The sequence below is a fragment of the Glycomyces sp. NPDC047010 genome (assembly GCF_040644205.1).
Taxonomy (GTDB): domain Bacteria; phylum Actinomycetota; class Actinomycetes; order Mycobacteriales; family Micromonosporaceae; genus Glycomyces.
This window is the reverse complement of the sequence record NZ_JBEYVY010000003.1, coordinates 56588-165674: the sequence shown is the minus strand read 5'-3', so window position 1 is coordinate 165674 and position 109087 is coordinate 56588. Positions and strand designations below refer to the sequence as shown.

115 protein-coding genes, 1 tRNA gene, 1 other RNA gene, 1 pseudogene and 1 riboswitch (2 of these 119 cut by a window edge) are annotated in these 109087 nt (G+C 71.7%); of the genes and pseudogenes, 60 read left to right on the top strand and 58 right to left on the bottom strand.

Annotated features, from left to right (window positions below):
• A protein-coding gene (gene miaA, locus AB0A65_RS07235; protein ID WP_359948675.1) for a tRNA (adenosine(37)-N6)-dimethylallyltransferase MiaA crosses the window boundary here: on the top strand, positions 1–271 show its end. It extends 689 nt beyond the left edge of the window; 271 of the gene's 960 nt are visible here — the last part of the coding sequence; the start codon falls outside the window, past its left edge; its stop codon occupies positions 269–271.
• Here miaA and AB0A65_RS07230 read toward each other — a convergent pair.
• The 5 genes from AB0A65_RS07230 to nadA all read right to left on the bottom strand — a co-directional run bounded on the left by AB0A65_RS07230 (position 228) and on the right by nadA (position 5997).
• The gene (locus AB0A65_RS07230; protein WP_359947692.1) at positions 228–1223 is read right to left on the bottom strand and encodes an aldo/keto reductase family protein; all 996 of its coding nucleotides are present in this window, start codon (positions 1221–1223) and stop codon (positions 228–230) included. The two genes, miaA and AB0A65_RS07230, sit on opposite strands and share 44 nt — an antisense overlap.
• Positions 1224–1283: 60 nt before the next feature.
• Positions 1284–2363: a WG repeat-containing protein gene (locus AB0A65_RS07225; RefSeq protein ID WP_359947689.1), complete on the bottom strand. Its 1080-nt coding sequence runs from the start codon at positions 2361–2363 to the stop codon at positions 1284–1286.
• A gap of 130 nt (positions 2364–2493) precedes the next feature.
• Complete coding sequence (locus AB0A65_RS07220; RefSeq protein WP_359947686.1) at positions 2494–3144, bottom strand: DUF3043 domain-containing protein; 651 nt, start codon at positions 3142–3144, stop codon at positions 2494–2496.
• Positions 3145–3213: 69 nt separating this feature from the next.
• Positions 3214–4539 carry a UDP-N-acetylglucosamine 1-carboxyvinyltransferase gene (gene murA / locus AB0A65_RS07215; protein WP_359948673.1) on the bottom strand — a complete coding sequence of 442 codons (1326 nt, stop codon included), beginning with the start codon at positions 4537–4539 and terminating at the stop codon, positions 3214–3216.
• Positions 4540–4830: 291 nt separating this feature from the next.
• On the bottom strand, positions 4831–5997 hold the full coding sequence (gene nadA, locus AB0A65_RS07210) for a quinolinate synthase NadA (RefSeq protein ID WP_359947683.1): 1167 nt from the start codon (positions 5995–5997) through the stop codon (positions 4831–4833).
• 108 nt (positions 5998–6105) lie between these two features.
• Between nadA and AB0A65_RS07205 the strand changes: the two genes are divergently transcribed.
• From AB0A65_RS07205 to AB0A65_RS07170, 8 genes are all read left to right on the top strand, one after another.
• Positions 6106–7209 carry a glycerate kinase gene (locus tag AB0A65_RS07205; protein ID WP_359947680.1) on the top strand — a complete coding sequence of 368 codons (1104 nt, stop codon included), beginning with the start codon at positions 6106–6108 and terminating at the stop codon, positions 7207–7209.
• 168 nt (positions 7210–7377) lie between these two features.
• On the top strand, positions 7378–7761 hold the full coding sequence (gene erpA, locus AB0A65_RS07200) for an iron-sulfur cluster insertion protein ErpA (RefSeq protein WP_359947678.1): 384 nt from the start codon (positions 7378–7380) through the stop codon (positions 7759–7761).
• 150 nt (positions 7762–7911) lie between these two features.
• Positions 7912–8616 carry a hypothetical protein gene (locus AB0A65_RS07195; protein ID WP_359947675.1) on the top strand — a complete coding sequence of 235 codons (705 nt, stop codon included), beginning with the start codon at positions 7912–7914 and terminating at the stop codon, positions 8614–8616.
• A 214-nt stretch (positions 8617–8830) separates the two neighbouring features.
• Positions 8831–10495, top strand: coding sequence for an ABC transporter substrate-binding protein (locus AB0A65_RS07190; RefSeq protein WP_359948671.1), 1665 nt, complete (start codon positions 8831–8833; stop codon positions 10493–10495).
• A 94-nt stretch (positions 10496–10589) separates the two neighbouring features.
• Positions 10590–11600 carry an ABC transporter permease gene (locus tag AB0A65_RS07185; RefSeq protein WP_359947672.1) on the top strand — a complete coding sequence of 337 codons (1011 nt, stop codon included), beginning with the start codon at positions 10590–10592 and terminating at the stop codon, positions 11598–11600.
• Positions 11593–12513, top strand: coding sequence for an ABC transporter permease (locus AB0A65_RS07180; RefSeq protein WP_359947669.1), 921 nt, complete (start codon positions 11593–11595; stop codon positions 12511–12513). The genes AB0A65_RS07185 and AB0A65_RS07180 overlap by 8 nt, the downstream gene beginning before the upstream one ends.
• 5 nt (positions 12514–12518) lie before the next feature.
• The gene (locus AB0A65_RS07175; RefSeq protein ID WP_359947666.1) at positions 12519–13556 is read left to right on the top strand and encodes an ABC transporter ATP-binding protein; all 1038 of its coding nucleotides are present in this window, start codon (positions 12519–12521) and stop codon (positions 13554–13556) included.
• Positions 13546–14586, top strand: coding sequence for a dipeptide ABC transporter ATP-binding protein (locus AB0A65_RS07170; protein WP_359947663.1), 1041 nt, complete (start codon positions 13546–13548; stop codon positions 14584–14586). Before AB0A65_RS07175 ends, AB0A65_RS07170 begins: the two co-directional genes overlap by 11 nt.
• Before the next feature lie 53 nt (positions 14587–14639).
• On the opposite strand, the gene AB0A65_RS07165 is transcribed toward AB0A65_RS07170, so the two are convergent.
• Genes AB0A65_RS07165 through AB0A65_RS07155 form a run of 3 tightly spaced genes read right to left on the bottom strand, consistent with a single transcriptional unit; the run spans position 14640 to position 16519 of the window.
• Positions 14640–15503, bottom strand: coding sequence for a metallophosphoesterase (locus tag AB0A65_RS07165; protein WP_359947660.1), 864 nt, complete (start codon positions 15501–15503; stop codon positions 14640–14642).
• Positions 15504–15519: 16 nt separating this feature from the next.
• Complete coding sequence (locus tag AB0A65_RS07160; protein ID WP_359947657.1) at positions 15520–15945, bottom strand: hypothetical protein; 426 nt, start codon at positions 15943–15945, stop codon at positions 15520–15522.
• Positions 15946–15985: 40 nt separating this feature from the next.
• Entirely contained in the window at positions 15986–16519 is a 534-nt protein-coding gene (locus tag AB0A65_RS07155; protein ID WP_359947654.1) for a hypothetical protein, read from the bottom strand.
• Positions 16520–16678: 159 nt separating this feature from the next.
• On the opposite strand from AB0A65_RS07155, the gene AB0A65_RS07150 reads away from it, so the two are divergent.
• Entirely contained in the window at positions 16679–17257 is a 579-nt protein-coding gene (locus AB0A65_RS07150; RefSeq protein ID WP_359947651.1) for a hypothetical protein, read from the top strand.
• A gap of 61 nt (positions 17258–17318) precedes the next feature.
• Here AB0A65_RS07150 and AB0A65_RS07145 read toward each other — a convergent pair whose 3' ends face one another.
• Together AB0A65_RS07145 and AB0A65_RS07140 are read right to left on the bottom strand one after the other, a co-directional pair.
• Positions 17319–17921, bottom strand: a complete 603-nt coding sequence (locus tag AB0A65_RS07145) for a superoxide dismutase (protein ID WP_359947648.1) — start codon at positions 17919–17921, stop codon at positions 17319–17321.
• A 124-nt stretch (positions 17922–18045) separates the two neighbouring features.
• The gene (locus tag AB0A65_RS07140) at positions 18046–19176 is read right to left on the bottom strand and encodes an aminotransferase class V-fold PLP-dependent enzyme (protein ID WP_359947645.1); all 1131 of its coding nucleotides are present in this window, start codon (positions 19174–19176) and stop codon (positions 18046–18048) included.
• A gap of 140 nt (positions 19177–19316) precedes the next feature.
• Here AB0A65_RS07140 and AB0A65_RS07135 point away from each other — a divergent pair, with 140 nt between their 5' ends.
• The 3 genes from AB0A65_RS07135 (at position 19317) to AB0A65_RS07125 (ending at position 21282) form a co-directional block, all read left to right on the top strand.
• The gene (locus AB0A65_RS07135) at positions 19317–20237 is read left to right on the top strand and encodes a cytochrome c oxidase subunit II (protein WP_359947642.1); all 921 of its coding nucleotides are present in this window, start codon (positions 19317–19319) and stop codon (positions 20235–20237) included.
• A 10-nt stretch (positions 20238–20247) separates the two neighbouring features.
• Positions 20248–20694 (top strand): cytochrome c oxidase subunit 4, encoded by a 447-nt coding sequence (locus AB0A65_RS07130; protein ID WP_359947639.1) that lies wholly within the window; start codon positions 20248–20250, stop codon positions 20692–20694.
• Between the two features lie 66 nt (positions 20695–20760).
• Positions 20761–21282 carry an NUDIX domain-containing protein gene (locus tag AB0A65_RS07125; protein ID WP_359947636.1) on the top strand — a complete coding sequence of 174 codons (522 nt, stop codon included), beginning with the start codon at positions 20761–20763 and terminating at the stop codon, positions 21280–21282.
• On the opposite strand, the gene rnpB is transcribed toward AB0A65_RS07125, so the two are convergent.
• Positions 21283–21668: RNase P RNA component class A (rnpB, locus tag AB0A65_RS07120), an RNA gene on the bottom strand. It abuts the gene before it with no gap.
• A 31-nt stretch (positions 21669–21699) separates the two neighbouring features.
• Here rnpB and AB0A65_RS07115 point away from each other — a divergent pair.
• From AB0A65_RS07115 to AB0A65_RS07100, 4 genes are all read left to right on the top strand, one after another.
• On the top strand, positions 21700–22458 hold the full coding sequence (locus tag AB0A65_RS07115; protein ID WP_359947633.1) for a sulfite exporter TauE/SafE family protein: 759 nt from the start codon (positions 21700–21702) through the stop codon (positions 22456–22458).
• 70 nt (positions 22459–22528) lie between these two features.
• Positions 22529–24277: an NAD+ synthase gene (locus tag AB0A65_RS07110; RefSeq protein WP_359947630.1), complete on the top strand. Its 1749-nt coding sequence runs from the start codon at positions 22529–22531 to the stop codon at positions 24275–24277.
• Positions 24278–24421: 144 nt separating this feature from the next.
• The gene (gene panB / locus AB0A65_RS07105) at positions 24422–25288 is read left to right on the top strand and encodes a 3-methyl-2-oxobutanoate hydroxymethyltransferase (RefSeq protein WP_359947628.1); all 867 of its coding nucleotides are present in this window, start codon (positions 24422–24424) and stop codon (positions 25286–25288) included.
• Positions 25289–25381: 93 nt separating this feature from the next.
• Positions 25382–26062, top strand: coding sequence for a haloacid dehalogenase-like hydrolase (locus AB0A65_RS07100; protein ID WP_359947625.1), 681 nt, complete (start codon positions 25382–25384; stop codon positions 26060–26062).
• Between the two features lie 120 nt (positions 26063–26182).
• Here the strand turns inward: AB0A65_RS07100 and AB0A65_RS07095 are convergent, their stop codons facing one another.
• A complete protein-coding gene (locus AB0A65_RS07095) occupies positions 26183–26887 on the bottom strand; it encodes an MOSC domain-containing protein (RefSeq protein ID WP_359947622.1) in 705 nt (234 codons plus the stop codon).
• Between the two features lie 106 nt (positions 26888–26993).
• On the opposite strand from AB0A65_RS07095, the gene glnA reads away from it, so the two are divergent.
• A complete protein-coding gene (glnA, locus tag AB0A65_RS07090) occupies positions 26994–28346 on the top strand; it encodes a type I glutamate--ammonia ligase (protein WP_359947619.1) in 1353 nt (450 codons plus the stop codon).
• A gap of 130 nt (positions 28347–28476) precedes the next feature.
• Here glnA and AB0A65_RS07085 read toward each other — a convergent pair whose 3' ends face one another.
• A complete protein-coding gene (locus tag AB0A65_RS07085) occupies positions 28477–29631 on the bottom strand; it encodes a transposase (protein WP_359947616.1) in 1155 nt (384 codons plus the stop codon).
• 164 nt (positions 29632–29795) lie between these two features.
• Here AB0A65_RS07085 and AB0A65_RS07080 point away from each other — a divergent pair, with 164 nt between their 5' ends.
• The 4 genes from AB0A65_RS07080 (at position 29796) to AB0A65_RS07065 (ending at position 35871) form a co-directional block, all read left to right on the top strand.
• Positions 29796–30494 carry a type 1 glutamine amidotransferase gene (locus AB0A65_RS07080; RefSeq protein WP_359947613.1) on the top strand — a complete coding sequence of 233 codons (699 nt, stop codon included), beginning with the start codon at positions 29796–29798 and terminating at the stop codon, positions 30492–30494.
• A complete protein-coding gene (locus AB0A65_RS07075; protein WP_359947610.1) occupies positions 30484–33138 on the top strand; it encodes a bifunctional [glutamine synthetase] adenylyltransferase/[glutamine synthetase]-adenylyl-L-tyrosine phosphorylase in 2655 nt (884 codons plus the stop codon). Before AB0A65_RS07080 ends, AB0A65_RS07075 begins: the two co-directional genes overlap by 11 nt.
• Complete coding sequence (locus tag AB0A65_RS07070) at positions 33135–34226, top strand: CorA family divalent cation transporter (protein ID WP_359947607.1); 1092 nt, start codon at positions 33135–33137, stop codon at positions 34224–34226. The genes AB0A65_RS07075 and AB0A65_RS07070 overlap by 4 nt, the downstream gene beginning before the upstream one ends.
• Before the next feature lie 184 nt (positions 34227–34410).
• The gene (locus AB0A65_RS07065; protein WP_359947604.1) at positions 34411–35871 is read left to right on the top strand and encodes a glycosyl hydrolase family 18 protein; all 1461 of its coding nucleotides are present in this window, start codon (positions 34411–34413) and stop codon (positions 35869–35871) included.
• Between the two features lie 79 nt (positions 35872–35950).
• Here AB0A65_RS07065 and AB0A65_RS07060 read toward each other — a convergent pair whose 3' ends face one another.
• On the bottom strand, positions 35951–37285 hold the full coding sequence (locus tag AB0A65_RS07060) for a heparan-alpha-glucosaminide N-acetyltransferase domain-containing protein (protein WP_359947601.1): 1335 nt from the start codon (positions 37283–37285) through the stop codon (positions 35951–35953).
• 236 nt (positions 37286–37521) lie between these two features.
• Here AB0A65_RS07060 and AB0A65_RS07055 point away from each other — a divergent pair, with 236 nt between their 5' ends.
• From AB0A65_RS07055 to AB0A65_RS07040, 4 genes are all read left to right on the top strand, one after another.
• On the top strand, positions 37522–38166 hold the full coding sequence (locus AB0A65_RS07055) for a response regulator transcription factor (RefSeq protein WP_359947598.1): 645 nt from the start codon (positions 37522–37524) through the stop codon (positions 38164–38166).
• Positions 38167–38186: 20 nt separating this feature from the next.
• The gene (locus AB0A65_RS07050; RefSeq protein WP_359947595.1) at positions 38187–39260 is read left to right on the top strand and encodes a histidine kinase; all 1074 of its coding nucleotides are present in this window, start codon (positions 38187–38189) and stop codon (positions 39258–39260) included.
• Between the two features lie 67 nt (positions 39261–39327).
• Entirely contained in the window at positions 39328–39516 is a 189-nt protein-coding gene (locus AB0A65_RS07045; protein ID WP_359948669.1) for a ferredoxin, read from the top strand.
• Positions 39517–39658: 142 nt separating this feature from the next.
• Positions 39659–40006: an Lsr2 family protein gene (locus tag AB0A65_RS07040; protein WP_359947592.1), complete on the top strand. Its 348-nt coding sequence runs from the start codon at positions 39659–39661 to the stop codon at positions 40004–40006.
• Positions 40007–40015: 9 nt separating this feature from the next.
• Here the strand turns inward: AB0A65_RS07040 and AB0A65_RS07035 are convergent, their stop codons facing one another.
• The 5 genes from AB0A65_RS07035 to AB0A65_RS07015 form a co-directional block, all read right to left on the bottom strand.
• Complete coding sequence (locus tag AB0A65_RS07035) at positions 40016–40765, bottom strand: ZIP family zinc transporter (protein ID WP_359947589.1); 750 nt, start codon at positions 40763–40765, stop codon at positions 40016–40018.
• A 53-nt stretch (positions 40766–40818) separates the two neighbouring features.
• Complete coding sequence (locus AB0A65_RS07030; RefSeq protein ID WP_359947586.1) at positions 40819–41442, bottom strand: maleylpyruvate isomerase family mycothiol-dependent enzyme; 624 nt, start codon at positions 41440–41442, stop codon at positions 40819–40821.
• A gap of 12 nt (positions 41443–41454) precedes the next feature.
• A complete protein-coding gene (locus AB0A65_RS07025) occupies positions 41455–42318 on the bottom strand; it encodes an alpha/beta hydrolase (RefSeq protein ID WP_359947583.1) in 864 nt (287 codons plus the stop codon).
• 86 nt (positions 42319–42404) lie between these two features.
• Positions 42405–44555 carry an RNA polymerase recycling motor ATPase HelR gene (gene helR / locus AB0A65_RS07020; protein WP_359947580.1) on the bottom strand — a complete coding sequence of 717 codons (2151 nt, stop codon included), beginning with the start codon at positions 44553–44555 and terminating at the stop codon, positions 42405–42407.
• A complete protein-coding gene (locus tag AB0A65_RS07015) occupies positions 44552–45760 on the bottom strand; it encodes a glycosyltransferase (RefSeq protein ID WP_359947577.1) in 1209 nt (402 codons plus the stop codon). Before AB0A65_RS07015 ends, helR begins: the two co-directional genes overlap by 4 nt.
• Positions 45761–46024: 264 nt before the next feature.
• Here AB0A65_RS07015 and AB0A65_RS07010 point away from each other — a divergent pair, with 264 nt between their 5' ends.
• Both AB0A65_RS07010 and AB0A65_RS07005 read left to right on the top strand, forming a co-directional pair.
• A complete protein-coding gene (locus AB0A65_RS07010) occupies positions 46025–46189 on the top strand; it encodes a hypothetical protein (RefSeq protein ID WP_359947574.1) in 165 nt (54 codons plus the stop codon).
• A 53-nt stretch (positions 46190–46242) separates the two neighbouring features.
• A complete protein-coding gene (locus tag AB0A65_RS07005) occupies positions 46243–47043 on the top strand; it encodes an alpha/beta hydrolase (protein ID WP_359947571.1) in 801 nt (266 codons plus the stop codon).
• On the opposite strand, the gene AB0A65_RS07000 is transcribed toward AB0A65_RS07005, so the two are convergent.
• On the bottom strand, positions 47040–47354 hold the full coding sequence (locus AB0A65_RS07000) for an SMR family transporter (protein ID WP_359947568.1): 315 nt from the start codon (positions 47352–47354) through the stop codon (positions 47040–47042). The genes AB0A65_RS07005 and AB0A65_RS07000 overlap by 4 nt on opposite strands.
• Before the next feature lie 31 nt (positions 47355–47385).
• A riboswitch (guanidine-III (ykkC-III) riboswitch) is annotated at positions 47386–47452 on the bottom strand.
• Positions 47453–47535: 83 nt separating this feature from the next.
• Here AB0A65_RS07000 and AB0A65_RS06995 point away from each other — a divergent pair.
• Complete coding sequence (locus AB0A65_RS06995; protein ID WP_359947565.1) at positions 47536–48012, top strand: SRPBCC family protein; 477 nt, start codon at positions 47536–47538, stop codon at positions 48010–48012.
• Here AB0A65_RS06995 and AB0A65_RS06990 read toward each other — a convergent pair.
• Genes AB0A65_RS06990 through AB0A65_RS06980 form a run of 3 tightly spaced genes read right to left on the bottom strand, consistent with a single transcriptional unit; the run spans position 48009 to position 50442 of the window.
• Positions 48009–48653 carry a response regulator transcription factor gene (locus AB0A65_RS06990; RefSeq protein WP_359947562.1) on the bottom strand — a complete coding sequence of 215 codons (645 nt, stop codon included), beginning with the start codon at positions 48651–48653 and terminating at the stop codon, positions 48009–48011. The genes AB0A65_RS06995 and AB0A65_RS06990 overlap by 4 nt on opposite strands.
• Complete coding sequence (locus tag AB0A65_RS06985) at positions 48650–49771, bottom strand: histidine kinase (RefSeq protein ID WP_359947559.1); 1122 nt, start codon at positions 49769–49771, stop codon at positions 48650–48652. Before AB0A65_RS06985 ends, AB0A65_RS06990 begins: the two co-directional genes overlap by 4 nt.
• A complete protein-coding gene (locus tag AB0A65_RS06980; protein WP_359947556.1) occupies positions 49768–50442 on the bottom strand; it encodes a DUF2306 domain-containing protein in 675 nt (224 codons plus the stop codon). Before AB0A65_RS06980 ends, AB0A65_RS06985 begins: the two co-directional genes overlap by 4 nt.
• A 143-nt stretch (positions 50443–50585) precedes the next feature.
• Between AB0A65_RS06980 and AB0A65_RS06975 the strand changes: the two genes are divergently transcribed.
• Entirely contained in the window at positions 50586–51359 is a 774-nt protein-coding gene (locus tag AB0A65_RS06975; RefSeq protein ID WP_359947553.1) for a DUF2470 domain-containing protein, read from the top strand.
• Positions 51360–51393: 34 nt separating this feature from the next.
• Here the strand turns inward: AB0A65_RS06975 and AB0A65_RS06970 are convergent, their stop codons facing one another.
• Positions 51394–52467, bottom strand: coding sequence for a hypothetical protein (locus tag AB0A65_RS06970; protein WP_359947549.1), 1074 nt, complete (start codon positions 52465–52467; stop codon positions 51394–51396).
• Between the two features lie 176 nt (positions 52468–52643).
• On the opposite strand from AB0A65_RS06970, the gene AB0A65_RS06965 reads away from it, so the two are divergent.
• Positions 52644–53162: a hypothetical protein gene (locus tag AB0A65_RS06965; protein WP_359947546.1), complete on the top strand. Its 519-nt coding sequence runs from the start codon at positions 52644–52646 to the stop codon at positions 53160–53162.
• A gap of 100 nt (positions 53163–53262) precedes the next feature.
• Positions 53263–53336, top strand: a tRNA-Pro gene (locus AB0A65_RS06960).
• A gap of 46 nt (positions 53337–53382) precedes the next feature.
• On the opposite strand, the gene AB0A65_RS06955 is transcribed toward AB0A65_RS06960, so the two are convergent.
• Positions 53383–53820, bottom strand: a complete 438-nt coding sequence (locus AB0A65_RS06955) for a hypothetical protein (protein ID WP_359947543.1) — start codon at positions 53818–53820, stop codon at positions 53383–53385.
• Positions 53821–54409: 589 nt separating this feature from the next.
• Between AB0A65_RS06955 and AB0A65_RS06950 the strand changes: the two genes are divergently transcribed.
• From AB0A65_RS06950 to AB0A65_RS06935, 4 genes are all read left to right on the top strand, one after another.
• Positions 54410–56020 carry a hypothetical protein gene (locus AB0A65_RS06950; RefSeq protein ID WP_359947540.1) on the top strand — a complete coding sequence of 537 codons (1611 nt, stop codon included), beginning with the start codon at positions 54410–54412 and terminating at the stop codon, positions 56018–56020.
• Between the two features lie 150 nt (positions 56021–56170).
• The gene (locus AB0A65_RS06945; RefSeq protein WP_359947537.1) at positions 56171–56686 is read left to right on the top strand and encodes a sigma-70 family RNA polymerase sigma factor; all 516 of its coding nucleotides are present in this window, start codon (positions 56171–56173) and stop codon (positions 56684–56686) included.
• A complete protein-coding gene (locus AB0A65_RS06940; RefSeq protein ID WP_359947534.1) occupies positions 56683–57297 on the top strand; it encodes a hypothetical protein in 615 nt (204 codons plus the stop codon). Before AB0A65_RS06945 ends, AB0A65_RS06940 begins: the two co-directional genes overlap by 4 nt.
• 66 nt (positions 57298–57363) lie before the next feature.
• Entirely contained in the window at positions 57364–57582 is a 219-nt protein-coding gene (locus tag AB0A65_RS06935) for a hypothetical protein (protein ID WP_359947531.1), read from the top strand.
• 65 nt (positions 57583–57647) lie between these two features.
• Here AB0A65_RS06935 and AB0A65_RS06930 read toward each other — a convergent pair whose 3' ends face one another.
• From AB0A65_RS06930 to AB0A65_RS06920, 3 genes are all read right to left on the bottom strand, one after another.
• A complete protein-coding gene (locus AB0A65_RS06930; protein WP_359947528.1) occupies positions 57648–58076 on the bottom strand; it encodes a hypothetical protein in 429 nt (142 codons plus the stop codon).
• Positions 58077–58345: 269 nt separating this feature from the next.
• Positions 58346–59164: an SDR family NAD(P)-dependent oxidoreductase gene (locus AB0A65_RS06925; protein WP_359947525.1), complete on the bottom strand. Its 819-nt coding sequence runs from the start codon at positions 59162–59164 to the stop codon at positions 58346–58348.
• 10 nt (positions 59165–59174) lie between these two features.
• Positions 59175–60038 (bottom strand): catechol 1,2-dioxygenase, encoded by an 864-nt coding sequence (locus AB0A65_RS06920; RefSeq protein ID WP_359947522.1) that lies wholly within the window; start codon positions 60036–60038, stop codon positions 59175–59177.
• A 120-nt stretch (positions 60039–60158) separates the two neighbouring features.
• On the opposite strand from AB0A65_RS06920, the gene AB0A65_RS06915 reads away from it, so the two are divergent.
• Complete coding sequence (locus AB0A65_RS06915; protein WP_359947519.1) at positions 60159–60650, top strand: MarR family transcriptional regulator; 492 nt, start codon at positions 60159–60161, stop codon at positions 60648–60650.
• A gap of 31 nt (positions 60651–60681) precedes the next feature.
• Positions 60682–61620: a bile acid:sodium symporter gene (locus AB0A65_RS06910; RefSeq protein ID WP_359947516.1), complete on the top strand. Its 939-nt coding sequence runs from the start codon at positions 60682–60684 to the stop codon at positions 61618–61620.
• Position 61621: 1 nt separating this feature from the next.
• Here the strand turns inward: AB0A65_RS06910 and AB0A65_RS06905 are convergent, their stop codons facing one another.
• Both AB0A65_RS06905 and AB0A65_RS06900 read right to left on the bottom strand, forming a co-directional pair.
• Positions 61622–61951, bottom strand: coding sequence for a YciI family protein (locus tag AB0A65_RS06905; RefSeq protein ID WP_359947513.1), 330 nt, complete (start codon positions 61949–61951; stop codon positions 61622–61624).
• A gap of 84 nt (positions 61952–62035) precedes the next feature.
• Entirely contained in the window at positions 62036–62644 is a 609-nt protein-coding gene (locus AB0A65_RS06900; RefSeq protein ID WP_359947510.1) for a TetR/AcrR family transcriptional regulator C-terminal domain-containing protein, read from the bottom strand.
• 126 nt (positions 62645–62770) lie between these two features.
• Here AB0A65_RS06900 and AB0A65_RS06895 point away from each other — a divergent pair, with 126 nt between their 5' ends.
• From AB0A65_RS06895 to AB0A65_RS06885, 3 genes are all read left to right on the top strand, one after another.
• Positions 62771–62971, top strand: coding sequence for a hypothetical protein (locus tag AB0A65_RS06895; RefSeq protein ID WP_359947507.1), 201 nt, complete (start codon positions 62771–62773; stop codon positions 62969–62971).
• Complete coding sequence (locus AB0A65_RS06890; protein WP_359947504.1) at positions 62968–63987, top strand: hypothetical protein; 1020 nt, start codon at positions 62968–62970, stop codon at positions 63985–63987. The genes AB0A65_RS06895 and AB0A65_RS06890 overlap by 4 nt, the downstream gene beginning before the upstream one ends.
• Before the next feature lie 128 nt (positions 63988–64115).
• Positions 64116–66449, top strand: coding sequence for an endo-1,4-beta-xylanase (locus AB0A65_RS06885; protein ID WP_359947501.1), 2334 nt, complete (start codon positions 64116–64118; stop codon positions 66447–66449).
• A 37-nt stretch (positions 66450–66486) separates the two neighbouring features.
• Here the strand turns inward: AB0A65_RS06885 and AB0A65_RS06880 are convergent, their stop codons facing one another.
• The gene (locus AB0A65_RS06880) at positions 66487–66918 is read right to left on the bottom strand and encodes a DUF2000 domain-containing protein (RefSeq protein WP_359947498.1); all 432 of its coding nucleotides are present in this window, start codon (positions 66916–66918) and stop codon (positions 66487–66489) included.
• A gap of 50 nt (positions 66919–66968) precedes the next feature.
• Here AB0A65_RS06880 and AB0A65_RS06875 point away from each other — a divergent pair, with 50 nt between their 5' ends.
• Positions 66969–67778: an AraC family transcriptional regulator gene (locus AB0A65_RS06875; RefSeq protein ID WP_359947495.1), complete on the top strand. Its 810-nt coding sequence runs from the start codon at positions 66969–66971 to the stop codon at positions 67776–67778.
• 29 nt (positions 67779–67807) lie between these two features.
• On the opposite strand, the gene AB0A65_RS06870 is transcribed toward AB0A65_RS06875, so the two are convergent.
• Genes AB0A65_RS06870 through AB0A65_RS06855 form a run of 4 tightly spaced genes read right to left on the bottom strand, consistent with a single transcriptional unit; the run spans position 67808 to position 71214 of the window.
• The gene (locus AB0A65_RS06870; protein ID WP_359947492.1) at positions 67808–68413 is read right to left on the bottom strand and encodes a response regulator transcription factor; all 606 of its coding nucleotides are present in this window, start codon (positions 68411–68413) and stop codon (positions 67808–67810) included.
• Positions 68410–69537 (bottom strand): histidine kinase, encoded by a 1128-nt coding sequence (locus AB0A65_RS06865; RefSeq protein ID WP_359947489.1) that lies wholly within the window; start codon positions 69535–69537, stop codon positions 68410–68412. Before AB0A65_RS06865 ends, AB0A65_RS06870 begins: the two co-directional genes overlap by 4 nt.
• Positions 69538–69566: 29 nt before the next feature.
• Positions 69567–70307 (bottom strand): ABC transporter permease, encoded by a 741-nt coding sequence (locus AB0A65_RS06860; protein ID WP_359947486.1) that lies wholly within the window; start codon positions 70305–70307, stop codon positions 69567–69569.
• 10 nt (positions 70308–70317) lie between these two features.
• The gene (locus AB0A65_RS06855) at positions 70318–71214 is read right to left on the bottom strand and encodes an ABC transporter ATP-binding protein (protein ID WP_359947483.1); all 897 of its coding nucleotides are present in this window, start codon (positions 71212–71214) and stop codon (positions 70318–70320) included.
• A 305-nt stretch (positions 71215–71519) separates the two neighbouring features.
• On the opposite strand from AB0A65_RS06855, the gene AB0A65_RS06850 reads away from it, so the two are divergent.
• Together AB0A65_RS06850 and AB0A65_RS06845 are read left to right on the top strand one after the other, a co-directional pair.
• Positions 71520–72827, top strand: a complete 1308-nt coding sequence (locus tag AB0A65_RS06850) for a glycoside hydrolase family 43 protein (RefSeq protein ID WP_359948667.1) — start codon at positions 71520–71522, stop codon at positions 72825–72827.
• 77 nt (positions 72828–72904) lie between these two features.
• Entirely contained in the window at positions 72905–73513 is a 609-nt protein-coding gene (locus tag AB0A65_RS06845) for a glyoxalase (protein WP_359947480.1), read from the top strand.
• On the opposite strand, the gene AB0A65_RS06840 is transcribed toward AB0A65_RS06845, so the two are convergent.
• On the bottom strand, positions 73510–74097 hold the full coding sequence (locus tag AB0A65_RS06840) for a cysteine hydrolase family protein (RefSeq protein ID WP_359947477.1): 588 nt from the start codon (positions 74095–74097) through the stop codon (positions 73510–73512). The genes AB0A65_RS06845 and AB0A65_RS06840 overlap by 4 nt on opposite strands.
• Positions 74098–74210: 113 nt before the next feature.
• Between AB0A65_RS06840 and AB0A65_RS06835 the strand changes: the two genes are divergently transcribed.
• The gene (locus tag AB0A65_RS06835; RefSeq protein WP_359947474.1) at positions 74211–75200 is read left to right on the top strand and encodes a DJ-1/PfpI family protein; all 990 of its coding nucleotides are present in this window, start codon (positions 74211–74213) and stop codon (positions 75198–75200) included.
• A 46-nt stretch (positions 75201–75246) separates the two neighbouring features.
• Positions 75247–75579, top strand: coding sequence for a TfoX/Sxy family protein (locus AB0A65_RS06830; RefSeq protein ID WP_359947471.1), 333 nt, complete (start codon positions 75247–75249; stop codon positions 75577–75579).
• Positions 75580–75632: 53 nt separating this feature from the next.
• Here the strand turns inward: AB0A65_RS06830 and AB0A65_RS06825 are convergent, their stop codons facing one another.
• From AB0A65_RS06825 to AB0A65_RS06805, 5 genes are all read right to left on the bottom strand, one after another.
• The gene (locus AB0A65_RS06825) at positions 75633–78518 is read right to left on the bottom strand and encodes a hypothetical protein (RefSeq protein WP_359947468.1); all 2886 of its coding nucleotides are present in this window, start codon (positions 78516–78518) and stop codon (positions 75633–75635) included.
• 90 nt (positions 78519–78608) lie between these two features.
• Positions 78609–80363 carry an ABC transporter ATP-binding protein gene (locus AB0A65_RS06820; protein WP_359947465.1) on the bottom strand — a complete coding sequence of 585 codons (1755 nt, stop codon included), beginning with the start codon at positions 80361–80363 and terminating at the stop codon, positions 78609–78611.
• Positions 80360–82099 (bottom strand): ABC transporter ATP-binding protein, encoded by a 1740-nt coding sequence (locus AB0A65_RS06815; RefSeq protein WP_359947462.1) that lies wholly within the window; start codon positions 82097–82099, stop codon positions 80360–80362. The genes AB0A65_RS06820 and AB0A65_RS06815 overlap by 4 nt, the downstream gene beginning before the upstream one ends.
• Before the next feature lie 123 nt (positions 82100–82222).
• Entirely contained in the window at positions 82223–82891 is a 669-nt protein-coding gene (locus tag AB0A65_RS06810; protein ID WP_359947459.1) for a response regulator transcription factor, read from the bottom strand.
• Complete coding sequence (locus AB0A65_RS06805) at positions 82888–83988, bottom strand: histidine kinase (RefSeq protein ID WP_359947456.1); 1101 nt, start codon at positions 83986–83988, stop codon at positions 82888–82890. Before AB0A65_RS06805 ends, AB0A65_RS06810 begins: the two co-directional genes overlap by 4 nt.
• A gap of 149 nt (positions 83989–84137) precedes the next feature.
• On the opposite strand from AB0A65_RS06805, the gene AB0A65_RS06800 reads away from it, so the two are divergent.
• The 5 genes and pseudogenes from AB0A65_RS06800 to proC form a co-directional block, all read left to right on the top strand.
• On the top strand, positions 84138–84860 hold the full coding sequence (locus AB0A65_RS06800; protein WP_359947453.1) for a DddA-like double-stranded DNA deaminase toxin: 723 nt from the start codon (positions 84138–84140) through the stop codon (positions 84858–84860).
• Positions 84857–85348: a hypothetical protein gene (locus AB0A65_RS06795; RefSeq protein WP_359947450.1), complete on the top strand. Its 492-nt coding sequence runs from the start codon at positions 84857–84859 to the stop codon at positions 85346–85348. The genes AB0A65_RS06800 and AB0A65_RS06795 overlap by 4 nt, the downstream gene beginning before the upstream one ends.
• A gap of 109 nt (positions 85349–85457) precedes the next feature.
• Positions 85458–86021 carry a GNAT family protein gene (locus AB0A65_RS06790; RefSeq protein ID WP_359947448.1) on the top strand — a complete coding sequence of 188 codons (564 nt, stop codon included), beginning with the start codon at positions 85458–85460 and terminating at the stop codon, positions 86019–86021.
• Positions 86012–86491 (top strand): DUF1990 domain-containing protein, encoded by a 480-nt coding sequence (locus tag AB0A65_RS06785; RefSeq protein ID WP_359947445.1) that lies wholly within the window; start codon positions 86012–86014, stop codon positions 86489–86491. Before AB0A65_RS06790 ends, AB0A65_RS06785 begins: the two co-directional genes overlap by 10 nt.
• Positions 86492–86563: 72 nt before the next feature.
• Positions 86564–87283, top strand: a pseudogene (gene proC, locus AB0A65_RS06780) (pyrroline-5-carboxylate reductase); the annotation flags it as partial.
• 66 nt (positions 87284–87349) lie between these two features.
• Here the strand turns inward: proC and AB0A65_RS06775 are convergent.
• The 7 genes from AB0A65_RS06775 to AB0A65_RS06745 all read right to left on the bottom strand — a co-directional run bounded on the left by AB0A65_RS06775 (position 87350) and on the right by AB0A65_RS06745 (position 93986).
• Positions 87350–88390 (bottom strand): hypothetical protein, encoded by a 1041-nt coding sequence (locus tag AB0A65_RS06775; RefSeq protein WP_359948736.1) that lies wholly within the window; start codon positions 88388–88390, stop codon positions 87350–87352.
• A 114-nt stretch (positions 88391–88504) separates the two neighbouring features.
• Positions 88505–89611 (bottom strand): serine protease, encoded by a 1107-nt coding sequence (locus AB0A65_RS06770; protein ID WP_359947442.1) that lies wholly within the window; start codon positions 89609–89611, stop codon positions 88505–88507.
• Between the two features lie 123 nt (positions 89612–89734).
• A complete protein-coding gene (locus tag AB0A65_RS06765; protein WP_359947439.1) occupies positions 89735–90052 on the bottom strand; it encodes a DUF4190 domain-containing protein in 318 nt (105 codons plus the stop codon).
• Between the two features lie 93 nt (positions 90053–90145).
• Entirely contained in the window at positions 90146–91066 is a 921-nt protein-coding gene (locus AB0A65_RS06760) for an NAD-dependent epimerase/dehydratase family protein (protein WP_359947436.1), read from the bottom strand.
• Between the two features lie 31 nt (positions 91067–91097).
• Positions 91098–92294 carry an NAD(P)/FAD-dependent oxidoreductase gene (locus tag AB0A65_RS06755; RefSeq protein WP_359947433.1) on the bottom strand — a complete coding sequence of 399 codons (1197 nt, stop codon included), beginning with the start codon at positions 92292–92294 and terminating at the stop codon, positions 91098–91100.
• Positions 92295–92315: 21 nt separating this feature from the next.
• Positions 92316–92993: a PadR family transcriptional regulator gene (locus AB0A65_RS06750; RefSeq protein WP_359947431.1), complete on the bottom strand. Its 678-nt coding sequence runs from the start codon at positions 92991–92993 to the stop codon at positions 92316–92318.
• Between the two features lie 63 nt (positions 92994–93056).
• Positions 93057–93986 carry a GntR family transcriptional regulator gene (locus AB0A65_RS06745; protein WP_359947428.1) on the bottom strand — a complete coding sequence of 310 codons (930 nt, stop codon included), beginning with the start codon at positions 93984–93986 and terminating at the stop codon, positions 93057–93059.
• A 161-nt stretch (positions 93987–94147) separates the two neighbouring features.
• On the opposite strand from AB0A65_RS06745, the gene AB0A65_RS06740 reads away from it, so the two are divergent.
• The gene (locus tag AB0A65_RS06740) at positions 94148–95272 is read left to right on the top strand and encodes an FAD-dependent monooxygenase (protein WP_359947425.1); all 1125 of its coding nucleotides are present in this window, start codon (positions 94148–94150) and stop codon (positions 95270–95272) included.
• Here AB0A65_RS06740 and AB0A65_RS06735 read toward each other — a convergent pair.
• Entirely contained in the window at positions 95269–96120 is an 852-nt protein-coding gene (locus tag AB0A65_RS06735) for an SDR family NAD(P)-dependent oxidoreductase (RefSeq protein ID WP_359947422.1), read from the bottom strand. The genes AB0A65_RS06740 and AB0A65_RS06735 overlap by 4 nt on opposite strands.
• Positions 96121–96214: 94 nt before the next feature.
• Between AB0A65_RS06735 and AB0A65_RS06730 the strand changes: the two genes are divergently transcribed.
• Positions 96215–96778 (top strand): TetR family transcriptional regulator, encoded by a 564-nt coding sequence (locus tag AB0A65_RS06730; protein ID WP_359947419.1) that lies wholly within the window; start codon positions 96215–96217, stop codon positions 96776–96778.
• On the opposite strand, the gene AB0A65_RS06725 is transcribed toward AB0A65_RS06730, so the two are convergent.
• Positions 96775–97866 (bottom strand): DivIVA domain-containing protein, encoded by a 1092-nt coding sequence (locus tag AB0A65_RS06725; protein WP_359947416.1) that lies wholly within the window; start codon positions 97864–97866, stop codon positions 96775–96777. The genes AB0A65_RS06730 and AB0A65_RS06725 overlap by 4 nt on opposite strands.
• Before the next feature lie 2 nt (positions 97867–97868).
• Positions 97869–98207, bottom strand: coding sequence for a hypothetical protein (locus tag AB0A65_RS06720; RefSeq protein ID WP_359947413.1), 339 nt, complete (start codon positions 98205–98207; stop codon positions 97869–97871).
• A gap of 149 nt (positions 98208–98356) precedes the next feature.
• Between AB0A65_RS06720 and AB0A65_RS06715 the strand changes: the two genes are divergently transcribed.
• The 3 genes from AB0A65_RS06715 (at position 98357) to AB0A65_RS06705 (ending at position 100583) form a co-directional block, all read left to right on the top strand.
• On the top strand, positions 98357–98791 hold the full coding sequence (locus AB0A65_RS06715; RefSeq protein ID WP_359947410.1) for an SRPBCC domain-containing protein: 435 nt from the start codon (positions 98357–98359) through the stop codon (positions 98789–98791).
• A gap of 81 nt (positions 98792–98872) precedes the next feature.
• Positions 98873–100045 carry a winged helix DNA-binding domain-containing protein gene (locus AB0A65_RS06710; protein ID WP_359947407.1) on the top strand — a complete coding sequence of 391 codons (1173 nt, stop codon included), beginning with the start codon at positions 98873–98875 and terminating at the stop codon, positions 100043–100045.
• A gap of 61 nt (positions 100046–100106) precedes the next feature.
• The gene (locus AB0A65_RS06705) at positions 100107–100583 is read left to right on the top strand and encodes an OsmC family protein (protein WP_359947404.1); all 477 of its coding nucleotides are present in this window, start codon (positions 100107–100109) and stop codon (positions 100581–100583) included.
• Here AB0A65_RS06705 and AB0A65_RS06700 read toward each other — a convergent pair.
• Positions 100580–101191, bottom strand: coding sequence for a cellulose binding domain-containing protein (locus AB0A65_RS06700; RefSeq protein WP_359947401.1), 612 nt, complete (start codon positions 101189–101191; stop codon positions 100580–100582). The genes AB0A65_RS06705 and AB0A65_RS06700 overlap by 4 nt on opposite strands.
• A gap of 259 nt (positions 101192–101450) precedes the next feature.
• Between AB0A65_RS06700 and AB0A65_RS06695 the strand changes: the two genes are divergently transcribed.
• Positions 101451–102404, top strand: coding sequence for an NADP-dependent oxidoreductase (locus AB0A65_RS06695; RefSeq protein ID WP_359947398.1), 954 nt, complete (start codon positions 101451–101453; stop codon positions 102402–102404).
• Here the strand turns inward: AB0A65_RS06695 and AB0A65_RS06690 are convergent.
• A complete protein-coding gene (locus AB0A65_RS06690; RefSeq protein ID WP_359948664.1) occupies positions 102391–102774 on the bottom strand; it encodes a MerR family transcriptional regulator in 384 nt (127 codons plus the stop codon). The two genes, AB0A65_RS06695 and AB0A65_RS06690, sit on opposite strands and share 14 nt — an antisense overlap.
• Before the next feature lie 78 nt (positions 102775–102852).
• Between AB0A65_RS06690 and AB0A65_RS06685 the strand changes: the two genes are divergently transcribed.
• A complete protein-coding gene (locus tag AB0A65_RS06685; RefSeq protein WP_359947395.1) occupies positions 102853–103290 on the top strand; it encodes a hypothetical protein in 438 nt (145 codons plus the stop codon).
• An 86-nt stretch (positions 103291–103376) separates the two neighbouring features.
• Here AB0A65_RS06685 and AB0A65_RS06680 read toward each other — a convergent pair whose 3' ends face one another.
• The 5 genes from AB0A65_RS06680 to AB0A65_RS06660 all read right to left on the bottom strand — a co-directional run bounded on the left by AB0A65_RS06680 (position 103377) and on the right by AB0A65_RS06660 (position 107703).
• A complete protein-coding gene (locus AB0A65_RS06680) occupies positions 103377–104558 on the bottom strand; it encodes a cellulose binding domain-containing protein (protein WP_359947392.1) in 1182 nt (393 codons plus the stop codon).
• Between the two features lie 105 nt (positions 104559–104663).
• Positions 104664–105326: a methyltransferase domain-containing protein gene (locus tag AB0A65_RS06675; protein ID WP_359947389.1), complete on the bottom strand. Its 663-nt coding sequence runs from the start codon at positions 105324–105326 to the stop codon at positions 104664–104666.
• A 26-nt stretch (positions 105327–105352) separates the two neighbouring features.
• Positions 105353–106168, bottom strand: a complete 816-nt coding sequence (locus AB0A65_RS06670; RefSeq protein ID WP_359947386.1) for a class I SAM-dependent methyltransferase — start codon at positions 106166–106168, stop codon at positions 105353–105355.
• A gap of 56 nt (positions 106169–106224) precedes the next feature.
• Positions 106225–106767, bottom strand: coding sequence for a hypothetical protein (locus AB0A65_RS06665; protein ID WP_359947383.1), 543 nt, complete (start codon positions 106765–106767; stop codon positions 106225–106227).
• Between the two features lie 57 nt (positions 106768–106824).
• Positions 106825–107703: a helix-turn-helix transcriptional regulator gene (locus AB0A65_RS06660; protein ID WP_359947380.1), complete on the bottom strand. Its 879-nt coding sequence runs from the start codon at positions 107701–107703 to the stop codon at positions 106825–106827.
• Between the two features lie 168 nt (positions 107704–107871).
• On the opposite strand from AB0A65_RS06660, the gene AB0A65_RS06655 reads away from it, so the two are divergent.
• The gene (locus AB0A65_RS06655) at positions 107872–108648 is read left to right on the top strand and encodes an SDR family oxidoreductase (protein ID WP_359947377.1); all 777 of its coding nucleotides are present in this window, start codon (positions 107872–107874) and stop codon (positions 108646–108648) included.
• A gap of 400 nt (positions 108649–109048) precedes the next feature.
• On the top strand, positions 109049–109087 hold the beginning of the coding sequence (locus tag AB0A65_RS06650) for an MFS transporter (RefSeq protein ID WP_359947374.1). It continues 1257 nt past the right edge of the window; only the first 39 of its 1296 coding nucleotides appear in the window; the start codon lies at positions 109049–109051; the stop codon falls past the right edge of the window.

Here is a 109087-nt window from a genome sequence, read left to right as displayed (position 1 = left end):
CCGCGACCTCGAAGCGAAGGGCCTGCGCGAGGGCCGCACCGCCTCCCGCGCCCTCGGCTACCAGCAGGTCCTCGCCCACTTCGCCGGCGAGTACGGCGAGGACGAGGCGTTCCGGCTGACCGCGCAGGGCACCCGCCGCTTCGTGCGCCGCCAGCGCTCCTGGTTCAAAAGGGACGGCCGCATCGAATGGTTCGATGCGGCCGATCCCCAGCTCGTTCAGAAGGCGATCACGCGCGCGGGTTCGGCGCCGTCGTCTCCTTCGGGTCGGTGACCGACACCGGCGCGAACAGCTCGTTGATCTTCGCGTAGACGTCCTCGGGCAGCTTCACGCCGACGGCCTTGACGTTCTCCACGACCTGCTCGGGACGGGTCGCGCCGATGATCGCCGCGGACACGTTCGAGTTCTGGAGGACCCACGCGAGCGACAGCTGCGCGATGGTCAGGCCCAGCTCCTCGGCGATCGGGCCGAGCTGCTGCACGCGCTCCAGGACGTCGTCCTTGAGCCAGCCCTCGACGAACCGCCCGAACTTCGGGTCGGCGCCGCGCGAGCCCGCGGGGGCCGCCTGGCCCGGCTTGTACTTGCCCGACAGCACGCCGCCCGCGAGGGGCGACCAGACGATCTGGCCGATGCCCAGCTCCTCGGAGGCCGGGACGACCTCCTCCTCGATGACCCGCCACAGCAGCGAGTACTGCGGCTGCGAGGACACGAGCTGGATCTTCAGTTCCTTGGCGAGCGCGGCCGCGGCGCGGATCTGCTCGGCGTTCCACTCGGACACGCCGATGTAGTGGGCCTTGCCGGAGTGGACCACGTCGGCGAACGCCTGCATGGTCTCCTCAAGCGGGGTCTCCACGTCCCAGCGGTGCGCCTGGTACAGCTCCACGCGGTCGGTCTGGAGGCGCGTCAGGGAGTTGTTGATCGACTCCTTGATGTGCTTCGCGGAGAGGCCGCGGTCGTTCTTGCCAGGGCCCATCGGCCAGTAGACCTTGGTGAAGATCTCGATGCCGTCGCGGCGCTGGTCCTTCAGCGCCCGGCCGATGACCTCTTCAGCGGCGCCCTGCGCGTACACGTCGGCGGTGTCGAAGGTGGTGATCCCGGCTTCGAGGGCGGCGTTCACGCACGCGATCGCGGCGTCCTCCTCCACCTGCCCGCCGTGGGTGATCCAGTTGCCGTAGACGAGTTCGGAGATAACGAGGCCAGAGCGGCCGAGATGACGGAATTCCATGGGTACAGAGCCTACCTGCCGTGCGGCTAGCCGCAAAGGCAACCGCGATCACAGCGGGGGCTAGAGCGGCCCGTCGTCGATGGACACGGCTGCGTCGAGGTGCCGCAGCGACTCGGCCCGGTCGGAGCGCACGGGCATGAGCTCGTTGCCGTCGAACCCGAGTGCGCCCCACGAGTACCCGTCGGTGACGAGGAACCCGGCGGGGTGGACCTCGACGCGCTGGTAGCGCGGGGGGACGACGACCCGGCCGGTCTTGTGGACGACGATGACGCGGCCGCGCTGGGCGGCGACGGCGACGCCGTTGACGAACCCGGTGACGGTGCGCCCGTCGGCGGTGGGGGTCTCCATGGACCCGTAGAGCATCGGGACCACGACCGTCCCGTTGCGGTCGATGGCGCCCCAGTCGGCCTGGCAGACGGCGGCGACGCCGCCGCGGAAGTCCCCGGCCTGGCTGAACGCGGCCTGCACGACGGGCCGCCCGTCGTGCCCGAGGTACCCGAAGCGGCCGGTCTGGGGGTCCTGGAACCGCTCGGGGGCGGGGTGCCCGGCCCGCTCGGCCCAGCCGCGCGGGGGCGCGCCGAACCCGTACTTCGCGGCGTGCTCCTCGATGAGGCTGAGCGCGGTCTCCACGATCTGCATGACGAAGCCGTGCGGGTTCTGCTCGGAGGCGCGCTGGACGTGGATGAGGGACTCGGTGATGCGGCCCTGCGCGATGCACGAGAGCCCGGCGTAGGCGCGGACGGCCCCGGTGAGGGTCCGTGGCAGCTCCCCGGCCTCGGCGAGCGCGAACAGCTGGTCGGCCTCCTCATAGCGGCCGCGCACGCGCAGGATCTGGGCGAGGCGGGCGCGGGCGGGGGCCAGGAGCAGGTCGGCGCCGACGGCCTCGGCGTACTTGACGGCCGCGGCGGCGTCGACCTCGGCGCCGTCGAAGTCGCCGAGCACGCGGAGGATGACGGCCCGCACCCCGAGGAGCCGCGACTGGTCGGCCTCGGCGGCGTGCCGGGCGAGCCGGAGCGTGGCCTCCTCGCGGATCTGCTGGAGGGCGACGGTGTCGGCGATGGCGTGGCGCATGGTGGCGCGATCGAGTGGGCCGAGGGCGCGGAACAGCCCCGCCCGCAAGTCCGCCGCGACATCAACCACGTTGACTACTTTCCGGGGTCAGAGAGGGCTACGTCAGTATCGAGGGTAAGCCATCGGGACCGGGGAGGGACAGTCGAGCGACCCCGGGCGCGATCGCTTCGTGGTTGCGGGGCCGGGCGGCCCCGCCTGGTCATTTGACGATCTTGCCGAGGTCGTCCTCGGTGGCCTTGTAGCTCATGCGGGCGCGCGGGTTGCGCATCGAGCGGGGCATGATGCTCCGCTGGATCGCGTACCAGTTCAGCCCGGCCGTGCGCTGCGTCGTCTTCGGGAAGCGCTTCTGGACGATGCGCTTGACCTTGCGGGTGAGGAACACCGACTCGACGACGATCGCGCCGGTGAGGACCAGGAGCGCGATGAACAGGTAGCTCTGGAGCTGGACCGAGCCGGTGGAGAGGATGAGGATCGCGAACGCGGCGAACATGTAGTACTGGCCGATGGACCAGCGGGCGTCCACGATGTCGCGCACGAGCAGCCGCTCGGCCCCGCGGTCGCGGGGGAGGTGGTACTTGTCGAAGAGCGGGTCGCCCTTCCACTGGCCCTCGGCGATGCGGGCCCGCTCGGCCCTGACGTCCTCGCGGGCCTGCTTCTTCTGCTCCTTGGTGAGCGGGCCGGACTTCTTCGCGGCCTCCCGCTTCTCCTTGTTCGTGAGCGGCGGGTTCACCGGGGGGCGGGCCTTCGACTGGTTGGGCCGCTTGGGCGTGGCCTTCCCCTTCTTGTCCGTGGCCGAAACCGGCTTCGGTTCCTCGGTTTCGGGTGCTGCCTGAACGGACTTCTTGGCCACGGACGATCGGCCTTCCTCAACTCGCTGCGGGCGGTGGTCCTGCAAGCATACCTACGTCCCGAACACCGCCTATTTCGTGACAGGCCGCTCGATCTTCGCGCCGAGGCCGAGGAGCTTCTCCTCGAAGTTCTCGTAGCCGCGGGAGATGTAGCGGTCGACGCCGTAGACGCGGGAGGTGCCCTCGGCGGCCATGGCCGCGATGAGGTGGCTGAAGCCCGCGCGCAGGTCGGGGATCTGGAGGTCGGCGGCGTGGAGCTTCGAGGGCCCGGCGATGACGGCCGAGTGCAGGTAGTTGCGGCGGCCCCAGCGGCACGGGGTGCCGCCGAGGCAGTCGGAGTACAGCTCGATGTTGGCGCCCATGCGGCGCAGCTCCGAGGTGTAGCCGAAGCGGTTCTCGTACACGGTCTCGTGCATGATCGACAGGCCGTCGGCCTGGGTCAGCGCGACCACGATCGGCTGCTGCCAGTCGGTCATGAGCCCGGGGTGGACGTCGGTCTCCAGGGCCACCGGCTTGAGGGGCGTGCCCGGGTGCCAGAAGCGGATGCCGCCCTCGTTCGGGTCGTCGTCCACCTCGTAGGCGCCGCCGATGGAGCGGAACACGTTGAGGAACGTCATCATGTCGGCCTGCTGGGCGCCGCGCACGAACACGCTGCCCTCGGTGGCGAGCGCCGCGGAGGCCCACGACGCGGCCTCGATGCGGTCGGGGAGCGCGCGGTGCCGGTAGCCCTTGAGCTCGTCGACGCCGACGATCTCGATCACCCGGTTGGTGTGGACCTTGATGATCGCGCCCATCTTCTGGAGGATGCAGATCAGGTCGACGATCTCGGGCTCGATCGCGGCGTTGCGCAGCTCGGTGGTGCCCTTCGCCATGACGGCGGTGAGCAGGACCTGCTCGGTGGCGCCGACCGACGGGTACTCCAGCTCGTAGCGGATGCCGTGGAGGCCGTTCGGGGCGGACAGGTGGGTGCCGGAGGCGTCCTTCTCGACGACGGCGCCGAACTGGCGGAGCGCGTCGAGGTGGAAGTCGATGGGGCGGCCACCGATGTTGCAGCCCCCGAGGTCGGGGATGAACGCGCGGCCGAGGCGGTGCAGGAGCGGCCCGCACAGGAGGATCGGGATGCGGCTGGTCCCGGCGTGGACGTTGATCTCCTCGACGCCGGCGGACTCGACCGAGGTGGGGTCCATGTAGAGCGTGTCCCCGTCGAGCTCGACGTCGACGCCGTGGACGCGCAGCAGGCCGGTGACGACCTCGACGTCGCGGATCGCGGGCACCGAGCGCAGGACCGACGGCGACGTCCCCAGGAGGGCGGCGACCATCGCCTTGGACACGAGGTTCTTCGCCCCGCGGACGGTCACCTCCCCTTCGAGGGGGGTGCCGCCGTGGATGATCAGCATGTCTTCGGGGGTGGCGTCGGTGCTGCTCAACAGATCTCCTCGGATGGAAGGGAGTACTGGTCTCGGAAGCCGGGAAGCGTCAATGCGACGGCCGTCTCGCGGAGACGTCTCGTTCACCGGAAAACGACTTGGCGGACCAACGATAACGGAATAGCCACATGGAAAACGCCCAGGTAGCCGGATAACCCTCGGTGATCATGCGCACCCGCGGCCTCCATGACTACACGTTCGAGGGGCCCGGAATCGTTCACCTCGTGGCCCACTTGTGGCGAACGACTCCGGGCCTCGGGGCTACGGCAGTGCGAGCATCCGGTCGAGCGCCTCGCGCGCGTAGACGGCGGTCTGCTCGTCCACGGTGATGACGTTGGGCACGCGCCCGGCCACGAGCTCTTCGAGCGCCCACACCAGGTGCGGCAGGTCGATGCGGTTCATGGTGGAGCAGTAGCAGACCGTCTTGTCCAGGAACGAGATCTTCTTGTCCGGGAAGCGGTTCGCCAAGCGCCGCACCAGGTTCAGCTCGGTGCCGATGGCCCACGAGGAGCCGGGCTCGGCCGCTTCGAGCAGCTTGATGATGTACTCGGTCGAGCCGACGTAGTCGGCGGCCTCGACGACCTCGTGCTTGCACTCGGGGTGGACGAGGATGTTCACGTCGGGGTCGACGCGGCGCATCTCCTCGACGCATTCGAGGGTGAACCGGCCGTGGACCGAGCAGTGGCCCTTCCACAGGATGATCTTCGCGTTCCGCAGCTCGTCGTCGGTGAGGCCGCCGTTCGGCTTGTGCGGGTTGTAGAGCACGCAGTCGTCGAGCGAGTAGCCCATGTCGCGGACCATCGTGTTGCGGCCCAGGTGCTGGTCGGGCAGGAACAGGACCTTCTCGCCGTGGTCGTAGGCCCAGCGCAGGGCCCGCTCGGCGTTCGAGGAGGTGCAGACCAGGCCGCCCTCGCGGCCCACGAAGCCCTTGATCGCGGCCGTGGAGTTCATGTAGGTGACCGGGACCGTGACGTCCGCGATGCCGACGCGCTGGAGGTCCTCCCAGCACTGCTCGACCTGGGACGCGGTCGCCATGTCGGCCATGGAGCAGCCCGCGGCCATGTCGGGGAGGACGACCTGCTGGTGGTCGCCGGTGAGGATGTCGGCGCTCTCGGCCATGAAGTGGACGCCGCAGAACACGATGTACTCCGCGTCCGGCCGCGCCGCCGCCTGCTGCGCGAGCTTGAACGAGTCGCCGGTGACGTCGGCGAACTGGATCACCTCGTCGCGCTGGTAGTGGTGGCCCAGGACGAAGACGTTGCCGCCCAGCGCCTCCTTCGCGGCCTTCGCGCGCGCGACCAGGTCGGGGTCGGAGGGCGCGGGCAGCTCGCCGGGGCAGTCGACGCCGCGCTCGGACCCGGCGTCGGAGCCGCGGCCGAGGAGCAGGAGCGCGGTCTGGGTGTTCGCAGGTTCAGTGAAGCCCGTCATGGCCGCAATCCTAGACCTTTCCGAGCCTTCCTCGGTCTGCTCGAATCCGCGATGTGAACTCCGGAAAGCGGTTACCGCATCGTTCACGTCATCCACTACCCTCTAGGTGTGCGCATCCTCATAGCCCCCGACAAGTTCGCCGGAACCATGAGCGCCGGCGAGGCCGCCGACGCCGTCGCCGCAGGCTGGCTGCGCGCCCGCCCCGGCGACACCGCCGAGACGCTCCCGCTCGCCGACGGCGGCCCCGGGTTCGTCGAGGTCCTCGCCCGGTCCAAGCCCGGCGCCGAACTCCGCACCGTCGACGTCTGCGACCCGCTCGGGCGCCCCGCGAAGGCCGACTACCTCCTGGACGGCGACACGGCCTACATCGAGTCCGCCGCCGCCTGCGGCCTCCACCTCCTCGGCCCCGGCGAGCGCGACCCCCTCGGCGCCACCACCTACGGTGTGGGACTCCTCATCTCCCACGCCGTCGAGCACGGCGCCCGCCGCGTCGTCGTCGGCCTCGGCGGCTCCTCCACCACCGACGCCGGCGCCGGGATGCTCACCGCCCTCGGCTGCACCTTCCGCGACGCCGCCGGGCGCCCGATCCCCTACGGCGGCATCGGACTCCCCGAGACCGCCGCGGTCGAATGGCACCCGCGCACCCGCGGCGCCGAGTTCATCGCCGCCACCGACGTCGACTCGCCCCTCCTCGGCCCCCACGGCGCCGCCCACGTCTTCGGCCCCCAGAAGGGCGCCGACCCGCAGCAGGTCGCCTTCCTCGAACAGGCCGTGGCCCGCTTCGCGGCCACCGCCGAAGCCGCCGCCGACCGCCCCGGCGCCGCGAACCTCCCCGGCGCCGGAGCCGCCGGGGGACTCGGGTTCGCGCTGTTCCTCCTCGGCGGCACCCGCGCCTCCGGAGCCCGCCTCACCTGCGACGCCGTCGGACTCGACGCGAAGATCGCCGCCGCCGACCTCGTCATCACCGGCGAGGGCTCCTTCGACGCCCAGAGCCTGCGCGGCAAGCTCGCCGCCGAGGTCGCCTCCGGCGCCGCCGCCCACGGCAGACCCTGCCTCGTCATGGCCGGGCGCTCGGACCTCGACGCCCACCCGGACCTCGCGGGCGTGCACTCCGTCACCGAACTCCTCGGCAGCGCGAAGGAGGCCATGGCCCGGCCCGCGGAGGGACTCAGCGCACTCGCCGAGAAAGTGGCGGGGGAATGGCACGGATAGGTACCGTCGGACACCGGCCGTGAGATCGCGTCACCCATTTCCGAAGTGTTGCGGACTGTGTCCGGGCTTCGCCACGGGAATAAGGACGCGCCTGATGCGGTTGGGTACTGTTGACGGGTCGAATGGGCCCGGTCGACCCGGGTCTCGCACACATCAAGGGAGTAGCAAGTGAGCGCCACTCAGCAGGCTGACACCGAGCAGTCGAACGACGCCAAGGACACCGCCAAGGTCGGCGTCGTGCTCACCGAAGCCGCGGCCACCAAGGTCAAAGCCCTGATCGAGCAGGAAGGCGAGGAGGGCCTGCGCCTGCGCGTCGAGGTCAGCCCCGGCGGCTGCTCCGGCCTGCGCTACGGCCTGTACTTCGACACCGACGTGCGCGACGGCGACGTCGTCCAGGACTACGAGGGCTTCGGCGTCATCGTCGACAAGATGAGCGTCCCGTACCTCATCGGCGCGAACATCGACTTCGCCGACCGCATCGACGCCCAGGGGTTCACCATCGACAACCCGAACGCCCAGGGCTCCTGCGCCTGCGGCGACTCGTTCCACTAGGCCCCCGGCCAGACTCGCGCAGCCCGGTCGGACGCTTTCGCCGACCGGGCTTCGCCGTGCGCTAGGCTTGGCGCCCCCCGCCGGACGCATCGCTTTCGTCCCGCGCTTTCCTTTTCCGATCTTCCCGTCCCCGATGCGAGGACCAGCTCAGTGGCACTTGTCGTGCAAGGCATGAAGACCGCCGTCACCGGAACCACCGCCGAAGCCGTCGGCAACGGCCTCGCCCGCCTCGGGCAGGCCCCCGTCGTCCTCGGCGGCGACGAGCTCGACCTCATCGAGGTCATGGAGCGCGGCGGCTCCCTCGGACTCATCCACATCGGACCGTCCGAGGCCAAGGCCATGCACGCCTACGCCGACCAGGCCCGCGACCTCGGCCTGGAGTTCAGCGCCGACCCCGGCGACCTGGAGGGCGAGGAGGCCGTCGAGTTCTTCTCCGGCGCCAAGTTCCTCGTCACCAGCGAGGACCGCTACCACCTGCTCCAGGCCACCACCGGCCTCGCCGACGACGAGATCCTGGAGCGCGTCCGCGTCCGCGTGACCACACTGGACCAGGACGGCGTCGAGATCGCCGGACACGACATGGACCGCGTGCGCGTCCCCTTCGCCCGCGCCCGCGAGATCATCGACCCCGCAGGGGGAGTCGAGGCGTTCACCGCCGGGCTCCTCGCCGGGCTCGGCTGGGGCATGAGCCTGCGCCGCGCCTCCGAGGTCGGCAGCCAGCTCACCGCGCTGGCGCTCGAATCGGTCGGCCCGCAGGGGTACTCGGTCAACCCGGTGGACTTCGTGAACCGCCTGGAGCAGTCCTACGGCCCCGCCGCGGCGGCCGAGGCGTCCGCCTACCTGTTGCCGGAGTGAACTCACGGGTCTTCTCGACCCGCAACGGAAACTCTGCTCTCATAAAGCGGGATTTAGCCGGTCACACGGGCGTCACACTGCACGTGCAAGGTCTCTGCTTACCGTCCGACAGGTAACGATTTCACAACGCACTCTTTTATTCTGTTGTGTTGTGCGACATGGTGTGAGTTATCCCACGACCCACTCACACTCTGGAGCGTTCCCAGTGCGACGAATGCGAATGACGGTGGCCGCCATGGCGGTCGCCGGTCTCGCGGTATCCACCGCGGCCTGTACCGGCGACGAAGGCGACGTCGACGGTGAAGGCGGGGCCAGCGGCGGCACCGTCAACATGCAGATCGGTGAGATCCGCAGTCTCGTCCCGGGCGGCTCCGGCGAGTCCGAGGGCTACCGGATCATCAAGAACGTCTACGACGGCCTGGTCTACTACGACCGGGAGACCGGCGAGCCCGAGAACCTGGTGGCCGAGGACATCACCTCGCCCGACAACCAGGTCTGGACGATCAAGATCAAGGACGGCCTCACCTTCCAGAACGGCGAGCCGGTGAACGCCGACGCGTTCATCCGCTCCTGGGACCGGACCGCGTACGCGTCGAACGCGCTGCCGCTCAACTACTTCTTCGGGACCTTCGAGGGCTACGCGGAGATGAACCCCGACCCGCTGCCCGAGGACCAGTGGGCCGACCCCGAGGTCACCGAGTGGGCCCCGATCGAGACCACCCACCTCTCCGGCGTGACCCCCGTCGACGACCTGACCATCGAGGTCAAGCTGACGGCGCCGTTCATCGGCTTCCCGACGATGCTCGGCTACGAGGCGTTCTACCCGGTCGCCGAGGCGTGCCTGGACGACCTCGAAGCCTGCGAGGCCCAGCCGATCGGAAACGGCCCCTTCATGTTCGAGGAGCCCTACGACATCGAGTCCGGCGGCACCGCGGTCCGCTGGGAGGACTACGCGGGCGACATGCCGGCGCAGATCGACGCCGTCAACTGGAAGGTCTACCTCGAAGGCGACGACTGCTGGGCGGACTTCCTCACCGGCGACATCGACGTCTGCCGCCCGACCGCGGCCGACTACGAGAACGCCATGAACGACCCCGACCTGGAGTCGCGCCACATCCAGCAGGACGACCCCTCGATCCTCATGCTCGCGTTCCCGCTCTACGACCCGCAGTACCAGGACGTCAACCTGCGCCGCGCCATCTCGATGGCGATCGACCGCGAGGGCGTCGCGAACGTCGTCGGCCCCGAGCGCTTCTACGCGCTCGACCAGTGGGTCCCCGACTCGATCCTCGGCGGCGGCACGCACTCCTGCGGCGAGTACTGCACCTACGACCCCGAGGCCGCGGCCCAGCTCCTCGAAGAGGCCGGCGGCTGGCCCGAGGGCGTGAAGATGCAGATCTGGGTGAACGACGCCGCCGACAACGTGGACATCTTCCGCGCCATCGGCGACTCGATCTCCCAGTCCCTGGGCATCCAGTACGAGCTCGTGACGCTCGACTTCCCCGAGTTCCTCGCCACCCGCGAGGAGCACAACCTCGACGGCCCGTTCCGCTCCGGCTGGGGCCCCGACTACAACCTGAACGAGAACTACCTGGAGCCGATCTACGGCGGCGGCGAGGCCACCAACGACCAGGGCTGGGCCAACGCCGACTACGACGCGAAGATCGCCGAGGCCGGCGCGGCCGCGACGCTCGACGACGCCGTGGCGCTCTACGCCGAGGCGGAGGCGATCCTCGCCGCCGACATGCCGAGCGTCCCGGTGTTCGGCGAGCGGTTCAACTACTTCTACACCGACCGGCTCGAGAACGTGTACGTCCACCCGATCTACAGCGGTCCGGGCGGCGACTGCGAGCTGCGCGAAGTCACGATCGCCGAGTAGCGCCTACAACTGAAGACCGCCCGGGCGGGACCGGCGCGGCTGCGAGAGCACGCCGCGCCGGCCCCGCCCGGGGGCTCTGGAATTGGAAACCACCATGGGACGCTACGTGATCCGCCGCCTCCTCCAGGCGCTGCTGACCCTCGGGATCGTGCTCTTCCTGCTCCACTACCTGACCGCCCTGTCCGTCCAGATCAGGGGCAACCCGGCGCTGCTGTTCTTCGGCGGCGACCGCACCCCCGACCCGAACATGCTCGCGCAGGTCGAGCGCCTCTACGGCCTCGACAACAAATGCTATGAGCGCGTGGGCGACCCGTGCCTGTCGCCGTTCGTCGACCGCCTCCAGAACTTCGTGCAGGGCGACTTCGGCACCACCCTGAACGGGAACCGGGACGTCGGCCAGCTCCTCGGCATCTACATCCCGAACACCCTGCGGCTGTTCATCTTCGCGACGATCACCCTGGTGGTCGTCTCGATGGTGCTCGGCACCTGGGCCGCCCGCCACCGCGGCAAGTTCATCGACCACACCGTGCGCGGCACCACGATCCTCGCCGACTCGATCCCGGTGTTCCTCATCCTGCTGTCCTACGTGTACATCGTGGCGGTCCCGCTCACGCGGTGGGCCAGGGACATCTGGGGCACCGAGTCGTTCATGGGCCAGGTGTTCAGACCCAACTACAACCCCGACTACCCGTGGACGACGATCATCATCCCGGGCATCATCGTGGGCACCGTCGGCCTCGCCTCCATGACCCGCCTCATCCGCGCCAGCCAGCTGGAGAACCTCGGCTCGGACTTCGTGCGGACCGCGAAGGCCAAGGGCCTCAAGCCGATGCGCATCACGATCGTGCACGTCATCCGCAACTCGCTGATCCCGATCGTCACCGGCATCGGGTTCCTGTTCGCGTTCATGCTCTCCGGCGCCGTCCTCACCGAGGGCGTCATGGGCATCCCGGGCATGGGCCGCATGATCTTCCAGGCGGTGCAGCGCCAGGAGGGCAACCTCGTCATCGTCGGCCTCACGGTCTCGGCGGTCGTCGTGGTCTTCGTGAGCCTGATCGTCGACCTCCTCTACGCCGCACTCGACCCGAGGATCCGCTATGAGTGAGCTGACCGCCCCGACACCGGCCGCCGAGCGGCAGGCGTCCCTCTGGTCGGACGCCTTCCGCACCATGCGCAAGCGCCCCGACGTCATCGTCGCGACCGTGGTGCTGCTATTCGTGTTCACGATGGCCGCGTTCCCGGGCCTGTTCACCGACCAGGACCCCACGGTCTGCTTCGGCCGCGACGCCAAGCTGCGGCCCGACCGGTGGTTCTCCGGCGAGCATCCGCTGGGGACGGACGCGTTCGGCTGCGACTTCGCCGCGACCCTCGTCCACGGCACCCGCCCCACGATCGCGCTGGCGCTGAGCGTCATCGTCGCGTCGGTCGTGGTGGGCCTGGTCCTGGGCATCCTCGCGGGGTTCTACGGGGGCTGGGCCGACACGGTCATCTCCCGCGCCCTCGACGTGTTCATCGTGATCCCCATGCTCATGGGCGCGGTCCTGATCCTGAGCCTGTTCCGCGGCCGCGTCTCGACGGACACGCTGATAGAGACGATCGCCGTGCCGTTCCTCGCCCTCTCGCTGTTCGGATGGATGGAGTTCTGCCGCTACACGCGGGCGGCCACATTGGAGACGAAGAACCTCGACTACGTGGTGGCCGCCAAGTGCCTCGGCGCGAGCGACCGGCGGATCATGTTCAAGCACATCCTGCCGAACGCGATCGTCCCGGTCACGGCCGTCGTGCCCACCACCATCGGCGGCATCATCGTCACCGAGGCGGCGCTGGCGGTCCTCGGCATCGGGGTCCAGCCGCCCGCGACCTCCTGGGGCGTGCTGCTGTCCAAGGGCACCGAGTGGGCGGGCGGCGGGTACGTCTACCTGTTCGCCTGGCCGCTGGGGATGCTCGTCCTGACCGTGTTCGCGTTCGCGACCTTCGGGGACGCGCTGCGCGACGCCCTCGACCCGAAACTGAGGTGAAAGCGGTGGCAGAGACCGTACGCGTCATCGGCGACACCCTCCCGGGCGCCGACTTCAACTCCCCGCTGCTCGAAGTGGACGACCTGCACGTGGAGTTCCGGGTGCGCGGCGAGCGCATCCCCGCGGTGCGCGGCGCGAGCTTCACGCTGGAGCAGGGCCGCACGCTCGCCGTCGTCGGCGAGTCCGGCTCCGGCAAGTCCGTGACCTCCCAGGCGATCATGGGCATCCTCGACACCCCGCCCGCGAAGATCACCCGCGGGGCCGTGCGCCTCCACGGCGTGGACCTCCTGGAGCAGAACGAGGAGGCCCGCAGGTCGGTGCGCGGCAACCACATCGCGATCGTCTTCCAGGACGCCCTGTCGGCACTGAATCCCCTGTGGTCGGTCGGCTTCCAGATCGGCGAGCTGTTCCGCGTCCACCGCGGCACCAGCCGCAAGGACGCGCGCCTCAAGGCGATCGAGCTGCTCGACCAGGTCGGCATCCCCGACGCGAAGAACCGGGTCGGGCACTACCCGCACCAGTTCTCCGGGGGCATGCGCCAGCGCGTGATGATCGCGATGGCGCTCGCGCTCGACCCGGAGGTGCTCATCGCCGACGAGCCGACCACGGCGCTGGATGTCACGGTGCAGGCGCAGATCATGCGGCTGCTCAAGAGCATCCAGACCGAGCGGCGCATGGGCCTGATCCTCATCACGCACGACCTCGGCGTGGTCGCCGACGTGGCGGACGAGGTGGCGGTCATGTACGCGGGGGAGGTGGTCGAGCGGGCGGGCATCCGGGACGCGTTCAAGCGGCCGGCGCACCCGTACACGAAGGCGCTGCTGCGTGCGATCCCGCGCGTGGACACTGTCGGGCAGGAGCTGGAGGTGATCGGCGGGCTGCCGCCGAATCCGGCGCGGCTGCCGGGCGGCTGCCCGTTCCATCCGCGGTGCTTCGCCGCGGAGGACAAGTGCAAGACCGAGGTGCCGCCGTGGGTCGAGCCCGCGGAGTCCCACGGGGCCCGCTGCCACTTCGCCGAGGAGGTCTACACCGATGAACGCTGAACTGGGACAGGCGGATCTGGGCGTGGACCCGGTCCTGGAGGCGCGGGACCTCGTGAAGCACTTCCCGATCCAGCGGGGCCTGGTCGTCAAGCGCACGGTCGGGCACGTGCAGGCGGTGGACGGCGTGGACTTGAAGCTGTACCCGGGGAAGACCCTGGGCGTGGTGGGGGAGTCGGGGTGCGGGAAGTCGACGCTCGCGAAGCTCCTGGTGGGTCTGGAGGCGCCGACGTCGGGTTCGATCAAGTTGCTGGGCAAGGAGATCGGGAACCTGTCGAACCGGCGCATCCGGCCGTTCCGGCGGGACATCCAGCTGGTGTTCCAGGACCCGTACACGTCGCTGAACCCGCGCCTGACGGTGGGCGACATCGTGAGGGAGCCGTTCGAGATCCACCCTGAGGTGGTGCCGCGGGCGAAGCGGGCGAACGAGGTGAAGGAGCTGCTGGACATGGTCGGGCTGAGTCCGGACCACGTCAACCGGTACCCGCACCAGTTCTCGGGCGGTCAACGTCAGAGGATCGGGATCGCGCGGGCGCTCGCGCTGCGCCCGCAGGTGCTGGTGTGCGACGAGCCGGTGTCCGCTTTGGACGTGTCGATCCAGGGGCAGGTGATCAACCTGCTTGAGCGGCTTCAGAACGAGTTGGGCCTGGCGTACGTGTTCATCGCGCACGACCTGTCGGTGGTGCGGCACATCGCCGACGAGGTCGCGGTCATGTACCTGGGGAAGGTGGTCGAGCGGGGCACGGGTCCGGAGATCTACGACAGTCCGCGCCATCCGTACACGCAGGCGCTGCTGTCGGCGGTCCCCGTGCCGGACCCGGACCTGCGGGGCCAGCGGGACGAGATCGTCCTCCAGGGTGACGTCCCGTCGCCGATCGACCCGCCCTCGGGCTGCCGCTTCCGCACCCGCTGCTGGAAGGCGACCGACCACTGCGCGGAGGAGGTCCCGACCCTCGACGTCGGCGATGAGGGCACCCACCCGACGGCGTGCTTCTACGCCGAGGAACGCGACGTCACGCACGCGGTGAAGTAGCCCGCGGCGGGGCGGGAGGCCGGTTCCCCCCGGTCCGGCCTCCCGCCCTGCTTTCAGTCCTCGGGGCTGGTGCCCTGCAAGGCTTTCTGAAGCTCGTCTCCGCCGATCTCGGCGATCGTGGTGCCCGCTTGGAGGGTGTGGAAGACGGGTGCGGCCGGGTCGGCGAGGTCGATGAGGGTGGCCGCGGAGCCGCTGACGTACCTGACGGCCTCGTCGCCGCAGGAGAGGTCGCGGCGGTTGACGACGGCGGGGCCGGTCCAGACCATGGCGGCGCCGAGCCTTCCGGCGAGCTGGAGGTGGTAGTGGCCGGTGAGGACCACGTGGACGTCGGTGCCGTGGATGGCTTCGGCGAGGTCGGCGGGGTTGATGAGCTTGGGCGGTTCCTGGACGGCGTTGGGGAACCGGATGGGCGGGTGGTGGAAGGCGAGGACGGTGCCGCGCGGGGCGGGGGCGGCGAGGAGGCCGCGGAGCCAGGCGAGCTGCTCGGGGCCGATGCGGCCGTGGACCTTCCCGGGGACGAGTGTGTCGAGGGTGATGAACCGGATGCCGTCGAGCGCGGTGGCGGCGGCCCGGTCGGGGCCGTCGATGGCGTCGACCGCGCAGGGGCGCGCGGAGGGGCCGAGGTGGCCGCTGCCGAGGACGGCGGTGAAGTTCGCGCGGTCGTCGGCGTTGCCGGTGGTGAAGAGGACGGGTGCGCCGCGGTCGGCGGCGTAGGCGCCGATGAGGTCGCGGGCGAGCCGGTAGGCGCCCTGGGAGCCGTCGTCGGCGATGTCGCCGGTGACGACGACGAGGTCGATGCGTTGCAGTGCTTCGAGGTCGGCGAGGAGGCCGGTGAGGGCCTCGGCGGCGTCGACGCCGGTGCGGTGCGGTGAGCCGTCGCCGGTCAGGTGCGTGTCCGAAAGATGCAGAACCCTCATCACGTGAGGCTAACGCTCACTTGCGGAGCCGGTGCCTGGTGGCCTTGCGCACGGACCCGTCGGGGTGGAACGCGGTCCACTCGCCGGTCTTGCGGCCGTGGTCGTATTCGCCGCGGTCGAGCGGTGCGCCCTCGGCGGTCCACCGCTCCCAGAGGCCGTGCTTGGCCTCGGCGTCGTCGAAGCCGCCGCGCTGGAGGAGCTCGCCGTTGGCGCGCCACCAGGTCCAGTTCCCGGTGACGAGGCCGTCCTGGAACGGCCCTTCGGAGCGCAGCCGCCCGTCGTCGCTGTAGTGGCGCCAGACGCCTTGGCGGCGGCCGTCCCCGTACTCGCCGACCATGTGGCCGCCGTGCTGGTCCCGGTCCGACCACAGGCCGGTCTTCCGCCCCTGCGCGTCGAGCGCGTTGGGGCAGTCGTCTGGTCGCGGTGCAAGCGGTTCGCCCATCGGCCCAGCGTAGGCCCGCGCCCGCGCGGGCGGGCCCGGTTCAGCGGGTCAGGGAGTCGGTGAGGGAGGCGAGGGCGGAGACGAGGAGGACGGGGCCGGTGGTGGCGCCGACGACGGCCGAGACGAGGAGGCCGCGCCTGCGGGCGATGAACGGGGCGGCGGCCGCGGCGATCGTCACGAGGGCGGCCGGGACGTGGAGCCAGGGGACTTCCAGGAGGACCGCGACGGGGAACAGGTGGACGCCGACGACGAAGGCGATCCACGCGGACATCAGGTGGGCCTTCTTCCGGATCGCGAGGAACGCGGCGCCGATGCCGGCGGCGGCGAACTCGATGCCGACGACGATGCCGAACGCGGGGCCGACGCTCGCGTCGATGACCGAGCCGTCGTCCCAGTGCCGCCACAGGAGGAGCCCGCCCGCGACGGCGCAGAGTCCACTGAGGATCGAACCGGTCCGCAAGGGCCACAGCCACGACGCGGGCGGCTTCTCCTGGGCCCAGCCGAACCAGCTCATGGCGAAGAAGCCGAAGACGGCCGCGATCCCGGCGGCGTCGCGGAGGTGTTCAGGGGTCACTGGGGTGCCGTTCTACGTGGTTCCGGTGGGGAAGGAGGGGCCTCGTGCCCAAGGCTACCGGCCGCGGCGCGCCCGGGCGAGGCGCGCCGCCCGGAGCGAGCTGGCCCGGGAGGGTGGGACCTCGTAGGATGGGATATCACTCGATGATCGGAGACTCCCTTGTTCCGACCGCTGACCGGGCTCCCGGACCCCGCCCCGCGCCGCTCGCGGGCGGCCTTCCTGACGACCTCGGCGGTGGCCGCCGTCTCGCTGGTCTGCGCGGCCGCGGTGTGGATCGCGGCGACCGAGGCCCGCGCCGGGGCCGCCGAGGCCCTGCGCGCCCGCGGCGACGACTTCGTGGAGCTCTACCTCCTGCACCTCGACGAGATCGTGCGGTTCCGGTTCACCGACTCCGCCGTCGCCTACCTCGCCATCGCGGTCCTGTTCGCCGCCTTGGCCGTCGCCATCCGCTTCGGTCCCCAGTGGTCGGTCCACGCGACCGGGGTGCTCAGTGCCGCGGGCACGGCCATCATCGCCTGGTTCGGGGTGCAGAAGCTCGCGGGCGACCTCCCGCTCGGCGACTGGGCCAGCTACGAGCTGACCGCCCTGCTCAAGGACGCCGCCCCGTCCTGGTTCGGCCCCGCCGACCAGCTCCCGCTCCTCGCCGCCGCGGCGGGCCTGCCGCTCATCATGGTCCTCCTCCTCGCCGGGCACATGAAGGCCCGCGCCGAGGACGAGACCACCGACTTCCCCTTCTGACGACGGGACCGGGCCGCCCGGCCGCAACGGGGGGTGCGGCGGACGGCCCGGAGAACGGTGCCTAAGCGGCCTTCGCCGCCTCGTAGCGGGCGGCCACGTCGCGCCAGTTCACGACCTCCCACATGGCCTTCACGAAGTCGGGGCGCACGTTCTTGTACTGGAGGTAGTACGCGTGCTCCCACGCGTCGAACGCCAGCAGCGGCACCGAGGTCTGCGCGACGTTCCCGTGGTGGTCGTAGACCTGCTCCACGATGAGCCGCTTCGCGAGCGGCTCGTACGACAGCACGCCCCAGCCCGAGCCCTGCACGAGCGTCGTCGCCGCCGAGAGCTGCCCGTGGAAGCCCTCGAACGACCCGAAGTACTCGTTGATCGCCTCCGCGAGGTCCCCCTCCGGGCGGTCCCCGCCGTCCGGGCTCATGTTCTCCCAGTACAGGGAATGCAGCACGTGCCCGGAGACGTTGAACGCGAGGGTCTTCTCAAGGCCCACGATCGACGTGAAGTCGCCCTTGTCGCGCGCCTCCTCGATGCGCTCCAGGGTGTCGTTGGCGCCCTTGACGTACGCCGCATGGTGCTTGTCGTGGTGCAGTTCGAGGATGTACCCGTTGATGTGCGGCTCCAGCGAGCCGTAGTCGTAGGGCAGGTCCGGAAGCGTGTAGACGGTCATCGTCGCCTCTCTCTATCGCGGCAGTCGAACGTTGTTGCAACCGTTTCACAACTGCAAGTCCTTTGCAATAGAAAGCCGCACGGGTCGCCCCGTGATCCCGGTCGTCTTAGGACTTAGGTCCCGATCACCTTGCGAGGCGCCGGATCGACTCCACGATCCCCGGCAGCACCTCCAGGAACCGCTCCACCTCCGCCTCCGTCGACTCCCGGTGCAGCGACACCCGCACGTTCCCGTGCGACAGCACCCCCATCGCCTGGAGCACGTGCGAAGGCCGCAGCCGCGTCGACGCGCACGCCGACCCCGACGACACCGCGAACCCCGCCCGGTTCAACTCCGTCAGCAGCACCTCCCCGTCCACCCCCAGGCACGAGAACGTGACGATGTGCGGCAGCCGGTCCACCGGATCGCCCGGCAGCTCCACCTCGGGCACGGTCTCGGCGATGTGCTCCCTGATCCGGTCCGTCAGCACCCGCATCCGCGCCGACAAATCCTCCCGCTCCGCGACCACCGCCCGCAGTGACGCCGCCGCGGCCACCGCCGCCGCCACGTCCACTTCACCGAGGGCCTCCCGGATCGAGGAGTCCTCCCCGGGGAACGGGTTGCGCCAGCGCACCCCGCTGCGCACCACCAGGATCCCGGCCCCCGACAGGCCGCCCCACTTCCGCGCGCTGGCCGCCAGCACCGACCAGCCCGCGGGCACCGGCTCCCACGGCAGGCTCGCGGCCGCGTCCACCACGAGCGGCACGCCCTGCGCGTTCGCCGCGATCGCCGCGACCGGCTGCCGGGTCCCGACCTCGTGGTTCGCCGACTGCACGGCCAGCACCGAGGCGTCGCCGTCGGCTGTCCCTTCGATCGCCGCGAGCGGGTCCGGGTCGACCCGGCCGAGCCGGTCCACCGGGACCACCTGGACCTTCCCGCCGCGCGCCTCGTGCCACTGGGCCGCGTGCAGCACCGAGGAGTGCTCGACCGCGCTGTGGACGAGCGGACCGGGATCGCTGCGGGCCGCGATGACGCCGAGTACCCCGGCGTGCACGGCCTGTGTCCCACTCGATGTGAAAGTGACCTCATCGGCACCCACCCCGAGCGAGGCCGCCGCCGACTGGCGCGCCGCCTCCAGCAGCATCCGGGACCGGCGGCCCAATGTGTACAGTCTGCCGGGCCCCGCCCAGCCCTCCGACAAAGCCGCAGCATAGGCGTCGCGGGCCGCCGGATGGGGCGGCTGGGCGGTCGCGCCGTCGAAGTAGGTCTCGGTCACCGTTCCAATCTAGAAGACACCCGGACCCGAACCCAACCCCTTGCGCCCCGCTTCACGAGCCAAGCAGTAGGCTCTTGCCGTCAAGTCCGTGCCATGTCGCCTGCCCGGCGGCGGACGCGGAGCCGAGCGCTGAGAAAGGCATGAGACAGGTGGTCGGAAAACCGTCCCGAGAACGTCGCGGCCGAGCCCGCCGCGCGATAGGTCTCACCGGGATCGCCGCGCTGCTCCCAATCGTCCTCGCGGGCTGCAGCCTTGACGACGCCTTCTACCTGGGCTGGCCCCGGACTCGCCCCACCACGCAGTCCGAGCAGATGTTCGACCTCTGGATCGGCTCCACGATCGCGGCCCTCGTGGTCGGCGTCATCGTGTGGGGCCTGATCTTCTGGTGCGTCGCCGCCTACAAGAAGAAGGACAGCGACACCGAGCTGCCCCGCCAGACCAAGTACAACCTCCCCGCCGAGCTGACCTTCACGGCCCTGCCGTTCGTGCTCATCGGCATCCTCTTCTACTACACGGTCGTCGTGCAGGACAACGTCACCGAGCTGAGCGACCAGCCGACCGCCTGCACCGAGGTCACCGCCTTCAAGTGGAACTGGCAGTTCACGTACACCGACGAGAATTGCGAGGCCCTCACCGGCGCCGACGGCCAGCCCGTCACCGAGACCGGCGACTCGGACTACATCCCGATCATCGTGGTCCCCAACCAGGACGACGTGCGCTTCGTCGGCAACGCCGAAGACGTCATCCACTCCTTCTGGGTCCCCGACCTGCTCTTCAAGCGCGACCTCATCCCCGGCAGCGAAGCGCAGACCACCCGCTGGGAGGTCGACTTCAACTCCGAGGGCACCTTCGTGGGCCGCTGCGCCGAGCTCTGCGGCGCCTACCACGCCTTCATGAACTTCGAGATGCGCGTCGTCTCCCCGGAGGACTACGAGACCTTCGTGAACGCCCGCGTCGAGGGGATGACCACCCCCGAGGCCCTCGAACTCATCGGCCAGGCCCCGTACGCGACCGAGACGCACCCGTTCAACACCGACCCGGCCACCGGCGAAGCGAGCTAGGGGACCAGCGATGAAGACCGAGAACAAGCTGTTCGCGATCGTGGCCGTGACGATGTTCATCTTCGCGGCCGGATACGGCTACTGGACCCACCTCAACGAGAACCCCGCCTACGGGCACCCGGGCCAGGTCGAGTGGGTCGGCACTATCGCCCTCATCTTCTCGGGCCTGCTGACCGGCATGGTCTGGCTCGTGTTCTGGGTGATCTCCCGCCGCATCGACCCGCGCCCGGAGGACCGCCCCGACGGCGAGATCTCCGACGTCGCGGGCGAGGTCGGCTTCTTCAGCCCCGGCTCCTACTGGCCCCTGGGCCTGGCGCTCGCCGCGGTCCTCACCGGCCTCGGCCTCGTCTTCTGGCTCGTGTGGCTCATCACCGCCGGGATCGTCGCGGTGCTCTTCGCCGTCGGCGGCCTCACCTACGAGTACTACACGGGCACGCGCAAGCTCGGCCCGCAGTAGCGAACACGCGTTGAAAGGCCCGGAGCGCCACGCTCCGGGCCTTTCGCGCGTCTGTAGGGTGTGGGCGTGACTCCCTCTGTGCGGCGCCGGAAAGCGCCTCTGCTGCGGCGCTTCGTGGGCACGGTCTTCTACAGCCTCCCGCACCCGTTGCGCCGCCGCATCGTGCGGATCGCGACCCCCACCTACACCCTCGGCTCCGTCGTCCTCGTCATGGACGAGGACCGCACGCGGCTCCTCATGCTCAAGCAGCCCCCCGGCAAGCGCTGGTCCCTTCCCGCGGGCCTCCTCAACCGCCGCGAGCAGCCGATCGAAGGCGCCCGCCGCGAGCTGAACGAGGAGACCGGCATCGAGGCGGGCCTCGAAGAGCTGGCCCCCGCGCGGCCGAACGCCGTGGTCCACACCAACGGCCGCTGGGTCGACAACGTCTTCCGCCTCGTCCGCGACCCCGAGACCACCCAGGTCATCGTCGACGGCCACGAGGTGTGGGACGCCGGCTGGCACCCCGCCGACGACCTCCCCGAAATGACCCGCGCGACGGCGAAGCTCCTGTCCCACTACGGACTCGGGCCCCTCGCGGGCAAAGAATGAGGGACGAGATGGCCGATACGCCGGGTCCTGTCGTTGAGCGGCCATCCATCTAGGCGCACCGTTGCCGATGCGCTCAAGCGGTCTACCCGCGAAGGCACCCTTGCGGGTTCGGGCGGGCCGCCCTGTGTGGCCTTCGCGCAGCGCCTCGCGGCGCCTCTTGACCTTGCTCCGGGTGGGGTTTACCGAGCCGCCGCCGTCACCGGCGGCGCTGGTGGTCTCTTACACCACCGTTTCACCCTTACCAGTCGAGCTGGCGGTCTGTTCTCTGTGGCACTGTCCCGCGGGTCGCCCCGGGTCGCCGTTAGCGACCACCCTGCCCTGTGGAGCCCGGACGTTCCTCGACACTGACGGTCTCCCGTCACTGCCGCGGCCGCCTGGCCATCTCGTCCCAGCGGTCAAGCGTACGCTGGCCGGGCCATGAATCTGCTCCAGGTCTCCCTACTGGTGGTCGCGGGCCTCCTCGGCGGCGGGCTCAACGCCGTCGCCGGCGGCGGGTCGCTCATCACCTACCCCACGCTGATGGCCGTCGGCGTGCCCGCGCTCCAGGCCAACGCCACCAACGGCATCGCCGTCGCCCCCGCGTACGCCGCCGCGGCCGTCGGGTCCCGGGAGAACCTGCGCCCCCAGAAGCGCCGTGCGCTCCTGCTCATCCCCACCGCGCTCGCCGCCTCCGTGTGCGGCGCGCTCCTGCTGCTGAACACCCCGCACTCGGTGTTCGAGACGATCGTGCCGTTCCTGGTCCTCGCCGCGACCGTGCTCATGGCGATCGGCCCGTGGATCAACCGCAAGGTCACCGCCCTCAACGGCGGCCGCGCCCTGCACCCGTTCGCGCTCCACGCGGGCGTCTTCGCCGGATGCCTGTACGGCTCCTACTTCAACGCCGCGCTCGGCCTCATCCTCATGGCCGTCATCGCCATGAGCGTCTCCGAGAAGCTCGCGAAGGTCGGCGCGCTCAAGAACTTCTGCACGATGATCGTCGGCATCGTCACCAGCGTCATGTACGGCGTCTGGGCCGACGTCGACTGGCTCGCCATCGCCACCCTCGTGCCCGCCACGTTCATCGGCGGCTACATCGGCGCCCGCGTCTTCCAGCGCATCCCCGAGCGGCCCCTGCGCATCTCGATCGTCGTCTACGGGTTCGTGCTCTCCGGCATCCTCCTCTACCGCTCCTTCTGACGCCCGCTCAAAAAGTGGACTTCGCGCAAGTCACATGACGTAAGGCACGGAAGCGCGGAAGAATAGGCCCATGCCGACGCTTCGTATCGCACTCGCCCAGGACAACCCGGTCGTAGGCGACCTCGACCGCAACGCCGAACTCATCCGCAGCGCGGCGACCGCGGCCACCGCCGCGGGCGCCCACCTGCTGGCGACCGGCGAGCAGTCCCTCACCGGCTACCCGGTCGAGGACCTCGCCCTGCGCCACTCCTTCGTCGAGGCCAGCCGCGAGCGCCTCGCCCGCCTCGCCGAAGAACTCGCCGCCGACGGGAACGGCGCGCTGCCCGTCGCCGTCGGATACCTGGACGCCGACGGGTCCGTCCCCGCGAGCATCGGCGCGGTCGGCGGGCGCGGCATCCGTAATGCGCTGGCGCTGATCCAGGACGGCAAGGTCCTGTTCCGCTACTACAAGCGGCATTTCCCTAACTACGGCGTCTTCGACGAGGAGCGCTACTTCGTGCCGGGCCACGAACTGCACCTCGCGCGCATCGGCGGCGTCGACGTGGCCTTCACCATCTGCGAGGACGTGTGGGGCGGGGTCCCGGTCACCGCCGCCGCGCAGGCCCGCGCGGGCCTGGTCGTCAACGTCAACGCCTCCCCGTACGAGCAGGGCAAGCAGGAGCGGCGCCGCGCGATCGTGGCGCAGCGGGCCGCCGAGGCCGGGGCGCCGATCGCGTACCTGAACATCGTCGGCGGCCAGGACGAGCTGGTCTTCGACGGCGGCTCGTTCATCACCGCCCCCGACGGGAAGCTCCTCGCCTCGGGCCGCCGCTTCGGCTCCGAGCTGCTGGTCGCCGACCTCGAACTGGCGGCCGCGGCCGACGGCGACCTCGCGAACCACTCCGCGACCGAGATGAGCACCTCGCTGCACGTCCTCTCCGAGGCGCCCGCCGCCGTCGAGACCCGCATCGAGCCGCCGTTCGCGCCCGAGCTCGACCGCCTGGAGGAGATCTGGGAGGCCCTGCGCCTCGGCCTGGGCGACTACGTGCGCAAGAACGGCTTCAAGTCGGTGATCTTCGGGCTCTCCGGGGGCATCGACTCCGCGCTCACCGCGGTCCTCTCGCGCGACGCGATCGGCGCCGACAAGGTCCACGTCGTGTCCATGCCCAGCCAGTACTCCTCGGGCCACTCGCTCGACGACGCCGCCGAGCTGGCGCGCCGCTGCGGCCTGGAGTACTCGGTCGAGGCGATCCAGCCGATCGTCGACGCCTACCTCTCCGAGATCGCCGTCTCGGGGCTCGCCGTGGAGAACCTCCAGGCGCGCGTACGCGGCACGCTGCTCATGGCCCTGTCGAACCAGCACGGGCACCTGGTGCTCGCGCCGGGCAACAAGAGCGAGTACGCCGTGGGCTACTCGACGATCTACGGCGACGCCGTGGGCGGGTTCGCGCCGATCAAGGACGTCTACAAGACCCTCGTCTACGAGCTCGCGACCTGGCGGAACGCGAAGGCCCACAGCCTCGGCGAGCCCGAGCCGATCCCGGAGAACACGATCCTGAAGCCCCCGAGCGCGGAGCTGCGGCCCGACCAGAAGGACTCGGACTCCCTGCCCGACTACGAGGTCCTCGACGGCGTCCTCTCCGGGTACGTGGACGGCGACGCCGGGCGCGAGGACCTCGTGGAGCAGGGCTACCCGGCCGACGTCGTGGAGCGGATCACCGGCCTGGTCGACCGCGCCGAGTACAAGCGCCGCCAGTCGGCGCCCGGCACGAAGATCACCATCAAGTCCTTCGGGCGGGACCGGCGCCTGCCGATCACCAATCGCTTCCGAGGGAAGTAGGAGCGCACCCCGGGGCCCCGCCCCGGGGTGATTTGTCACAACGGCGTTGCGGACGCGTGACATATATATCGATGAGCGTTAGTTTTGTTCTGTAACCACCCGGGGACCGGCGAGCCGGCCACGAGGAGATCCTGGAGCACTGCGATGACGCTGTCAGCCAACGACGCATCCAATTCCCCCGACGAGATCCCGAGCCTGTACGGGCCGGGCAAGACCGTCAAGCGGGTCCGCACCCGCCACCTCATCGAAGCCAAAGAGCGCGGCGAGAAGTGGGCGATGCTGACCTCCTACGACCAGTACACGGCCGCCCTCTTCGACGAGGCCGGCATCCCGGCGCTGCTCATCGGCGACTCCGCCGCGAACAACGTCTACGGGTACGAGACCACCCTCCAGGTCTCGGTCGAGGAGCTGCTGCCGCTCGTCGCGGCCGTCGCCCGCTCGACCCACCGCACCCTCATCGTCGCCGACCTGCCGTTCGGCTCCTACGAGGCCGGGCCCGCGCAGGCCCTGGAGACCGCCGTCAGGTTCATGAAGGCCGGCGCGCACGCCGTCAAGCTCGAAGGCGGCCGCCGCATGGCCGAGCAGATCCGGGCCCTCACCGGCGCGGGCATTCCCGTCATGGGCCACATCGGGTTCACGCCGCAGAGCGAGCACACGCTCGGCGGCTACCGAGTCCAGGGCCGCGACGCCCAGGCCGCGGAGGTCGAGGCCGACGCGCACGCCGTCGCCGACGCCGGGGCGTTCGCCGTGGTCCTGGAGATGGTGACCTCCTCGGTCGCCGCCGAGATCACCAAGCGCCTCCCGATCCCCACGATCGGCATCGGCGCCGGGTCCGAGACCGACGCGCAGGTCCTCGTATGGCAGGACATGGCCGGACTGCGGCAGGGCAAGCCCCCGCGCTTCGTCAAGCGCTACGCCGACCTCGCCTCCGTCCTCCAGGACGCCGTCAAGGCCTACGCCGACGAGGTCCGCGCGGGCGAGTTCCCCGCGAAGGAGCACGGTTTCGAGTAGCCGCCCCCGCCGGGCGCGTGTGACGAAGCTTTCGAGCCGCAAACGCGCCCGGCCCTAGGGGTTCGGCTCGCGCATCGCGTAGCGTCTCAGTACGTGAACGACGCCATCCTGCTCTTCGACTACGACGGCACCGTGCGGCTCGGCTCCGAGCACGCCACCCACTATGCCCGCCTCGTCGCTGCCGAACTCGAACCCGAGGACGAACGCGCCTTCCTCGCCGCCCATGCCGCGTTCGTCGCGGGCAAGCCCACCACCGCGTCCACGTTCGACGCCTTCGACGCCGACAACGCCGTCCGCCGCCTCGCCGGCGAGTTCGGCGTCCCCGACGCGGCCCGCGCCGCCGCGTACGAGGCCACCCGCGAGCGCATGGCCGCGGGGGACTTCGCGGTCTGGGCCCCGGAGGGCTTCGCGGAGTTCATCTGGAGCCTGCCGCGCACCGTGGAGGTCCACCTCGTGACCAACGCCCCCGAGGCGACGCTGGAACCCGTGCTCGACCGGCTCGGCCTCGACGGCCTGTTCGACCGCGTCGTCGGCGACGCCGCCAAGCCCGTGGGCCTGGAGCGGATGCTCGACGACCTGCTGGAGGACCGCAAGCCCGAGCAGATCCTCAGCGTCGGCGACATCCCGGTCAACGACCTGGCCCCGGCCGCCGACCGCGGCTGCCCGACCGCCTACATCGACCACTACGGCCGCCCGTGGCCCCGCGCGACCGCGACCGGACGCTCCGTGGAGGACCTGTACGGGTTCATCCACCGCTGGGCGACCGCGGGCTGAAGCGCGTACCCGTGAGGGTCGCGCGCGTCACGGGCTCGTGAACCCAGCATGTCGCACCCGGCGTTTATGCTGGGATTGCGCCCTGAGCCGACCGATCCCCGGCTCAGGGCGTCCTAGCGTTCAGGCGGCGATCTTGTCGCCGACGCGGATGATCGCGCGTTCGGGGGTCTTCAGGTACAGCCCGAAGTGGTTGTCCAGCTCGGCGATGATCGTGCGGTGCAGCTCCTTGTCCCGCACGTTCGAGCCGTCGGGGGTCCAGCTCGGCAGGACGCACCGCTCGCACGGCTTGTGCAGCACGAACTCGTTGTCGCCCAAGCGGATCGGCGTACCGATCGGGATCTGGTACTCGGCGAAGGGCTCCAGGTCGGCCGAGACGATCACGTTCGGCCGGAACCGCGCCGCCTCGATCTCGCGGCCCATGCGCTCGCTCAACGCCTTCACGCTCGCCTCGAACACCACGAGGACGCGGTCCCCGGTGCCCTTGGTCGGCCGCAGCTCGACGCCCTTCTGCGCGTCGATCGTCTCGGCGAGACGCGCGGGCAGGTCCGCGTCGTCAACGCCCCAGGCGGCGCCGCCGGACTCGTAGAGCACCGGGTCGCCCGCGGAGGAGTCGGCGGTGCCGCACTGCGCCGGGAACGCGGCCTCCCACCCCATCATCTTCGGGTGGCTGCCGCCCCACACGGACTTGTCGGTGCCCGGCTCGTAGAGGCCCAGGCGCCGGTCGCCCGCCATCCCGGCCGCGTCGACCACCGCCGACGTCAGGGGCTCCCCCCTGAGGCCCTTGACCGGATACCGCCACAAACTTGTGATCTCACCTGCGAACATGCTTCCGAATGTACCTCCACTCACGTTTTGGACTCGGCCTGCCCGGGTTAACTTCGGCGACATAATCAGGTGAGACAATTGCCGCCCCAGGACAGAGGAGGACACCATGGAACGGCAGAAGGAGTTCGTGCTTCGCACGCTCGAAGAACGCGACATCCGCTTCGTGCGGCTGTGGTTCACGGACGTCCTGGGAACGCTCAAGTCCGTGAGCGTCGCCCCCGCCGAACTGGAGTCCGCGTTCGACGAGGGCATCGGCTTCGACGGCTCCGCCATCGAGGGCTTCGCCCGCGTGTACGAGTCCGACATGGTCGCCATGCCCGACCCGACCACGTTCCAGGTCTTCCCGTTCGAGGGCCGCGGCATCGGCGAGTCCGCGCGCATGTTCTGCGACATCCTCACCCCCGAGGGCGCACCGTCCTGGGCCGACCCGCGCCACGTGCTCCGCCGGGCCCTGTCCAAGGCCGCCGACCGCGGGTTCACGTTCTACGTCCACCCCGAGATCGAGTTCTTCCTGTTCAAGGACATCTTCCCGGAGACCGGCGCGAAGCCCGAGCCCGTGGACGACGGCGGCTACTTCGACCACACCACCCACTCCGTGGCCCGCGACTTCCGCCGCCAGGCCATCCTCGCCCTGGAGCGGGTCGGCATCTCCGTCGAGTTCTCCCACCACGAGGTGGCCCCCGGCCAGCAGGAGATCGACCTCCGGTACGCCGACGCGCTGACCACGGCCGACAACATCATGACGTTCCGGCACGTGGTCAAGGAGATCGCGATGACCTCCGACGTCACCGCGTCCTTCATGCCCAAGCCGTACAACACCCAGCCCGGCTCCGGCATGCACTCGCACCTGTCGCTCTTCGAGGGCGAGGACAACGCGTTCCACGACCCGGGCGACGAGCAGCGCCTCTCCAAGACCGCCAAGGCGTTCATCGCCGGGCTCCTGCGCCACGCGCCCGAGTTCACCGCGATCACCAACCAGTGGGTCAACTCCTACAAGCGCCTCTACTCCAGCGCCCAGCCGGGCCAGATCTCCGAGGCCCCCTCGTACGTCTCGTGGGGCAAGGCCAACCGGTCCGCGCTCGTGCGCGTCCCCGTCTACGGCAAGCCGAACTCGGCCCGCGTCGAGATCCGCTCGCTCGACTCCGCCACGAACCCGTACCTCGCCTACGCCGTCCTCCTCGGCGCCGGCCTCAAGGGCATCGAAGAGGGCTACGAGCTGCCCCCGGGCACCGAGGACGACGTCTCGGCCCTCACCGCCGCCGAACGCGTCGCCGCCGGATACCAGTCCCTCCCGAGCAACCTCGCCGAGGCACTCGACAAGATGGAGTCCTCCGAGCTCGTCGCCGAAGTCCTCGGCGAACACGTCTTCGACTACTTCCTGAAGAACAAGCGCCAGGAGTGGGAGGACTACCGCACCCAGGTGACCGCCTTCGAGCGGAAACGCTATATCAATCTTTGACATCCTCGCCGCCGGTCACGGCGGCGATACTCCGGCTCGCGGGCCGCGGAAGCGGCCCGTCTACGGACGGGTTCCTGTTTCGACGTCCGCCGCCCGGTCTCCCGGGTCTGACGCGGACTCCGCAGGCGTTTCACGTGTCCGCCTGCCCGGCGGCCACGAGGCGTCGACCCTCGCGCCTGATGTTGATCTCGGCGTTCTCGTCACGGTCGTGCCGGGCTCCGCATCCGCATTCCCACCTGCGGACGCGGAGCCCTGCGAGCCCGGCCGGCCCGGTCAGTGCTCCGCAAGCTGAACACAGGCGGGTGGAGGGGAAGAACCGGTCGACCCGCACGAACGTCCGGCCCGCTCTGGCGGCCTTCGATTCTAGCCGGGTCAGGAACATGCCGAACGCGGCGTCCCGCACCGACTTCGCGGATCTTCCCCGGGCCAGGCCCTTGACGTTCAGGTCTTCGACATAGAGAGCTTGGTTCTCGCTCACCAGCGTCTTGACCTGCTTGTCGATCCAGTCCGATCGCTTCTGCCCGATCTTCTCGTGGACCTTCGCCACCCGCAGCCGCGCCTTGGCCCGGTTCGCCGAACCCTGCGACTTCCGCGACAGGTCCCGTTGGGCCCGTTTGAGCTTCCGCTCCAGGCACTTGAAGAACCGGGGGTTCTCGATCACCCTGCCGCCGCGCAGCACGGCGAAGTCCTTCAGCCCCAGATCGATCCCGGTCTCGGCCTCCGGGTCCGCCGGAGGTTCGAGCGCTTCCGCGCCGTCGTCAAGCGAGACGACGAAGCTCGCGAAGTACTTGCCGGTCGCGGTCATGACGACGGTGACGCTCGTCGGCTCCGACGGCAGGTTCCGGGACCAGGCGACCTTCAGCACTCCGACCTTCGCGAGATACAGGCCCCCGCCCGCCCTGACCCTGAAACCGCGCTTGGTGAACCGCGCCGACTGGACTCCTGACCGGCGCCTGAACCGCGGCGGACCCATCCGGGGGCCTCTGCGCCGTCCCGCGCGCGAGTCGAAGAAGTTCCGGTAGGCCGAGTCGCAGTCCCGCAACGCCTGCTGCAACGGGACCGTCGAGACCTCCGCGAGCCATGCGCGTTCCTCGGTGCGTTTGGCGATCGTGATCAGGGCCTTGTCGAGGGCCGCGGTGGACGGGAGGCGTTCGCCCTGGGCGTGTGCATTCCTTCGTGCGGCGACGGCGTCGTTGTAGACGACTCGGATGCACCCGAAGGTCCGCGCGAGCATCGCCCGCTGCGGTCTGGTCGGGTAGACCCGGAACCGGTACCGAAGCTGCATGACCGGATAACGACCTGTCGGATGGCACGAAACGGCTCGGCTCGCATGGCTCTCGTCACACACCTGTTCGACAAGGCCGCGAACCGCGCGCGGCCGGAGCCGCATGAGCTGCCGCGACCACGGAGCACTCACTCCTGGTTCCGGCGACCCACTAGCATGGGATGGTGACCACCGCACTCGTCATCGAGAACGATCCGGAGCAGGGCCTCGGGCGGGCCGCCGCATGGCTGGCCGAGGCCGGTATGGAGTTGGACGTCGTGCGGCCGCACCTCGGTGAGGCCGTGCCGAACTCGGCCGGGGGGAATGAGGCCCTGATCGCGCTCGGGGGCGGCCGCGGGAAGGACTGGAGCGAGGACCTCGCCGGGCTCCTGACCACCGCGGTCGCCGACCAGACGCCGCTCCTCGCGATCTGCTCCTCCTCCCGGCTCCTCGCCGCCGCGTTCGGCGGCCGCGTCGAGGACCACGACGCGCCGAACGGCCCGCGGATGCTCGCCAAGCGCGACGCCGCCGGACGGGACCTCGTGTTCGGCCCCGCGCCCATGACCATCGACGTGATCCGCTGGCGCCGCCAGGAGCTCGTGGAGCTCCCCGAGGGCGCGACGCTGCTGGCGGCCTCTCCGCAAGGGGCCCTTGAGATCTTCCGCATCCGCGACAGCGCCTGGGGCGTCCAGTCGCACTTCGAGTTCACGCCCGAGCAGCTCGCGGGCTTCGACGGGTTCGACGGTCCCGCTTTCGACAGTGCGGCGCTCGCGAAGGCCGCCGAGGTCGACGAGCACATCGTCCACACGTGGAAGCCCATCCTCCAGCGGTTCGCGAAGGTGGCCGCGGGCGAGAAGAAGATGCTGCCGCTCCTTGACGTCTGAGAGCGAGCGAGCGGTGGACGCGGACGAGGGGCGCCTCGCGGTCGTCGCGGCCAGCAATGCGCTGGCCGACTTCCTGCGCGCCCACCCCGAGTCCGAGCCGGCGCTCACCGAGGACGAGGACGCGGGCTTCGCGCGCCTGCGCGCCGCCGGGCCCTTCCAGTTGAACACCGCCTGGAAGGAGAACCTCCTCCGCATCGCGGCCGCTGACCTCACCGGGGTGACGGATCTCAAGGCCACCTCCGATTCGCTCTCGCGGCTCGCCGATGCGGTCCTCTCGCGGGGGTTGGAGCTCGCCCGTGAGGAGCATCCCGGGGACACGCGCCTCGCCGTGATCGCCATGGGCAAGACCGGCGCCGAGGAACTGAACTATGTGTCCGACGTGGACGTGGTGTTCGTCGCCGAAGGGGACCTCGCGCTCGCCACCCGGCAGGCCGCGCACCTGATCCAGGTCGTCGGGCCCGCGACGTGGCCCGTCGACGCCGGGCTGCGGCCCGAGGGGCGCTCGGGCGCGCTGGTGCGCACGATCGAGTCGTACGCCGCGTACCTCAAGGACTGGGCCCGCACGTGGGAGTTCCAGGCGCTCCTGAAAGCCCGTCCGGCCGTGGGGGACCTGGAGCTCGGGCTCGAATGGCTCGCGGCCGTGCAGCCGTTCATCTGGGGCGCGGCCGACCGGCCCGGGGTGGTCGCCGACATCCGGGACATGCGCCGCAAGGTCGTCGACTCCGTGCCCGCCGCCGAACGCAAGTACGAGATCAAGCTCGGCCCGGGCGGCCTGCGCGACATCGAGTTCGCCGTGCAACTGCTGCAACTGGTCCACGGCCGCGGCGACCCGGCCCTGCGGGTCCGGTCCACACTGGAGGCCCTCGACGTGCTCGTCGCGGGCGGGTACCTGGCCCGGCGCGACGGCGAGGACCTGTCCGACACGTACGTCTTCCTGCGCACCGTCGAGCACCGCCTCCAGCTCCAGCGGCTCCTGCGCACCCACCGCGTCCCCGACGGCGGCGAGCCGCTCCACCACCTCGCCCGCACCCTCGGATACACGACCGACGAGGGCTTCCTCGCCGCCTGGCGCGCGCACGCCACGACCGCGCGGCGCCTTCACGAGAAGCTCCTCTACAAGCCCCTCCTGGACGCCGTCACCCGCGTGTCCACCGCCGAGCTGCGCATGAGCGAGGCGCAGGCCGCCGGGCGGCTCGCCGTCCTCGGCTTCAACGACCCCGCGAGCGCGCTCACCCACATCAAGAAGCTCACCGCGGGCGTCTCCCGCACGGCCACCGTGCAGAAGGCGCTGCTGCCGGTCGTCCTCCACGAGCTCGCCGACTCGCCCGAGCCCGACCGCGGGCTCCTCGCGTACCGGCAGGTCTCCGACAAGCTCGGCACCACCCCCTGGTACCTGCGGCTGCTCCGGGACGGCGGCCCCGCGGCGGTCCGGCTCGCGCGCCTGCTCGGCACCTCGCGCTACTTCACGTCGCTGCTCCTGCATGTGCCGCAGTCGCTCCGGTACCTCTCCGACAACGCCGACCTGACGCCGCGCCCGCGCGCGGAGCTGGCCGCGGGGATGCGCCAGGCCGCCGCGCGCCACTCGGACCCGACCGCCGCCGTGGGCGCCGTGCGCTCGATCCGGCGCCGCGAGCTCATCCGCATCGCCGCCGCCGACCTCCTCGGGATCATCGACGACCAGGAAGTGGGCCTGGCGCTCTCGGACCTCACCGACGCGGTCCTCGAAGCGGCCCTGGAGATCGGGGCCCGCGGACTGGACGACGTGCCGCCGATGCTCGTGGTCGGCATGGGCCGCTTCGGCGGGCGCGAGACCGGGTACGGGTCCGATGCGGACGTCGTGTTCGTCCACGACGGCGCCGACGACGCCCAGCGCAAGGCCGCCGCGAAGGTCGTCGGCACCGTGCGCACCCTCCTCGGCGCCCCCACGGCCGATCCGCCCCTGGACCTCGACCTCGACCTGCGGCCCGAAGGCAAGGGCGGCGCGATCGCGCCGAGCTTCGCCGCGTACCGCCGCTACTACGCCGACCGGGCCCGCCTGTGGGAGCGCCAGGCGCTCCTGCGCGCGAGGCCCGTGGCCGGGGACGAGGCGCTCGCCGCGCTCTGGACCGAGTTCGCCGACGGCGTCAGGTACCGCCCCGGCGGGCTCACCGAGGCCGAGCGCGTCGAGTTCCGGCGCGTCAAGGCCCGCGTGGACTCCGAGCGCCTCCCGAGGGGCGCGGACCCCAACGGCCACACCAAACTCGGACGCGGCGGCCTCGTGGACATCGAGTGGACCGCGCAGCTCCTGCAACTGGAGCACGGCGACGACCCCGCGATCCGCACCACCCGCACCGTCCCCGCGCTCGAAGCCGCGGCCGCGGCCGGGCACCTCAACGCCGCCGACCTCCTGTCGCTGCGCGAGGCGTGGCTGTTCGTCTCGCGGGTGCGCAACGACATGACGCTCGCGCGCGGCGTCCCCCGCGACGACCTCCCGCGCTCGGGCCCCGAACTCGCCGCGCTCGCCCAGACGCTCGGCTTCGGCGAGGACACCGAGCGGTTCCTCAACGAGTACCGCCGCCTGACCCGCCGCGCCCACGAAGCCGCCCAGCGCATCGTCCTGGGCGGCTTAGACTCGGAACCCTGGCGGAACTGGGGGAGCGGATGATCGACTACACCGTGGTCACGGCCGAGGGCGCCGAGGACCGTCAAGGCGGCGGCGACCGGCTGCGGGCCGACGCGGGCGCCGACGGGGCGTTCGCTTGGGTCGAGTTCGAGGCCGACGACGCCGAGGCCCTGCCCGAGGCGCTCGCCGCGCTCGGCATGGACCGCTTCGGGACCTACCCCGCCGCCGCCGTCCACCCGCGGCCCAAAGTGGAGGTCATCGACGACGCGGCGCTGCTGCTGGTCAAGACCGTCTGGTACATCGAGGCGACCCGCCAGGTCGAGACCGGGGACCTCGCGATCTTCACCGACGGCCGGTCGCTGGTCACCGTGCGCCGCGGCGTCGTGGACCCCGTTCCCCATGTGCGCGAACGGCTCCAGGACCGCAAGTTCCGCTCCGGCGGGGTCGGCGCGGTCGTCCACGCCCTGTTCGACGCGGTCGTGGAGCACTACGACGACGCCGTCGAGGACCTCACCGACGACGTCGCCGACCTGGAGCGGGACGTCTTCTCCGGGCAGCGCGTCGACCGCAACCAGGAGATCTACTTCCTCATCCGCGAGACCCTGGAGTTCCAGAACGCGGTGCGGCCCTTGACGACCTTCGCGCACGCCGTGCGGCAGGGCCGCTCGGGTGCGCCGGTGTTCGACCGCTCGGGCTTCGGGGAGGTCGCCGGGCACCTCATCCGCGTGGACTCCTCGGTGGAGACGTGCATGAGCCTGCTGACCACGGTCCTGACCGCGCACCAGGGGCAGATCGGGACGTGGCAGAACGAGGACACGAAGAAGATCTCGGCGTGGGCGGCGATCGCGATCGCGCCGACGATCATCTCCGGGATCTACGGCATGAACTTCAAGGAGATGCCGGAGCTGCACTGGGCGGTCGGGTACCCGCTCGCGCTGGCGGCGATGGTGGTCGTGTGCGTTCTACTCTTCCGGGGTTTCAAACGCAACGGCTGGCTGTTACGGATCGATGTCCGTGAATCGCAATGGAACGCAGTGAGGGGCGGGTCCACCGTGCGCCGCATCGCTGACGATGCGCCCTCGCGGCGGATCCGCCCCTCCGGCCCTGCCTGCCTTCAAAGAACACCTTAGCGGTGCCCCGCAAAGCGAAAGCGTCGAGCCAATGGTGACGGTGCGTGCTCGCCGCGGCCGCGCTCCCATTTCGGTAACAAAGCCGCCATTGAAATTTTTCGATGCGAATGCTTGACTTTCGACAGGCCCTCCCATAAAAATAAAGATACCTATCAGTTAAGTCTCTTTACTTTTGGGAGGAACATTGAGACGACTGAGGACCCGGCGCTTCATCGCCGTCGTGACCGCGGCTCTGGCCCTGTTCACGACCGGTTTGATCTACACCGTCGCGAATCCCTTCACTGCGAACGCTGCCGTCACCTGCAACACCGCGTGGGCCTCCTCGAAGGTCTACGTCGGCGGTGACCTGGTCAGCCACGAGGGCTACAACTACAAGGCCAAGTGGTGGACCACCAACGAGGAACCCGGCACCACCGGCGAGTGGGGCGTCTGGCAGACGCTCGACGCCTGCGGCGGCGGCACCGACCCGACGACCAGCGCGAACCCGACCACCCAGGAGCCCACAGAGGAACCGACGGGTGAACCCGGCACCGGCGGCTCCATCAACGCCGCGTACTTCACCGAGTGGGGCGTCTACGGCCGCAACTACCACGTGAAGAACATCGTCTCCTCCGGCTCGGCCGAGGACCTCACCCACATCAACTACGCCTTCGGCAACGTCAAGAACGGCCAGTGCACGCTGGACGACTCCTACGCGGCGATCGACAAGGCGTACACCGCCGACCAGTCGGTCGACGGGGTCGCCGACACGTGGGACCAGCCCCTGCGCGGCAACTTCAACCAGCTCCTGAAGCTGAAGGAGATGTACCCGGACATCAAGATCGTCTGGTCCTTCGGCGGCTGGACCTACTCCGGCGGCTTCGGGCAGGCCGCGCAGAACCCGGCGGCCTTCGCCGAGTCCTGCTACAACCTGCTGCACGACTCCCGCTGGAACGGCCTGTTCGACGGCATCGACATCGACTGGGAGTACCCGAACGCCTGCGGCCTCACCTGCGACTCCAGTGGGACGCAAGCGTTCACGAACCTCATGAGCGCGCTGCGCTCGAAGTTCGGGAACGAGCTCGTCACCGCCGCGATCACCGCCGACGGCACCTCCGGCGGCAAGATCGACCTCGGCGGGTACGGCACGGCCGCCCAGTACGTCGACTACTACCAGGTGATGACCTACGACTACTTCGGCGCCTGGGACGCCGACGGGCCCACCGCACCCCACTCGCCGCTGAACTCCTACAGCGGCCAGCCCATCGCCGGATTCGACGGCGCCACCGCGATCGCCAAGCTCAAGTCGCTCGGCGTTCCCTCCGAGAAACTGCTCCTCGGCTTCGGCTTCTACGGCCGCGGCTGGACGGGCGTCACGCAGGCGACGCCGGGCGGTTCCGCCACCGGCGCGGCCCCCGGCACCTACGAGGCCGGCATCGAGGACTACAAGGTCCTCGTGAACGAATGCCCGGCCACGGGCACCGTCGCCGGCACCGCTTACGCCAAGTGCGGCAACGAGTGGTGGAGCTACGACACCCCGGCGACGATCGCGACGAAGACGGCCTGGCTCGACAGTCAGAGCCTCGGCGGCGCGTTCTCCTGGGAGCTCTCGGGCGACACCAGCAACGGACAGCTGGTGAACGCCATCGCCGCCGGTCTGAACTAGGAGCCGTCCCGCTCCCCACCCGGATCGCTGACCCTGGACAGGTCGGCGGGGGCCGCCGCACCGGCCCCCGCCGACCGTCCTATTTCACGAACTTCGCGGGCTTCGTGGCGAGCGTCAGCGCCCATTCGAGCGGGCCGCGCTTGAGCAGCCGCTTCCAGACGAGCGCGAACAGCATCGCGGCCACGCAGAACACCGCCCACATGCGCCAGCCCGTCTCGTACCCGACCTCGTTCGCGGGATGGTCGACGAGGAACCAGACGCCCGCGATGTGCGCGACGTACACCGTCAGCGACATCGAGCCGACCGCGATGAGCGGTGCGAGGACGCGGCGGGACCACTTGCTCACGGCGCCGCAGTAGCCGAGCAGCGCGACCAGCCCGATGATGACGGAGATCGCGACGCCGATGTTCCCGGCCAGCTCGAACGGGGTGTCCGAGTGCGGCGTGGCGCCGGTCAGCGCCGTCCAGTCGAACCCCGTGCCCATGGAGCCGTCGTCGGCGGGGAGCTTGTCGTAGATCCAGGCGTTCTCGGCGTCGAACTCCTTCCACTGCTCCTCGGTCCACGTGTCGGTGTCGGCGCTGCCGACCGCCTGCTTCCACGCCTCGTCGAACGCCGCGTACGCCTCGTCGTCGAACCCCGTCGCGGGCTCGGGCATGAGCTTCCCGAGCAGCCATGCCCCGCCGTAGCCGAGCAGGCCCAGCGCCGGGCCCACGATCGCCAGCCGCACGCGGACCGCCTTGCGCGTGAAGTCCAAGCGGCCCAACGCCATTCCGGTGAAGATGTACGCCATCCACGCCATCGCCGGGTAGGTCCCCATGAGCAGCAGCGAGAGCAGGCCGTCGCCGCCCCACTGCACGAGCGGGTCGTGCGCGTCGAAGCCCTCCGTCCAGGTGGCCGTCCACATGAGCTGCACGAGGACCGGACCGCCGAGGCCGCACGCGACGGCGAGGATCGCGAGCGTCCGCGCCCGCAGCTTCACGAACGGGAGCGCGAGCAGGAAGTACAGGCCGTAGAACGCGAGGATCACCACGATCGAGGTGCCCGTGCTGGTGAGCCACGTGCCCAGGGCCAGCAGCAGGACCGCGCGGATCGCGATCTTGACGACGGCCTGGCGCAGCGGCCGGCCCGTCTTCGGCGCCGAGCCGCCGGCGATGAGCACGAGCGAGAGCCCGGCGAGCGTCGCGAACAGCGCCGACGAGCGGCCGTGGGGGAGGTCCATGAGGAAGGACTTCCACGTCCCGTACTCGTCGGCCCACGGGCCGACGTGCGAGTAGTACATGCCGAAGACCGCGACGGCTCGGGCGGCGTCGAGGCCGAGGATGCGCCCGATCCCCGCCCCCTGGTCCGGGGGCGGCGCGAGCGCGGGGTCCTGCGGGCCCGGTTCCTTTGCGCGCAATGCGATGGTGTCAGTCATGGGCCCAGGGTGCGGCGGGCCCGGGGACGTTCCCATCCTTCGATGCGCGGGACCGCGCCCGCCGCCGGGACGGGGCCGTCCCGCCGCCCGGCCGTTCCGCACCCGCCGATCGGCGGGGACGCCGGACCGTCCCGCGCCCCGGAACTGCGAGAACGCGCACACCCCCGCCGCTCCTCCCGCGCGGGGAGTGGCGCGCGCGTGCTACGAATCGGACCGGACCGAAAGAAGGAGGCCGCATGATCCGGGTACTGGTCGTCGACGACGAAGCCCTCATCCGCACCGGTTTCCAGCACATCCTCGACGCCGCCGGGGACATCGAGGTCGTCGCGGCCGTCTCCGGCCGCCAGGCCCTCGCCGAGGTCGGCCGCCTCCACCCGGACGTGGTCCTCCTCGACATCCGCATGCCCGACGTCGACGGCCTCACCGTCCTCGAACGCCTCCGCGCGCTCCCCGCGCCGCCCGTCGTCGCCATGCTCACCACGTTCGACACCGACGAGTACGTGGCCGCCGCGCTCCGCATGGGCGCCGCCGGGTTCCTCCTCAAGGACACCGACCCCGAGCACCTCGCCGTGCAGGTCCGCACCCTCGCCGCCGACGGCGTGGTCCTCTCCCCGAAGGTCACCTCCACCGTCGTGGACGGCTACCTCGCGGGCCGCACCCGCTCCTCCGCGGCCGTCGAGCGCCTCTCGGCCCGCGAGCGCGAGATCCTCGTGCTCCTCGCCGAAGGGCTCTCCAACGGCGACATCGCCGCCCGCCTCTACCTCGGCGTGGGCACCGTCAAGGACCACGTCAGCGCCATCCTCACCAAGCTCAAGGTCAACGGCCGCGTCCAGGCCGCGCTGGTCGCCGAGCGGGCCGGGCTCCTGCGGGGCGACCGGTGAAGCGGCGGTGGCGCCCGTGGATGACGGACGCGGCGCTCGTCGCCGTCGCCGCCGCGGACCTGTGGTTCACGTTCTGGTGGTGGCCGCCGCTCACCTGGGACATGGCGCTCACCGGGATCGGCGTGGCCGCGCTCGCGTTCCGCCGCCGCTTCCCGCTCGCCGTCTTCGTCCTGACGCTGCCGACCGCGTACTTCATGGGCGAGGCCGCCGCCCCGCTCATCGCCCTGTACACGCTCGCGGCCTCCACGCACCGGCGCTGGCTCCTCGCGGTCGGCTCGGTGGTCCTCGCGATGTGCATGATCTGGCCGCTCGAATCGGGCCCGGCCGACCTGTTCGTCGACTCGTGGTGGCTCGCGAGCATCGCGTACGCGCTGGCCCCGGCCGCCGCCGCCGCGTTCCTGGGCCAGCTCGTGCAGGTCCGCCGCGAGCTCTCGGCCCGCCTGGAGGAGATCACCGAGGCCCGCGAGCACGAGCAGCTCATGGCGACGCAGAAGGTCCTCGCCGAGGAGCGCGCTCAGCTCGCGCGGGAGATGCACGACGTGGTCTCCCACCAGGTGTCGCTCATCGCGGTGCGGGCCGGGGCGCTCCAGGTGAGCACCGCCGACCCCGAGGCCAAGGAGGCGGCCGGGACGATCCGCAAGCTCGCCGTCAGGACCCTGGACGAGCTGCGGCACATGGTGAACGTGCTGCGCGCCGGGGGCGGCGGCCCCACCGACCTCGCGCCGCAGCCGACCCTCGCGCAGCTCGGCGACCTCGTCGGCAACAGCGGCATCGACGCGGTGCTGCGCATCGGGGAGCTGCCGGACCTGGACCCGCCGAAGGAGCGGGCGGTCTACCGCACGGTCCAGGAGTCGCTGACGAACGTGCGCAAGCACGCCCCGGGCGCCCGCACCGACATCGCGCTGGCGCACGAGGGCGGGCGGATCACCGTGACCGTGGCGAACACCGCGCCGACCCGCACGCCCGTGGCGCTGCCGAGCTCGCGGCACGGCCTCCTCGGGCTCCAGCAGCGCGCGGTCCTCCTGGGCGGCACGCTGACGTGGGCGCCGACCCCTGACGGCGGCTGGCGGAACACGCTGGTGCTCCCCGCCTGAACCTATGCATGTCTGTATACGTATAGTCTCCATATATACGGGCATCGAGGAAGGGAGGCCGGCCGTGGTGAGGATCGTCGCCGACACCGAGCAGTGCGCGGGGTCGGGCATGTGCGCGCTGACCGCGCCGGAGTACTTCGACCAGAACGACGAGGACGGCCGCGTCGTGCTCCTCGCCGCCGAGGCCGAGGACTGCGACACCGAAGTGGCCGAAGCGGTGCAGCTGTGCCCCGCCGCGGCGCTGCGCCTGGAGTAGTCGCGCCGGGCCGCGATTGGGGCGGGCCCACTCGCGAGGCCCGCGTCAGATAGGGGGGAAGGCGGTTTCGCTAGTATGTGCGGAACTGCTGCGCTCCAATGCGCACCGGCACTGGTCACAATCCTGTTAGGAAGGCGAAGCCGTGGCGAAGAAGACCGTGGTCACGTTGTTCGACGACATCGACGGGAGCGAAGCGGCCGAGTCGGTCGAGTTCGGTATCGACGGCTATCTGTACAGCGTGGACCTCTCCGGCCCCCACGCCGACGAGCTCCGCGACCGCCTCACCGCCTACCGCGAGTTCGGGACCGAGCTGGGCCGCTACCACGTGGCGCGGGCCGTCCCGCCCCGCGTCCCCCGCGTCCCCACCCGCGACGACCGCGACCGCAACCGCGACATCCGCCGCTGGGCCGAGGAGAACGACCTTCCCGTCAAGACCCGCGGGAAGCTCCCCGACGGCGTCGTCGCCAAGTACAACGAGGCCCACGCTTAAGAGAGTCCGTCACCACTGGGCGATGGCGAACGCGGCGAGGAATCCCAGGACCGCGATCAGCCCCGTCCACAATCGGGCGTCCTCGAACGCCTCCGGGATCATCGTGTCGGCGATCATCGACAGGATCGCGCCGCCCGCCAACGCGGTGATCGCCGCGAGGAGTTCCGCGGGGGCGTCCCCGAGGAACGCGTACCCCGCCGCGGCGGCCAGGCCGCTGGCGAGGGCGATCGCGGTCCACAATCCGAAGACATACGCGCGTCCGCGCCCCGCCCGCCGCATGCCCGCGGCGCTGGAGAGCCCTTCGGGGACGTTGCTGACGAACACCGCCGCCACGGTCGCGGCGCTGACCGGCCCGCCGCCGAGGAGGCTCGTGCCGATGACGATCGACTCGGGGATGCCGTCGAGCAGCGCCCCGAGGGCGATGGCGGTGCCCGAACCCGGCTGCTCGGTCTCCTTGGCCTGCTGGCTACCCGAGCGTTTGCGGTGCCGGGCGCCGCGGCGCGCGAGCGCCACGTTCGCGAGCGTGTAGGCGAGGGCCCCGGCGACCGCGCCTATGGACGTGGGAACGAGGCCGCCGCGCTCGTTCGCGTCCGCGATCAGGTCGAACGCGACCGCGGAGATCAGGACGCCGGAGCCGAACGCCATGATCGCGGCGATGACCGGCTGCGGGACGCGCACGAGGTACCCGAACAGGGCGCCGACGACGAGCGCGCCGCCCGCGAGCAGGCCCCAGCCGCCCGCGCTCAGCCAGCCGGGCACGGGACGCTCGTCGCTGGTGCCATGCGCGCCAGTCTAAGCCGACGGGCCCGGGTTCAGGCCGATTCGAGCCGGGCGAGGCCGGGGCCGTCGAGTTCGGACAGTGCGACGCGGCGTCCGGAGACCGCCAGGAGCAGGGACGCGGCCGGGCCGCGGACCTCCGGGCCGTCGCCGACGACGAGGTCGGTGTCCGTGGCGGCCAGGCGGATTCCGGCCGTCAGCTCCTTCGCGCCGCCCATGGAGGCGGACATGCCGGTGTGGACGCGCAGCGCCCGGGCCACCGCCTCGGACGGGTACTCGCGCTTGATCCCGAGGGGCCTGCGGACGTCCTCGCCGTGCACGACCTCCTCGACCAGGCGCGTGTCCAGCGGCGCTGGCGGGGTCTTGGTCAGTGTTGCGACCTCGCGGAGCCGCTCCAGGGTCTCCTCCGGGGTCGCGCCGCGCGCCCGCGCGACGCCGCGGGCGTTCTGGCGGTCGAAGTCGAACCCCGCCCCGACCATGGTGAGGAGGAAGCCCAGCCGCGTGGTCCGCGCGGTGTTCACCAGGTGCGCCGCCACGTCGTGGACGGTCCAGCCGTCGCACAGCGACGGCGTCTCCCATTGCGCCGCATCGATTCCTTCGAGGTCGGCGATGAGCGCGGCGCGCTCGGCGTGGACCAGCGGCCAGACTTCACTCCCCATCGTCATGCCCCGCTACGCCGAGAGGATTTCGCGCAGGGCCGCGGCGAACTCGTCCGGCTTGCCGGTCTGGCCGTACTCGCCGCCGAGGAACGCGCCGTGGTCGCCGGGCAGCACGGTCGCCTCGACGCCGATGCGCTCGGCGACGGCCCGGCCGCCGCGGGCGGCGAGGGTCTCGCCGGAGTCGGCGCCGACGGCGACCACGATGCGGGTCGGGGCGGCCCGGAGCGCCTTGAAGTCGTGCTCGTAGGCGTTGCAGGTGATGATGTTCTGGCTCAGCAGCACGTCTTCGCGCACCCCGTCGTCCTCGGTCGGGAGGCCGAACGCGGCCGGGTCGGGCGCGGGCCCGTCGAGGTACGTCGCGGGGAGCTCGCCGTCGTAGGAGACCAGGGCGATGAACTTCGCCATGGCCGGGCCGAACCCGGAGGCGAGGTAGGTCTCGCGGATGTCGCGCGCGGCGGCCAGGGCCGCCTCCCGGTCGGGGAGCGCGCTGGACGCGGGCGGCTCGTGCGCGACGAGGGTCCGCACCTGCTCGGGGTGCTTGGCGACCAGGGCGAGGGCGTTCACAGCGCCGCCGCTGGACGCGAACACGTCCACGGGCCCGCCGACGGCCGCGATGACCCGGTGCAGGTCGTCGGCGTGCTCCTCGGGGGTGGTCTCGGCGGCGCCGTCGGTGCGGCTGCTGCGCTCGGACCCGCGCGGGTCGTAGGTGACCACGCGGCGGTCCGGGAAGTGCGAGGCGAGCGTGGCGAACCCGGCCGCGGCCATCGGCGAGCCGATGATCAGCAGCGTGGGCGCGTTCGCCGCCTCGCCCTCCCGGACGTCGTAGTACAGCTCGGCACCGGGCGCTTCCAGCGTGTGCGTCGTCGGATCGGTCATGTCGTCTCCTCGTGGATCAGGGTTCCTGGGGATAGGACGAGACTGGATCACCGGATTCATCGCCGCACGCGAATCGCCGAACCGGCTCAGCCGGTGAGGACCACCAGCCTCCCGGTCGCGCGGGTCATGGCGACGTACCGGTCCACGGCCCCTTCGATGCCGGTCCCGAACCGGTCCGGGTCCACCAGGACCACCAGGTCGAATTCGAGGCCCTTCGACAGCTCGGGCGTGAGCGAGCGGACCCGCGGCGGCGGCGCGAAGTCCGGCGCGCCGATGACGCACGCGGTGCCGTCGGCGTGGGCCGCGAGCCAATCGTCCAGGATGCCGTCGAGGTCCGCGAGCGGGCCGTGCGCGACGGGGACGCCGCTGCGGCGCACCGAGGTCGGGACGTTCGCGTCGGGGAGCGCCTCCCGGATGACCCGCTCGGCCTCGGCCATGACCTCCTCCGGCGTCCGGTAGTTGATGCTCAGGGTGCTGATCTCGATGCGGCCCATGCCGACCCGTTCGAGCCGCTCGGTCCACGACTCGGTGAACCCGTGGCGGGCCTGGGCCCTGTCGCCGACGATCGTGAACGACCGCGACGGGCACCGCTGGAGCAGCATCTGCCACTCGGCGTCGGTGAGCTCCTGCGCCTCGTCCACGACGACGTGCGCGAACGGGCCCGCGAGCAGGTCCGGGTCGGCGGTCTCCAGGTCCTCGTAGTGGACCAGCGCGTCCTGGAGGTCGAGTCCCTTGAGGAGGATCATCTCCTCCACGTTCCCGTCGCCCGCTTCGAGGATGTCCTCCACGACCCGGTCGATGACCTCGCGTTCGGAGGCGATCTCGGCCTCGCGGCGGCGGGCGTTGCGGGACGCCTCCGGGTCGCCGAGGCGCCGGCGGGCGGCGTCGAGCAGCGGCAGGTCGGACGCGGTCCACGCGAACGGGTCTTTTCGTTGCAGCCGTTGCACGTCGGCGTCGCGGAGGTGCGGGGCGCACCACTGGAGGAACTCCGGGGAGGCCCAGAACGCGGCGACGAGGTCGCCCGGTTCGATGAGCGGCCACGCCTTGTCGAACGCGGCCAGGAGTTCCCGGTTGCGGGCGAGCGAGCGGCGCAGCAGGTCCTCGGAGACCTCGGCGTCCTCGGGGAGCTTCGCGAGGACGATCTCCGCGAGCTCCCGCCACACCTGGTCGCGCGCTTCGTTGTGCGCGGTGCCGGATTCGGCGGCGGCGAACGCGTCCGCCCAGTCGGCGGCGCTCAGATACGCGTCGCCCCAGTTGGTCTCGACGCTTAGGCCGCGCCGCGGCGGCTGCTCGTAGCGGCGCGCGGCGGGCTCGATCGCCCGCACCATCTCAGCGCTGGCCTTGAGCCGCGCGGCCTCCGGGTCGGTCTCGGCCGCGGCCTCGGTGCCGCCGGGGACGAGGTCGCGCAGCGTGCAGGTCTGCACGCCCTCCTCGCCGAGGCTCGGGAGCACGTCGGAGACGTACGCGAGGTACGGCTCCGAGGGGCCGACCACGAGCACGTCGCCGCGGTGGTGGCCCAGGCGCGGATCGGAGTACAGCAGGTAGGCGGCGCGGTGGAGCGCGACGACGGTCTTGCCGGTGCCGGGGCCGCCGTCCACGACGAGCGCGCCGCTGGACCCGGCGCGGATGACGGCGTCCTGGTCGGCCTGGATCGTGCCGAGCACGTCGCGCATCCGCTCCGAGCGCTCGGTGCCGAGGCTGGCGATGAACGCGGACTGGTCGTCGAGCGCGGCGGCGTGGCCGGTGAACCCGTCGGCGGTGAACACCTCGTCCCAGTAGTCGGTGATCCGCGGGCCGGTCCAGCGGTAGCGGCGGCGGCTGTCCAGGCCCATCGGGTCGCCGTGCGTCGCACCGAAGAACGGCTCGGCGGCGGGGGAGCGCCAGTCCACGAGCAGGCGCCGGCCCCTCCCGTCGGTGAGCCCGATCCGCCCGATGTAGACGGTGGTGCCGTCCTGGCCGACGGCCTTGCCGAGGCACAGGTCCAGGCCGTACCGGCGCAGTGTCTGGAGCCGGTTGGTGAGGCGGTGGATGTCGCGGTCGCGGTCGGCGGCGTGCTGGCCGTCGTACTGGCCCGACCCGCCCTCCGACTTGCGGGCGGCCTCCAGCCGCGCGGACAGGTCCGCGATCGACTCTTCGAGGCTCGCCCCGATGGCCGCGAACTGCGCCTCGTCCTCACCGATGAGCACCGGGTCCGCTTTGGCCGCAAGGCGGTCGGGGAGCGCGAAGGGGCTCGTCATCGGCGGCCCCCTTCGATGAGGAGCCGCGCGGCCCGCTCGGCGCCGTCGGTGCGCATGCCCGCGGCGAACCCGGCCGCCCGCGCCTTCGTCTCGGGCGCAAGGGCGACGGCGAGGGCCTCGGTCATCGACTCGTACGTCGGGTTCGGCCCGTCGTGGGCCGCACCGAGGCCGAGGGCGGCGACGCGCCCCGCCCAGTACGGCTGGTCGGCGATCTGCGGGACCACGACCTGCGGCGCGCCCGCGAGGGCGGCCTTGTGGGTGGTCCCGGCGCCGCCGTGGTGGACCACGGCCGCGGCGCGCGCGAACAGCCTGCGGTGGTTGGCCTCGCCCACGGCGAAGCAGTCGTCCCCGTCCGCCGCGAGGTCGGCCCAGCCGCGCGAGACCACGACCCGGCGGCCCTGGTCGCGGATCGCCGCGACGGCCGCGGCGGCCGCGTCCCGGCCCGACTGGAACGGCATCGACCCGAAGCCCACGTACACGGGCGGCCCGCCCGCGTCGAGGAACGCCTCCAGGTCCGCCGGGAGCGGCCGCTCGTCGGGCACGAACCACGCGCCGGGGTGCTCGATCTCGTACCCGGGCGCCTCGGCCCACGGGCCCAGGCCCGGGTCGGTGGCGAGCCAGGGCCGGTGGTCGAGCAGGTAGTCCCGCACGTCGGGGACCGGTTCCATGCCGAGCTCGGCGCGGCGCGCGTCGAGCGGCGGGCCGTACAGGGCCTGGAGGTTCTCGCGGTCCACCTCCCACAGCACCAGGTTGTCGGTCTCGCCCTCGGGGAACGGCTTCCCGGGGCGCCCGAGCGGCCGGTGGTCCGGGGACGGCAGCACGCCGGGCACGAAGCCCGCGAACACGAACCGCGCCCCGAGCCGCTCGGCGGCCAGCCGCGCCCCCACCGGCGGCAGGCCCGTCCCCACGACCGCGTCGCAGCCTTCGCCCGCGGCCATGACGGTCTCGTACTGGGCCTCGACCAGGCCCGCCGCGCGCCGGGGCGCGTCGGCCGTCGACGGCGGCTTCGCGCCGCTGATCTGCGGGCGCACCGGCGCCCCCATCGGCACCAGCTCCACGCCGAGCCCGGCGAGGAGCCGCGCGAACTCCTCGTCCGGCGGCGCGCACACCACCGCCTCCGCGCCCTGCGCCCGCAGCGCCGCGGCCAGCCCCGCGATCGGCTCGACGTCCCCGCGCGACCCGAAGGTCGTCATCAGAAATCGCATACCCGGCTCCCGTCTCATGGTCAGGATGCATATTGTGCAGCAGGTCAGCGGCCCTTTCGGGACCCCGATGCACCCTTTGCCGCGAGCGGTGGGATATAAACTGAAGTGGGAAGGAGCGATGGGCCCCTTCCCTTCGTCGTCCCCGGGGCCGTCCGCCCGCCCCCACCCTCCGAAATGCACGAACGCGAACCGGTGTCCCCGTTCGCTTCCTGGGTACCTCCGACGCAGGCCGGCGCGAGCCGGCCGCGACGATAGGAGGCCCCCATGGCCACGTTCCAAGCCCTGTTCTACCTGATCGCCATCATCCTGCTGGTGATCGGCGCCCTGCCCCTCGGCAAGCGCCGCACCCGCGGCGTCGGCCTCGGCCTCCTCGCGGCCGCCTTCGCCCTGACCGCGTTCGCCGCGCCCACGATCGACGCCGCGTTCTGACGTGTGAGGGCGGTGTCAGCGCCGTGTCAGCGCCGGGGTCCAGAGTTCAGGGCATGACGAACAACGAAACCCCCGCGAACCTCTGGACCGGCATGGTCGAGGTCGACGACACCGCCCTCTACGTCACCGACACCGGCGGCGACGGCGTCCCGATCGTGTACTGCAACGGCCAGTTCGCCACCCTCGGCTACTGGAAGCACGTCACCGCCGAGCTCGGCGACGGGTTCCGCCACATCAACTTCGACGAGCGGGCCCGCGGCAAGAAGTCCCGGACCTCCGCCGACTACTCCTTCGAGTCCTGCGTGAACGACGTGGACGCCGTGCTCGCCGCCCGCGGCGTCACCGGCCCCGTGATCATCGCCGGATGGTCCTACGGCGCCTTCGTGACCACGACCTGGGCGTCCCGCAACCCCGACCGGTGCATCGGCGCCGTCGCGGTCGACGGCGCCGAGCCCCACGACTGGCTCGACGAGGCCATGGAGGCCCGGATCCGCAAGCTCTTCAAGATGCTCCGGCCCGTCACCGCCGTGCTCCGCCCCACCGGCCTCACCCCGCGGCTCACCGCCGCGCAGCAGGCCGAGTGCAACATCGAGCTCGGCAAGATCTCCCTGGAGGCCAACCTCGGCCCGGTGATCGACGCGCTGGCCGTGCCCACGCGGTACGTGCTCGCCTCCGGAGCCTCGTTCGGCTCAAAGGGCGACGAGCAGGAGAAGATCCGCGCCGCGCTCGACAAGTACGTCGCGCGCAACCCGAACGTCGAGGTCTTCGCGAAGGTCCCCAGCAACCACGACCTGATCCTCAAGAAGGACTTCAAGGCCGTCGCCGACGCGATCAGGGACGTGGCCGCGCGCTAGTGCAGGAACTTCAGGCCCACCACGCCCGCGACGATGAGGAGCAGGCACAGCATCCGCGGGACGGTCGCGGGCTCGCCGAGGACGGCCATGCCGTACACGGCGGTCCCGACCGCCCCGATGCCGACCCACACCGCGTAGCCGGTGCCGATCGGGATGGTGCGCATCGCGTACGCGAGCCCGGCCATGGATGCGGCGAGGGCCCCGAAGAACAGCAGGCTCGGCCGCAGTTTCGAGAGGCCCGCGGAGGCCCCGAGGGCTGCGGCCCAGACGGTTTCGAGGATTCCGGAGAGAACGAGGACGACCCATGCCATGACGGCACCTCCAAGACGAGAGCTGGCAACTGCTCCGCCGTCTTGTCGTGACCGGGTACGGCGAACTCGTCCGGGGCGCCGGCCGGGGCCGCGTCCGCCTCAAGGCTAGCTCGATTCCGCGGACCGGGCCACGCGGCCGGGGCCCGCGGATACGCTGCACCGTGGACCGGAGGAGCAGGACATGAGCGACAACGCGTTCGTATACGTCACGTACGTCAAGGCCGCGCCCGAGCAGGTGTGGCGGGCCCTGACGGAGCCCGAGTACACCACCCGCTACTGGGGCGTCGCCTTCGCGACCGACTGGACGCCCGGCTCGCCGATGACCTGGGACGAGAACGGCGCCACGACGTTCGCGCCGGGACAAGAAGTCCTCGAATCCGACCGGCCCCGGCGCCTGGCCTACACCTGGCACACGTTCACGCCCGAATGGGCCGAGCGCGTCGGCGTCACCGCGGACGTGCTCGCGAAGCTCGCCGCCGAGCCCCGCTCGAAGGTGCGGTTCGAGCTCGAACCCGCCGGCGGGGCCGTCAAGCTCACCGTCACGCACGACGGCTTCCCGGACCCCAGCACCGCCCGCGACATGGTCTCGGAGGGCTGGCCCATGCTCCTGTCGAGCCTGAAGTCGCTCCTGGAGACCGGCGAGCCGATCGCCGACTAGCCGACGCGGCCCGTCTCGTAGGCCCACATCGCCGCCTCGACCCGGTTGCGCACGCCGAGTTTCGCGAGGACGCCCGCGATGTGGGTCTTCACCGTCCCGAGCGACAGGTACAGCCGCTCGCCGATCTCGGTGTTCGTCAGGCCCGTCGCCAGCAGCGCGAGGACCTCCTCCTCCCGCGCCGTGAGCGGCGAGCTCGGCTGCCGCACCCGCTTCGCGGGGCGCGAGAACTCGCCGAGGAGCCGGGCGGTGACCTGCGGGGAGATGAGCGCGTCGCCGTTCGCGGCCGCGCGCACGGCCTCCCCGATGAGCTGCGGGCCGGACTCCTTGAGCAGGAACCCCTTGGCGCCCGCGCGGAGCGCGCCGTGCACGTACTCGTCCAGGTCGAACGTGGTGATGACGACGACCGCGACCGGGTCGCCGACCGCGGCGCCCGCCAGCAGCGAGGTCGCCTCGATCCCGTTGAGCCCCGGCATCCTGATGTCGAGCAGCGCCACGTCGGGGCGCAGCTCCCGCGCGAGCCGCACGGCCTCGACGCCGTCGGCGGCCTCGCCCACGACTTCCACATCGGGCAGCGACTGGAGCAGGAGCCGCAGGCCGGTGCGCACGGGCTCCTGGTCGTCGGCCACGAGCACCCGGATCATGCCGCACCCCGCAGCGGCACCGACGCGCGCAGCGTCCAGCCCCCGTCCGGGCCCGGCCCGGCCTCGGTCTCGCCGCCGAGCAGCGCCGCGCGTTCCGCCATCCCCTGCAGCCCATGGCCTTCGCCCGAGGCCGGGCGCGGCGGCGCGCCGTCGTCGGTGACGGCGACCCGCGCCGCCGCATCGTCCACTGCCACCGTCACTTCGATCCCCTTCGCTCCGCGGGAGTGCCTGCGCGCGTTCGTGACGCCCTCCTGCGCGATTCTGAACAGCGTCGACGCCACGATGCCCGGGACCTCCACCGGGGCGTCGATCCGCACCGTCACGGGCGGCGGCCCCGGGTCGGCCAGGCGCGCCAGCTCCTCCAGGCCCGGCATCGGCGCGAGTCCCGCCGGGGCGCGGAGCGTGCGCACGAGCGAGCGCATGTCCGCGAGCACCGCCTGCGCCTCGGCCTCGATGACCCGCAACGACTCCGCGACCTGCGCCGGGTCCGCGGAGGCCACCTGCGCGCGGATGACGATCGCCGAGACGTGGTGCGCGACGGTGTCGTGCAGGTCCCTCGCGAGGGCCTCTCTTTCACGCGAGCGGACCGAGTCCGCCTGCCGCGCACGGGACTCCACCCGCTCGCGGCGCAGCGCCCCGATGAGGCACGCGCCGCCCATGAACGCGACCGCGGCGATCATGTCGGCGATCGGGTCGCTTCCGAGGAGGCTCGTGAACACGAACCCGGCCGCCACGACGACCGCCCCGATGATCCGGTCCCTCCCTGAGCCCCAGCGGAACACGGCGTACGGCACCGTGAGGAACGCGAACGTCGTCACCAGCGCGTTCGGTTCGATCCCGGCCGCTTTGTGCGCGAACGCGAAGGCCGAGGTGCACGCCGTCAGGACCACGACGGCCGCGAGCGGCGCGGACCGGCGCCACAGCAGGACCGGGAGGATCGCGATCGTCACCAGCACGGTGACCAGCGGCCATTCCAGGTCGGGCCGCACCGCGCCCTCGAACACGGACACCAGGGCCGCACCGGCGACCAGGAGCGCGTCCCGGGCCCGCGGGCCCTCGCCCCCGGCGGCGCGGGGCCGCGCCCACGCCCTGATCGCCGTGTGCTGCAAGCGGTTCACGCCGGGACCGCTTCGAGCCGCAGCGCCCGGCGGCGGCGGGCGATCACCCATTCCGCGAACAGCGCGTTGATGATCCAGCCCGCGTCCATCTGCACGAGCCGCATGAGCGCGTCCGGCTCGCCGAGGATGATGAGCGCCGGGCCCGAGGTGAGGACCTGCGTGCCCGCGCCCATGCCGAGCGCGTAGGCGCGGATCATCCACGAGCCGTGCGCGAAGTACTCGCGCCGCGCGACCGCGGCGATCCCGAGGCCGATGAAGGCCAGCATGAGGCCGCCGACCACGTAGCGCGAGAACGCGACCGGACCGGTGTCGGTGGGCGGCACGTCGTAGGACGCGGTCATCCACAGCCCTGTGGACGCGACCACGATTCCGGCGGGCACGAGGAGGTACCGCCCGGCGAAGCGGTGCCACCCGTTATGGCTGCGGCGCAGGGTCGGGAGGAACTGGAAGGCGCCGACGATCGCGTAGACGAGGGCGCCGACGATGTGCAGGACGACGGGCAGCGGCATCTGCATGAACCGGGCGTTCGCCTCGGTCTCCGCTGCGCCGGAGGCGATCTCTCCGATGCGGAACGCTCCGGCGATCGAGGGGACGAGCGCGAGGAGGATCAGCCCGGCGGCGATCATCCACTCGCGACGGTGGCGGGTCCGGAGGGGCGGGGTGGTGTCCATACGGCAATCCTGGTCGCGGCCGCGGGCCCGGCGCTTCAGCCATGTGGCCGGTTCTCCCCGGACGGCTCTTGTTAGCCTATCCTAAGTTCATGTAGGCTCAGCTAACTTCACGGCTGTGCACGACCTCGACGGAAGGAGTCGCCATGCGCCCATCGGCGGCCGAGACGGCCCGCACCCTGGCCCGCGGGCGCCTGCCCGGCCTCGTCCGCTTCGATGACGGGCTGCTCGGCGGCCTGCCCGTCGCGGGGCTCCAGCACGCCACCGACGGCCTCGGCCGCCCGCTCCTGCTCGCCCCCGCGGGGGAGGAGCTCGCGACCCGCCTCGCCCGCACCGAGGGCCCGGTCCGCCTGTCGCTCAGCGTGGACGACGTCCCGCCCCGCCTCGGCGCCCCCAGCCTCGGCCGCGTCCGCATCGTCGGCGACCTGCACCCCGTCCCGCCCGCCGAGACCCGCGAAGCGGTCCTCGAATACGCGGTCTCCAGCGCCGACCCCGACCTCTTCGATGTCGGCGACCGCGTCGCGATCCACCGCCTCGAACCGTCCCGCATCACCCTCAACCGCGGCGGTGCGACCGAGATCCTCGACCCCGCCGCGTACGCCGCCGCCGAGCCCGACCCGCTCCACGAATGCGAGCAGGACCTCCTCCACGACCTCGCCGACCACCACCTGGCCCAGCTGGAGGACTACCTGCGCCGCCTCCTCGACGACCCCGGGGCCTTCGCGAACGGCTCGCCGCAGGCCATGCGCCTCGACCGCTACGGCATCGTCCTCGACCTCAGCCCCGCCGCCGGCTCCGGCGAGCGGCGCCGCTGGATGCGCCTGGAGTTCGCCCGCCCCGTCGCCGGCCAGCACGACCTCGCCCACCTGCTCCACCCGATCCTCTGCGCCCACCGCCGCTGCGACGCCGAGGAAGAGTGAGGGCCGGGCCCCTCCGGGCCCGGCCCCGATCCGGCTAGTCGCACTCCCAGACGACGGCCTTCAGGATGTGATTGCCGCCCTCGTCCTCACCGGCGAACACCTGGCCCGCCAGCCGCTCGCCGTCCTCGCTCACCTCGGACACCATGTCCCCGAACCAGTTCTGGGCCGGATCGACCAGCCCCGGCAGGAACGTGATCTCACTGTCCGCGTCCGCGACCGCCGCGGTCGGGTCCACCGCCCCGCCGGTGAGCCCGTCCTCATTGATGCTCGGCGCGTAGTTCAGCTTGAGCTGCTCCACGGTGCCGTCCTCCAGATTCCAGCGGACGGCGTTCTCCTCCTCGGCCGTGAGCAGGTAGCCCACCACCCACTCGCCCGCGATGTCGTTCGTGTAGAAGGCCATCACGTCCGCCGGGTCGACGTGGTCGGGCAGCGGCAGCTCCTCGCCCGTCCCGTCGGCGTGCCACACGTACGGCACGCGGGTCCCGTCGTCGTACGCCACGCCCCCGGCGATGTTCCCGTCCTCGTCGATCGCGCTGGTACTGCCGCTGCTCGCGCCCTCCGGGAGCGGCAGCGCCTCGGGCTTGACCTGGCCGTCTCGCCACACCACCGGCACGAGCACGTTCTGGCCGTTCATGCCGACGATGTCGCCGTCATCGTTGATGTCATTGGCGCCACCGCCGTCGTTCGCGGCCAGCTCGGTGAGCACGCCGTCCTTGTACCGGTAGGGGAGGATCACCCCGTCGACCCAGGCCGACCCGACCGCGACGCCGTCCTCGTTCACGCCGTTGAGCGACTGGTCCTCGCCGGGCATCGGGACCTCGACGGCCTCGCCGTCCTCGTACAGGTACGGGTAGCGCTCATACGTCTCCAGCCCGGCCGGGTAGGCCCGGTAGGCGACCACGTCCCCGTCGCCGCTCATGGCCGTGACGATGCTGAAGTACTTGTCCTCCGGCATCGGCAGCTCCTGGAGGACGCACGCGTCCTCGCCCGGCGCGGCGACCGCCGCCTGCACCGGCATGACCGCGGCCGCCGCAGCGGCGGCGGTCAGCGCACCGCCCGCCGCCAGTACGCGGCGGATCCTGGCGCGCGGCTCGTTCGTGTTCGGCACGATGTCGTCCTTTCGTGGGGATTCCGGGGCGGATCACCCCGGCCGCACCAATTACGCGTGCCCGACTCGCGTGCGTTGCAAGCAAATCCACGAATTCTCGACTCCCATTGGCCCGGGCGCTGGCAGTGCCGGTGCATCCTGTGAAAGACCGTCCCGACCGACCGGAGGAGCCCGCCATGGCCGAGGCAGATGCCACCGCCGCAGGGAAACGCCTCCACCCGGCGCTCACCGCGGTACTCCTGACGGTCGTCATCCTCGTCCTCGCCGCGTTCCCCCTAGCGCTCTATGCGAACACGATGGCCCTGATCGACGGCTACCGCGCATCCCACGGCGACGCGGGCGCCTTCGGCACCGCCACCGTAGCCTCAGAAACCAACACCAAGGACGAACAAATCTGTAGAGGGGTATTCGTCCCCGAGGGCGGAGGCCCCGCAGTCGACACCCGCATCGAGGTCGACGGCCGCTGCGAGGTCGGCCAGCAGGTCGAGGCCCGCCTCATGCCCGGCCGCCCCTCGCTCTTCACCGGCTACGACGAGCCCCGCGCCTGGGCCCCCGGTGCGGGCGACTGGGCCGTCTTCATCCCCCTCGTCGTCCTCTTCGGCCTGCTCAGCCTCCCCCTCGTCCTCCTCCTCTGGATGATCGTCGCCAACCTGACAAAACGCCTCCTCCACGGCCCCGCCGCCCCCACGATCTGACCTCCCACCCCAGCTCAACCCCACCACCCCGCCCCCGCCACCGCCCCCCACCACCCGGCATCCGTGCTGTACCCTTGCGAAGGCCGCGCAGCGGCCAGACCGGGACGTGGCGCAGCTTGGTAGCGCACTCGCTTTGGGAGCGAGGGGTCGCAGGTTCAAATCCTGTCGTCCCGACAATCTATTGACATTTATGAACGGCTCGGGGCGGGTTGCCGCCGGGTCATGGGCTGTCTATACCGAGGGCGATGCTTGAGGCGTCGGGGAATTCCAGGAGGTGGAAGACGCCTTCTTTGGATCCCTTGGGCTTCCTCTGGCCCCGTCCACGGTCGTGGTACCGGTCGGCGGTCAGCTCGAATACCGGCACCGCCGTCAGTGGGCCGAGCGGCCGGTCCTGCTGGTAGTCGGTCCACTCGCCGGCGACCTGGCCGAGGTGGAGCTTCAGGTCGTCAAGGGTCTCCCTGGTCGATTCGGATGCCGTGTCTCGCTGTCTCTGATCGCGCACCTCGACGAAGGCGAAACGCCGGCCGGTGAGGATCCAGACGCCGGTCCTGCCCCGCGCGGCGTCCGCCAGTTTCGCGGCCCGGCATTCCGATTGCGGGCCGGAGACGGTCACAGGCTCCACGCCTTTGCCCTCTCCTGGGAAGTCGTACGGGTGCATGGCGAACGCTCCTAGGGGACGGACGTGGGGGGAGACGGGATCGACGTTAGCGGGGCGATTGTGGTGCGCAGGGCGTCCGTGATGATCCCGCCGGTCTCCCGCCGGTGCTCATTGCCGAGTTTCGGTTCGGGTGCATCGTTGGGGCGGGGTTGTTCGTGTGAGGGGAGCGTTTCCTAGCGGGTGGGCCGCTTGCGCGATCGACGTGGAGGACCTTCAGATGAGACGACGTGGATTGATCGGGTCGGGGATCGCCGTGGGGGTGGTGGTCAGTGCCTCGGTGTTCGCGGGCGGGACTGCGGCTTCGGGTGAGGAGCCTGTGGCCGAGGTGGTGGAGCGGGAGGCGGGTTCGAGTTCCGTTGTGCTTCCCAGTGGGGACCGGGTCACCTTGTTCCCGAACGGGACCACCGGGATCGAGCCGGGGGCGGGCCGGGAGGACGCTTCGTTCCTGACGCTGCCGTCGCCGAGCGGCGACGTTGTCGTCGTGCCGACCGATCGGGTCGGGGCGGTTCAGGCGGGGGAGGAGGACCCGCGGCGGTACAACGTCTCCACGTTGCTGCGGGGAGGGCATGCGGATGCGGCCGCTGTCTCAGTGTCCGAACTGGACGCGCGACCCTATGCCGGGATCTTCCCCGACACCTCGCCGGTCACGACCGAGGCCGCCGAGGACGCGCAGAAACTCCACGTCTCCATTCGCGACCGCGACGGGGACGCACCTGACGGCACGTTCGCGTACTGGGCCGAGCGCAGTGGTGCAGAGTTCGGCGATCTTCCGATCGACGAGAACGGCGAAGGCAGTGTCGCCCTCCCGCCCGGCGACTACGTGCTCGTCACCGGCTTCTGGACCGACGCGACCGATACCGAACGCGGCCAGTCGATCATGGGCATGACCGAGGTGACCATCGAGGACGAGGCGCAGAGCCTCGTGATCGACGGCGCCGCCGCCGCCCCTGTGAGCGTCGAGGTCGAGCGGGACGACGCCGAGCTCCTCAGCGCCATCGTCACCATCGGGGCCGGCGACGGCAGTAAGAACCTCGGGTACGGAACCTTCCTCAGTCCTCAGGACGACGCGTACTTGCTGCCCGAGCCCGATCTCGCCGGGTTCGAGCTCGATTTCCTCTACCAGCCGGTCCTCACCGGCCCTGAAGGCGACGCCGGCCCGTACGTCTACAACCTCGCCTTCCACGAGGTGGGCGGCTTCCCCGACGACGCCGTCTACGACATCGCCGACGAGGACCTGGCGACTGTCGAGACCAGCTACCTGCACCTGGGCACCCCCTATGGTGCAGAGGTCGGCAAGGCCTGCGACTACGGCGACTACATCGGCCACCAGATCGGCCTGGGCTTCTGCCGCGTGATCCCCACCGCCGCGCCCTCCGAGCGCACCATGTACTACACCGCGGACCCCGAGATCCTCTGGGACAACGGGTTCCAGACCGGCGAGCGCGATGCGCGCGGCAGTGTGGTCGACGGCTTCCTCGTCTTCCACGATCAGGTCTTCGAGCCGGGCACGGTCGCCCTGAGCATGCCCAACGGCGGCCTCTCCGCCGGCACCGGCGAGTTCTTCCGCACTACGGACGGGGAAGGCGCGGCCTACCTGGGCGCCGAGGCCGCCCCGATCGGCGGCGGCAACGACGAGGAGCTGATCGTCATCGGCGCCAAAGGGGACATGGAGCTGAGCCGCGACGGCGAGACCATCGCCACCGCGACGGGCTTCGACTTCTACTGGGACGAGCTGTACGCCGGCCTCCCGAACCCTGAGCCCGGGCGCTACACGCTGCGGGTCGACGTGACGCAGGCCGCGACCGGCTCCGTGTTCGGGACCGACGGCAGCGCCGAATGGCGCTTCGACTCCGGCCCGATCGCGGACGACTTCGAGCACCTGCCGCTGCCGGTCGTGCAGCTCACGTCGGCCGACATCGAGGGCGGGTACGCCGACCGGAGGGGCTGCCAGGAGATCACGCTCGACCTGCGCGCCTTCAAGTACGGGGAGGTCGTCCACGCCGAGGACATGACGTTCGCGGTGTCGTACGACGACGGCGCGACCTGGAAGGACGTCGCCATCGACCGTGACGGCGACACCGCGACGGCCGAGCTCGTCCACCCCAGGGGCGCCGAGTGGGTCTCGGTCCGCATGACCGCCCTCGACGACCGGGGCACCGAGGTCGAGCACACCACGATCCGCGCGTGGGGCCTGGACTAGCGGCAGTCCCGATATAGGAAGAAAACCCGCGAATCACTGCATCGCGCGGTACTGGTCGATCGTGTGATCGGTGCGATCGACCAGACCGCGCGCCACACTCTTGAACGGAGGGAACGGATGGCTGCGAGCCCGCTGGCACCATCGACCTACATGGACCGAAGCACGTCCGCCGCATCGACCTCCCACCTCGACTTCGAAGGGTTCTACGCCGCGAACGTCGGCGCGATCACCGCGCAGATCCGCGCCTACGTCGGCGACCTCCCCGAAGCGGAGGACCTTGTCGCGGAGGCGTTCTGCCGAGCGCTCGCGCGCTGGCAGACCATCCGGGCCTACGACAACCCCGCCGTCTGGGTGCGCCGGGTCGCCTGGAACCTCGCCACGTCGAAGCTGCGCCGCGGCGCGGTCCTGCGGCGCATCCTGCTGCGGCAGCGGCCCGCGCACATCGAAGGGCCCCAACCCGACCGGATCGACCTGGAGCAGGCGCTCTCCGAACTGAAACCGCGCCACCGCAAGGCGGTCATCCTGCACTACCTGGCCGGAATGACCACCCCGGAGATCGCCGAGCAGGAGGGCGTGGCCGATGTGACCGTCCGGTCCTGGCTCGCCAGAGGACGGACGGCGCTGGCGAAGCGCCTGCGCATCGACGCATTCGAGGAGCAGCAATGAACGGACCGCAGCGAGACCCCCTGAACGACGTGTTCGACCGGTACGCCGAACGCACCGTCGCCGAATCCGCCCCCCGTACCTACGGCCAGCTGCGGACCCGGCTGCGCCGCCGCCGGACCGCGCGCACCACCGCGGCCGGGATCGCCGCGGCGGTCCTGGTGCTCCCGGTGGGGTGGGCGATCCAGCAGGCCGGGGCGATCGGCTTCGGCCCCGCGGACGGCGGCAGCGGCGTGGAGGAGTCGCCTTGCGAGTCCTCCATGGACGACGAGCCGACCACCGACGCCCCGTCCCCCAGCCACGATCCGGACGAGACGCCGAGCGGCCACGGGCCCACTACCGACGCGCCGTCCCCTTCACACGACCCGTCGCCGTGCGAGGAGACGTCCCCCACCGGGGACTCCGGCAGCGAGGAGTCGCCGAGCCCTGGAGAAGAAACTCCGAGCAGTGGGGAGGAGTCCTCTAGCCACGAGGAAGAGTCCCCGAGACACGGCGAGGAATCACCGAGCAATGGAGAAGAATCACCGAGCCACGGAGAGGAGTCTCCGAGTCATGAGGAGCCCACCGGCGGGGGTTCCAGCGGCGAGGAGACCCCGAGCGGCGGCGAGGGCTGACCCGTCCGCCTCCCGTGGCGAGCACAATGGAAGCGACAACGCGTCCGCTCCTCCCGGGAGGCACTGATGAAGCAAGGAAAGCACTGGGCCGCCGTCGTTCTTGGCGTGCTGCTGGCCCTCATGGGGTCGGTCTGGTTCCTGCAAGGGATCGACGTCGCGCAGGGGTCGCCGATGACCGGGGTGACGCTTTGGGCCATCGTCGGGCCGGTCGTCGCGGTCATCGGCCTGGCCGTGCTCGTCGTCGGGATCGTGGGACTCGCACGGCGGCGCCGGGCCGACGATTAGGAACGGTGCAAGGTGGGCGACGGTGGAGCCGGAGCTCGGACTTCCGGGCTCCGGCTCGGATTGGACTACCAGGTGAGCGTGGGGCACGAGCCGAGGTAGGAACCGTCTGCGGCGCTTCTCCATCCGCTGGACTCGCCTTGGTAGATGATCACGTCGTGCTCGGTTGCGGTGGCGACGAAGCAGATGCGACCCGACTCCGGGAGGTCCAGGTTGAGGTGGAGCACCGATCCGGCGCTGCCGTTGTTCTCCGCGCGGATCCAGCCGGAGCCGGTGTTGTAGAACCCGGTCGCGGCCATCCCGTCGGCGTCGGTGTCGTAGATGTACAGGTGCTCGCCGTCCGGGTTGAAGCAGACTTTCGCTCCGGTCGAGTCGACGCAAGGGGTGGCGGCCTGGGCCGGTGACGCGATCGCGCCTGAGAGCCCGATCATGGCGACGAACGCGACGAGGACCGCGAAGAGTCGGGCCCGGTTGTGGCTGTTGGTGAGTGATCGCATGGAACCTCCTAGTTGACGATCTGCTAAGAGGATGGGCGACCGCGGCATCAATTCGGCATGGAATCTGCACTCGGCCCGACGGGCTCCCCGCGATGCGCGGTCGGGCAGGCTCGCCGAGTTGTACGGGTCGAGCCGTTCCCTCAGCGCGACCCCCTGCTCGGCGAGCGACAGCGTGGGCGCCGGTTTCTTCCACCGTGCGGGGATGCTTCGATGAGGACACCGCGCCCTTGTAGAAGCAGACGTGCCCTGACGGGCAGCCGTGCGGCGGGTCAGGCGCCGGTGATCTTGTGGGAGGCGGTCATGATCTTCTGGACGGTCGCTTCGGCGGGGAATATGAGGGTCTGGTGTGTGAAGGTGCCGGGCTTGTCCCAGTAGGTGGCGGTGGGCCAGTCGGTGCGGGCGGCGGCTTGGACGGCGTTGTGGGCTGATTCCTCGATCGAGTTGTAGAGCAAGGGGATCAGGAGTTTCGCGGTGGCGCGCATCCACCAGGGCTGGGACCGCATGATGTCGGTGGAGGCGCCGCCCGCGTTGACGACGCCGGTGAGGAAGCCAGGTTCGGTGCGGGCGAGGTGGGCCGCGTAGAGGTGGTTGCCCAGGTGGACGAGCTTGCCGACGCGGGCGGGCTCGTACGGCCGGAACTCGGGGAAGCCGGTGAAGTCGAGGTCCGCAGCGGGGGAGAGGCGCGCGGTCATCATGACGACGCGGGGGTGCTCGGCGGCGCGGAGGGCCGGGAGGAGCAGCTGGGTCAGGTGGTAGCGGCTCAGGTAGTTGACGGCGACGGTGGTGGTGAGGCCGTCGGCGGTGCGGATCTCCTTGGACGTGAACACTCCCGTGGTGTGGACGAGGGCGTCGATGCACTGGTGTCCCTTGAGGACGGTCTCGGCCGCGGCCCGGACGCCGTCGTCCGTCGAGAGGTCCACGGCGTGGAACGAGGCCCGGTCGCGTGCGGCGCCGAAGGACGCGAGGGCCTCCTCGCCCTTGCGGGGGTCGCGGCCGAGTAGGACGACGCGGTGCCCGGCGTCGAGCAGCTCGCGGGCCGTCCGGAGTCCGATGCCGCTGTTGCCTCCGGCGATCAGGGTGGTGTCCATGGTGTTCCTCTCAGCGGTGGTCGGGACGCAGCGTGTAGTCGTAGGTCAAGGCGCGGTAGGGGACTGCGAGGCCGCGGGCGCGGAAGTCCTGCGGGTCGTCGTGGAGCACGGTGGTCTTCACGGCCGAGCGCGGGATCGGGCCCTCGATCGTGCCCGTGACGAGCGGGTCGCCGTCGAAGTAGATCTGGGTGGTCAGCGGCAGGGCGCCGTCGGCCGAGACGATCGCGTGGATGTGGAGGGGCCGCAGGCCCGGCAGTTCCAGGGCCCGGGCCAGGTCAGTGAGCGGGCTGGCCTGTTGGAAGCCGAGGGTCTCGGTGCCGGGCATGACGGTCCGGAACTCGTAGCGCCCCTCGGCGTCGGCGACGACCTTCGCTCGCAGGTTGAACTCGGGGACGCCCGTGGAGTCGTTGGGGATGTCGAGCAGCGGGAAGTCCTCGGCGGTCATCCCCGAGTAGACCGAGTTCGCGTCGATCTGCCAGATGTCGAGGACGGCGCCCGGCAGCGGGTCGCCCGACGTGGAGCGCACCCGGCCCGAGACGATCAGCGGCTCGCCGGGCTCGTCGGGGCGCATGGGCAGGGCGCACGGGCTCTCCAGGACCGGCGCGCCCGGCCGATAGGCGGGGCCCTCCATTTCCCAATGGCTCGCGCCGTCCTTTTCCGGATGCAGATAGGTCGCGCCTTCGGTGCCTTTCAGCACGGTCTTGAAGAACAGGATTCCGGCCGGGTGCAGTTCCCCGGCGGCGGTGAGCCGGTCGATCCAGCCGAGCGCGGCGAACAGCTCATCCGTCGTGACCTGGTGTTTGAGGATGACGTCGTCGATCGCGCGGCGCAGGTCGGCGAAGACGACCTGGAGCCTGGTCTCGGGGTTGCCCATGCGGGATTTCCCTTCTCGGAATGAGGGGCGTGGCATTTCGGCAACCGTAACAGAGGTTTAGTCTTATCTTGAACTAAGTGGTGACGGGTTTCACTCCAATATTGGAGTTATGATGGCGTCATGGACGACTCGACCGAGCCGCGCTGGCTCGACGCGCAGGAGCAGCAGTACTGGTACCTGTTCGCGTACGCCCTGGTCCGCCTCCCTGCGGCGCTGGAGGCGCAGATGCGGCGGGACGCCGGGATCGAGCAGTTCGAGTACATGGCGCTGTCGGCGCTGTCGATGGCGCCGGAGCGGACGATGCGGATCAGCCGCCTGGCGAAGTACACCGGCTCGACCCTGACGCGGCTGTCGAACGTGGTCGGCCGACTGGAGGGCCGCGGCTGGGTCGAGCGGCGGCCCGACCCGAACGACGGCCGCTCCACGCTCGCCGTCCTCACCGACCAGGGCTGGGACAAGGTCGTCGCCGCCGCGCCCGCGCACGTCGCCGAGGTCCGCCGCCTGATCTTCGACCCCCTCACCCCCGAGCAGCAGCGCCAACTCGGCCAGATCTCCGACCGCATCCTGCGCGCCATCGACCCGGACCGGCCGACCGATCCCACGCTCGGATGATCACCCGGTGAGGGAGTCTTTCCCGGCGCGGATGGAGCGCCATCAGGTCGGCGTCTATGCAGGGGCGATCGTTGTCGGGGGTGTTGCCGGGTACGTTGCGCCGGTCGGCGGGCTGGGGCATGCGATCAACCCGCTCATCGCCGCGCTCCTGTACGTGACGTTCCTGCAAGTGCCCGCGGCCGAGCTGGTCAGGTCGCTGCGGGACACGCGGTTCCTCGGGGCCGCGCTCGCCGTGAACTTCGCGGTCGTGCCGCTCGTGGTCGCCGCGATGTTCCCGTTCCTGCCGGACGACCGGGCCGTGCGGCTCGGGGTGCTCCTGGTCCTCCTCGCACCGTGCATCGACTACGTCATCGTCTTCTCGGGCCTCGCCGGAGGCGACGCGCGGCGTCTCCTCGCCGCCACGCCCGTGCTGCTCATCGCGCAGATGCTCCTGCTGCCCGTCTACCTGTACGCGTTCCTCGGCGCGGACCTCGCCGACATCGTGGAGCCCGGCCCGTTCGTGGAGGCGTTCCTCGTCCTCATCGCCGCGCCGCTCGCCCTCGCCTGGGCCACGCAGGCTTGGGCCGCAAGGCGGCCCGCGGGGCGGCGCACCGCCGACGCCGCCGGGACCGCGATGGTCCCGCTCATGGCCGCGACCCTGTTCGCGGTCGTCGCCTCCCAAGTGCCGCAGCTCGGCGGGAACCTCGCCGACATCGCCCGCGTCGTGCCGTTCTACGCGCTCTTCCTGGCGGCCATGGCCTTCGCCGGACTCGCGGTCGCGCGCCTGTTCCGCCTCGACGCGCCCGGCTCGCGCGCGGTCGTCTTCACCGGCGCCACCCGCAACTCCCTCGTCGTGCTGCCGCTCGCGCTGGCGCTGCCGGGCGAGTACGCGATCGCCGCCGCGGTCGTCGTCGCGCAGACCCTTGTGGAGGTCGTCGGGATGCTCGTCTACGTGCGCGCGGTCCCGCGGCTCGTGCCGGACCGGCCGTAGGTCAGGACCCCGCCAGCGGCCACACCTCCACGACGCCGTGGGCGATCGCGCACGGCGTCTGCGAGACCAGGCGCACCGCTTCGTCCACATCGGCCGCCTCGATCACGGCGAAGCCCGCGATCGGCAGGTCGGAGCGGAGGTACGGCGCCCGATCGGTGACGACGCCGGTCGCCTCCGGGTTGCGGACCTGCATCGGGGGCCCGGCGATGCCGATGAGCGCCCCGGCCTCCTTGAGCGCCGCGTCGTGGGCGTGCGCGGCGTCGCGCAGCTTCGGGTCGGTGCGCTCGTAGTCGGCGGCGTCGCCGTATCCGATGGTGATGAACGTGGCCATGCGGGCCTCCCGTGGTCGGTCTCCGGCCCGGCCCCTCGCCGGGCTCCCCACGAGACTAGAGGCCCCCTGTGACAATCCGTGCGTTCACGCTGACGCGAGGCCCCGGATCAGGGCCTCCAGACCCGTGTCGAACTCGCGGTCGGGGCCGAGGACGGCCAGGTCGGCGGCGATCGAGCGGAGGCGCTCGGTCTCGGGGGCGGGCTCGGCCGGGGCGGCGATGGCGGCGGCGGGGGCGGACTGCTCTTCGAGGACGCAGCCGATCACGTAGCGGCTCACGGCGATCGAGGCCAGGACCGCGTCCGCGGCCGACACGCCCTGCGCGGCGAAGAAGTCGATGCGGGCGAGCGTGCTCGCGGGGTCGGGCGCGCGCGGGCCGGTCGCCGCGATGAGGCGGGCGCCGTCGCGGACCGCGAGGAGGGCGGCGCGCAGGCTGCGGGCGTTGCGGGCGAGGAACGCGCCCCAGGTCTCGCCGTCGCGGGGCAGCCGCTCGGTGTGGCGGCGGTCGAGGACCTCCGCCGCCGCGGCGTCCAGGAGCGCAGCCTTGCTGGGGAAGTGGTGGTAGAGCGCCGGCTGGCGCACGCCGAGGTGCTTCGCGATGGCGTGCAGCGACAGGGCGTCGAGGCCCCGCTCGTCGAGGACGGCGAGCGTCGCGGCGACGATCGCCGACCGTTCCAGTTGTCGTGGGTGCGGCACCCTGCCCGACCTCGTCTCCGGTGTCCTGGGGCGGGCCCGCGCCCGCCGATGCTTATCGATGATAACCTCACTCTCGTTCATGTTTATCGGTGATAAGCTTCGAGTGGAGCGAGTGAAGGGGGAGCCATGGCCGAGGAGACCTGGGAAGGCGTCGTGGAGAAGAAGCGGCGCGCCGCGTTCGACGGCGCGAACATGTACCGGCGGGTGGTGGTCCGGCTCGACGACGGCAGCACCTCGAAGGTCCGGGTGTCGCGCGAGCTGTGGAACGACCTCGACGTCGGCGACCGCCTCGTCAAGGAAGCGGGCGCCGACCCGCGCCGCGCATGACCGCCGAAGCGCCGCCGAAAGGCACCGTGTACTGCCGCAGGGCCGCCTGGACCCTCGTCGCGATCACCCCGCTCATCGCCGAGCTCGCGCTCGGGTCCACCCCGGTCCGCATGGCCTGGCTGGTCCTGCTGTGGATCCCGATCTACGGCGCTGGCGTGCTCCTCATCCGCGAGATGGCCGTCCGCCGCGGCCGCGGCTGGCCCACGATCCTGCTCCTCGCCGTCTGCTACGAACTCCTCGAAGACGGCATCGGCTTGCAGGCGTTGACGAGTCCGCGCCTGTACGACGCCGCCGACTGGGGCGCACGGATACTCGGATTCAACGTCCCGTACTGGTTCGCCAACACCGGCTACCACGCGGTCTTCACCGTCGCGATCCCGATCGCCCTGACGCAGCTGCTGTTCCCCTCGCACCGGGGCCGCCCCTACATGGGCCGCTTCGGGTTGACGACGACCGCGATCGTCATGGCCCTCGGCGTGCTCGTGCTGCGCGTCTCGGTCCCGCCTTCGGAGGACCCCGGCTACCAGGCACCCCCGGCGTTCGTGATCGGCTGCCTCGCAGTCGTACTCGTCGTCGGCGTCCTCGCACTGACCGTCGTGCCCAAACCGGACCGGCCGGTCACCGACGCCCCCGTCCCCGGCCTCTGGCCCCTCGCGCTCGCCTCCGGTCTCGCCACCCTCGTGTTCTTCGCCCTGACGTTCCCCGTGTTCGGGGCCCGGCAGCCGGCGTTCACGGAGGGCCTGTGGGTCCTCGCGCCGCTCGCGGCCGCGGCGATCGGGATCGCCTGGGGCTACCGGACCCTGCTGCGCTGGACCGACTCCCGCAAGTGGACCGACCGGCACACGCTCGCGCTCATCGGCGGCGCGCTCGTCGCGCACAGCGCTGGCGGCATGGTCATCATGGCGCACAACGCGGTCGACCGCATCGGCCTGGCCGCGATCATCGCCGTGACGCTCCTCGTGGTCTTCCTCATCGACCGCCGCCTGCGCGCCAGGGAGGTCGTCGCCGCCGCGTGAGCGGGCCCGGAGATTGACAGGGATCGAAGTCGCCCATATCATGGCGGCACCCTCACCTGAAAGTTTCACAGATTTACCGAAACTTTCGGAGCCTTCGTATCCCTCCTCCGCGTTGGAGCCTGCAACCCATGAGCCACCAATCCCGCGAACGGCGCCGACGGCTGCCCGCGCTCGCGGCGGGAGCCCTGCTCCTGCCCGTCGCCGCCCTCGCGTTCGCCCCTCCCGCCGCCGCCCAGGGCGGTGTCGTCTACTCCTCCGACTTCGAGGACGGCACCGTCGGCGACTGGGCCCCGCGCGGCCCCGTCACCCTCGCCGTCGAGGACGGCGCGCTGCTCACCACCGGGCGCAGCGCCGACTGGCACGGCCCGTCGGTGGACCTGACCGGCGTCATCGCCCCCGGCGGCGTCTACGAGATCGCCGTGTCCGTGCGCTTCGCCGACGGCAGCGAGGGCGACGCGCTCACCACCACGGTGCAGCGCGAGACCGCCGACGGCACCTCCTACGACAGCGTCGTCTACCGGGCCCCCGCCGGAGACGACTGGACCGAGCTGAGCGGCGAGTACAGCATCGCCTCCGCCGCAACGGCACTCACCTTCTACATCGAGTCACCCACAGTGGACGCCTCCTACTGGATCGACGACTTCACCGTCACCGAGCTGGAGCCGCCCGGCATCGAGCCCGACATCCCGAACCTCAAGGACGTCCTCGCCGACGACTTCCGCATCGGCGCCGCGATCGACGCCCGCGACATCACCGGCGACTCCGGGCAGCTGCTGTCCAAGCACTTCAACCAGATCACCGCCGAGAACCACATGAAGCCCGACGCGATCCAGCCGACCGAGGGCGAGTTCACCTTCAGCGCCGCCGACGAACTCGTCGACTACGCCGAGGCGAACGGCATGGAGATCTACGGCCACACCTTCCTCTGGCACACCGGACAGGTCCCCGAATGGTGGTTCGAGTACCCCGAGGGCCACCCGAACGCCGGTGAGCCCCTGGGGAACTCCGACGAGGACCGGCAGATCATGACGGACCGCCTCGAAGCCCACATCGGCGCGCTCGCCGAGCACTACGGCGACCGCATCCAGGCATGGGACGTCGTCAACGAGGTCATCAGCGACAACAACGCCGAGGTCTACCGCCACAGCCGCTGGTACGAGATCTTCGACGGCCCCGAGTACGTCTACGAGGCATTCCGCATCGCCCGCGAGCAGTTCGACGCCGTCGGCGCCACCGACGTCAAGCTCTTCATCAACGACTACGGCACCGAGAACCCCGGCAAGCGCGACAACCTCTACAACCTGGTCGCCGACATGCTCGACGCCGGCGTCCCGGTCGACGGCGTGGGCCACCAGACCCACATCAACCTGAACACCTCCATCACCCAGATCGAGGACAGCCTCGTCAAGTTCGCCGACCTCGGTGTGCTGCAAGCGGTCACGGAACTCGACGTGGCGATCGGCGCCCCCGGCGCGGGCGAGGAGTTCCCCGAACTCGAAGCCCGCCTCATCGAGCAGGGCCACTACCTCCGCGACCTGTTCGCCATGTACCGCGAGCACGGCGACCTCCTGGAGTCCGTCACCGTCTGGGGCCTCCACGACGGCCGCTCCTGGCTGCGCTCCGAGACCCGGCCGCTGGAGAGCCCGCTCCTGTTCACCGATGCGCTGCAATCGAAGTGGGCGTACTGGGGCATCGTCGACCCGAGCGTGCTGCCGGAACTCCCCGACGAGGAGGAGCCCGAGTACGCGCGCGTCCAGGTGCCCCTCGCCGACACCGCGCCCGCCATCGACGGTGAACGCGACCCCGCATGGGACGACGCCTCCACGGTCGCAACGGAAGTCGTGATCGAGGGCACTGAGGACGGTGCGAAGGCCGATGTCTCGCTCCTGTGGGACGAGGCGGGCCTCTACGCGCTCTTCGAGGTCGCCGACCCGTCCCTGGACGAGGGCAGCGCCAACCCCTGGGAGCAGGACTCCGTGGAGGTCTTCCTGAACCCCGGCAACACCCGCGAGGGCGGGTACGGCCCCGCCGACGGCCAGTACCGCGTCAGCTTCACCAACGCGGTCTCGGTGGGCGGCAACGGACCCGACGCCGGCGAGATGACCAGCGCCGCCGCCGTGACCGACACCGGGTACCTGGTCGAGATCGCCATCGCCATGGCGCCCGGACAGGCCGCGATCGGCACCGAGCACGGCCTGGAGCTCCAGGTCAACGACGGCACCGACGGCGCCCGAACGGGCGTGCGCACCTGGTACGACCCGACCGGGTTGTCGTGGAACACCAACGCCAACTGGGGGATCGCGGAGTTCGTGGAGGACGTCGAGGCCCCCGGCGAAGGCGGCGGGAAGCTCCCGACCACCGGTGCCGCGCTCACGGCGGCGCTCGCGGGCGCCGCGGTCCTGGGCGTCCTCGGGTTCGTGCTGGTCCGGCGCCGCCGGGCCGCCGCGGACTGGGGCGCGTGACCGAAGGTCCCGGGCGGGTCCGCCCGCCCGGGACCGCTCACGGGTGCATGCGGGCGCCCTTGACGACCCGGTCGACCGCGTTGCGCGGCCCGTAGACGCCGATCCCGGCGAGGTCGAGCTTGGCCGCGGGGACGGCGCGCACGGCGGCGCGGTTGTCGCCGTCGTGGCCGGTCGCGAACAGCTCGGTCGTGAACAGCGACAGGCGCATCCCGCGGGCGAGGGCCTTGCCGTGCGCGGCGGTCAACTGCGCGCCGGCGGCCTCCAGGACCATGACGGGCTGGCGGAACATCGGCAGGTACGTGTTCGCGTCGGCGTCCTCGTACGGCTCGCCGACCACCTCCGGCTCGGCGGTGCCCAGGCCGCTGACGAGGAACGCCGTGACGTTCAGGCGCTGCCAGACGGCGAGGTCGTCGCGGAGGAGCACCGCGATCTTGGTGTCGAAGCGGACGGGCGCGGTCTCAGGTTCCATGCGGGCAACGCTACGAACCGCGGGGCCGCGGCGTCTTGTACGTTCTTAGCGTGGCGGTTCCCGAGGTCAGGGCGTGGCGCCCGGCCGTGGCCGGGGTCGCGGAGGCGTTCCACGCGCACTTCACCGACCACGCCTATCCGATGCACGTCCACGACACGTGGACGCTGCTCCTCATCGACGAGGGCGCGGTCCGCTACGACCTGGACCGGCACGAGCACGGCGCGCTGCGCAGCCTGGTGACGCTGCTGCCGCCGCAGGTCCCGCACGACGGCCAGTCGGCGACGCCGCACGGGTTCCGCAAGCGGGTGCTGTACCTCGACGGGACGCTCCTGGACGACGCGCTCATCGGCCGCGCCGTGGACGCCCCCGAGATCGCCGATCCGCAACTGCGCCAAGCGGTCCACCGGGTCCACGAGTCGCTGCGCGGTCCCGGCGACGAGCTGGAGGCCGAGAGCCGCGTGGCGCTCGTCGCCGACCGGCTCCGCCGCCACCTGCTCGGCCGCGGACCGGCCGCCGCGCCGGTGCGGGACCGGCGGCTCGCGCACCTCCTGCGCGACCTCCTCGAACGCCGGACCGCCGCCGGGGTGAGCCTGCGCGAGGCCGCGGGGGAGCTGCACGCGCATCCGGTGCACCTGGTGCGGGCCTTCAGCGCCGAGTTCGGGATCGCGCCGCACCAGTACCTCGTGACGCGCCGCGTCGACCGCGCCCGGCGGCTGCTCCTGGACGGGCTGCCCGCGCCCGCGGTCGCGGCGGCGGTCGGCTTCTACGACCAGTCGCACCTGACGCGGCACTTCAAGCGGGTCGTGGGGACTACTCCGGCCCGGTTCGCGGGCTCAACTGCCAGACCAGCTGACTCTTAATCAGCAGGTTCGGGAATCGAGTCCCGGCGCTAGAGCCAACCCCGCTCGTCCGCGAGCCTCGCCGCCTCCGCGCGGTTCCTCGCCCCGAGTTTGCCGATCGCCGTTGACAAGTGGTTCCGCACGGTCCCCTCGGTGAGGTGGAGTGCGGCGGCCATGTCGGCGACGGTGCCGCCGTCCAGCGCCAGGCGCAGGGCCTCGCGCTCGCGGGCCGTCAGCGGGCCCTCCCCGGTGGCCAGGGACTCGGCGGCGAGCGCCGGGTCGACCACGCGCAGTCCGCTGTGGACTCTGCGGACGGCCTCCACGAGTTGCTCCGGCGGGGCGTCCTTGACGACGAACCCGACGGCGCCCGCGGTCATCGCCCGCGCCAGGTACCCGGGCCGCCCGAACGTGGTGCAGATGATGATGCGGCACCCGGGACGGGCCCGGCGCAGCTCGGCGGCCACGGTGAGGCCGTCCTTGCCCGGCATCTGCACGTCGAGGAGCGCCACGTCGGGGGCGGTGCGCGCTGCCGCGTCGAGGACCTCGTCCCCGGACCCGACCTGGGCGACCACCTCGATGTCCGGCTCCAGGCCGAGCACGGTCGCGAGCGCGCCGCGCACCATCGCCTGGTCGTCGGCCAGCAGCACTTTGATCATCGGACCTCAGCTTTCACGGTGAAACCGCCGTCCGGGTCCGGTCCGGCGTCGAGTTCGCCGCCGACGGCGGCGAGGCGCTCGGACAGGCCGCGCAGGCCCGTCCCGGGGGCGCCGCCGCCCCCGCCGCGCCCGTCGTCGGCGACGCGGATCCAGTTGCGGCCCAGCGTCACCGTGACCCGCGACGCGCCCGAGTGGCGGATCGCGTTCGTGACCGCCTCGCGGACGACGTATCCGAACACGGCCTGGTGCGCGGGGTCGACGTCGTCCACGGCGCGCGGCAGCTCCGCGTCGATGTCGGCCGCCCGCAGCGCGGCGCGGGCCCCGGCGAGCTCGCCCGCGAGGGACACCTCCCGGTACTCCGAGACCGTAGCGCGCACGTCCGACAGCGCGGACCTGGACAGCGACTCGACGTCGCGGATCTCCTCGATCGCGCGCGCCTCGCCCTGCCCGGTCTCCAGGAGCCGCCGGGCCGCGCCGGCCTTCACGGTGATCGTGGTGAGGCTGTGCCCGAGGATGTCGTGCAGGTCCCGCGCGAGCCGTTCGCGTTCGGCGCCGACCGCGAGTGCCGCGATCTGCTCGTTGGCGGCCCGCAGGCGCCGCACGGTCCTGATGAGCCGCACCACGAAGAACAGCGTGGTCGTGATCCCGAACATCGCCCACAGGTCGCTGTAGGTGAACCCGCCGCCGAGGCCGTTCGCCCCGCCGGACGCCTCGATGACGCCGAGCGCGAGGACGGTGCCGCCGTCGAGGACGAGCATCCAGCCCAGCGGGAGGCCCATCGCGATCGGGATGATGGCGTACAGGAGGCCGTACACGCCGCCGGTGTCGAGCGCCGCGAACAGCGTCCACCCGAGGGCCAGGATCACCACGCCGAAGCCGACGCGGGACGCGGTGCCGCGCACGGACACCGCCCACGGGAAGACCGCGTAGCAGGCCGCGTAGAGCAGCACCACCACGATGACCGCCCACTCGGACTCCCTGGCGGCGTTCGCGATCACGGGGATCACGAACGGCGCCAGGAAGAACGCCGCCAGCAGCAGCCACCGGTAGTTGCCGCGCCCGGCGAACGGGCCGGTGGAGTCGCCGCTCCACCAGCCCTCGCCGGTCCCGTCCCCCTGTGTCACGGGCCCTCGCCTCTCCACGTCTTCCCCGGTCAGGCCCGGGCCGAGTCCTTACGGTACCGCCAGACCACGAGGGCGCCCAGTACGATCGCCCAGGCCGCGAGCACCGCGGCCGACAGGCCCAGGCCGCGCGTCAGGTCGGTGGTGACCGCGCCGCGCCCGATCTGCGTGAGCCAGTAGCTCGGCAGGAACGGCGAGACGGTGCGGAGCCAGTCGGGCATGGCGTCCACCGGGATCCACAGGCCGCCGAGGAAGCCCATCGCCAGCGAGACGCCCATGTTGACTGGCTGGAGCGTGTCGGGGGTGACCAGCTGGCCGATGAGCAGGCCCAGCAGCACGAACGGGATCGCGCCGATCCAGATGCCGAGGATGATCCGGGTCCATTCGCCGCCGTCGAGGCGCACGCCTTCGGCGAGGAACGCGAGCAGCGGGATCGCGATGACGACGGGCAGGGCCAGCAGCATCCCGGTGAGGCCCTTGCCGAGCATGTACCCGCGGCCCGACAGCGGGGTGAGCCGCAGCTGCCGCTGCCAGCCCGCGGCCCGCTCGATCGTGAGGCGGGCGCCGTTGTTCATGGACGCGAACACGGCGCCGAAGGCGATCATGTTCACCATGATGACGGCGACCGCGGAGGACTTCTCCGGGCCGGACCCAGTGGCGAACACGTTGGCCTGCAAGAGGAACAGCAGGACCGGGAAGAAGAACGCGAAGATGAGGAAGCGCGGGTTGCGGAGCATCCGCAGGATCTCCAGGCGCGTGTAGGTCGGGTTCATCGGGGGCTCCTTATTCGCTGATGAGGGAGAGGAAGGCGGATTCGAGTCCGGCGGCGGCGATCTCGATGTCGCGCGCGCCGGGGTGGGCGGCCAGGAGCGCCCGGAGGGTGGCGTCGGAGTCGGCGGTGGCGATCTGGGCGCGGCCGTCGCGCAGCTCGCACCCGGTGACGGCGGGCAGCGCGAGGAGCGCGGCCGCGTCGGCGCCGGGGACGGCGGCGCGGATGGTGCGCCCGCCGGCGACGGCCCTGACCTCGGCGACCGTGCCGTCGGCGGCGATGCGGCCGCCGTTCATGAGGACCACGCGGTCGGCGTACTCCTCGGCCTCTTCGAGGTAGTGGGTGGCGAAGAGGACGGTGCGCCCGCCCGCGGTGTCCTCGTACATGGCCTTCCAGAAGTCGCGGCGGGTGGCAGGGTCCATGGCGGCGGTCGGCTCGTCGAGGACGAGGAGCGCGGGGTCGGAGACGAGGGCGACGGCGAAGCGCACGCGCTGCGCCTGGCCGCCGGAGAGGCGGTTGGCGCGGCGGCCGGCGATGTCCTCGCACCCGGCGCGGCGCAGGGCCCGCTCGACGGGGATCGGCTTGCGGTGCAGGGAGGCGACGAGGCGGACGGTCTCGGCGACGGTGAGGTCGGCGAGGAGCGTGCCGTTCTGGAGCATCGCCCCGATGACGCCTTCGCGCACGGCCTCGGCGGGGGAGCGGCCGAAGACCCGGACGCTCCCGGCGTCGGGGGCGGAGAGGCCGAGGATCATGTCGATGGCGGTGGACTTCCCGGCGCCGTTGGGGCCCAGGAGGGCCACGACCTCGCCGGGGCGGATCTCCAGGTCGATGCCGTCGACGGCGGCGACGTCGCCGTAGTGCTTCCGCAGGCCGCCGAGGGCGACCGCGGGAGGAGTGCTCGTGTTGCTCATGGATAGAGCTTCGCCCCGGACGGGGCCCGGCGCCTCGACCGCCCGTCACGACCTTCCCCTGACGAATGTCATGGATCGGGTCCTCCGAGAGTCAACTAAATAGATGATGTTGACTGTCTCAATGTGTTGATGTTAGCCTTCACATCACTTGTTCCGGCTGCCTAACCCCTATTGGAGTGGCCATGTCAGCATCCCGTCCCGCGCGGCTCAGCCGCCGCGGACTGTTCACCGCGGCCGCCGCGCTGCCGCTCGCCGCCGCGCTCCCCGGCACCGCCGCGGCCCAGACCGCCTACACCGGCTACCTCATGGTCCACTTCATCGGCGAGGGCACCGGCGGCGAGCAGATCTACTTCGCCGCCAGCGACAACGGCCTCAACTGGACCGACCTCAACCGGAGCCAGATCGTGCTGCGCAGCCCGATCGGCACCCAGGGCGTGCGCGACCCCGTGCTCATCCGCAACCAGGCCGGGAACCGGTACTGGATCGTCGCCACCGACCTGCGGATCGGCTCGGGCACCTCCTGGGACGACGCCGCCAACCGCGGCAGCCGCAACCTCGTCGTGTGGGAGTCCACCGACCTCGTCAACTGGTCGGTCCCGTGGCTCCTCGGCGTCGCGAACTCCATCGGGGACGCCGGGAACGCCTGGGCCCCCGAGGCCGTCTGGGACGCCGCCGCCGGGAACTACCTGCTCTACTGGGCCACGAACTCCACCCTCAACGGGATCAAGAAGCACCGCATCTGGAGCGCCCGCACCACCGACTTCCGCACCATCACCACCCCGCAGGTCTACATCAACCTCGCGGGGACCGAGGGCCTCATCGACACCCAGATCGTCGAGGTCCCGGCCTCCACGGGCGGATACCGCTACTACCGCGCCTCCAAGACCACGCAGATCGTCATCGAGGGCGCCAACTCCCTCACCGGCACGTGGACGCGCCTGGGCGACCTCGCGAACCTCACCGGCGGCGGCGTCGAGGGCCCCATGTGGGCGAAGTTCAACGACCGCACCGAGTGGGCGCTCTGGCTCGACCAGTACGCCACCGGCCGCGGCTACATGCCGGTCCTCACCACCAACCCCGCGGCCGTCTCCGGGTACCGCACCACCTCCGGTTACAGCCTCGGCACGAACCTCAAGCGCCACGGCTTCGTCCTCAACGTCACCGCCGCCGAGAAGACCCGGGTCCTGAACCGCTTCCAGGCGCCGGTCTGGAACCGGCTCCAGTCCTACAACTTCCAGGACCGGTACGTGCGCCACTCGAACTTCGACGTGCGCATCGACGCCGGCGTCAGCCCCGCCGCCGACTCCCAGTTCCGCCTGGTCCCGGGCTTGGCGTCCTCCAGCGCGGTCTCGTTCGAGTCGGTGAACTTCCCCGGGTACTACCTGCGGCACGTGAACTACGACTTCGTGCTCGCCCCGCGCGAGGCGACGTCCCAGTTCAGCGCCGACGCCACGTTCAACCGGGTCGCGGGCCTCGCCGACTCGTCCTGGAGCTCGTTCACCTCGTACAACTACCCGACGCGGTACATCAGGCACTACGACTACCTGCTGCGGCTCGACCCCGTCTCGACCGCCACGGAGCGCTCGGACGCGACGTTCCGCGTCACCACCTGAGCCCGCCCCGGGGCGGGCCCCGAAAGCGATCACGAATCGAGAAGCGCGGGGGCCCGCCCCGGAAATAGCCTTTGGGCATGACCTACATCGAAGAGATCACCATCGAGGCCGCCGACCCGAAGGCCGCCGAGGACTTCTACACCGCCGCCTTCGGGCCCGACCTGCCGCTGCGGTTCCGCGCCTCCGACGCGCCCACCTCCGGGTTCCGGGGCTTCACGCTCGACTTCATCGCGGCCCAGCCCGCGAACGTGGACCTGCTGTTCCAGGCCGCGATCGACGGCGGCGCCACGGTGGTCAAGGCCGCCGAGAAGTCCTTCTGGGGCTACGGCGGGGTCCTGCGCGCCCCCGACGGCACGGTCCTGAAGTTCGCGTCCTCCTCGAAGAAGGACACCGCGCCAGCGGAGAAGAAGTACACCGACGTCGTGCTGCTCCTGGGCACCACCGACATGAAGGCGTCCAAGGGCTTCTACGTGGACCGGGGCCTCGTCGTGGAGAAGAGCTACGGCGGCAAGTACACCGAGTTCGCCTCGGGCGACGGCGGCGTCAAGTTCGCGCTGTACCCGCGCAAGGCGTTCAAGAAGACCGCGTTCGTCGACCCCGAGGGCTCGGGCTCGCACCGCATCGCCATCGGCGGCACCGGCGGGGCGTTCACCGACCCCGACGGCTTCGCGTGGGAGCAGGCTTAACCCAGGTCGTCGGCGGTGGCGACGACGACCCCGTACAGGTCGGCGACGGTGGCGAGCGCCGCGGTGTGCAGCTCCTTCGCGGTCGCGTCCCCGGCGGCGGTGCCCAGCGGCCGGGTCGCGCACGCGTCGGCGACGACGGTGGGCCGGTTGCCGCGCAGGAACGCGCCCTGCGCGGTGAACGCCACGCACATGTGGGTCATGAACCCGGCGACCACCAGGTCCGTGTTCGCCGCGGCGTCCACGAGCTCGCCCAGGTCGGTGCCCAGAAATGAGTCCGGGGCGGTCTTCACCACGACCGCCTCGCCCGCGATAGGCGCGACCTTCGGATGGATCTGGCCGATCTCGGCGCTGTAGTCGTACGGCCCGGGGCCGCCGTCGTTCGCCACGTGAATGACGCGGGTCCCGGCCCGGCGGGCCCGCTCCAGCAGGTCCGCGGCGGCGTCGAGGGCGGGCTCCCAGCCCTCCAGCTCCATGACGCCGCGGGTGTACGTGTTCTGGTAGTCGATCAGCACCAGCGTCGACTCCGCCAGCTTCGCCGGGGTCCGGTCCAGGCCGATGACCTCGCGCAACGTGATGGCGCCCATGGGTTCCTCCTCAGGTTCCGGCCGCCTCGTGGCGGCCCGGCACCCACGCTACGACCGTTCGGTCATGTCCGCAATGTCGTGCGACTTGCAGATACGGACACGCCCCGGTTAGGGTGGGTCCGGTGAACCAGCGCCTCGTCGTCATCGTGCTCTTCGACGGCGTCGACCTCCTCGACGTCACCGGCCCGCCCGAAGTGTTCGCCCTGCTCAAGCGCGAACTCGGCGACGAGGCCGGATACCGGGTGCTCCTCGCGGCCGAGACCGACGCGCCCGTGACCACCTTCGCGGGCGTCCGGGTCCTCCCCGACACCACGTTCGACGCGCTCACCGGGCCGATCGACACGCTCATCGTCCCCGGCCGCGTCGAACCCGGCCCGGACGGGCGCCTGCGCGCCGCCGCCGACGCCGAGGTCGTCGCCCGCGTCAGGGACCTCGCCTCCCGCACCGCCCGCGTCGCGTCCGTGTGCGTCGGCGCCCACATCCTCGCCGAGGCCGGGCTCCTTGACGGCCGCCGCGCCACCACCCACTGGTCCACCGCGGGCCAGCTCGCCGCCGAGCACCCCGCCGTCGCAGTGGACGCCGACCCGATCTTCATCCGGGACGGGCACGTGTGGACCGGCGCGGGCATCACCGCCTGCCTCGACCTCACGCTCGCGCTGGTCGCCGAGGACCACGGGGAGGCCGCGGCGCTGCGCGTCGCCCGCCAGCTCGTCATGTACCTCAAGCGCCCCAGCGGCCAGAGCCAGTTCAGCGTCCCCCTCGAACCGGTCTCCACCACGCGCCGCGTCGAGGACCTGCGCCACCACATCGCCGGGCACCTCGCCGACCCGCTGGCCATCGGCGACCTCGCCCGCCTCGCGCACCTCTCGGAGCGCCAGCTCACGCGCGTGTTCAAGACCGAGCTGGGCCGCACGCCCGCCGCGTACGTGGAGGCCGCGCGCGTCGAGGCCGCCCGGCACCGGCTCGAAGGCGGCGACGACACCCTGGACCGGATCGCGACCGCGTGCGGCTTCAACACGATCGACACGCTCATCCGGGCGTTCCGTCGCCAGCTCGGCACCACCCCCACCGAGTACCGCAACCGCTTCCGCACCACGCCCTGACCTGGAACGGCACCGTCGTGTCGGACCCCGGTGGCAGGATTGCCCGATGGCTTACGACGAGGGGCTGGCCGAGCGGATCCGCGACGTCTTCGACAACCGGCCGTACGTGTTCGAGCGGAAGATGTTCGGCGGGCTCGGGTGGATGGTCCACGGCAACATGGCCGCGGCGGTCCTCGGCCAGGGCGGCGCGATGGTCCGGGTCGCCAAGGACGACTACGAGGTCCTGCTCGCCGAGGACGGCGCCGAGCCCATGGTCATGGGCGGGCGCACCGTCACCGGCTGGATCAGGCTCGGCGACGACATATGCGCCTCCGACGTGGACCTGCGCACCTGGGTCGACCGGGGCATCGCCTTCGCAGAGACGCTGCCCCGCAAATGACGCGGGCGGCGGGGGCGATCCGGGTCCGGCCCGGTTCCGGATCGCCCCCGCCGCTACTCCTCGTCGTCTTCGCCGTCTTCTTCCTCGAAGCGCTCCTTGACGTTCGCGAGGTGCCCGGTCAGGGAGTTCGCGGGGCCCTCGTGCTCGCCGCCGAGGCGCGCGAGGACGCGGTCCACCACGGCCTGCGCCGCGTCGAGGTCGCCCAGCTCCTCGTGGGCGGCGATCATGTTGTGGGCGGCCTGGACCGCCACTTCGGTGAGGTACTCGCCGTCCTCGGCGATCGTGAGGACCGTGTTGCCGACGTCGATGGTGCGCGCGGCCCACCGCTCGTCGGTCTCCTCTGCCTCGTTGCCGCGCATGCGGGCCTCCTGGAGCAGCGTCTTCGCGTACTCCTGGCGGCACGAGTCCTGGTACCGCTCATGGTGCCCGGGGTCGCGCCAGTCCGCTTCGAGCTCGGCCGCGAGCGACCCCATCTCGCCGAGGGTCGCCTCCAGGTCCGCGTCGTCGGTGCGCAGGCGCGCCCACAGGGCCGCCCGGATCGGGTTCGCGGCGGCCGAGAGCGAGCCGAGCTCCCTCCACGCTGCCGCGGACCGCCCGTAGGCGTCCACTGCGGACTTCGCCTCGCCGGTGCGTTCGAGCAGTTCGCCCGCGAGGTGCGCCGACTGGGCGTAGAACACGGGGCTGGGGTGCGCGAGCCCGCCGTCCATGAGCCGCAGGGCCTCCAGGATGTGCGTGAGCCCGGCCTGGGCGTCGACGGCGCGCTGGCTGTTCTCGGCGAGGAGGCGCCGGGCGTCCAGCAGCCGCCAGTGCTCGTCCTCGTGCATCGCGGGCAGGTCTTCAAGGGCCGCTTCGAGGATGACCACGGCCTCCTCGCTGCGCTCCTGCATCGCGAGGGCCTTGCCGAGGAGGTGCCGGGCCACGCCCGCACAGCCGGTCTCGCCCGCGCGGTCGTACCAGTGGGCGGCCTGCACGGCGTAGTGCTCGGCGGTGCGCGCGTCGCCGAGGTTGATCGCGCACTCGGTGGCGGTGAGGTTGAGCGCGGCGACGGGGAACGGCGGGTCGTCGTGCTTGACGGCGGCGAGGCCGGTCTCGGCGACCGCGAACGCCTCGTCGAGGCGCCCGGCCTGGTTGAGCATGGCGCCGTACTGGAATGCGCCGATGAACGTCTCGAAGCGGAACCCGTTCGCGCTGGCTAGTTCGAACGCCTGGCGCAGGGCCTCGATGCGGCCCTCGGGCTCGGTCTCGAACTCGGGGAGCATCCGGGCGAGCTGGGCCCGCGAGAGGAGGGCGCGCCGGTCGGGGGCCAGGGACGCGAGGTCGGCGTCCGCTTCGGTGAACGCGGCCGCGAGGTCGGTACCGGGCCGCTCGCCGAGCATGAGCCCGGCCTGGAGCTGCGCCATGAGGACCTGGCTCCGCGCACGGGTGGCGTCGACGGGCGCGGTCTCCGCGAGCGCGGCGGCTTCGGCGAGGAAGCCGGGGGCGGCCTCGCGGAACGCGGCGGGCTCGGCTTGCAGCGCCCAGCCCGCTTTCGCGATGCGGCACAGGAGCGCCCGGCCGGGCAGCCCGGCCTCGGCGAAGAGGGTCGCCGCGAGTGCGGCGAGGTCCTGGGCTGCTTCGAGCGCGCCGTCCGGGTCGGCCTTCGCGAGGAGCACTTCTGCCTCGTCTGCCGCGTCGAGCTGCGCGCCTTGGGCTTCGGCGATGCGGGCGACGGCGAGCCACCGCTCCTCGCGGTCCTCCTCGGCGTCCGCGACGGACCGGCGGGCCCGCACGAGGGCGTCCTCAAGGGACGAGTCGTCGGCGGCGGCCTCGGGTGCGACGGCCGGGACGACCTGCGGGAGCGACTTGAGCCCCAGCGGCACGTACGGGTAGGGCTCGGCCGGCTCCACGCGGGCCTGTGACCGGTCGGAGTGGACGGTGGAGCCGTTGCGCCGGTCGTAGCGGGCGCACATCGCGCGCCGCTCGGCGTCGGCCCACTCGTGCAGCTCGTCGGCGGTCCAGTCGCGGTCCTCGGGCCCGGCGAGCGGCGTGTCGCCCATGCCGCGGGCGCGCAGGGCCGCGGCGAGGCATTGGACCCCTTCGAGCCACTGGAGGCGCACGGACGGCTCCAGCGGCAGCCCGTAGGCGCGGCGGTCGGCCGCGAGGATCTCGACGCCGCGGGCCTCGTTGCCGGTGAGCGCGCAGAACCGCAGGTGCCGGGCGATGAAGCCGAGCATGTCGTCCTTGTCGCGGCTGATGCGGTACCCGTGGTGGTGGTTGGCGCGGGCGGCGTCGAGGCGGCCGAGGCGCGCGAGCGGCAGCAGCGAGTCGGCGAGCGTGTTGTGCGGCTCGTGGGCGCAGTGCAGGCCGCCTTCGAGGAGCGGCGCCCAGGCGGTCACGGCGGCCTCGTCGTCCCCGGCGCACGCGGCCATGTCGCCGATGTCGTTGACGCGGCAGGCTTCGCAGTCGCTCATGTCGTCGGGCTCGGTCGCGGCGACGAGCGCGGCGGCGCGGGCGGCCCGCTCGTCGTCGCCGAGGTGGTAGGCCACCCAGTGCTCGGCCTCGTAGTACGGGTGCAGCGAGTGCCCGGCCTCGGCGTAGCGGGTGCGGAACTGCACGAGGGCGTCCTCGACGGACGCCAGCGGCACGTCGGGGTGGTCGCGCAGCTTGTACACGATCCACTTGAACTGCCAGTACACCGAGCGCAGGAGCGCGGCGTCGAAGTGCTCGGGCCCGGTGTCGAGGTTGTGGAGGAGGCGCGCGTAGGGGACGAGGATCCGCGTCGAGTCGGTCGAGTACTCGTAGCAGTCGACCATGGCCGTGAGGACGGCGTTCAGCAGCGGCCGGTCCCCGTCGGCCTCGACGGCGACGAGGTGCTCCTCCAGGGCGGCGAGGCGGGCCTCGCCCCGGAGCTGCCATCGGATCTCGTTGAGGCGCTTGCGCAGTGCGTCTGTGTCGGTCATGGGGCTTCCGTCATGTCGAGGATCGTCGGTGCCAGCAGTCTGCCAGTGTGCGCCCCGTGATCCACCCGTGGCCTCGGCCCCGGGCCCGCCTCAGCCGTGCCAGCGCCTCCACAGCGCCGCATACGACCCGCCTGCGGCGATCAGCTCGTCGTGCGAGCCCAGCTCGGTGATCCGGCCCCGCTCCACGACCGCGACGCGGTCGGCGTCGTGCGCGGTGTTCAGCCGGTGCGCGATGCTCACGACCGTGCGGCCCTTCAAGATCCGGTTGAGGCCCTGCTCGATGTCGCTGGCCGCGTTCGGACTGAGCATCGAGGTGGCCTCGTCGAGGACGATCACCTCCGGGGCCGCGAGGATCACCCGCGCGAGCGCCACCTGCTGCACCTCGGCCGGGGTGAGCGCGTGGTCCCGCCCGCCGACCTTCGTGTCCAGGCCCTCGGCGAGCCGCCCGGGCAGGCCGCCCGCGCCGACGACCGCGAGGGCCTCCCGCAGCTGGTCGTCGCTCGCGCCGGGCGCGCCGAGGCGCAGGTTCGACGCGAGCGTGTCGTTGAACAGGTGGTACTCCTGGGTCGCGAGGATCACGAAGCGCCGCAGGGCCGCCTCGCCGATCCCCTCGGCCTCGGCGCCGCCGATGCGCACGGCGCCGCGGTCGGGCCGGTGGATGCCCGCCATGATCCGCGCCAATGTGGACTTCCCGGCCCCGGTGGGCCCGACGAGCGCGAGCCGCTCGCCGCGCCGCAGCGCCAGGTCCACGTCGCTGAGCACGGGCTTCTCCGGGTCGTACCCGAACGTGACGCCCTTGAGCTCCACGATCTCGTCCGCGTCCCGCTCCGGCTCGGCCGTCCCGGCCGCCGCCCGCTCCCCGCGCACCCCGATGAGCCGCGCCAAAGAGATGCTGCCGTTCTGGACCCACTCCAGCGACAGGATCATCTCGATCGACGGCGCCACCGCCATCTGCATGATGAGCACCACGGTCGTGGTCTGCGCGATCGTCAACTGCCCGTTGGCGGTCAGGATGCCGCCGAGGAGCAGCGTGGTGAGGCACGGCAGGAACGCCGAGAAGTCGAGCACCGGGAACAGCTTGCCGCGCAGGCGCATCGAGTCGAACTGCGCGTCCAGCAGCCGGTCGATGGCCCTGTCGGTGTGCGCGACGCGCCGCCGCTGCCAGCCGAGCGCCTCCACGGTCTTGACGCCGTCGATGGTCTCCGCGACCGCCGACGTCAGGTCCGCGCGCGCGGCCTGCACGGCGTGGAAGATCCGGAACGCCCGCCTGAAGTACCAGCGCATCACGATCACGATGGGCGGCACCGCGACCAGGATCGCGGCCCCGAGCACCGGCGAGACCCAGAAGGCCCCCGCGACGTACACGGCCACCGTCACGAACCCCGTGAAGAACTGCGGAGCGGCCTGCACCAGCGAGTGCTGCACCTGCCCCACGTCGAGGCTGGTGCGCGACAGCAGCTCCCCGGTCCCGGCGGCCTCCACCTGCGCGGGCGGGAGCGCGAGCGTGCGCTCCATGAACTCCTCGCGCACGTCCGCGACGATCTGCTCCGACAGGACCGCGAGGTTCCGGTACGACGCCCACGTCAGGACCGCCTGCGTCAGCACCGAGACGAGGATCAGCGGGACCTGCCAGACCAGGTCCTCGCCGGGGTCCCCGTCGCCGCCGCGCGCCCATGCGGCGAACGCGTCGGTCATGGCGCCCACGACGTACGGCGTCGCCATGCCCGCCAGGGCGGCCGTGACGATGAGGACGGTGACGAGGATGAAGCGGGCGCGGTGGCGCCCGATGAGGTGCCGCAGGTACGCGCGGGTCTCCGCCGGGGTGGCGATCGGCAGCGCGCTCACCGGGCGACCGCCGCCCGGTAGTCGTCCCGGCCCAGCAGCTCCACGTGCGTCCCGGAGGCCGTGGCTTCCCCCAGGCTGTGCTCTCTGAGGAACACGACCCGGTCGCACACCGCCAGCAGCTGCGGCGCGTTCGTGACGATCACCGTCGTTCTTCCTTTCCTGTGCCTCGCAAGGCGTTCGGCGATGCGCGCCTCGGTCTGGGCGTCGCACGCGCTGGCCGGGTCGTCGAGGATGAGGATCTCCGGATCGGCCAGGAGCGCCCGCGCGAGGATGAGGCGCTGGCGCTCGCCGCCGGAGAAGTTCCGGCCCCGCTCGCCCGCGACGGTGCCCAGGTCGTAGCCGTCGGCGGGGACCTCGTCGCTCTCCAGGAGCGAGGGGTCGACGCCCACGATGTCCACTGCGGACGCGGTGTGCAGGGCCCGCATGATGTCGGCGTCCGTGCGTTCCCCGTCCACGTCGAGCTGGTCGCGCAGCGGCCCGCTGAACAGCTGGGCGCGCGCCTCCATGAGGTGGACGCGGGCGCGCACCTCCGCGGTGTCGAAGGCCGCCAAGGGGACCGCGCCGATGCGCGCGGGCTCGTCGCCGTACCCGCCGAGCCGGTCGAGGACCCCGGTCGCGCCGAGCCCGTCGGCGGTCGCGATCCCGGTGGTCAGGCCCGGTTCGATCCGCGCCCCGCTCACCGGGTCCTCCAGCACCGAGCCCGCGGGCCAGGGGATCGCGCTGCCGGCGGACGGCTCGGGGTGCTCGTCCTGGAGGCGCCGGAACCGCGACGAGGCCACCACGGCCTTCGTGAACGCGTCCACGCCCTGGATCGTGTACCCCAGCGGCCTGGTCAGCGCGATGAGGTACCCGAACAGGGCCGCGAACTCCCCGGCCGTGACCGTCCCCTCCAGCGTCAGGACCGCGCCCAGCCACAGCACGGCCACCAGCAGCGTCCCCGGCAGCGCGAGCCGCGCCAGCTCCAGGAGAGCCGCGGTCCGCCGCACCCCGATGCCCGCCTCCATCGACGCCCGCGAGGCCGCCCGGTAGCGGCCGGCGAAGTGCGCCTCGCCGCCGATGCCGCGCAGGACCCGCAGGCCCGCGACGGCGTCGGTGCCGATGCCGGTCTGCTCGCCGATCCGCGACCGCAGCTCGCGCCCGCGCGCTTCGAGGCGGAAGAACAGCGGCCGCAGCGACGCGAACATCGCCGGGACGCCCACGCCCACCGCGAGCACGAACCACCACGACATCCCCGCGAGGATCGTGAGCGCGAGGGCGAACGCCAGCAGCGCGGACGCGAGGCGCCCGAACATCATCGACAGCGCCGCGAGCGCGTGCGAGTCGGCCGCGGAGATCGCCACCAGCTCGCCCGCGTCCGCGCGCGTCCGGAGCCGCGAGCCGACCGCGACGACGGTGTCCACCAGGCGCCGCTGCACCCGGAAGTCCGAGTCCATCTGGTTGTACATCATGTACACGAAGCTCGCGACGCCCGTGGCCGTCGCGATCCCGATGCAGACCAGGAGCGCGCCCGACCACCAGTACAGGGCCGCGCGGTCGCCGCCGACGAGCCCTTCGTCGATGGCCCGGCCGACCACGAACGGCACGAACTGCTGGCAGCCCAGGAACGCGAACGACACGAGCGTGCTCGTCAGGAGGGTGCGCCACTGCGACTTGAAGAGCCACCCGATGACCGCGGCGGCGTCGTTGGGGTGCGCGAGCGGCCCGCCGGGGTCGCGCGGGGGAGTGAAGCGTGCCATGCGGCTGCGCCTTTCAGAGTGTGCTGCGGCTGCTTCGAGGCAACGACAGGCACCCTACGCCCCGTCCATCACGAACCGGAAGCGATTTTCCAACGGTTGGAATAAGCGGCCCGGATCAGTGGCTCAGTCCACCAGCCCGGCGTCGCTGACCAGCAGCGCCAACTGCACCCGGTTGTTCAGGCCCAGCTTCGCGAGCGCCGCCGACACGTGCGTCTTCACCGTCGGCACGCTCAAGTGCAGGGCCGCCGCGATCTCCGCGTTCGACCGGCCCCGGCCCACCTCCGCTGCCACCTCCGACTCGCGGTTGTTCAACGCCCGCAGGCGCTCCCGTGCCGGACCCTGCCGGTCGCCCCCGCCACCCCCGCCGCCGACCGCCAGTCCGATCAGCCGCCGCGTCACCTCCGGCGACAGCACCGGCTCCCCGGCCGCCACCTTCCGCACCGCCGCCACGATCTCCACCGGCGGCGTGTCCTTCAGCAGGAAGCCGCCCGCGCCCGCCCGCAGCGCCCGCTGCACGTGCCCGTCCGCCTCGAACGCCGTGAGCACCAGGACCTCCGGCGCGCCCGGGACGGCCCGCAGCCGCTCCGTCGCCGTCAACCCGTCCACCCCCGGCATGTGCAGGTCCATGAGCACCACGTCCGGCCGCACCTCCGCCACCAGCGCCGGCACCTCCGCACCGGACCCGGCCTCGCCGACCACCTCGACGTCCCCGGCCCCGCCGAGGATCAGCCGCAGCCCCGCCCGCACCAGCGGGTCGTCGTCCACGACCAGGACCTTCACGCGCTCGCTCATGCCGTCCAGGGTAGCCACGCCCGCACCCTCCATCCGCCCTCGCCGACCGGCCCGTACTCCAGCCGCCCGCCCGCCAGGCCGATCCGCTCCTCCAGCCCGATGAGCCCGTGCCCCGAGCCCGGGCCCGTGTCGCGCCCCGGCCCGTTCACGACCGCGACCTCCAGCCCCTCGCCCGGTCCGCCCGACACCGCGACCTCGACCGCCGCGCCTTCGGCGTGCTTGCGCGCGTTCGTCAGCGCCTCCTGCACGACCCGGTAGGCCGTGCGCCCCGACCGCTCCGGCGCCTCGCCCTCCGCCGTGGACGAGAACGCGATCCGCGACCCCGGCCGCGCCTCCTCCACGAGCGCCCGCAGGTCCGCCATCGACGGCTGCGGCAACTCCCCGATCGGCGCCCGCAGCACCGCGATCACCTCCCGCAGGTCCCGCATCGCCAGATGCGACTGCTCCCGCACCACGCCCGCCGCGCCCTTCAGCTCCTCCGGCGACAGGTCCGACCGGTACTCCATCGCCCCCGCGTGCAGGCTCAGCAGCGACAGCCGGTGCCCCAGCAGGTCGTGCAGCTCCCGCGCCAGCTCCTCCCGCGCGCGCTGTCTGGCACGTTCGCGCTCGTCCCGCTCCTGCTCGGCCGCCCGCGCCCGCAGCACCCGCCGGTACCGCGTGAACATCCCCCAGCCCGCGACGCCCCCGTACAGGACCACCGCGAACGTCAGGTTCCCCAGGACGCCCAGCTCCTGCGGGCGCAGCAGCGAGTACACCACAGCCGCCGCGAACGCCGCCCCGAACACCCACGCCGCCGTCTTCAACGGCCGCCGCACCACCACCGCGAACAGCAGCACCAGCAGCGGGAACGCGATCGTCTCCGAGAACGACGACAGCACCGCCGCCGCCAGCCCCGCCTGCACCGGCCACCGCCGCCGCAGCCACAGCAGCCCCAGCCCCGCGATCCCCGCCAGCTGGTCCGCCTCGAACAGCCACGGCGGCGACGGCACCCCCAGCCGCACCCGGTCCCCGCTGATGTACAGCCACGCCAGCACGCCCAGCGCGAACAGCGCCGTATCAGCCGCCCACCCGCGCGCCCCGCGCCGCTCCCTCGCCATGGCCCGAACCTATCCGCCCGCCGCCGCCCTTCCAACGCTTCGGCCCCGATCCGATACCGAAGTACCCCCACCCCATCCGAAGGTCTCATGGGGCTTGCACACCGCCACCGGGTCTCATACGCTGTCGGTCCCCCGAGGTAAGGCACCCGATGGCATCGATCGGCGACGTCGCCGCAGCTCTCCGTGCGGCAGTAGCCACCGCCGAGAAGGCCGCGCACCAGCTCCGCTCGGCCGACGAGCAGTTGGAGAGCACCCTCGCCCCGCTGCAAGCAGCGCTCGCCGACTCCGCCAACCGCGACGCGCACGACGGCCTCGCATCCCTCACCACGGCCCGCGAACGACTCGCCGAAGCCCTCGCCACCCTCAAAGCAGGTTCCGACCGCATGGGCGACTACATCGCCTCAACCGCAGGCGGCGGAGGCGGCGGGGCTCCCCCGCCCACCGCGCCGCGCACGACGGCCGACGGCGGCGGTTCCGTCCCGCCGCGAGCCCGTGAAGCGGCGGGCCGCCTGCCGGTATGGACCGACGGCGACCGGGCGCGCGCGGTGGCGTTCACCGGTGACGAGAGCGAACTCGTCGACTTCCAGTCCGGCCGCGACCCCAAATCGCGCGAGGGTGTGAAGCCTCCGTTCAAGTACGCGGTGGTGATGGACCACGTGGAGGCCCGCATTGCGGGCGAGATCCGGGCGGGTGGCAGCCGTGACGTCACCATGGTCATCAACAAGGAGCCGTGCGGCGGCGAGGCGGGCTGTGACGCGATCCTGCCCGCTATCCTGCCCGAGGGCGCGCGACTCACCGTCTACGTCGGGGACAGCTCGGGCGTGCGGTTCTACAAGACGTACAACGGCAACGGGACGGCGGTAAGCGCATGAGCTTCCGGATCTGGTGGGACATCAACAACGAGCCGCTTGCGGGTCCGGCCGAGGCCGAGGAGTTCGTCCGGGACCTCACGCGCATGGTCGCCCCCCAGGGCGTGCGATCGGGCCGGTTGCGGATCGGCCCGGACGGGGCCGAGCAGTCGGCGGCGCCGCTGCACGTGGACTTCGTCTCGGACCCCGGACTCGGCCCCATCTCGGGCCTCGGCGAGCTTGAGGCGCGCGTCGAACGCGACCCGGAGGCCGAGGGCGTCGCGGTCGTCGTCTGGCGTCCGGGCAACGAACTGGCCTCGGACGGGACGGAGGTCTCGGGAAGCCTCGCGGTGAGCGAGTCCGCGTACAAGCCGCTCGTGCCCATCGCGAGCGGACTCGCACGCGTCTCGGTCACCACGCTGTACGCCCTTGTCGCCGGCTACACGGCGACCGGGGAGCGTCCCGAGGGCGAAGGCGTGGAGTGGGGACCGCTTCCAGCGGAGGACGAGTAGGAGTTGTGCGGCCTTGCTGTGGACCGGATCAGGGTCTCCGAAGGTCGCGCCGCCTCTTCGGTGGGGGACTAGGCTCGATCGGTCGGGATCGACTGGACGAGGGGGGAGCATGCTCGAACGGCCGCCTGCGGCGCCTGCGATCAGCCTTCGTCCCATTGCGCTGGGGGACGCCGAGGCCGTTGCCGTTCTGCGCACTGCCAGCCGGGACCTGCTCTCGCGGTGGGAGCCCGATGAGGACGACACGTCGTACACGCTCGCGGGGGTGCGCGACGCCATCGAGGCCGCGCTGGCGCGTACCGCCGCGGGGACCGGGCGGTCCTATGTGATCCTCGACCGGGGGCGGCCGGTCGGGGGGCTGCTGCTCAACTCGATCGTGCAGGGCCCGTACATCCGGACGTGCTCGGTCGGGTACTGGGTCGCCGCGGCCGAGACGGGGCGCGGGATCGCCACGGAGGCGGTGCGCCTCGCGAAGACGGTCGCGTTCGAGGAGCTCGGGCTCGACCAGGTGCGCGCCGAGACCCTCCCCGACAATCTGGCCTCGCAGAAAGTGCTGGCCCGCAACGGCTTCCGCCGCCTCGGGCTGACCCCCTGCTATTCGCTCGCGACGGGCCGCCTGCGCGACCACGTGCTGTTCGAGGCCCCCAACCCCCGATCGGAGCCCCGATGGAACTGAACTATCCGGAGGTCGGCGCCACCCGCGCCGGACCGCTCCCGCCCGGCTACCGCCACCTCGAACGCACCGCGCTCCTCGACGCGCCGCTCGCCCGGCCCGCCGAGGTCCTCATGACCTGGGGCCTGCACGAGCGCTGCGGCCTGCACCCCGCGGCCACCGCGCCGCGCGCGGCCGTGGGCGTCGAGGTCGCGCTGCGCTTCGCCGGGGTCCTCAGGATCCCGTGCCGGGTGGTGTGGGCCGAGGAGACCGCGGCGTTCACCGGCTTCGGGTACGGTTCGCTCCCGGGCCACCCCGAGCGCGGCGAGGCCGCGTTCCTGCTCGAAGCGGCGGGCGACCGCACGCGATTCACGGTCCGCTCGTTCTCGGTGCCCGGGACGCTCGCCAGTCGCCTCGCGGCGCCCGTCGCCCGCGCGGTCCAGTCCCGCGCCACCGACCGGTGGCTCACGGCCATGGCGGAAGCGCTGCGTTAGGCCCGATTCGTCCGAAACGCTGAGCGCGGTGGGGCGGGCCCGTTACATTGCGGCTCTGGGAGGAGGTGCGTCATGGACATCGCGATACTCGGCGTCGGCCATCTCGGGGAGGCCGTGCTCATCGGCCTGCTCGAATCGGGGATGCCGCCCGCGCAGATTTGGGCGACCGCGCTGCCCGCGGAGCGGGCCGCGGTCCTCGCCGACGCGTACGGGATCGAGGTGGGCACCGACAACGCGAGCGCCGTGGCCGAAGCGGACGTGGTGCTCCTCGCGGTCCGGCCCGGGGCCGTCGAAGGCGTCCTGGAGGAGATCGCGCCGGCCCTCGAAGGGGACGCGGTCGTCGTGTCGCTCGCCGCGGGCGTGCCGCTCAAGACCATGGCCCGGCACCTCCCCGACGGCGTGACCTCGGTGCGCGCCATGACGAACATCGCCGCCCGCGCCCGCGAGGCCGCGACCGCGCTGACCGCCCCCGACGGCACCGACCTGACCGAGATCGAGGACCTGTTCGACCGCGTCGGAGTCACCGTGACGGTCGAAGAGCCGATGATGGACCTGATCACCGCCGTGGGCGGCTCGGGCCCGGCGTTCCTGTTCTACCTCGCGGACGCGATGACCACCGCGGCCGTGGACGGCGGCATGGACCGGCACGCCGCGCGCGTCATGGTCGACCAGATGCTCCTCGGCGCCTGCCTGCACCTGCAGTCGAGCGACCAGCCCGCGAACGAGCTGCTGGAGGAGATCACCACGCCCGGGGGGACCACCGCCGCCGCACTCGACGTCCTCAACTCGGCCGCGGTCGACGACACCGTCAAGCGCGCGGTCGGCGCGGCCGCCAGGCGCGGCCGCGACCTCGCCCCGTTAGGCCGCCTTCGGCTGCGTCCCTTGCACCTTCGCTTGCGACCGTTCGCGGCGCAGGACCATCGCCGCGACCGCGGCCACCACGACGACGATCGCCGCGATGAGCATCACCAGGTAGGAGCCCTTGAGGCCCGAGGTGAACGCGTCGTACGTGAGCGGCGCGAACGAGGCGTCCCCGGCCTGCTTCACGAACTCCTCGCGCACCTTCGACAGCGCGAACAGCGCCGTCCCCGCGAGGGCCGCGGCGAGCAGGCCCACGACCAGCGCCGCCACCCACCGGCGCGGCGCCACGAGCACGGCGACCACCAGGAGCGCCAAAGCGATCCACGGCAGCCACGTGGCGGCCCACTTGAGCTGGTCGGTCCGCTCCTGGAGCTCGGGCACCTGGTCGGAGTCGACGAGCACGTACTGCGCGTCGATCGCGGGGATGTCGGCCGCATAAGCGAAGTCGTTCTCGGCCAGGCGCTCCTTGACGACCTCCACGACCTTCCCCAGGTCCAGGGTCAGCGTGTTCCCGTCGGCCACGAGCGAACCGGAGTTGTCCCCTTCGAGGGCCGACACGAGCGAGGAATGCGCCTCGGTCACGGCCGCGTCCCACACCTTCAGGAACGCCGGGCTCGCCACGAACTCGTTGACCTCGGTCTCGATGTAGGCGCGGAGGCTCTCGGCGGCTGAGGCGATGAGGTCCTTGACGTACGCGGGCGGGTTCTCGACGCCGACCCAGCCTGACGCCTGCTGGGTGATCGCGTCGACGTCGATGGCGTTGGCGATCTCGTTCGTGACCATCGTGGCGATGGCGGCCTGGACCTGCTCGTCCTCGGCGATGATGTCGGTGCGCTCCACGAACCGGTCGGTGGTCAGGAGCTCCAGCCGCGCATAGTAGGCGGCGACGGCGCCGGTCACGGCGACGACGGCGAGCAGGCACGCGAGCATCGCCACGATCCACCGGACCGCGCCCCACACCCCGCGCCGCACCCCGCCCCCGGCGTCCTCGCGCACTTCGTCGGCGGCTGCGGGCTCTTCGGTCGGCGTCTCGCTCACGGGAACCTCCACATCGACTGGTCACCACCATAACCAGCGCAAACGTGCGGCGCCGGGAAACGGAACGGGCGGCTGGGGGAGTGCCCCGCCGCCCGCGTCCGCGAAACGCCCCGATCAGAACTCGTTCTCCAGGTACGCCCTGATGTACGGGTACACGCGGTCCATGCGGACCGCCTGGTTCGGGCAGCCGCCCAGGTGGTGCAGGCCGACGACCTTGCCCGTGGACCGGTCGATGACGGGCGACCCGGAGGACCCGCCCTCGGTGTCGCACAGGTAGTCGAGGTCGGTGTTCCAGCCGCGGCCGTGGACGGACGGGTCGAGGACCTGGCAGCGCGAGCCCTGCTGCTCCGAGGAGCTGTCGGCGGCGATGCGGCGCGGCTTCCCGGCCGGGTGGCCGGGGATGAAGACCTTCTCGCTGGCCTTGGCGCCGCCGGTGGCGATCGGCAGGACCGGGAGGTCGGCGAGGGCCTCGGGGTCGTCCACGGTGAACAGCGTGAAGTCCAGCGTGTGGTCGGTGGCGAGGACGCTCTCGCCGTTCACCTTGATCGGGTCCCAGGTCTCGCCGCCGCCGCACTCGACGCACTCGAAGCCGAACTGGACCTCGGTGCCCCGGGCCTCGGCGCTGGTGCTGAAGCAGTGGTTGTTGGTGAGGAAGCGGTTGTACCCGGCCTTCCAGCCGGTGCAGTACGCCTCGCCGCCGATGATGAGCCGCGCGACGGACTGCGCGGCGTCGTACATGAGCGGCTCGGAGTCCTTGTAGCAGGGCGCGTTCCGGGAGTCGTCGCGGCCGCAGATGCTCTCGGGGGACGGCTCGTCGGTGACGGGCCGCGTGTCCAGCTCCGCGTCGGTGAGCCCGCGCGAGTACTCGGCGACGCGGGCGGCGGCGGTGGTCCCGTCGGGCCGGTCGTCGAGCACGACCTGGGCGGCGTCGCCTTCGACGGAGAGCGCCCACAGGCCGCCGTCGTGGACGTCGGCGGGGCCGTAGTGGCGGGATTCGCCGCCGTCGGGGCGTTCGACGGTGATGGTGTCGCGCTCGCCGAGGACGACGTTCTCGAAGCGGACCTTGATGAACGCGGCGTCGTCGTGGGAGACGAGGTGCCTGGTCCCGGCGTTCATCGCGATGGCGATGGGGCCGGTGGTCGCGATCTGGTCGGCCCGGTACTGCGGGGCCGCCTGGGCCGGGGCCGCGGTGAGCACGGCCGCCGCAGCGAAAGTGCCCACCGCGAAGGCGAGCACTGTCCTTTTCGTCCTATTCGATGCCATGGCCCCGAAGCGTAGGCGAACGCCGTGGCGGCGGCGGGGGATCGGGGAAATCGGGCGGGGCCGCGGCCCCGCCCGGTGCGGCTAGTTGTAGTGCTCGTTCCAGTCCTGGCGCCACTCGTCCCAGTTGGCGAAGACGCCGCCGACGATCGCCCCGATGATGAGGAGCAGGAACGCGGCGATCGAGATCCACCCGAGGATGATCGCGGCCTTCGCGAGCCCCTCGCCGGAGTTGTTGCGGCGCGTGATCTGGCCCTTGGCGACGTAGCCGAGGATCAGCCCGAGGATGCCGAGCGGGCTGCACCAGCCGACGATCGCGAGGACGAACGCGCCGATCGCGAGCCCGTTCATCTCCCGGGGCGCCCGCGCCGGAGCGCCGGCCTGTCCGTATTCCTGCGTCATGGTGCCCTCCATTGGAGACGGAAATGTGCGCAGTGTACGAAGCCCCGGTGCCCGGTTTCTCCCTTTTCCGGAAAAAACAGCCCTGCGGCGGGGTCAGGCGTGCGTGCGGAACCAGGCGAGGGTCGCGGCGATCGCCTCCTCGTGCGGGGTCAGGGTCGGGTCGCCGAACGCGGCCCGGAACGCGGTGTCGTCCACGACCCAGTCGCGGTCGCGCTGGTACCAGGTCTCGCCGAGCTCCTTGACGACCGGGTTGACCAGGCCGAGGACCCGCTGCATGCCGCGGTGCAGCGCGGCGTTCCTCGCACGCCCGCCCGCGGCGTCCCACACCATGTCCAGGAACTCGGTCCCGGTGGGCGCGGCGAGGACCGGCAGGTGCCACGCCTGCCCGTCGGCCTCGGGGCGCTCCCCGAGGGTGACGAGCCCGGCGGCGGTGTCCGGCAGGTACGCGACGGTGTGGAGCACGTCGGGGTCGCCGACCCAGCGGGCGGTCTTCCCGGCCGCGGCGGCGGCGAAGATCGTGGGCCCGAGGATGGTGTTGAGCCCGCGGGGTCCGAAGTAGTCGGAGGCGCGGCCGAGGCTGGCGCGCACGCGGCCTTCGCGGTGCGCGGCGAGGATCATGTCCGCGACCTTCGCGCGGGCCCGGCCCTTCGGGTTCGTGGCCGCGTACGGGAGGTCTTCTCCCATGGGGCCCTTGACGGGACCGTACATGTACAGGTTGTCGGCCATGACCAGGCGCGCCCCGGCCCGCTCGACGGCGGTGAGGACCGCGTCGGTGAACCCGGGGAACTCCTCGGCCCACCTCGCGTACGGCGGCTGCGCGCACTGGTAGACGACGGCGGCGCCTTCGCACGCGTCGGCCGCGCCCTCGGGGGTGGTGACGTCGGCGGCGTGCCCGTCGGGGCCGCCGCCGCTGCGGCTCACGGCCCGCACCCGGTGGCCGCGGGCCCGCAGCTCGTCGGCGACGGCGCCGCCGATGGCGCCGGTCGCGCCGAGGACGACGTGTAGATCGGTCATGGGGACTCCCGGTTCGTCGTGGATGGAACCGTTATACCCCTGCGGTCGCCGTCGCGTCCCAGTCGAGGCGGTGGCGCTGGATCGGCCCGAGGGTCTTCTCCGGGTCCATCGCGGTCTTGAGCATGAGCGGCATGAGGAGCGGCATGACGGCCTGCGCGAACGCACCGGGCGCCTTGGCGCGGTTGATCTTCGCGGCGTTCGCGGCGATGCCCTCGACGCGGGCGCGCCGCAGCCGCTCGTACGCGGCGAACGCCTCGGGGACCGGGAGGTCCCGCAGGCACCGCGCCAGCTCGATGCCGCTCTCGATGGCGAGCGAGGCGCCCTGCCCGGAGCTGTTGGACGGCGAGTGGACGCTGTCGCCCACCAGGACCGCCCTCCCGCGGTGCCACACCGGGACGCTCGGCATGATCCACAGGGGACCGTGGCAGAGGACCCGCTCCGGGGGCGTGCGGCGCAGCAGCTCGGCCCCGGGGTCGTCGTCCCCGTACAGCTCCAGGAGCTTCGCCAGCCACGCCTCGTTCGACGTCTCGCGGAGCACCTTGGCGGGCAGGGGTTCGGGGAACGGCAGGTTCACGCCCCACCGCGTGCCGCCCTGCGGGAGGCGCCAGTACAGGTAGTAGCCGCGCCTGCCGAACGCGAAGTTCATGACCTCGGGCCCCACCGGGACCTCCAGGTCGGCGACGGCCTCGAAGGAGATCATCCCGGTGTACCGCGGGCCCGGGTTCCGGGCGTCGATGAGGCCCCGGACCGTGGAGTGGACGCCGTCGGCGCCCACGACGACGTCGGCGGTCGCCTCGGTCCCGTCGCCGAACACGGCGGTCGCGCCGTCCCCGTCCTCGCGGATCGCCTCCAGGCGCTTGCCGAACGCGAACTTCACGCCCATGGCCTCGGCCCGCTCGTGGAGCACCCGGTGCAGGTCCGCCCGGTGGACCGTCCACATCGGTCCGACGTCGGGGAGCTGCGGGACGGTGAAGCGCCGGGTCCGGATGGTGAGGTCCTGGGCCGAGACCGGGTCGCCGATCTCGGCGATGGCCTCGTCGGCGCCGAGGATGCCCAAGGCCCGCTTGCCGTTCGCCGCCAGGGCGAGTGTGCCGCCGACCCCTTCGGGCCGCCCGGGGTACGCCTCGAACACGGTGGCCTCGATCCCGGCCTTGGCCAGGGCCGCGGCGGTGACCGGCCCGGCCACGCCGCCGCCGATGACGACCGCGGTCGTCGCCTTCTTCGTCATGGTGGTCTCCTTGCGGGGGTGTCAGGCGGGGTCGCCGGAGCGCTCGTTCGCGTGCTCCTCGGCGTGCGGTTCGGCTGCGGCCCAGGCGGAGGCGGTGCCGCCGTCGAGGCCGCCGCTCTCGTGGAAGGCCCGCCACTGCTCCAGGTCGGGGAAGGTGCCCGTGGCGAGCTCCGCGATGAGCGCGTAGATCCACTTGACCTCGGCGCGGGCCGTGGCGAGCGCGTACTCGTCCTCGATGAGGAACATGCGCGGCACGGTCCCGCGGACGCGGTGGAGCTCCCCTTCGTCGGAGGCGAGCCCGGTCTCCAGGGCCCGCAGGCGCCCGCGGAGGATCTCCACGACCTCGTCGGGCGGGAGGACGACCGCGACGGAGAGCCCGGCGCGGAAGCGGGTGTGGTCGCCGTCGACCGTGGCGAGGAGCTCGCGCGTCCAGTCGGCGAGTTCGGTGCGCCCCTCCGCGGTGATGCGGTAGACGGTGCGCTCGGGCCGGTTGCCCTCGCGGTCGGTGCCGGTGGCCTCCAGGAGGCCGCGCTTCTCCAGGGCCGCGACGACCGAGTAGAGCGAACCCCACTTGACCTTCATGTCCCGGTCCTTGCCCCACCCGCGGATGGCCTGTCCCATCTCGTAGGGGTGCATGGGTTTCGACGCCGCCACGGAGAGCACCGCGAGCGCCGTCAGGTTGCCGCGTCTGCCGGACATGCGACCTCCTCTGATCGATTACTCGCTTCCGAGTATACGAGTTCGAGTAATCGCACGCAAGTGCTACTTCAGGCGGGCCGCGAGGGCCTCCACGCCGTCGAGGATCACCCCGAGGCCGAGCTCGAAGAGCGCGTCGAGGTCCATATCGTATCCGTCCGACATGGACCCCGCGGGCCCGAAGAGCCTGGCGAAGTGCGGGACCGAGGACATGAACGCGTCGTCCCCGAACTTCGGCAGGTACTGGAGGTCGGTCCACTCCTCCGAGGAGACTCCCGAGAGCGACATCGCCTCGTCCTCGCGCTCCACGTTCACCGCCAGGCCCACGACGTGGCTGTACAGCAGCAGGTGCACGTCGAATTGCAGCCGCGGCGGCAGGTCGAGCGGTTCGAGGGCGCCGAGGAGCCGGTCCCCGAGCCGGATGATCCCCGGCAGCGGCAGCGGCCGGGTCAGCGGCTGGATCCGCCCCAGCCACGGGTGCGCGCGGTGCAGGCGCCACATCTCCCGCGCGATCGACTCCACCTGCGCCCGCCACGGATCGGACTCCTCCACAGTGAACTCGCGCGACCCGTACACGGTGTCGCCCATCAGCTCCACCAACTGCTCCTTGTCCTCCACGAAGCGGTACAGGGACATCGGCGCCACTCCGCACCGCCCCGCCACCGCGCGCATCGAGACCGCCTCCAGCCCTTCGACGTCGGCGATCGCCACGGCCTCCTCGACCACGCGCGCCCGCGTCAGCTCCGCCGCCGGCTCGCCCGCCTTCGCCCCGCGCCGCGGTGCCACCACCGTCCCCGACCGCGGCCGGGTCACCACCAGGCCCTCCGACCGCAGCACGTCCAGCGCCTTCGTCGCTGTGGCGAGAGCCACACCGAATTCCTGGGCGACCTGCCGCGTCGACGGCACCCGGTCGCCCGGCAGCAGCTCCCGGTCCGCGATGCGCCTGCTCAGCTCCGCGGCGATGCGGGCGTACGGCGGTTCGATCGATGCGGCCACGGCGGCCCCTCCCTCGTGCTGTCCTACGACAGATCCTAGTCCGGGCCGCCCCTCCACGCCCCCGCTGTCCTAGGGCAGATCCGGGACGTATTTGCAGGTCAGGGCCGGATTTTCTACGGTGGTCCCAGACAGTCCAGTACAACGTACCCAGGGAGCACCCCATGACCACCGTCCTCATCTCCGGTTCCTCCGTCGCCGGCACCGCCCTCGCCTACTGGCTCCGCGAGCAGGGCCTCACCCCCGTCGTCGTCGAGCGCGCCCCGGCCCTGCGCCGCGGCGGCCAGGCCGTCGACGTCCGCGGCGCCGCCCTCACCGTGATCCGCCGCATGGGCCTCGAAACCGCCGCCCGCGCCCTCAAGAACGAGTCCAAGGGCATGAACGTCCTCGACCCCGAAGGCAACGAGCTCATGCGCTCCGAGGAGTTCGCGCTCTCCTCCGGTGCCATCGGCTCCGAGGACGTCGAGATCCTCCGCGAAGACCTCGTCGACCTCGTCCACGCGAAGCTCGACGGCGTCGAGTACCTCTACGGCGACTCCATCACCGCGATCCGCGACGACGCCGACGGCACCACGGTGGAATTCGAGCACGCCGCCCCGCGCCGCTTCGACCTCGTCGTCGGCGCCGACGGCCTCCACTCCAACACCCGCCGCCTCGCCTTCGGCCCCGAAGCCGACTACATCCACCACCTCGGCACCTACCTCTCCGTCTTCAGTCAGGACAACTTCCTCGGCCTCGACCGCTGGCAGACCTGGTTCAACGACGGCGCCAACCTCGGCGGCTGCGCCATGACCGTCCGCGACAACAGCGAACTGCGCATCTTCCTCGGCTTCGGCTCCGACCCCATCGAGTACGACCACCGCGACACCGAGGCCCAGAAGGCCCTCGTCGCCGAGCACCTCACCGGGTTCGGCTGGAAGGTCCCGGAGTTCCTGGAGCGCATGAAGACCGCCGACGACTTCTACTTCGACTCCATGGCGCAGATCAAGATGGACGCCTGGTCCGCCGGGCGCACCGTCCTCCTCGGCGACGCCGCCCACTGCGCCGCCCCCCTCTCCGGCCAGGGCACCAGCCTCGCCCTCGTCGGCGCCTACGTCCTCGCCTTCGAGCTGGGCCGCACCGCGGACCACGCGCTGGCCTTCGCCCGCTACGAGCGCCGCATGCGCCCCTTCGCCGAGGCCAACCAGGAGCTCGCCCACATCGACCGCACCCGGGTCGACCCGGAGGTCTCCACCCGCCGCCTCGACGCCGTCAAGAATGCGATCGACCTCGACGCGCTCGTCGACTAGTCGCCGCCGACCGCCTCCACCCGCCCGAGGACGTCCTCGGTGAGCCGGTGGAGGCGGTCTGCCGCGTCCAGGTCGAAGTCCTTGCCGCTCAGGGGGAGCGGGGTGGTGCGGCGCCAGGCGGTGACGGGGGCGGCGGGCGGGTTGTCGATGAGGGCGGCCATGGGGACGATCGCCTTCTCGACGCGCTGGGCGAAGAGGGCCGCCATGGCGTTGGTGAGGGCCTTCTTCGGCTGGGGGAGCGGCCCGGCCATGCCGGTCTTGACGAACATCGGGTTGTAGACGACGTACTTCGTCCGCGTGTCGGGGTGGCGGCGCGGGAAGTCCACGGCGAGCAGGTCGATGGAGCGGGACGCCTGCGTGGCGGCCTTCATGCCCTTGTACGGCTCGCGCTCGAACGCGGTGTCGTCCCAGAAGATCCGCCCGGGGAACCCGCCGGGCGCGCCGAGGTTGAAGACCACGGGCGCCTCGGCCCGGTCGAGGAGCGGCACGAGGCCGTGGCCGATCACGAAGCGGCTCAGATAGGACAGCGCGAACGTGTACTCCAGGCCGTCTGCGGTGAGGGTGCGTCGCTGCTGGAACCGCTGGGTCGCGAACACCACTCCGTCGAGCCGTTCCACTGAGGACTCGACCTCGGCGGTGACGGCCCGCATCCCGGCGACCGTGCTCAGGTCGGCCCGCAGGAACCGGGCCCGGTCGGCGGCGCCGAGCCGCGCGGCCGCCTCGGTGAAGGCCCGGCCCTTCGCCTCGCCGCTGGCGACGGCGACGACGCGGTCGCCGCGCTCCAGGAAGTGCAGGCCCAGGCCGCGGCCCATGCCGTCGGTGCCGCCGGTGATCAGGTAAGTGCGCACGGGGGTGCCGCCTCTCGTCGTAAGTCATCGATCGATGACAAAGACTAGTCCGGGCGCCGCGATATGTCAACAGGTGATGACTTATGCTGACTTCATGAACGCGCCCAAGCGCCGCGACCGCGCGGCCACCCGCTCCGCCCTCCTCGACGCCGCCCGCCGCCGCTTCGCCGAGCACGGCTTCGACGGCACCGGCGTGCGCGAGATCGCCGCCGACGCCGGGGTCGACGCAACGCTGATCTTCCGCTACTTCGGGTCCAAAAAAGACCTATTCGACGCGGCGCTCACCGCCGAGGTGCCAGAAGGGTTGGGGGAGAAGGACGCCGGGCCGGTGGAGTTCGCCGACGCGCTCCTCAAGGAGGTCGTCCTCGGCGACCGGGCCGGGGACGGCGGCGAGCACCCGCTGCTGCTCATGCTCCGCTCGGCCGGGCGCCCGGAGGTCCGGGCCCGCCTCCACGAGGAGGTCTGCGACCGCTACCTCGCCGACATGGCCGCCCGCTTCGACGGCGAGGACGCCGAGCTGCGCGCCGAACTCGTCGGCGCGCTCCTGCTCGGCATGGGCGTCATGCGCGCCGTCGTCGGCTCGCCCGTGCTCCCCGACGCCGACCCCGAGAAAGTGCGCGCCCGCGTCGCCGCGATGGTCGCCGCGCTCGAAACCTAAGACCGGCGCCCCGCGACCGCCTGGCGCCGTTCGAGTTCCGCCTCGATCCGGTCCAGGAACGCGTCGACCTCCTTGACCTCGTAGCCCTCGCGCAGGCGCGTGGACGTGAACATCGAGGTCCGCACGTCGTCGGCGCTGAGCCGCTGCGGCCCGGACGCGGGCTCGACGAGCGCGAGCACCACCCGGTCGAGGAACGCGTCCACCTCGTCCTGGTCGTACCCCTCGGCGAGCTGCACCGCCGTGAACTTGACGCCGCGCACCTCGTCGGCCGTGACCACCGCTTCGGTGGACGGCGCGGGCGTCTGGACCATTTGGCGCACATGCGTTTCCGGCAGGTAGACGGAGACCTCGGACGGCCGGTCCCGGTAACGGTTCGGCGCGAGCGCCAGCGACTCGGCGGCGATGTGCGTGCCGCACTTCTGCGGCTCGGGGAGCCCGCGCGCGTGCGCGCGGCGCGCCAGCTCCTTGTAGATGTCGTTGAGCGACAACAGGTCCCCGGCCTCGGCGATGCCCTCGTCCAGCACGTCCAGGAGCAGCCCGGTGAACGCGGTGTACCGCCCCTCGAACGCGTACGACGGCGAGTTCGCGGGGGAGGAGGTCAGCGTGAAGTGCCCCTTGATCCGCAGCTGGCCGATGAAGTCGCCGCCGCCGAGCAGCGGCTCGATCGCGATGCCGGAGTAACAGGAGTCGAGGACGATCACCTTCGTGGCCGCACGGGCGTTCTGGACCGCCTTGTGCAGGAACCGGAACGGGATGGCGCTCCACGGCAGGAGCGCCGGGGACGTCTGCGGCAGTGCGAGGTTGAGCAGGCCCTCGTCGTCCACGAGCCCGTGCCCGCTGTAGTACACCAGCAGCAGGTCCTCGGCCGTCCGCGCCGCGAGGTCGACGGCCGCGCCGACCTCGGCCAGGTCCCGCGGGTTGACGAGCGCCGTGCAGTCCTCGCCCCTGATCCCGGCGTCCCGCGCCAGGGACTCCCGCAGGGCCTCCACGTTGTTCCGCGCGGCCGCGACCTCCTCCAGGCTCTCGTGGTCGTAATTGGTGGTGCCGATGAGCAGGGCGCGCGACCGCGCGCCGTCGGGCAGGCGCATCGCTACGCTCCCGGGTCGAGGCGTTTCGCGACCGACTTCGCGACCGGGCCCTTGGCGGTGATCCGCACGCGGGTGCCGTCGGGCGCGCTCACCTCGACCTCGATCTCCGAGCGGCGGGACTGGATCCACACAGCGACGGTCCGCCCGAGCGCGTCCAGGCCCCCGGCGGCGATGCCCGCGAGCAGCACGTCCGTGGCGAAGCCGAGTTCGCCCTCCTGGGGTTCGGCCGGTTTGAAGTCCACCCGGCCCCGGTAGTCGTCCTCGCGGTTCAGCCACTTCCGCAGCAGCACCAGTTCCCCACGGGGGTCGGCGGAACCGGTCACGGTGAGTTCGGCGTCCATCGCCCGATTCTCCCAGACCGCCGCCACCGGCGCCGCTCCCGAGCCCGCGGGAGAAGTTCCCGGAAAAACTTCGGCGGGCGCGATGAATCCGCGCGGGCGGCCCCGTCTACACGTGCAGAGAACGAAGACCCCGACCACGGAGGATCGAGATGACCGCCAACGAGAACACCGCAGGCTTCCCCTACACGCTCACCGGCGAGGTCGACGTCCCCGTCGCGACCGTCTGGCGCGCCTGGACCGAGAACCCGCACTACGAGGCGTGGAGCTACTCCAAGCCCGGGTCCGTCGAGCTCGACGTGTCGCCCGGCGGCAAGTACACCTCCACCGTCGTCACCCCCGACGGCCAGGAATTCCCGATCACCGGTCGCTACATCGAGGTCGTCGAGGACAAGCTGCTCGTCATGGGCATGGACACGCCCGGCGGCGGCGAGGAGGTCATGCGCCTGGACCTCACCGACCTCGGCGAGGGCCGCACGCGCCTCGTGATCTCCCAGACCTGCGCCACGCAGGAGGAGCACGACATGTCGAAGGAGGGCAGCCAGATGCTGCTCAGCTCCTGCGCCGCGTACGTCCTCACGATGTAAGACCCCCATCTGGGACCGGACCGGCCAGGGTCCGGTCCCGGGCCGCGGCCCAATGTCGGTGGGTCCGGCTAGCCTCGGACCATGCAGCTCACGACCCGGCGGCTGAACCGCGCCACCCTCGACCGCCAGTCCCTCCTGCACCGCGCCGCCGCCGACGTCCCGTCCGCCGTGCGCGGCGCCGTCGCACTCCAGACCCAGTCGCCCGTCTCCGGGTACATCGGCCTGTGGAACCGCGTCGCCGGATTCGACCCCGCCGACCTCGACGCCGCCTACGAGGACGGCCGGGTCCTGCGCGGCAACCCCGTCCGCATGACGCTCCACACCGTCGCCGCCGACGAGTACCGGGTCTTCCGCGAGGCCACCGACCCGTCCCTCTACGCCGCCAAGCTCGGCGGGCGCATCGCCGCCGCCGGGATCACCGGCGCCGAGGCGTACGCCCTCTCCGAAGCGCTCTGCGAGGCCCTGTTCGCCGCCGGCGAGGTCCGCACCGCCCGCGAATGCGAGACGTGGCTCGCCGAGCGCCTCGACCCCGAGACCGCCAAGGCCGTGTGGCCCGGCATCCGGCAGTACGCGCCCGTCCTGCGCGCCCCCGGCGCCGGGCCCTGGAGCTTCACCGACAAGGTGGAGTACACCGCCGCCCCCGACCGGCCCGCCCTCCGCGACGACGCCGCCTCCGACGCCGCCCTCGGCACGCTGATCCGGCGGCACATCGAGGGCTTCGGGCCCGTCTCCGTCGCCGACGTCGCCCAGTTCGCGATGGTCCAGCGCGGCCGCGTCAAGCGGGCCCTCGTCCCCCTCGACCTCGAACTCCACCAGGGCCCGGGCGGCGAGGTCCTCTACGACCTGCCCGGCGCCGCGCTCCCCGACGAGGACACGCCCGCCCCGCCGCGCCTGATGGCCATGTGGGACAACGTGTTCCTCGCGTTCCACGACCGCGCCCGCACCGTCCCGCCCGAGTACCGCACCACCCTCATCCGCAACAACGGCGACGTCCTCCCAATGCTCCTCGTCGACGGCCTCGCCGCGGGCGTCTGGCGTACCGTCGTGGACGACTCGGGCGAGGCCGGCATCGAGGCCACCGCGTTCCACCCGCTCCCCGACGACGTCTGGGACGCCCTCGCCGAGGAGGCCGCGGGCCTCACCGCGCTCCTCGCCGACCGCGAACCCGACGTGTACCGGCGCCACCGCCACTGGTGGGACAAGCTCGCCGACGCCGTCCCCGACCGCCAGACCGTCCTCCTCCCCGGGAAATGACCTGTCGGGCCCGCCCCGGGCCCGGATACGATTCGGTTCACCGCAACGGAAGGAGCACGCCATGAGCGGCCGCGAGCACCACTACGAGGTCACCGTCGAGTGGACCGGCAACACCGGCAACGGCACCGCCAAGTACTTCGACTACGGACGCGACCACGACATCACCGCCCCCGGCAAGCCCCTCATCCGCGGCAGCGCCGACCCGGCGTTCCTCGGCCAGAAGGAGCGCTGGAACCCCGAGGAGCTGCTCCTCGCCTCGCTCTCCGAATGCCACATGCTCACCTACTTCTCGCTGTGCGCGCGCGAGCGGATCGCCGTGACCGCCTACACCGACGCCGCGACCGGCACCATGACCGAGGAGAAGGGCAACAGCGGCCGCTTCACCGAGGTCGTCCTCCACCCGGTCGTCACCATCGCCGACCCCGCGAAGGCCGAGCGCGCCGCCGAGCTCCACCACGACGCCAACCGCGACTGCTTCATCGCCAAGTCCGTGAACTTCCCCGTGCTCCACAAGGTGGAGATCCGCACCGAGTCCTAGGCGGGGGTGCAGGGGACCGTCGCGGGCAGCGTCCAGCCGTCCTCGACGGCCGCCGAAAAGCTCGGCTCCACGCTCTCGCCGGGCGCGATCGCCGCGTTGAACATGATGTCGCCGTAGCGGTCCCCGTCGAGGTGCTCCAGGCCCCACGCGGCGGTCACGTCCATGCCGTCCAGGGCGAGCAGCACCTCCCAGCCGTCGATCGGCTCCGCGCCCGTGTTCGCCACGGACACCGCCACCGAGATCGACGACGACCACTCGTCGTCCAGCGACAGGGACGCCGTGCACTGCGGCCCGGCGTCCGCCGCGCTCGCCGACGAGGACTCGGCCGCCGCAGAGGACGTCGGCTCGCTCGCCGAGGACGCGGGGGAGGACTCGGGGGACTCCGGAGGCGACGCCGGGGCGCTCTCGCTCGTCACGTCGGCCGCGGCCGTGAACTGCGGGCCCCCGGGCGTGTCCGCGTCGGACAGGTCCGGGTCGTGCTCGTCGCGCAGCGACCCGAACTGCCACACCGCCGCCACCGACACCAGCGCCGCGACCGCGACGAGGACCAGGAGCGAACGCCCGTGGATCCGGCCGCGCAGCACGCCGCGGTCCATCCAAGCACGCATGGGGGCACCTCCGGAGGGGTCGGGGCAGGGGCGGACGCGTCGCGCGCAGCAGGCCGGCGGGAGGGGGTGCCGTGTCCACGGTGAAGCGTACAAGGCCCTTGTGCGCTGGCGAAACGCCCCGATTAGTGCGAGTCGATCCCCTTGCGTGGAAAGCGTTCCGCGCAGCACGCGTCCGATCGGTCTCATCCGGGTACGCACCGGTGTAGATTCAGGCCGGGCGCAGCCGGGCGCCCGCCGGTCAGGACCGAAGGGGACCCCTATGCGCGCCGTCGTCGCCACCGACTTCCACACCGAGCCGACCCTCGCGGACCTCCCCGTCCCCGAGCCCGGCCCCGGCGAAGTGCTCGTCAAGATCGCGGCCGCGGGCGTCAACCCCTTCGACTGGAAGGTCGTCGAGGGCGCCATGCGCGGCTCCGTCCACCACGAGTTCCCGCTCGTCCTCGGCTCCGACGGCGCCGGCACGGTCGTCAGCGTCGGGGAGCCCGGCCCGACCGACGCCCGCTTCGAGCCCGGCGACCGCGTGTTCGGCCAGTTCATGGACGTGCAGCTCGGCCGCGGCTCCTACGCCGAGTACGCGATCACCAAGGCCGCCAAGCTCGCCCGCCTCCCCGCCGCGCTCGACTTCGCGACCGCCGCCGCGATCCCCACCGCCGGGGCCGCCGCCCACGACTTCGTCGAGGGCACCGGCGCCGGGCCCGGTCAGACGCTCCTGGTCAACGGCGCGTCCGGCGGGGTCGGCCAGGCCGCCGTGCAGCTCGCCGCCGCCCAGGGCATCCGCGTCATCGCCACCACCGACCCCGCCACCGCGGGCCTCCTGCGCGACCTCGGCGCCGCCGAGACCGTCGACTTCACCGCGGGCCCCACCGCCGACCAGGTGCGCGAGGCGCACCCCGAGGGCATCGACGCGGTCGTGGACCTCGTCTCCGGGCCCGACACGGTCGAGCCGATCGCCCTGCTGCTCAAGCCGAACGGCGCGATCGTCTCCTCCAACGGGGCCGTGGACGCCGAGCTGCTCTCCGACAAGGGCCTGCGCGGCTGGAACCTCTACGCCAACGCCAGGCCCGCGACGCTCGCGTCCCTCGCCGAATCCGTCCAGAGGGGACAGATCCGGTTCCTCATCGACCATGAAGCGCCCCTTGCGGACGCCGCCGCCGCGCTCGAACGGCTCAAGGCCGGGAAGTCCCGCGGCAAGACCGTGCTCACCGTCGCCTGAGGCCCGGCCGCCCGACCCGGTCCGGCTCCAGCGGGCACCCCGTGTCCGCCCGCGCTGCCAGCTCCGTGCGCAGGGCCGCCAGCTCCGCGATCTTCGCGTCCACCGCGGTGACCCGCTCCGCGAACAGCGCCGACAGCGCCGCCGCCGAATCGGGGGCCTCGCGCAGCTCCGCGCCGTGCCTGCCGATCTCGGCGAGCGAGAACCCGAGGCGCTGCGCCGTGCGCACGTAGTCGAGCCACGGCACGGCCTCCTCGGGGAAGTCCCGGTACCCGTTGGGGGACCGGTGCGACTCGACCAGCCCGATCCGCTCGTAGAACCGGATCGCGTCCCGGCTCAGCCCCGACCGCTCCGACAGCTCCCCGATCCGCATGACCGCTCCCTCGCGACTTGACATTGGAGTGCACTCCACCGTTTACGGTAGCCCGACCCGAACGAACGGAGCACCTCCATGACCGCCGTCCCCGACACCGCCGCTCTCGATATCGCTGCGCCGCAGCGGTCCCCGTACCTCAAGGTGGTCCGCGCGAGCGCCGTCTACGACCTCGTCGTGACCGCCGGGTTCGCCACGCCGTGGACCCTCGCCCTCGTCCACACCGCCCTGAACGGCCTCAGCGGCGCGCTCGGCCTCGGCGCGTTCCCCGCGCTCGACCCGATGCAGGTCCTGTACGCGAACCTGATGGGCTCGGTCGTCGTCGTGTGGTCCCTGCTGCGGCTGCTGCGCCCGCAGCGGGTCCACGGCCTGTTCGACGGCGCGGCGCGCGTCCTGTTCTCGCTGTGGATGGCCTACGCCCTCGCGCACGGCGGCCCGGACCTCCTGTGGGGGTTCCTGGCCGTCGAGATCGCCTGGGGCGCCGTGCAGCTCGCGCCGTGGGCCCGGCGGCGGTGAGGGCCGCCCCGCCTCTCCTCAGGAGCGGGGCGGCCCCGTCTCAGCAGCCGCTCAGGCTGTGCCTCAGCAGCCGCTCCGACCGTGCTTCAGCAGCCGATTCGGCTGGGCCCGAACGCGACGTCGTCGTACCAGACGGTGTCGGCGTCGTTCCCGTAGCTCTCCCAGCCGAGCCGCAGGTCCGCGAGGTCGGGGTTCCACCCGGACTTGGAGAGCCACTGCTCGTCCACGTCGTGGGTCGGGACCCCGTCGACGGTGAGACCGGTGACGGCCTCGCCGTCGACCCAGGTCGCGAGGTTCCCGCCGCTGATCCGGTACTCGACGCACACCCAGGTGTCCACCGGGAACGGCGCGCTGAGCGCGACCCCGGCGGGGCTCTGGGCGGGCAGGGTCGCGTCGTCGGACTCGCGGTTCCACTGGAGCATCGAGTTCTGGCCGCCCAGGCGCAGGTCGCCATTCGCGTCGTTGCGGTCCTGCATGGCGATCATCGTGGTGTGGTTCGGCGGCTGAGCGGTGCTGTGCCGCATGTAGACCCGGAACCACTCGGCGTCGGCGGGCAGGGCCCGGCCCACGAACACGTGGTTGCAGTAGGTCGCGCCGCCGTTGACGCGCACGGACTTCCCGCCGCCGTTCGACACTGCCGTGTCCACTGTGGCGGTCCCGGTGCCGGTGCAGTCCTGGGCCCCGACGCTCCACGCGCCGCCCGGGACGGTCCCGGCCTGGTCCTCGAAGCCGTCGCAGACGGCCCCGGCCGGGCAGTCCCCGGGCTCGGGATCGGTCGGCGGGTCGGTCGGGTCGTCGGTGGGCTCGTCGGTCGGGTCCTCGCTCGGGGTGTCCGTGGGCTGCTCCACCGTGCCGCACTCGACCCCGTTGAGCGAGAATGCGGCCGGGACGGCCCCGGAGCCGGAGACGACGAGCCCGAACAGCTCGCGGGTCTGCCCGGCGCCGACGGCCGCGTTCCAGCCGACGTCCGAGCCGGTGAACGCGGTCCCGGACTGGGACCACGAGACGTTCCAGGCGCTCTGCACCTGCGCGCCGGGCTTGAGCTGGAACCCGATCTCCCAGCCGTCCACGGCGCCGTCGGCGGCGGTGAGGGAGACGGCGGCCTGGTGGCCCGAGCCCCAGTCGCTCACCACCTTGTAGTCGAGCGCTTGGCAGCCGACGGCGTGCGCCGGGCCCGCCGTCACGATGCCCAGCGTCGCGGCGGCCACCGCCGCCGACAGGGCGACGGCCGCGGCGAGGCGCCGCGGCCGGGTTGGCATGGATGCCATGCAGGTACTCCTCTGCTCGGATCCGCTTCACCCCAACCCGACCGCGGACAGGCTTATCTATCGATACTAATAAATATCATGATTTACCCGTGCGTGGGAGCGCGCCTACGAGATATCCGGGACCGGTTTCCGCATCACGAGGTGGCAGAAGTGGAACCCGCGCACCGGGTCCTCCCCGGGCGCCTCCACGAGCCGCGCGACCTCGGCGAACCCGGTGTCCCGCAAGAGGTCCGCCACGCGGTCGTAGGACCACTGCCACGCAGGGGCGACCTTGTGGTCGAACGGCCACGCGAGCCGGTCGGTCCCGTCGTGGGCCTGGAAGCTGAGCGACAGCAGCCCGCCCGGCGCGAGCACCCGGTGGAACTCGGCGAACACGGGGCCGACCTCCTCGGGCGGGGTGTGGATGATCGAGGCCCGCGACAGCACGCCGCCGAGGCCCCCGTCCGGCAGGTCCAGGGCGCTCATGTCGCCCAGGGAGAACGCGATCCCGGGGTGCTCGCGGCGCGCGAGCGCGATCATCTCCGGCGAGAGGTCGATGCCCTGCACGTCGAGTCCGAGCGCGTGCAGATAGCCGGTGATATGCCCTGGGCCGCAGCCGATGTCGGCCACAGGCCCCGCTCCCGCCTCCTGCACCAGCTCGGCGAAGGCGACGATCATCGCCCGGTCGAACGGGTGCTCGCGCAGGGAGTCCTTGAACATGTCGTAGTAGAGCTGCGCGACCTCGTCGTACTGGGTCCGGGTCACGCTCCGGTATTCGGGTTCGGCCATGGGACGAGACCTTATCGCGCCGCGCCCTAGGGGCGCCAGACCACGATCTCGATGCCGCGCATCCGCTCGGCGAACCGCCCGTCCGGCGCCGCCCCGCGCAGCAGCGCGCGCAGGTCCGCCTCGAACGCGGGAAGCCGCGTGCCGAAGTGGTGCGGGGCCGAACTCGACAGGGAGAGCACGGCCGCCACGACCTCGTCCTCGCTCCGCTCCACCGTGCGGCCCTCGTCCACGGTGATCCGCTCGGGCCCGGTGTACCCGGCGCGGGACAGCACGTCCTCCTCGAAGCCCTTGGTGCCGTTGGGAAGCACGCCCTGACCGGCGCGGCGCACCGGGCCCAGGTACTCGGCCACGAGCGCGTCGATCCCGTCCCAGGGCGGGGCCGGGAGCGGCAGCGGCGCATCGGATTCGACGCCGCGGTGGGTGGTGGCGCCGATGTGGACCCAGGCGCCCTCGGGGCAGATCATGGGGCGGACGCGCTCGGCGACGTGCTCCTGCTCCATCCAGTGGAACGACTGCGCGAACGTGACGACCCGGAACGTCCCGAGCCCGCCGGGGAGGGCTTCGGCGCGCATGCGGCGCCAGTCGATGCCCGGGGCCTTGAGTCGCGCCTCGGCGATCATGCCGGGGTCGGCGTCGACGCCCACGGCCTCGGCGAACAGGGGCGCGAGGAGCACGGTCAGCGAGCCGGGCCCGCAGCCCACGTCGAGGAGCCGCCCGGTCCCGTCGAGGCCGAGCGCGTCGCGCACCGCGTCGGCCAGGCCCGGCGGGTAGGGCATCCGGCCGGTCCCGTAGTGCGCGGCGGTGCCCGCGAAGAGCGTCTCGTCCCATTCCCAGGCGTCCATCCCGGGGATGCTACCGCTGTCCGGTGCGTCGTCCGAGCGCGTTTCCACCGTCCGGGTCACTCCGCCGCGCCGGTGAAGGCGGTCCGGAAGCTGCGGTGGCTGGCCATGTGGTCCAGGTACTTCGGGTCGGAGACGCGGATCGTGAACCCCGCCTGCTCGCCGTCGGCCTCCGGGTCGACCGAGAACGAGGCGATCACGGACTCGGCCCGCCGCCGGAATTCGGCGCCCTGCGGCTTGGTCAGCAGGTACGCGTGCCCGTCGGAGCGGCCCGCGTGCCCGTCGATCCGGCCCTCGTACTCGTTGTAGGCGTTGACCTTCGGTTCGATCCGCTGCTTGGTGCGGTCGTCGAGCACGAAGCCCTTGTCGTCGATCCACACGCGTTTGCCGAGGATGAGCTCGAAGCACTCCGCGAACTCCGCGGCGGTCGCCGGGTCGATGTCGGTGGCGCCGAAGCCCTGGAACCATGCGTCCATGAGCAGTTGGAGCCCGAATCCGCTGCCGCGATTGAACCGGACGTCTTCGCCGATGAGGCTCGTGAGCGTCCCGTCGAGCGTGTTTCCCTCACGGCCCCAGGTCCACACGTCGAAGATGTACGTCATGGCCGTGAATCATAACCAGTGCGGGCAATTCCGGCGAAGGTAGTGATAGATCACACTCTATATCTCTCGCGGAAGCGGTTCCACGCCAAGGCGGGAGGCCGCGGGGGCGGTCCAGCTGTCGAGGAGGCGCAGCGCCTGCGCGCTGGGGGAGTCCGGCTCGACGTTGTAGACGCACAGCGTCTGGTCGGGGTCGTCGGGGAACTCCAGCGACTCGTACGCGAACTCGATCTCCCCGGCCACGGGGTGGCGGTACGCCTTGCGGCCGTGGGTGCGGCGCAGCACATGGTGGTCGTTCCACCAGCCGCTGAACTCCGGGCAGCCGAGGGTCAGCTCGCCCACGAGGTCGGCGAGCTGGCGGTCCCCGGGGTGGCGCCCGGCGTCGAAGCGGAGCACCGCCACCGAGTCGCGTGCGACGGTCTCCCAGTCGACGACGCGCTCGCGCGCCTCGGGGTCGAGGAGGTACCAGCGCGCGAGGTTGCGCCTCTTGGCAGGGAGCGCGTCGAAGTCGGTGATGACGGCCTTCGCGAGCCGGTTCACCGCGAGCACGTCCATGCGGCGGCCGATGATGAACGCGGGCACCGATTCGAGGCTCTGGAGCGTCAGCAGCAGGCCCGGTCGCACCCGCTGGGCGGCGAGCGGTCCGCGCCGTCTGGGGGAGCGGCGGCCCGCGAGGTCCTTGAGGTGCTCGCGCTCGGAGGGGTCGAGGTGCAGCGCCTCGGCGAGCGCGTCGAGCACCTCGGGGGAGGGGTTCCCGGCCCTGCCCTGCTCCAGTCGTGTGTAGTACTCGACGCTCATGTTCGCCAGGCGCGCGACCTCGTCGCGGCGCAGGCCCGGGACGCGTCGCACGCGGCCGTCGTCGGGTACGCCCGCGTCCTGCGGGAGCACGCGGGCGCGGCGGCTCCGCAGGAAGTCCGAGATCTCGGTGCGCTGGTCCATGCCCCAATTCTGCCTCGCCGCGCAGCCCGGGACGGCCGCCTGACTGGTACTGGCGGTACCAGTCGCGGGAGGGGATTTTTGGGCCCGTTTCCAGGCGTTTTCCGGTGCTGTACTCGATTGCAGGGCGGCCCCACCGCCCTGGAAACCAAGCGCACCGAAGGAATCGAAATGTCTGCTGTGAACACCGTTCTGCCGCTCGCGGGCCGCGTCGCCGTCGTCACGGGCGCCTCCAGCGGCCTCGGCGAGGCGACGGCCGCACTGCTGGCCGGGCGCGGCGCGAAGGTCGCCGTCCTGGCCCGCCGCGCCGACCGCCTCGCCGCGCTCGCCGACCGCATCAACGCCGACGGCGGGACCGCGGTCGCCGTCCCGGTCGACGTCACCGACGCCGACGCGGTCCGGGCCGCGGCCGCCCGGATCGAAGCCGATCTCGGCACCGTCGACCTCCTGTTCAACAACGCCGGCGTCATGCTGCCCTCGAAGATCGAGGACGTGCGCACCGACCTGTGGGACCAGCAGGTGGACCTGAACATCGGCGGGTTCTTGAACACCGTGGCCGCGTTCGTGCCGCAGCTGCGCAAGGCCGCCGCCGAGAAGGGCGTGGCCGACCTGGTCAACACCTCCTCGATCGGCGCGCAGAACCTGTTCCCGACGTTCGAGGTCTACTGCGGCACCAAGGCGTTCGTGACCCACTACTCCCGCAACCTGCGCATCGAGCTCGGCGCCCAGGGCGTGCGCGTCGCGGTCGTGGAGCCGGGCATCGTCCGCACCGAGCTCCAGGGCCACGTCACCGAGCCCGACGCCACCGCGTGGCTCGACGAGACCTTCGCGACCATGGCGATCCTCGAACCCGGCGACGTCGCCGAAGCCGTCGCGCACCTGGTCGCCCTGCCCGCCCGCGTCAACATCGAGCGGCTCACGATCATGCCGACGACCCAGGCGAACTAGGCCGAGCGGCGCATCGCGTCCAGGTCGGCCGGGGCGCGGGCGCACCGGGCCGGTTCCAGCGCGTTCCAACCGCGCCTTCCGGCGGCGGCGCGTTCGCGGGAGTATCGCGGCACCTTGCGAAACCAGGAGAGGAGGCTGCCGTGCGCGACCGCGAATACCGCCGGGAAGACGACTGGCAGTAGCACCCCGAGGATGCCCGGCTCTCAACCGTGTGGCACCGAGGCCGGAGCCGGAACCCCGTGCGGGGTCCCGGCTCCGGCCGTCTCCGCGTGCGGCGCCCCGCGGTGTCCTCTTGCGTGCGGATCCAACGGATTCCAACCGGCCCTTCCGATTCGGGCCCGGTGCGGGTGCAATGGCCCTCGTCCGCGGCGTTCCGTCCGCGGTGAACCGGAGGAGCCGCATGTCCGAGCGGACGGCTAGATTCCGCGACGTGGTCGCC

Excerpts from the sequence above, each read along its gene's own strand:
- AB0A65_RS07025 (WP_359947583.1), bottom strand. The coding sequence starts at position 42,318 with ATGACCGATCCGACGACGCACACGCTGGAAGCGCCCGGTGCCGAGCTG.
- AB0A65_RS06920 (WP_359947522.1), bottom strand. The coding sequence starts at position 60,038 with ATGGGCAACCCCGAGACCAGGCTCCAGGTCGTCTTCGCCGACCTGCGC.
- AB0A65_RS06655 (WP_359947377.1), top strand. The coding sequence starts at position 107,872 with ATGTCTGCTGTGAACACCGTTCTGCCGCTCGCGGGCCGCGTCGCCGTC.
- AB0A65_RS06860 (WP_359947486.1), bottom strand. The coding sequence starts at position 70,307 with ATGAACCCGACCTACACGCGCCTGGAGATCCTGCGGATGCTCCGCAAC.
- glnA (WP_359947619.1), top strand. The coding sequence starts at position 26,994 with ATGGAACGGCAGAAGGAGTTCGTGCTTCGCACGCTCGAAGAACGCGAC.
- AB0A65_RS06710 (WP_359947407.1), top strand. The coding sequence starts at position 98,873 with ATGCAGCTCACGACCCGGCGGCTGAACCGCGCCACCCTCGACCGCCAG.
- AB0A65_RS06665 (WP_359947383.1), bottom strand. The coding sequence starts at position 106,767 with ATGACGTACATCTTCGACGTGTGGACCTGGGGCCGTGAGGGAAACACG.
- AB0A65_RS06895 (WP_359947507.1), top strand. The coding sequence starts at position 62,771 with ATGGCCGAGGAGACCTGGGAAGGCGTCGTGGAGAAGAAGCGGCGCGCC.
- AB0A65_RS06815 (WP_359947462.1), bottom strand. The coding sequence starts at position 82,099 with ATGGCACGCTTCACTCCCCCGCGCGACCCCGGCGGGCCGCTCGCGCAC.
- AB0A65_RS06740 (WP_359947425.1), top strand. The coding sequence starts at position 94,148 with ATGACCACCGTCCTCATCTCCGGTTCCTCCGTCGCCGGCACCGCCCTC.
- AB0A65_RS06925 (WP_359947525.1), bottom strand. The coding sequence starts at position 59,164 with ATGGACACCACCCTGATCGCCGGAGGCAACAGCGGCATCGGACTCCGG.
- AB0A65_RS06935 (WP_359947531.1), top strand. The coding sequence starts at position 57,364 with ATGAAGCAAGGAAAGCACTGGGCCGCCGTCGTTCTTGGCGTGCTGCTG.
- AB0A65_RS06670 (WP_359947386.1), bottom strand. The coding sequence starts at position 106,168 with ATGGACGCCTGGGAATGGGACGAGACGCTCTTCGCGGGCACCGCCGCG.
- AB0A65_RS06765 (WP_359947439.1), bottom strand. The coding sequence starts at position 90,052 with ATGACGCAGGAATACGGACAGGCCGGCGCTCCGGCGCGGGCGCCCCGG.
- AB0A65_RS07015 (WP_359947577.1), bottom strand. The coding sequence starts at position 45,760 with ATGCGATTTCTGATGACGACCTTCGGGTCGCGCGGGGACGTCGAGCCG.
- AB0A65_RS06810 (WP_359947459.1), bottom strand. The coding sequence starts at position 82,891 with ATGAGCGAGCGCGTGAAGGTCCTGGTCGTGGACGACGACCCGCTGGTG.
- AB0A65_RS06685 (WP_359947395.1), top strand. The coding sequence starts at position 102,853 with ATGACCGCCGTCCCCGACACCGCCGCTCTCGATATCGCTGCGCCGCAG.
- AB0A65_RS07130 (WP_359947639.1), top strand. The coding sequence starts at position 20,248 with ATGAAGACCGAGAACAAGCTGTTCGCGATCGTGGCCGTGACGATGTTC.
- AB0A65_RS07170 (WP_359947663.1), top strand. The coding sequence starts at position 13,546 with ATGAACGCTGAACTGGGACAGGCGGATCTGGGCGTGGACCCGGTCCTG.
- AB0A65_RS06790 (WP_359947448.1), top strand. The coding sequence starts at position 85,458 with ATGCTCGAACGGCCGCCTGCGGCGCCTGCGATCAGCCTTCGTCCCATT.
- AB0A65_RS06995 (WP_359947565.1), top strand. The coding sequence starts at position 47,536 with ATGAGCGACAACGCGTTCGTATACGTCACGTACGTCAAGGCCGCGCCC.
- AB0A65_RS06930 (WP_359947528.1), bottom strand. The coding sequence starts at position 58,076 with ATGCGATCACTCACCAACAGCCACAACCGGGCCCGACTCTTCGCGGTC.
- AB0A65_RS07190 (WP_359948671.1), top strand. The coding sequence starts at position 8,831 with ATGCGAATGACGGTGGCCGCCATGGCGGTCGCCGGTCTCGCGGTATCC.
- AB0A65_RS06705 (WP_359947404.1), top strand. The coding sequence starts at position 100,107 with ATGAGCGGCCGCGAGCACCACTACGAGGTCACCGTCGAGTGGACCGGC.
- AB0A65_RS06880 (WP_359947498.1), bottom strand. The coding sequence starts at position 66,918 with ATGGAACCTGAGACCGCGCCCGTCCGCTTCGACACCAAGATCGCGGTG.
- AB0A65_RS06720 (WP_359947413.1), bottom strand. The coding sequence starts at position 98,207 with ATGGACGCCGAACTCACCGTGACCGGTTCCGCCGACCCCCGTGGGGAA.
- AB0A65_RS06955 (WP_359947543.1), bottom strand. The coding sequence starts at position 53,820 with ATGCACCCGTACGACTTCCCAGGAGAGGGCAAAGGCGTGGAGCCTGTG.
- AB0A65_RS07010 (WP_359947574.1), top strand. The coding sequence starts at position 46,025 with ATGGCCACGTTCCAAGCCCTGTTCTACCTGATCGCCATCATCCTGCTG.
- AB0A65_RS06700 (WP_359947401.1), bottom strand. The coding sequence starts at position 101,191 with ATGCGTGCTTGGATGGACCGCGGCGTGCTGCGCGGCCGGATCCACGGG.
- AB0A65_RS06850 (WP_359948667.1), top strand. The coding sequence starts at position 71,520 with ATGGTCCACTTCATCGGCGAGGGCACCGGCGGCGAGCAGATCTACTTC.
- AB0A65_RS07030 (WP_359947586.1), bottom strand. The coding sequence starts at position 41,442 with ATGGGGAGTGAAGTCTGGCCGCTGGTCCACGCCGAGCGCGCCGCGCTC.
- AB0A65_RS07135 (WP_359947642.1), top strand. The coding sequence starts at position 19,317 with ATGAGACAGGTGGTCGGAAAACCGTCCCGAGAACGTCGCGGCCGAGCC.
- AB0A65_RS07165 (WP_359947660.1), bottom strand. The coding sequence starts at position 15,503 with ATGAGGGTTCTGCATCTTTCGGACACGCACCTGACCGGCGACGGCTCA.
- AB0A65_RS07110 (WP_359947630.1), top strand. The coding sequence starts at position 22,529 with ATGCCGACGCTTCGTATCGCACTCGCCCAGGACAACCCGGTCGTAGGC.
- AB0A65_RS06855 (WP_359947483.1), bottom strand. The coding sequence starts at position 71,214 with ATGAGCAACACGAGCACTCCTCCCGCGGTCGCCCTCGGCGGCCTGCGG.
- AB0A65_RS06980 (WP_359947556.1), bottom strand. The coding sequence starts at position 50,442 with ATGGACACCACCCCGCCCCTCCGGACCCGCCACCGTCGCGAGTGGATG.
- AB0A65_RS06795 (WP_359947450.1), top strand. The coding sequence starts at position 84,857 with ATGAGCTTCCGGATCTGGTGGGACATCAACAACGAGCCGCTTGCGGGT.
- AB0A65_RS06965 (WP_359947546.1), top strand. The coding sequence starts at position 52,644 with ATGGCCGAGGCAGATGCCACCGCCGCAGGGAAACGCCTCCACCCGGCG.
- AB0A65_RS06830 (WP_359947471.1), top strand. The coding sequence starts at position 75,247 with ATGGCTTACGACGAGGGGCTGGCCGAGCGGATCCGCGACGTCTTCGAC.
- AB0A65_RS07060 (WP_359947601.1), bottom strand. The coding sequence starts at position 37,285 with ATGACTGACACCATCGCATTGCGCGCAAAGGAACCGGGCCCGCAGGAC.
- AB0A65_RS06910 (WP_359947516.1), top strand. The coding sequence starts at position 60,682 with ATGGAGCGCCATCAGGTCGGCGTCTATGCAGGGGCGATCGTTGTCGGG.
- AB0A65_RS06785 (WP_359947445.1), top strand. The coding sequence starts at position 86,012 with ATGGAACTGAACTATCCGGAGGTCGGCGCCACCCGCGCCGGACCGCTC.
- AB0A65_RS06915 (WP_359947519.1), top strand. The coding sequence starts at position 60,159 with ATGGACGACTCGACCGAGCCGCGCTGGCTCGACGCGCAGGAGCAGCAG.
- AB0A65_RS07005 (WP_359947571.1), top strand. The coding sequence starts at position 46,243 with ATGACGAACAACGAAACCCCCGCGAACCTCTGGACCGGCATGGTCGAG.
- AB0A65_RS06845 (WP_359947480.1), top strand. The coding sequence starts at position 72,905 with ATGACCTACATCGAAGAGATCACCATCGAGGCCGCCGACCCGAAGGCC.
- AB0A65_RS06885 (WP_359947501.1), top strand. The coding sequence starts at position 64,116 with ATGAGCCACCAATCCCGCGAACGGCGCCGACGGCTGCCCGCGCTCGCG.
- helR (WP_359947580.1), bottom strand. The coding sequence starts at position 44,555 with ATGACGAGCCCCTTCGCGCTCCCCGACCGCCTTGCGGCCAAAGCGGAC.
- AB0A65_RS07050 (WP_359947595.1), top strand. The coding sequence starts at position 38,187 with ATGACGGACGCGGCGCTCGTCGCCGTCGCCGCCGCGGACCTGTGGTTC.
- AB0A65_RS07055 (WP_359947598.1), top strand. The coding sequence starts at position 37,522 with ATGATCCGGGTACTGGTCGTCGACGACGAAGCCCTCATCCGCACCGGT.
- nadA (WP_359947683.1), bottom strand. The coding sequence starts at position 5,997 with ATGACGGGCTTCACTGAACCTGCGAACACCCAGACCGCGCTCCTGCTC.
- AB0A65_RS07185 (WP_359947672.1), top strand. The coding sequence starts at position 10,590 with ATGGGACGCTACGTGATCCGCCGCCTCCTCCAGGCGCTGCTGACCCTC.
- AB0A65_RS07000 (WP_359947568.1), bottom strand. The coding sequence starts at position 47,354 with ATGGCATGGGTCGTCCTCGTTCTCTCCGGAATCCTCGAAACCGTCTGG.
- AB0A65_RS06905 (WP_359947513.1), bottom strand. The coding sequence starts at position 61,951 with ATGGCCACGTTCATCACCATCGGATACGGCGACGCCGCCGACTACGAG.
- AB0A65_RS07085 (WP_359947616.1), bottom strand. The coding sequence starts at position 29,631 with ATGCAGCTTCGGTACCGGTTCCGGGTCTACCCGACCAGACCGCAGCGG.
- AB0A65_RS06750 (WP_359947431.1), bottom strand. The coding sequence starts at position 92,993 with ATGTCCGGCAGACGCGGCAACCTGACGGCGCTCGCGGTGCTCTCCGTG.
- AB0A65_RS07070 (WP_359947607.1), top strand. The coding sequence starts at position 33,135 with ATGATCGACTACACCGTGGTCACGGCCGAGGGCGCCGAGGACCGTCAA.
- AB0A65_RS06660 (WP_359947380.1), bottom strand. The coding sequence starts at position 107,703 with ATGGACCAGCGCACCGAGATCTCGGACTTCCTGCGGAGCCGCCGCGCC.
- AB0A65_RS07160 (WP_359947657.1), bottom strand. The coding sequence starts at position 15,945 with ATGGGCGAACCGCTTGCACCGCGACCAGACGACTGCCCCAACGCGCTC.
- AB0A65_RS06675 (WP_359947389.1), bottom strand. The coding sequence starts at position 105,326 with ATGGCCGAACCCGAATACCGGAGCGTGACCCGGACCCAGTACGACGAG.
- AB0A65_RS06755 (WP_359947433.1), bottom strand. The coding sequence starts at position 92,294 with ATGACGAAGAAGGCGACGACCGCGGTCGTCATCGGCGGCGGCGTGGCC.
- AB0A65_RS06805 (WP_359947456.1), bottom strand. The coding sequence starts at position 83,988 with ATGGCGAGGGAGCGGCGCGGGGCGCGCGGGTGGGCGGCTGATACGGCG.
- AB0A65_RS06890 (WP_359947504.1), top strand. The coding sequence starts at position 62,968 with ATGACCGCCGAAGCGCCGCCGAAAGGCACCGTGTACTGCCGCAGGGCC.
- AB0A65_RS06695 (WP_359947398.1), top strand. The coding sequence starts at position 101,451 with ATGCGCGCCGTCGTCGCCACCGACTTCCACACCGAGCCGACCCTCGCG.
- AB0A65_RS06715 (WP_359947410.1), top strand. The coding sequence starts at position 98,357 with ATGACCGCCAACGAGAACACCGCAGGCTTCCCCTACACGCTCACCGGC.
- AB0A65_RS06840 (WP_359947477.1), bottom strand. The coding sequence starts at position 74,097 with ATGGGCGCCATCACGTTGCGCGAGGTCATCGGCCTGGACCGGACCCCG.
- AB0A65_RS06945 (WP_359947537.1), top strand. The coding sequence starts at position 56,171 with ATGGACCGAAGCACGTCCGCCGCATCGACCTCCCACCTCGACTTCGAA.
- panB (WP_359947628.1), top strand. The coding sequence starts at position 24,422 with ATGACGCTGTCAGCCAACGACGCATCCAATTCCCCCGACGAGATCCCG.
- AB0A65_RS07115 (WP_359947633.1), top strand. The coding sequence starts at position 21,700 with ATGAATCTGCTCCAGGTCTCCCTACTGGTGGTCGCGGGCCTCCTCGGC.
- AB0A65_RS06990 (WP_359947562.1), bottom strand. The coding sequence starts at position 48,653 with ATGATCCGGGTGCTCGTGGCCGACGACCAGGAGCCCGTGCGCACCGGC.
- AB0A65_RS06690 (WP_359948664.1), bottom strand. The coding sequence starts at position 102,774 with ATGCGGATCGGGGAGCTGTCGGAGCGGTCGGGGCTGAGCCGGGACGCG.
- AB0A65_RS07180 (WP_359947669.1), top strand. The coding sequence starts at position 11,593 with ATGAGTGAGCTGACCGCCCCGACACCGGCCGCCGAGCGGCAGGCGTCC.
- AB0A65_RS06680 (WP_359947392.1), bottom strand. The coding sequence starts at position 104,558 with ATGGCATCCATGCCAACCCGGCCGCGGCGCCTCGCCGCGGCCGTCGCC.
- AB0A65_RS06725 (WP_359947416.1), bottom strand. The coding sequence starts at position 97,866 with ATGCGCCTGCCCGACGGCGCGCGGTCGCGCGCCCTGCTCATCGGCACC.
- AB0A65_RS06870 (WP_359947492.1), bottom strand. The coding sequence starts at position 68,413 with ATGATCAAAGTGCTGCTGGCCGACGACCAGGCGATGGTGCGCGGCGCG.
- AB0A65_RS06975 (WP_359947553.1), top strand. The coding sequence starts at position 50,586 with ATGCGCCCATCGGCGGCCGAGACGGCCCGCACCCTGGCCCGCGGGCGC.
- AB0A65_RS06940 (WP_359947534.1), top strand. The coding sequence starts at position 56,683 with ATGAACGGACCGCAGCGAGACCCCCTGAACGACGTGTTCGACCGGTAC.
- AB0A65_RS07230 (WP_359947692.1), bottom strand. The coding sequence starts at position 1,223 with ATGGAATTCCGTCATCTCGGCCGCTCTGGCCTCGTTATCTCCGAACTC.
- murA (WP_359948673.1), bottom strand. The coding sequence starts at position 4,539 with ATGCTGATCATCCACGGCGGCACCCCCCTCGAAGGGGAGGTGACCGTC.
- AB0A65_RS07095 (WP_359947622.1), bottom strand. The coding sequence starts at position 26,887 with ATGTTCGCAGGTGAGATCACAAGTTTGTGGCGGTATCCGGTCAAGGGC.
- AB0A65_RS06760 (WP_359947436.1), bottom strand. The coding sequence starts at position 91,066 with ATGACCGATCTACACGTCGTCCTCGGCGCGACCGGCGCCATCGGCGGC.
- AB0A65_RS06800 (WP_359947453.1), top strand. The coding sequence starts at position 84,138 with ATGGCATCGATCGGCGACGTCGCCGCAGCTCTCCGTGCGGCAGTAGCC.
- AB0A65_RS06825 (WP_359947468.1), bottom strand. The coding sequence starts at position 78,518 with ATGACCGACACAGACGCACTGCGCAAGCGCCTCAACGAGATCCGATGG.
- AB0A65_RS06730 (WP_359947419.1), top strand. The coding sequence starts at position 96,215 with ATGAACGCGCCCAAGCGCCGCGACCGCGCGGCCACCCGCTCCGCCCTC.
- AB0A65_RS07145 (WP_359947648.1), bottom strand. The coding sequence starts at position 17,921 with ATGACCGTCTACACGCTTCCGGACCTGCCCTACGACTACGGCTCGCTG.